Raw genomic sequence first — 86,905 nt, forward strand, 5'->3', positions numbered from 1 at the left:
TTCCCACATTGCACCGAGTGCATTTTCAGCATTGTGCCGAGAGGTTGCCCTCTATAGCATCGAGGCGTCAAGTCGCAGCGGAGGGGATGACTGCCATGGGATCGGTCTTTTGCCGAGAAATCAGCGTGGGGTACGACGAGGAGGGCAGCGGCGAGCCGCTGGTGCTCATCCATGGGCACCCCTTCAACCGGTCGATGTGGCGCCCGCAGACCGAGCACTTCAGCCGGGCCGGATGGCGGGTGATCACCCCGGATCTGCGGGGCTACGGGGACAGCACGGTGGTCCCCGGCACGACCCCGCTGGCGACGTTCGCCCGGGACATCATCGGCCTGCTCGACCATCTCGGGGTCGAGAGCTGTGTCCTCGGGGGCCTGTCCATGGGGGGCCAGATCGTCATGGAATGCTACCGGCTCTTCCCGGAGCGGGTGCGGGGCCTCCTCTTCGCCGACACGTTCGCCGCGGCGGAGACCGAGGACGGCAGGACCGCGCGCTACGACATGGCGGAGCGCCTGCTCCGCGAGGGCATGGACGGCTATGCACACGAGGTACTGGCCAAAATGATCTCCCCGCACACGATCGCCTCCCAGCCGGAGGTCGCCGCACACGTCCTGGGGATGATGACCTCCACGGCACCCGAAGGCGCGGCAGCCGCACTGCGCGGTCGCGCCGAACGCCCCGACTACGCGGAGCTGCTGACACGGGTTTCGGTGCCGGCCCTGGTGGTGGTCGGTACGGAGGACGCCTACACCCCCGTGAGCGACGCCCGCGACATCCACGAGCGCATCCCGGATTCCCGGCTGGCGGTCATCGAGCAGGCGGCCCATATGCCGAATCTGGAACGGCCGACCGAATTCAATGCGGCACTGGACGCCTTCCTCACCTCACTGCCGCAGACCACGGCAACGCCCGCACCGCAAGGCTGAGCGCCGCCGCCACCCCTCGCCGGTCGCTGGTCATGGCCGAGCTGCGGGAACCCGGGGGTCATCGCGGGACGGCAGGCCGGGCCCGGCAACCCGCCCGGACGCCAGCAGCGCCGTGTGCGGCAGCACCAGCCGGCCGTCTTCGTCGGTGAACTCCTCGGCCAGCACGGTGAATTGCTGTCGGATGCGCTCGGCCACGGCCGCCCCCTGGCCGCAGACGATCCGGCCGACGGTCGCCACCCCTGCCGCCGGACCGCTCCACCACTCCTGCGGGGTGGTGCGGTGGTCCCAGGACAGCGGCCGGCAGACCGCATCCGTCAGGCCCGCGCCCCGCAGCAGGCCGACGAGGCCGTCTTCGGTGCGCGGGAAGTCGTCCTCGGGGGCGAGCGCGGGCAGAGACGGCGGACGGCTCACACCGGCCGCCTGTACCGCGCGGCCGAGCAGCGCCTGCCCCGGCGCCGCGGGCGCCGCCCAGAGCGTCAGCGCGATCCGGCCGCCCGGCCGGGTCACCCGGCGCAGTTCGTCGAGGGCCACCCGTGGCCGCCCCACGTGATTGAGCACGAAGTTGCCGACCACGGCGTCGAATTGCCCGTCAGCATAGGGGAGTTGCGGGAGCGCGGCGATATGGACGGACGCGTCGGGTACGGCGCGGGCGGCACGTCGGGCCATATCGGGCTCGGCGTCCACGGCGACCACCCGCGCACCGCGCGCACCGGCCGCCGCGGCGGCCGAGCCGGTACCCGTGCCGACATCCAGCACCCGCACGCCCTCGGTCACCCCCGCGGCATCCAGCAACTGCGGCACGGTGTAGGCACAGAGCCTGCCGAACCCGGCTTCGTATGCGGCCGCACTCCCCGCCCAGGCCCGGCGCTCACTCTCATCGAACGGCGTCTGGAGCACCGCTTCCCCCTCCCCCGGCCGACAACACGACCGGCAACTCGGCAACTCACCACTCAGCACCATCCTCGCCGATACCCCGCCCGCCCCCATCCGCCCCACCCCCTCTCCCACCTCCGACTCCCCCTGGGCCCAACGGCGTTACTCAGCCGTAACCTACCGATGGGTTACCTAAGGTAAGGCGCGGACTTTACTCTCCAGTCAACTCGGGTCACGTACGCCCCTCCTGTCCTCGGACAGCGTGCGGTCGGCCCGCATCGAGATCTGGAGCAGAAGATGAGGCCCTCCCGTACGACACTGCGTGCCGCGACCAGTGCCGTCTCCGCGGCAGTACTCGCCACCACGGTTCTGGCCGGCGCGCCTGCCACCGCCGAGGCGGCGACGCCGGAATCCGCCCCCACGGCAGCAGTATCGGGCGCCTCCCCCTCCGTACGGTTCGTCGACATCAAGGGCGACGGCGGCATCACGCTCAAGGCGAATGTCTTCACCCCGGCCGGCGCCGACGGCACCCGGCGCTACCCGGTCATCGTGCTGCCCACCAGCTGGTCGATGCCGCAGATCGAGTACATGGCGCAGGCCAAGAAGCTGGCCGAAGCGGGTTATGTCGTCGTCGGATACAACTCCCGCGGCTTCTGGCAGTCCGGCGGGGAGATCGAAACGGCCGGTCCGAAGGACGTCGCCGACGCGTCGAAGGTCATCGACTGGGCGCTGGCCCACACACCGGCCGATCCGCAGAAGGTCGGCATGGGCGGGGTCTCCTACGGTGCCGGAATCTGCCTGCTGGCGTCCGCATTCGACAAGCGGATCAAGGCAGTTGCGGCGCTCAGCGGCTGGGCCGACCTCATCGACTCGATCTACAGCGGCCGTACCCAGCATCTCCAGGCAGTGGGGTTCCTCAACGGTACGGGCGAGCTGACGGGGCGCCCCAGCCCCGAACTCCGGACGATCCTCAAGAACTTCCTCACCTCGGATCTCGCCACCGAAAAGGACATGATCGAGTGGGGGAGGAAGCGCTCCCCCAGCACCTATCTCGACAAGATCAACGCCAATGGCGCCGCGATCATGCTGGGCAACGCATGGGGCGATTCCGTGTTCCCGCCCAACCAGTACGCCCACTTCTACGAGAAGCTGAAGGGCCCCAAGCGGCTGGAATTCCGCCCGGGTGACCATGCGACGGCCGAGGGGCTCGGGCTGTTCGGACTGCCCAACGACACCTGGACCAACACCCAGCGGTGGTTCGACCACTACCTCAAGGGCGCGGACAACGGCATCGACCGCGAGTCGCCGGTGCTGCTCAAGTCCCGCTCCACCGGCGCGTACGAGGGCTACAAGAGCTGGCAGGACGTGGCGTCCACGCAGCGGAAGATCGAGCTGGGCGACAGCCGGCAGATCCACACCAACTGGGACTCCGGCGCCAACGGCGGGCTGATCTTCCTCTCCAGCATGCTGGACCAGTTCCTCCGGCTGCCGCCGATGGCCTCGATCCCGCTGCTGCCGCGCTCCCTGGCCGCCGTCTGGCAGTCCGAGCGCTATGAGACCGGGCAGCGGATCAGGGGGACCACTCGGCTGCACACCACCATGACCAGCACGGCGGAGAGCGGCACCGCCATCGCCTACCTCTACGACGTGGGCCCGCTCGGCATCGGCAAGCTGGTCACCCACGCGCCGTACACCTTCCACGGCAAGACGCCGAACCAGCCCTTCGGCGTGGATCTGGACCTGTTCTCCACGGCCTACGACGTCCCGGCCGGCCACCGTCTCGCGGTGGTCGTGGACACCGTCGACCCGCTGTACAGCGAGTACAACCCGAGCGGCGCCCGGCTGACGTTCTCCTCCCCGGCGAGTGATCCGTCGTACGTGTCGGTGCCGGTGCGCGACTGAGGGGAGTCTCCCTTCCAGAAGGCCATCCGCCCACGGGGCGGGAGCGCGTCCCCCGGCGCTCCCGCCCCTCCCCCGTACTCCCGCCCCCTCCCCTCCCCGTCGTCCGCGCTCTCCGGCCCTCACGTCGGCGGACGGCACGCACGACCTCGCGCCGCACCCCTTCTTCACGAGCGTCGCATGCGAGCCGAGTCTTCGGGTGCAGCCGCTGCGGGTGGCGGACTCGCCGGTGGCGCTGGAGTGCGAGGTCCACTCCGCCCTCGGGAGGTCCACTCCCCCCTCGGGACCGGGGACTCCACTGTGGTGTTCGGCCGGGTGGTTCATGCCGTGGTGTCGAGGCAGGCCGGGGAGAGAGCAGAAGACGAGCCGACAGCCTGCTCCTCGGTCCCCTCTTGAGATCGCCTCGCGTAACGGCGACGATGGCTGCCGTCACAGTCCTTGGCAGCGTGCGGCCTCACTGTGCGCATCGCGCTGCGCCAGACTGGTGGGGAGCGATGTACAGCCGACCCAGGCGCCGGAAACAAGGTGACACCATGACCACACGGCAGGTCCGCAAGCGGTGCCAGGCGCTCGTCAGCGCGCTCGACTTGCCCAGTCCCTTCTCCGTCGAAGCCCTCGTCCGCGAGCTGTCGGCCCGGCGGGGCCGGCCCATCCGGATCCACACCCTGGCGATCGGCTCCGCCGTGAACGCCTGCGGCCTGTGGATCGCCACCGAATCCTGCGACCACATCTTCGTCGAGGAGAAGACCACCAGGTTCCACCAGGAGCACATCGTTCTCCACGAGATCGGTCACATCCTGTGGGATCACGGCACCAGCCAGGACGAGAACCGCAGCGCGCTGGCCACGCTGCTGCCCGGCCTCCGCCCCGACGTGGTCAGCCGACTGCTGGGCCGCACCAGCTACACCTCCGAGCAGGAACAGGAGGCCGAACTCGTCGCCAGCCTCATCCACTCGGCCGCGGGTATGCTGCCCCCTTCGTCATCCCCAGGGGTACGCGGCACGCTCGAAGTCGCCCTAGGAATCCGCAGGTAGGTCCGTGGACATACACTCCCTCTACGAACTGGGCACCCGCGTCGAGCTCACCGGCGCACTGGCCCTGTGGCTGGTGATCGTCCTCCGGCTGCCCACCGCCCGGCGCTCCCGGCAGCAGAAGATGCTGCTGATGTCCGCGATCGGTCTCGCCGGGTCGATCACCGTCTATCTCGACCCCGTCACCGCGGCACTGAACCATGCCTTCCGGTTTGCCGAGAGCTGCGGCCTGTTCATGAACGGCTGGGGCGTCCTCAGTTCGGCGCTCATCCTCGACTTCGTTCTCGCCGCCATGTCCCGGCGCCGCCCCTGGCTCGTCTACGGCCCGACGGTCCTCACCATCGCCGCGCTGATCGCGCTCAACTACACGGTCTCGCCGGATGCCGGCTGCGTCACCAGCCAGGCCGTCCCCTGGTACAGCCCGTTCTGGTGGCTGCTCATCGCGGCCCACCTCATCGGCACCATTCCGTGCGCCGTGCTGTGCGTACGCTACGGGCGCCGGGCCGGCGACGACCGGCCCGTACGCACCGGGCTCCTGCTGCTCGCCGCCGGGTTCACCTCGTCCGCCACGTTCTGGTGTGTCGTCCTGGCCTTCCTCCTCGCCCGGCCGGCCTGGCTGGGGGCGTTGTTCCCGCTCAACATCGGGGTCACGGCCTGGCTGATGACCGCCGGGGTCGGTCTGCCCCTGGTCCTCACCATCCACCGGGCCGCCCGCGACATGAGCGCCCTCTGGCGCCTGCACCCTCTGTGGCGCGAGGTCACCGAAGCCGTTCCGTACGTCACTCTGGACAAGCCGGTCCCTCGCGTCCGCGCGGTGCTCGGCGGACCCCGCACGATCCGCCTCCGGCTCTACCGCCAGGTCATCGAGATCCGCGACGCCCTGCTCGTGCTGCACGACTACGTGACGTCCGAGGCGATGGAGGCCGCTCGGCACCACATCGGGGCACAGCACCTGCCCGGGGAACAGATCGAGCCGGCGGTCACCGCCTGCTGGCTGTGCACCGCCCTCGACGCCCAGCAGGCCGCGGCCACCCCCCGGCCGAACCAACTCGCTCCCGGAGGGCCCGCCCACGACGGCCTCCGCAGTGAGGCCGACTTCCTGCTTGCCGTCCTTCGGGCCCGCGCGCTGCCCGCCGTACGCTCGTTCGCCGTGCCGCTCGCACCGGCCGGTCCCGCACAGGCCCGTCCCGCGGTGCCGGACCCGCGTGCCCCCCAGTCGTCACCTTCCCGCACGAGTTAGGAATCCATGACACAGCAGTCCGCCCGCACCCCCTACACCAGCGGCATGTTGAGCAATGACGCCGAACGTGAGCGGGACCGCCTGACGTCCATCCAAGGCAGCGTCGACACGTTCACCACCGGAGTCCTGGACCGCCTCCCCGTCGAAGCCTCCTGGAACTGTCTGGAGCTGGGCGCCGGTGCGGGCTCCATCGCCTACTGGCTCGCGGGACGGTGCCCGGACGGACGCGTGGTCGGCGTCGATCTCGACACGCGCCACCTCGACGCCGGCCGTGCCGCGAACCTGGAGATCCAGGAAGCCGACATCACGGACGAGGACTACGCCCCCGGCAGCTTCGACCTCATCCACGCGCGCTACCTGTTCTGCCATCTCGCCGCACGCGACGACATGGTCGCGCGGGTCAGCCGCTGGCTCTCCCCCGGTGGCTGGCTCGTCATCGAAGAGCCCTACCACCTGCCCGGTGCCACCTGCCCCTTCCCCGTGATGCGGCGCATCCTCGACGCCTACCAGCGCATGTACCACGAGCACGGCGCCGACCTCACCTGGGTCCGGGGCCTGCCCGCCCTCCTGGCCGGCAGCGGTCTGTCCGACGTCGCCTTCGCCGCGAACCCCGGTTACATGGGCGGACTCGACAAGGACCGCTGGCTCCCGCTCATCAACCAGGCCGCACCCACTCTCCTCGCCGACGGTCTGGTCACGGAAGCCGACCTGGCGGAGTTCCACACCCTCCTCAAGGACCCGGCCTTCATCGACATCCCCCAGATGACCCTCTCCGCCTGGGCCCGTCGCCCGGCGTAGGCACCGTCCGCAGGCCGGCCGGGCTGAAGCCGCCTGTGCGGTGCCCGGCTCCCGCCCGGCTCTCACGCCGGCGGCTTGTGGCTCCCCGGCAGCAAGGTGCCCGGTTCCGGGGCGGCCACCTCGACGGCCTCGACCTTGGGGTTGCGCCGCTGGCGCCTGGAGACCCAGTTGGCCAGCCAGGAGAGCAGCATGCACATCCCGATGTAGATCGGCGAGATGATCATGACGACGGGGATGAACGGCAGGTCGTAGTCGAGGTTGGAGGCAATCAGCTTGCCGGCGTGCAGGAACTCCTCGTAGGTGATGAGGAAGCCGAGCGAGGTGTCCTTCAGGGCGACCACCAGCTGGCTGATGATCGCCGGGAGCATCGCCCGGACCGCCTGCGGCACCAGGACATGGGTCATCACCTGGGTCTTGCCCATGCCCAGGGCGTAGGCGGCCTCCCGCTGGCCCCGGTCCACGGAGTTGACGCCGGTACGGAAGACCTCGGCGAGCACCGAGCCGTTGTAGAGGGTCAGCCCCGCGACCAGCGCGACCAGGGGTTCCGCCTTGAGCGCCACATAGATGAAGAAGATCATGACCAGTACGGGCATGGCCCGGAAGAACTCCACGAGCAGTGTGGACACCCAGCGCACGACCCGGTGCTCGGAGAGCCGGCCGGTCGCCAGCACCCCGCCCAGCGCCAGTGACAGCACGGCCGCGAGACCGAAGGCCTTCAGGGTGTTGCCGAGGCCCCGCAGCAGGAGCTCCTGAATTCCCTTGTAGGCGAAGGGAGTCCACTTCGCCGCGGCGAACTGGCCGCTGACGAGGAGGAGGTAGATGATCCAGCCGATCAGAGCGAGGATCACCACCGTCGAGCCCACACCGTAGAGCCGGTGCCGCTGCCTGGTCCGCGGGCCCGGGACGTCGTAGAGGGCGGTGGTCATCGGGCGACTCCGAGGCGCTTCTCCAGCACGTTGAAGATCGCGCTGATGGTCAGGGTCACGAGCAGATAGCCGACGGCGATCCAGACGAAGGTCCAGACGATGCTGTAGCCCATCTCGTTGAGCGGCTTGTAGACCCCGAGCAGTTCGACGACGCTGAAGGCGCCGGCGATCGCGGAGTTCTTGGCGAGCGCGATCAGCGTCGAGCCGATGGGCGGGATGACGGACCGGAAGGCCTGCGGGAGCACGATGTCGCCGAGGGTCTGCGGGAAGGTCATGCCCAGACTGCGGGCCGCCTCGCCCTGCCCGACCGGCACGGTGTTGATGCCGGAGCGCACCGCCTCGCAGATGAAGGCGGAGGTGTAGCAGCCGAGCGCGAGGATGGCGAACAGCTTGAAGGGCAGGACGAGGCCGAAGCGCGGCAGGCCCAGCACCACCGCGAAGAACAGCAGTGTCAGCGGCGTGTTGCGCAGCACCGTCACCCAGACCGTGCCGAAGGCCCGTAGTGAGCCGACCGGCGCCACCCGGAACGCGGCCATCAGGAAACCGAGGACGAGCGCGAGCAGCGAGGCGTAGACGGTGAGTTCGACGGTGCCCAGCAGGCCCTCCCCGTAGAGGGAGAGGTTGTCGAGGAGAACGTTCATCGGTCCGTTCCTTGGCGGCTCAGGTCGCCGGGTAGCGGTCGATCGGGGGCGGCTTGGGGGCGGGCACTCCGGACAGGCCGAGCGTCGCGTCGTACGCCTTCTGCCAGTTGCCGTTCTTCTCGTTCGCGGCAAGGGCGTCGTCGAGCGCGAACCGCAGCGCGTTGTCGCCCCGGGGGACTCCGATGCCGTACGGCTCCTCGGAGAAGGGCTTGCCGACCACCTTCAGCTCGTCGGGCACCTTGGCGGCGTAGCCCAGCAGGATCGCGTCGTCGGTGGTGACCGCGTCGACCTGGTAGGTGAGCAGGTTGTCGACACATACCGAGTAGGTGTCGTAGGCGACCAGCACGGCCTTGGGGTACTCGGTCTGGATGCGCTGGTAGGGGGTCGAACCGGCCGCCGAGCAGACCCGTTTGCCGGCCAGGTCCTGTGGTCCCTTGATGTTGTTCTCGTCGGTGCGCACCAGCAGCGCCTGCCCGGCCATGTAGTAGGGGCCGGCGAAGCCCACCAGCTTCTTGCGCTTGTCGTTGATGGTGTAGGTGCCGACGTAGAGGTCGATCTGACCGTTCTGAAGGGCCGTCTCGCGGTTGGCGGAGGCGATCGTCTTGAACTCGATCGTGTGGGGCGGGAAGCCGAGGGCGGCGGACATCATCTTGGCGGTCTCGATGTCGAAGCCGGTGTACAGGCCGCTGGCCGGGTCCTTCTCGCCGAGGTAGGGCTGGTCCTCCTTGACGCCGATGACGAGATGGCCGCGGCGCTTGGCCTTCACCCAGGTCGGGGATTCGGGCAGCGAGAAGTTCTTGGCGACCGGGTAGTGGGGCAGTTTGCTGCCCTCGGGGCCCTTGACGGGCGGGCTCCCTTCCCGGCCGCAGCCGGCGAGGGCCGGTGCGAGCACGGCGAGCACCAGGGCCACGAGGACCAGCAGGGCGCGGCGCAGGGGCGAGGAGTGGCTGTGCGGCATCACGACGCCCCCGTTCAGTGCTTGAGGATCTTGGAGAGGAAGTCCTTCGCCCGTTCGCTGCGCGGCGCGGTGAAGAATTCCTCGGGGGTGCGGTCCTCGACGATGCGGCCGTCGTCCATGAACACCACACGGTTGGCTGCGGAGCGGGCGAAGCCCATCTCGTGGGTGACCACGACCATCGTCATACCGTCCCGGGCGAGCTGCCGCATGACTTCCAGTACCTCGTTGATCATCTCCGGGTCGAGGGCGGAGGTCGGCTCGTCGAAGAGCAGTGCCTTGGGGTCCATGGCGAGTGCGCGGGCGATGGCGACGCGCTGCTGCTGGCCGCCGGAGAGCTGCGCCGGATATTTGTCCGCCTGGTCGGCGAGCCCTACCCGCTCCAGGAGTTCGCGGGCGCGCCGCGCGGCCTCGTCCTTCTTCTTCTTCCGGACCTTCATCGGTGCCAGCATCAGATTGTCCAGCACGGTCTTGTGGGCGAAGAGATTGAAGGACTGGAAGACCATGCCGACATCGGCCCGCAACTGGGCCAGCGCACGGCCCTCTTCGGGCAGCGGCCTGCCGTCCAGCTCGATGGTGCCCGACTCGACGGTTTCCAGGCGGTTGATGGCCCGGCACAGGGTGGACTTCCCGGACCCGGAGGGCCCGATGACCACCACCACCTCCCCGCGGCCCACGGTGAGCTCGATGTCCTGGAGGACATGCAGCTTTCCGTAGTGCTTGTTGACCCCGCGCAGTTCAATCAGCGCCTCACCGGCCATATGCAGACCTGCCCACTCTCATCCGTACAGCGCAGAGCCCGCAACCTACCGGGGTAAATGGGGCGCCTCTTCGCTGACACGCACGTATGCACAGAGATGGGCGGATAAATCAGAGTTACGGACGAACCTGCTGCGAGGCCGCCGCGGACCGTCGCCCCCGCGCTCCCCGCGGGCGGAGTCAGGTCTCGGAGACCTCGGCATAGACCTGCGACAGCTCGGGCGCTCCGGTATCGGCCCACTCATGGCCCATGGCAACCACATCGATCTCCCGTCCGGACTCCAGCCGGACCACCGGCTGTCCGTCCGGCCAGACGTGCCAGACGGCGCCGCGCACCGTGCGGACCAGCACCGTGCCGAGGTAGAGACCGGCGTCGTTGCCGAGCCAGGGCAGCACCTCCGGGTCGTCCCGCCATACGGGCTGAAGCTGGTCCAGCGCCTCCAACGACCGCTCGGAGTCGTCCAGTTCCACACCCGCAGTGGCCGCCTGGGCCCGCAGCAGCGCGCACTCGGACAGCAGCTCGACGACGCTTTCGGGGTCGGCGCGCACCGACTCCGCGAGCGGCACGGACCGGTGTGCATGCTGACGCTTGCGCCACTTGTCCAGAAAAGACATGTTCATGGTGTGCAGGGTCCCACCCGACCTGTGGTCGCGGCCACAGGCGCGCGGCTCAAGCGTGCCCCGTTCGTCACCTTGACGCCTCCTCATCCTCTCCCTACCTTCATGGCGCTCGGATCGGATCTGCTGGATCCCCAGGAACCTCTCGCCCCTCGCGGGACCGGCCTGGAACGCAGCTCACACCTGCCCGTTGACGCCACCCGGAGGGATACGGACCGATGCGTGTACGACGATGGGGCACCGCCCTGACAGTGCTGCTCTCCACGACCGCACTGCCGGCCACCGGAGCCGGAACCGCGACCGCCGTCGCGGCACGCGCGCCGCACCGCCCGCTGCCCTTGGCGCGGCTCTTCGACAACCGGGCGGTCAGTGACAACTCCCGTCCCGGGGCAGCCGACTTCGACGGTGCGGGCCATTCGCTGTCCGCGCAGGACCTGGCGGCGGCAGGCTGGTCGCCCGGGAGCGTACTGACCCTCGAAGGAACCCGGCTCGGTCTGCCGCGCACGGCACCGGGGACCCCGGACAATGTGGTGGCGGACGGCCAGCCGGTGGCGGTGCGCGGCCGGGGCGAGGCCCTCACCTTCCTGGTCGCCGGGACGGGCGGCCCGGCCTTCGGTACCGGGACGGTGCACTACCGCGACGGCTCGCACAGCGCCTACGAACTCACCGCGCCCGACTGGCGGTCGGGGCCGCTGAGCACCAAAGCCGTGGCGCTGCCCCATATCAACGGTCCGGAAGGACAGTCGTCCGGGGCGGCGCGGCTGTACGCGGTGACCGTGACGCTGCGAGCGGGGCGGGAAGTGAGCTCGGTGGTGCTGCCCAAGGCGTCCGCGGCGTCCGGCGCGCTGCATGTGTTCGCGGTGTCCGTACGGGACACCGGGCGGAGCAGGACCGGGAGTTGGGCGGCGAGCACGGCGGGCTACCGGGCCGTCGGTCCCTGGACCGACCGTACGCTGCGGCTGGTCGTGCACAGCGGCGCGGGCGGCCCCCGGGCACGGATCCGGATCGCCAACACCTTCGCCGCCACACCGGTGGACGTCGGGGCGGCCAGCATCGCGGTGCGCGGCGCGGGGGCGGCGGCGGACCGCTCCCCGGTCCCCCTGACCTTCGGCAAGGGGCGCACCGGGACCCGTATAGCGGCCGGGGCCGAGGCGTTCAGCGATCCCGTCGGCTTCACCGTCCCCGCCGACGCCGATCTGCTGGTGAGCATCCATCTGCCGGGGACGGTGACGGCGGCGCCGGTGCACCAGGAGGCGGCCCAGCTGTCGTATCTGAGCGCCGCGGGCAGCGGGGACCGCACCGCGGACGCCGGGGGCGCGGCCTACCCGGAGACGATGACCAGCTGGCCGTTCCTGACGGGTGTCGATGTCGAGGGCGGTCCCGGCTCGGTCGTGGCCCTGGGCGACTCGATCACCGACGGGGTGAAGTCGACGAGCGGCACCAACCGGCGCTGGCCCGATGTGCTGGCCCGCCGCTTCCAGGCGCAGCACGCGCTGCCGCGCTACGGCGTGCTCAACCAGGGCATCTCGGCCAACCGCATCGTCACCGACCGCTATCAGGGCGACGGGGTCAGCACCGACACCGGCGGGGTGAGCGCCCAGCACCGGCTGGAGCGGGATGTGCTGGCCCAGCCCTCGGCGCGGACGGTGGTGGTGTTCGAGGGCATCAACGATGTGCGCTGGGGGACCTCGGCCGATGAGGTCATCGCCGGGCTGCGGGCCCTCGCACGGCGGGCCCACGAGCGGGGGCTGCGGGTCGTGGTGGCCACCGTCGCGCCCTGCGAGGGCTATCCCGACTGCACCGCGGCCGTGGAGGCCCGCCGGGAGGCCGTCAACGCCTTTGTACGCGACCACGCCCGCACCGTCTTCGATGCGAGCCTGGACTTCGACGCCGTACTCCGCGATCCGCAGCGGCCCCAACGGCTGCTGCCCGCCTACGACAGCGGCGACCACCTCCACCCCGGCGACACGGGCCTGAAGGCGCTCGGCGACGCGGTGGACCTCCGCGCGCTGGTACCGGTGCGGAGCTGAGGCCCGCCCCGGGGCCTGTCCCGTGGGCCGGCCGCCGGCAGACCCACAGGTTCCCCGGCAGGGCACGCCGTAGGGGGAGCCCCCTAGACGTCGAGGTCCACCACGACCGGGGCGTGGTCCGAGGCGCCCTTGCCCTTGCGCTCCTCGCGGTCCACATAGGCGTCCGAGACGGCCTTGGCGAACGGCTCGTTGCCGTAGACCAGGTCGATGCGCATACCGCGGTTCTTGGGGAAGGCGAGCTGGCGGTAGTCCCAGTAGGTGTACGGCCGGTCGTACTTGAGGGGGCGCGGCACGACGTCCGACAGGCCCGCCTCGCGCAGGGCGGTCAGGGCGGCGCGCTCGGCGGGCGTGACGTGGGTGGCACCCTCGAAGACGGACGGGTCCCAGACGTCCTCGTCGGCCGGTGCGACGTTGTAGTCGCCGAGGACCGCGAACGGGCGGGGGCCCGCCGCGTCCTCGGCGACCGCGGTCTTCAACGCCTCGAACCAGCCGAGCTTGTAGGTGTAGTGCGCATGCCCGACCTCGCGGCCGTTGGGGACGTACACCGACCAGACCCGGGCCGGGCCGCAGGTCGCCGACACGGCCCGCGGCTCCTGCACCCCGTCGTAGTCCGGGCCGCCGGGCAGGCCCATGACGACATCGTCGAGCCCCACCTTGGACAGCAGCGCCACGCCGTTCCACCTGCCGTCGGCGTTGACCGCGGCTTCGTAGCCGAGCTCGCGCAGCTCGTCGTACGGGAACTGCTCGGCGGTGCACTTGGTCTCCTGGATGCACAGCACGTCCGTGCCGGTGCTCTCCAGCCAGGCCAGCAGCCTCGGGAGGCGGGCGGTGATCGAATTGACGTTCCAGGTCGCGATGCGCATGTCTGTAAACCTACAGCCCGGCACTGACAGTCAGGCCTCAGCCGAGTGCGGTGCCGTGGCCCGGGGCGAGCCGGCCGTGATCGGTACCGCCCAGCTTGTCGATCATGGAGTCGTAGAGCGGGCGGGCGTGGTCCTGGAGCAGACTGTCGTGGATGTCGATGGCGCGCTGCGGCGCGACCTCGCGCACATAGTCGATGATCTCGGCGACCTTGTTCCACGGCGCGTGGACGGGCAGCAGCAGGGTGTCGACCGTACGGCCCTCCGGGACGGTGAGGGCGTCGCCCGGGTGGAAGACCGTGCCGCCGTCGATGAGATAGCCGACATTGGTGATGCGCGGGATGTCCGGGTGGATGACGGCGTGCAGCTGGCCGTGCACCTCCACATCGAAGCCGGCCGCGGTGAAGGTGTCCCCCTCGCCGACGGTGTGCACCCGGCCGGGGAACGCGCCCGAGAGCTGCTCGGCGACGCTGGCCAGCGTCCAGATCCCGGCCCCCGGGTTGGCTTCCATGCCTGCCCGCAGCCGGTCCACATTGAAGTGGTCCATGTGCTCATGGGTGACCAGAATCGCGTCCGCGCCGACGGCCGCGTCCTCCTCGCTGAAGACTCCGGGGTCGATGACGAGCGTCTGCCCGTCCTTCTCCAGCCGGACGCAGGCGTGGGTCTTCTTGGTGAGTTCCATGGGCCCATCTTGCCGTGGCGCGCCCGCGTCGTCCCGCTGCTGCCGCCTCCCCCGCTCCTCCCTGCCGCCTCCCCGCCTCCTCCCCCGCCCCGTCAGGGGTGGGCACCCGCGTCACTACACCCGCCCACCCCCCGAAGGGGGGTGGGCGGCGGGGAAAAACCAAAGGGGTGCGCGTCAAAGCCCCCAGGAGACGCGTCACAAGCCCACAGCGGCAACAGCGGCAACAGCGGCAACGACACGAGAAACCCGGGCGAACCGCCCACAAATGCCGCCCGCAGTCGCCCCGGCCCTCACGCCTCCGGCGTCGTCTCCTCCCTGATCACCCGTTGGGCGACCGCGAAGGCGGAGTTCGCTGCCGGGACGCCGCAGTAGACGGCGGTGTGCAGCAGTACTTCCTTGATCTCCGTGGGGGTGAGCCCGTTGCGCAGGGCAGCGCGGGTGTGCAGCGCCAGCTCGTCCTGGTGGCCGCGGGCGACCAGCGCGGTGAGCGTGATGATGCTGCGGGTGCGTCTGTCGAGGCCCGGACGGGTCCAGGTCTCGCCCCAGGCGTAGCGCGTGAGGAAGTCGTGGAAATCGCCGGTGAAGTCATCGGCGGCGGCCTCGACACGGTCGACATGGGCGTCGCCGAGGACCTCACGGCGGACCTTGATGCCCGCTTCGTAGGTGGCTCCGCGGTCCGGCTCCGGCTGGGCGAGGCCGGACTCTATGGCGGCCGGGGGTGCCAACGGGGACGGCGAAGGCGCGATCTGCGGCTTGGGGGCGGCCGCACCGATGGCGGTCTGGCCGCCGGGACCGGGCTTGTCGTGCCAGGCCGAGGAGAAGTGCCGGATGAGGAGTTCGGTGACGGCCGAGGGCTGCTCGACGGGTGCGAGGTGAGAGGTTCCGGGCACCAGCGCCAGACTCGCGTCGGGTATTCCGGCGACGAGGGTGCGCGCGTCCGTGGTCGGGGTGACCTGGTCCTCGGAGCCGACGACGACGAGCGTGGGCACACCGACCCGGCCGAGCGAGGACCGTACATCGAAGGCCGCCAGCGCCTCGCAGGCGGCGATGTAGCAGCCGGGGTCGGTGGTCCGCACCATCTGGACGGCCCATTCGACGATCGCGGGCTGGGCGCCGGCGAAGCCCTGGGTGAACCAGTGCTCGGGCGCGGTGCGGGCGATCGGGTCGAGTCCGTTGGTGCGGATGACCACGCCGCGCTGGCGCCAGGAGTCGGCGGTGCCGTAGCGCGGTGACGTGGAGACCAGGGCCAGCGAGGTGACCTGGTGCGGCCGGGTGAGCGCGAGCTGGAGGCCGATGGCCCCGCCGATGTTGCAGCCGGCGTAGCCGAAGCGGTCCACGCCCAGGGCGTCGAGGGTGGCCATCAGCCGGTCGGTCAGCTCGGCGATGGAGGACGCCGCGTGGGCGGGGGACCCACCGTGTCCGGGCAGGTCGAAACGGATGACGCGCCAGTGGCGGGTCAGCTCGGGGATTTGCCGGTCCCACATGTGCCAGGTGGTCCCGAGCGCGGCGCCCAGTACGAGGACGGGGGCGTCGTCGGGGCCGTCGATCCGGTGCTGCAGGGTCTTCTCACTCACCCGGCCACGCTACCGACTCTTTGACGCGATCCTTACACCCGGGTCAGGAAGAGCCGTCGGAGTGTGGCCGCCGACCACGCCCGAAGCAGAGTTTGCGCAGGTCAGAGCCTCACCATGGAGATGACGCAGACGATCGCGTGACCCGGCTCGTCGTAGCTCACCATGATCCGCCGGTACGTACGCGGGTGCCTTGCTCGTGATCAGGACCGGGCGTCATCTGGCCCATCAAGGCGGCCTTGCAGGGTGTGCCGCCCTGCCGGTCGCCGCCACGGTTGAGGCGACGGTATTGCCGACTGCCCGAGGAACGCTCGACAGGGCTGACCCCGCACAGCGCGGCGAAGGACGCCTCACTGTGCAGGCGCTCCGGGTTGGCCTCCATCGTGATCAGCAAAGTGACGGCCGTGTCCGGCCCGATGCCCACCACATTGAGCAGCTGCGGGGCGTGGCGTTCCACGAGCCGGGCCAGGCGGCCTTCCAGGTCCTGGATCTGGTCGGTAAGCTGCCCGATTCGCTGGGTCAGCAGACCCAGGGTCATGCGGGTGGCGTGCAGCACCGTCTCTTCACCGTCCTCGTCGTTCTTCGGCAGTTCGTCGTCTCGTACGGCGTGCCCGGGTTGGGCTGCGTATTGGTCTGTCCGGGTGATATTCGAGTCAATGCGGTGGTGCTCTATTGGCTATTTCGGGTTAATGGTGGGGACCGTTTTCCGGTGGGTTGCCCATCTCTCCGGGGAGAGATGGGCAACCCCTGTGGTGCGCGGGTGCGTGGTACATGTCGGCGTGCCCTCTTTCTGTCCCGGTGTGCAAGCGGTGATCCGGTTCGCGTGTGCCGACGCCGTGCGACGCGGGCCCCGGTGGGAGTTCTTGGGCGGCCCTCTCAGCTGAGAGAGGTTTGTCATGGAACCGATTACGGGTTGGTGGGGAGCTCCGGCGGTAGCCGGCGGGGTTCGGCCGGTTGTACCGGCCGGTGGATCCGAGGTGGCCGCGGTACGGGGGCTTGCAGTCGCGCCCTTCAGTGCGGCGTTCTCCACGGTGACGATCCCGGCGGGCACGAGCCCGCTGGCGGTGACGGTGGCGCCGAACGGCAACGTCTACGTCGGCAACGCCAATTCCAACAACGTGACGGTGATCAGCAGCACCACGAACACCGTCCTGGCCACCGTCCCCACCGGTTCGAACCCGGCCATGATCGCGGTGGCGCCGAACGGCAACGTCTACGTCACCAACCAGAGCTCGAACAACGTGACGGTGATCAGCAGCACCACGAACACCGTCCTGGCCACCGTCCCCACCGGCGGGGGCCCGTTCGCACTGGCGGTGGCGCCGAACGGCAACGTCTACGTCGCCAACAGCACTTCGAACAACGTGACGGTGATCAGCAGCGCCACGAACACCGTCCTGGCCACCGTCCCCGTCGGCGCGGTCCCGGACGCGGTGGCGGTGGCTGCGAACGGCAACGTCTACGTCGCGAACCGGAACGCGAACACCGTGACGGTGATCAGCAGCGCCACGAACACCGTCCTGACCACCCTCCCCACCGGTGGGTTCCCGGGCGCGGCGGCGGTGGCGCCGAACGGCAACGTCTACATCGCCAACCAGACCTCGAACAACGTGACGGTGATCGACAGCACCACGAACACCGTCCTGGCCACCGTCCCCGCCGGCACGGTCCCGGGAGTGATCGCGGTGGCACCGAACGGCAACGTCTACGTCACCAACACCGTTTCCAACAACGTGACGGTGATCGACAGCGCCACGAACACGGTCCTGGCAACCGTCCCCACCGGCGGGGGCCCGTTCGGGGTGGCGGTGGCGCCGACCGGCAACGTCTACGTCGGCAACAGCAGTTCCAACAACGTGACGGTGATCAGCAGCAGCACGAACACGGTCCTGGCAACCGTCCCCGTCGGCGCGTTCCCGTTCTCGGTGGCGGCGGCAGCGAACAGCAATGTCTACGTCACCAATGCCAATTCGGCCAACGTGACGGAGATTTCGCCGTTGACGGTGACGACCTCGCCGGCGTCGCCGGTGTGCGGGCAACCGGTGACGTTCAACATTTCCGGGGGGACTCCGAACGGGACAGCGGTGGTGAACTTCGGGGACGCCAGCCCCACGGTCACCGTCCCCCTGGACGTCACCGGGAGCGGGCAGACCACCCACGCTTACACCGCCGGTACGTTCACCGCGACCGTGAACGGCAACCCCACCCCCGTCACCGTGAGCCCCAACCCCACGACGACGGCGCTGTCGGTGACGCCGAACCCCTCGACCTGCGGGCAGAGCGTGACCGTATGCGCCACCATCACCCCGGCGCCAGCCACCACCTCCGTGCCGACCGGCGCGGTCGCCTTCACCCTCCCCAACGGCCAGACCCAGATGGTCGCCGTCAACGCATCGGGGCAGGCCTGCTTCACCACCACCGCCCTGACCTCCGGCACCCTCACCGCCACCTATAGCGGTGACAGCTGCTTCACCGGCTCCACCGCCGGCACCCCCGTCACCGTGAACCCCACCCCCACCACGCTGACCGCGCAGCCAGGCACGATCCGGCTCCGGCTGACCCCGTTGCCCGAGTTCTACATCCCCACCCTCAGCGCCACCCTGACGACCACCTCGGGGATGCCGGTGGCCGGTCAGCCGGTGACCTTCACCGCCACCACGCTCTTCGGCCCGGTCAACCTCGGCACCGCCGTCACCGACGCCAATGGCACCGCCACCCTCCACAACGCCGTCGTCCCCGTCTTCGCCGTCGCCACCCCCTTCTACACCGCCACCTTCCCCGGCAGCTCCTGCTACAACGCCGCCACCGCCCACAACATCCTGCTGTTCATCCCCCTCCCCGGCTGACCTCGTCGGCTCCGAAAACCCCAGGTCACCTTGTCAGCTGCGACGGGAGGAACACTTCGTGACCCAACTGCACGAGTTGGCCGCCCAGACCCGGTTCATCTCGTACATGCCGTCGAGGGGGCCAGAATCCGGCAACGGCGCATCCACGACGCTGAAGGCGGCGAGGTGCCATACGAGGAAGTCGCTCGCGCTACGAGGCTCCGAATGAGCCGCACCGTCGTGCTGAACGCCAGCGATCTCGCGGATCTGCCCCTTCCCGGCGTGAAGACGATCGAGGTGCTCGGCTTCCTGCCGTCCGACCAGAGCGACCCCATCGCATTGGACAGGTCGTTACTTCCTGGGCGTCGAGGGAGCCGGCGCCCACCCGTACCGCTTGTCGCGGGACGCGATGAAGCAGAGCGGCCAGGTCGGAGTCGCCCGCATGGCGCTGCGCGGTCCGGAGCGTCTCGTGGTCCTCCGGGAGCAGCCACAGGCTCGGAACATCTCCGCGCACGCGGAGATGTTCCGCTTCAGATGCGATACCGGGCCGAACTTGGTGAGTCCGCTCCGCGCACGCGGAGATGGGCGCCCGGTATAGCCCTACGTCCACGCCACCTCGGACAAAACCGGGAGCTTGGAGGATGCTTCCAGCGCGTTGGGGTTCTCGCGTGCGAAGGGGTACGACCCTGGACCGTCGCGAGGAGTTCTCATGCCGTGTGCTGCGTATCTGCCGTAGCACACGTGTCGTCACCGCGTTCCTGCTCCGTGTGATCGAAGGCGGAGAGCCGGAGTACAACAGTGCCAGAGCCTGACACTGCATCGTCTAGTTCGCCGCGCGGAGAAGCCCCGCCGGAGCATTCCGGCGGGGCTTCTCGTCTCACAACTGCCCCTATGACGGGGAACGTGTCTGTACGGGCCTGACCAGGTGGAACACCTCGCGGGCGGCGTAGCGTTTGAGGCATCGGACGATTTCGCGCCGGGTTTTGCCCTCCTTGGTGCGGCGTTCGTAGTAGTTCTGGGTGCGTGGGTCGAAGCGCAGGCGGGTCTGCACGATCCGGTGGAGGGCGGCGTTGGCCTGCCGGTCGCCGCCGCGGTTGAGGCGACGGTACTGCCGAGTGCCCGAGGAGCGTTCTACGGGGCTGACCCCGCACAGCGCGGCGAAGGACGCCTCACTGTGCAGACGTTCCGGGTTGTCCCCCATCGTGATCAGCAAAGTGACGGCCGTGTCCGGACCGATGCCCACCATAGTGAGCAACTGCGGCGCGTGGCGTTCCGCAAACAGAGCCAGGCGGCGTTCCAGATCCTGGATCTGCTCGGTAAGCTGCTCGATTCGGTGAGCCAGCAGACACAGGGTCATACGGGTGGCCTTCAGCACCGCCTCTTCACCGCCCTCGTCGTTCTTGCAGTCGTCGGCGAACCGTGCGCAGGTACGGAAGAGTTCCGGGTTGCCCAGCCCGGCCAGCTCTTCCCGCAGATTCGGGTCGGCGGCAACGAGGACGGCCTTAAGCTGATTGATCGCCTGGGTGCGGGCCTTGACCGCCGAACCTTTGGTGAGTCTGTACATCCGGGCGATCTGCACTGGTCCGTCGCCGGACTTGGCCCGGGCGCGTGCCCGCCCGCTCAGCACCGCCCGGGCCGCGTTCTGGGCAGAGCGGATCCGATTTGCCGCGCTGACGGCGGTCGGTCCGGTCGGGCCGGTTCACATCGAACACTTCCACGCCCTGGGCCAGCAGGTAGCGGGACAGGGCCGCCCCGAAGGAGCCCGTCCCCTCCACCCCGGCCCGCCGCACCGTGCCCATCCCTCTGGCCCACTTGAGTAGTTCGCGGTATCCGGCCGCGGTGGCCGGGAACTCTTCGGTACCGATCACCGCCCCCACCAGGGAGAGCACGGCAGCCACATGAGCGTCCCGGTGCGTGTCCACGCCAAGGACCACCTCCCCCGTCGGCCGGCGTCGGCGAGTACGCGGGTTAAGGACGTATCGGTCATGTTCGTTCACCTTCCGACCCGATGGCGCATCCCGTAGCCGGCGCCGAACCGCCCGGACGGTCAGAACTGTGACAACGCCTATTTGGTCGGCAGGCCCCTATCGGGACACACCCGGCCGGCCCGGTGCCAGCAACACACCAGCCCCGGTCAGCGGTCGACACAGCGTGAGTAAGACACCGCGGTCAGAGTTCTCATGAGTCAGACCCCGGCCCGGGACAGCACCCACCAATCCTCCCGGAATTCACGGCCCCTCACCCAAGCCCGCAGAGCATTCTCAATCCCAGCTCAACACCCTGAATTGACTCTGACCGACCACAACGGATCACAAAGGTCGACATCACGATCGGCCCTCGGGAACACCAGCGGCCCCGGCGAACGACAGCGCCTCGGCCCCGACCACCGGACGCGGACCAGCACGCTCCCACAGTCAGCGACCTACTGGGGGCGGCCGACGGAACCGGCGTACCCGCGCCAAGCGTGGAAGGCCGCTCGCGCCGAACGCTCCGGCACATGGTCATTGACCACCTCCAGGCACACCCCGACGAGTCATTCACCGCCACCCGGATAAACCGCTTCATTGATAGGTCCTCAGGCACCATCGCCAACACCCCAGCAGGCTCGTCAGTCTGAGAGTCGCCGAGCAGGTCAGCGACCGGCCACGCAGGTTCTGGCTCGCCGACTCGGCCATGAATAACACCCCAAAGCCGCCCACCGGCACCGGCGCGGCCACGCCCCTCACACCATGCGGAGCGCACCCGGCCCCCTCGCTCCACCAACGCCGCGACGCCCCCGTCTTCGCTCCCGATGAGAAGCGGGTACCAGCGCGATGCCGTGGACCCACATCCACAAGGCCAGCAGGAGGCAAGCCGCCAGGCAGCCTGCTCCAGCCACGCCAGGTGCCCGTTGTCTCCAGTGGCCGCAGTGCCGCCGGGATCGGCCGCGGGGCTGCAAAGACAGACGAAGAGGGACATGGCCCGGGGTCGCCTTCAAGAGTGGCGGGCGGGGCCACTGCCCGCGCCGGAGACTGTGATCGCGGTGGCGATCTCCTCGATGTCAGCAGGGGTCAGCTCCAGCGAGCCCGCTCCGATCCAGCCGTCCACCTGGGCGGCCTTGCGCGCGCCCACGATCGCTCCGGTGATGCCGGGCCAGGCGAGCACCCAGGCGATGGCCACCTCGGCCACGGTGCGCCCATGGCGTTCAGCGATCGGCCGCAGCGCCTCGGCGAGCTGGAGGTTGGCGGTCAGGCCGGTCGTGAAGTCGTGGTGGGCGGTCCGCCAATCCTCGGCGGGCAGGCCGGCCACGCGCTCGGCGGAGAAGGCCCCGGTGAGCAGGCCGGATTGCAGCGGCGAGTAGACGATCACGCCGGTCTCGTGTGCGCGTGCCCAAGCGATCTCAGCGGCGGACGACCGGTTGATCGCCGAGAACGGCGGCTGGATGACGTCGACGTGGGCGATCTGCTCGGCCGCCTGGAGCAGGTCGGGCGTGTGATTGGACAGCCCGATCGCCCGTACCTTGCCTTCGGCCTTCAGGTCGGCCATGACCTGCCAGTACTCCTCCAGCGGCGTGGCGTTGGGCGACACCGCTCCGAAACCGCCACCGGCGTACTCCAGCGATTCACCGGTGTCGGGATAGTGCACCTGGTACAGGTCGATGTGGTCGACGCCCAGCCGCCGCAGCGAGTCATCGAGCTCGCGGCGGACGCTGGCCGGCTTCATGATCCGCCGAGGCGCGGCCGACGGATTGTCCGGGTCCCAGACCAGGCCGACCTTGGTGAAGATGTACGGGCGATCGGCCTGCGGCAGGTCGGCGATGGCCTTGCCCACCAGTTCCTCCGAATGGCCCAGGCCGTACACCGCGGCGGTGTCGATCCAGTTGACGCCCGCGTCCAGCGCGTGGCGGATCGCGGCGACCGACTCGGCGTCGTCCGTGGCGCCCCAGCTGAAGGTCCAGCCCGAGCCCGACACGGCCCAGGAACCGAAGCCCAACCGGGTAATCTCCATGCCGGTACGGCCAAGCATGACAGTCATAAGTGATGCGCTCCCGTGAATCGGAATGCCGGAACCGTTCCGGCGGATTCAACTCTCGGCGTTCCACGCGAGGTCAGGCAGTGCCCGGCGCTGCCTAGGCACGTCATGACCAGGCACACCTGAAACCAGAAAATAATGGGGCACATGATCTTCGACCGACGCGCCGAGCTGGGTGAATTCCTCCGATCGCGCCGCGCCCGGCTTCGCCCCGAGGAGTTCGGCCTGACCTCCTACGGACGGCAGCGCCGGGTCCCCGGGTTGCGCCGCGAGGAGCTGGCGCAGCTGGCCGGGGTCAGCGTCGACCACTACGTACGCCTGGAGCAGGGCCGGAACCTGCAGTTCTCGGGGGAGGTCCTGGACGCGGTGGCCAAGGCCCTGCGCCTGAACCCGGCCGAACGGGAGCATCTGCACCTGCTGGCGCGCCCCGTCCCGGCTGCCGCCGAGGAACCCACCGGCAGCCCGCCGCTGCGCCCGGGCATACACAGCCTGCTCTCCGCGATCAGCGACGCCCCTGCCTACGTGGTCGACCACAGGACCGACGTGCGGGCCTGGAACCGGCCGGCCGCTGCGCTCATCACCGACTTCGGCGAACTTCCCGCCGCAGAGCGCAACATGGCCAGGCTGGTCTTCCTCGACGACGACGTGCGCGACCTGTACGTCGACTGGTGGGCGCGGGCTCGCGACGTGGTGGCCTTCCTCCGGCTGGACATTGCGCGCCCGCCCGGCCCTCCTGCCGCCCAGGCCCTGATCGAGGAACTGTCGGCCGTAAGCCCCGAGTTCGGCCAGATCTGGGCGGAGCACGACATCAAGGCCCGGGAGCACGGTAGTTACCGGTACCGGCATCCCCTGGTGGGCGAGCTCGAATTGACCTACGAGACCCTCCGGCTGCCCGGCCACCCCGACCTCGCCCTGATCGTCCACACGGCCGAGGAGGGATCGCCCTCCCAGGAAGCACTCCGCATCCTGACCCGCTAATCCCCGTATTTCGGTACTCATGCCGAGGGCCATACGGATGTCTTGGCAAGGGGTAAAACTTACGACTTGGTGCGCGATAACACTGGCTGTATCTGAGAAACGAGGTGGTAGCGCTTGGCGGCCTGGTGTTGGGATGCTCGGCGTGACTTCTGTGGATCTCGATGATCGCCGTGAGCGGGCGCTGTTGGACCAACTTGAGCGGTACTACGACGCGGTGCCGCGCCATGGTGCTCGCGTTGAAGATTTCGGGCCGCTGACCTTGTTCGTCCGGGAAGGGCAAGGTTGGCCGTTCCAGGCACGTCCGGCTCGGGGATGGTCGGGTGCGGTGAGTGTCGCCGACGTGGCTCGAGTGCGTGTCCGGCAGCGTGAGCTCGAAATCCCGGAGAGTTTCGAGTGGGTAGCCGAGACCACGCCTGCGCTGCCTGCCGCGGTCGAGGAGTCAGGGCTCGCGGTTCACGAGCACCCCTTGATGGTGCTCGACCCGGGCTCGTCGGCGCCCGCTGTGGACGAGATGTCCGAGGACCTGTCGGCGAGGACCTTGGACCCGGACAATCCGGCGTTGCCAAGCGCGCTGGCTGTGCCGCACCTCGCCTTCGCGGAGCCCGGAACCCGTATCGGCTCGGCGGGCGCGGCGGAATTGGCAGAAACGGTGCGGGACCGATCCGGCGACGGGTCGGTGGATCGCGTGGTTGCACGCATCCGGGCAGGTCTGACTGTGGTTGCCGCAGCGGTGGAGGACGGGACGGCGCTGTGCGCGGGCCAGCATCAGCCAGTCGGGGCCGTCAGTGAGATCGTCGGTGTCGGGACGCTGCCCACCCCTCGCCGTCGTGGCCTTGGGCTCGCGGTCACTGCGGCGCTTGTGGCCGACGCGCGATCACGAGGCGTGGAAACCGTCTTCTTGTCTGCAGGCGACGAGGACGTCGCCCGGCTCTATGTCCGACTCGGCTTCCGGCGTATCGCGACCGCATTGATCGGTGGGCCTGCCGAGTAGCGAGTCCGCTACCAGAGGCGCTGTCAGCTGTGACGTGACAACGGCCGCGCGGGTTGAGCGGATTGTGACATCCGCCTGGGCCCGTGCGGCCTTGTCCCATCCTGCCTGCGGCGGCCTCTCCCGCGCCCATCTCGTCGATTTGGTAAAGGAGTTGGCCGCTCCGTGGACCGCGCGCTGCGACTCCGCGCGGCACGACCGGCGTGGTGGGCAACGGCGGCGGGCACCCGGTGCCGGTCCGCAGCACCGGCTGGTGTTCACCGACCGTGTGCTGGTCACGTTGGTCGTTCTGCGCTTTCAGCTCCCGCACGTGGCCCTCGCCGAGCTTTATGGAGTGGACCGGACCACTGTCACCCGTGCGGTGCACGAGATCAGGCCGTTGCTGGCCACCCGCGGCTTCGCCGTCCCCGATCGGCCGGGGGTGCGGCTTCGGACGTTGGCGGACGTGTTCGGCTACGCCGCCGCGGAGGGCGTCCGGCTGCGGATCGACGGGACCGAGGTTCAGGTCCGTCGACCAGCCGCGCACCGACCCGGGCGCCGGGTCTTCGTGTCCGGCGAGCGCAGACAAAACACGGTCAAGACGACCACGATCAGCGACGGCCAGGGCCGGACTCTGTGGTCAGGTGCCGACCGTCCCGGCCGGATGCACGACCAGACCGCCCTGCGCACCGAGGGCATCGCCGAACAGCTCCGCCTCCATCCGGACGTCACGGTCGACGTCGACGAGGGCTACCGAGGTCTCGCCAACGAGTTCCCCGATCAGGTCAGCGCGCCGCCACACAAGCCTATGGAGGACGTTCCCGAAGGCGAGAAACTCGCATGGCGCGAGGCTCGACGGCGACAATCCTCGCGGCGGATCTGCGTGGAGCACGCGAACACCGAGCACAAGCAGTGGCGACCGCTCCAGCGGTACATCGGCCGACGCGAGCACTATGCCGAGACCCACCGCGCCGTCGCCGGCTTGGTCTCCGACCGCGCCGCCCGTCGGGCCACAGTCCGACGGGCGAGTACAGAGATCGTGCTCGCCCGGCAGACTGCCTGCTGATCACCCACCAGCCGAACCACCAGGCCCCACGCCCGAATCTCAATCGCGCACCAAGCCGTAAGTCCGCTTCCACAGCGGATCGGTACGGCCGAAGCAGGCCGTGTGAACGGCGTCCGCTGTATCCACCAGCGCCTCGGTCCGGCCGACCCCGTACGGACGCGCTCTCGGCACCGTGGCCGTGGCCGAAGCGCCTGCCGCATCGGCCACGGCCGGTCCGGTGCCATGGCCGATGCCGACGGCTCTCCGTGCCGCTCTGGTACGACGTGGATGACCGTTACCGGCCGGACCGTGGCCACTCCCGCACCACAGGCCGGACAGCACGGTGCCCCCCAACGCACCCCCGTCGAAGTCGGGGGTGCGTTGATGTGCTCTGAAAACACGCGCTGGGCGAAGTACAGGGCGCCTGGAGGGTAGACGCCGACTTTCGCCGCCGGTGCCTTGCCGGACTCAGAGGTCGGGGTTCTTGCCCTCGGCCGTCTGCTTGATCCGATCGATTTGAAGCCTGGCGAAATCGGCGTAGGGCTGGCCTTCCCGAAGGCCCTCGCTCGCCACACGGATCAGGGACCCTCCGAGGCGCATAAAGATCTCGGTGTTCCGTCCGGTGAAGGCATCGGTCTCATCCGCGCCCGCCGAGACCTTTAGCGGCTTCGCCCCGGCGCCGGATTTACGGCGCTCCTTGGCCGCCAGGCTCTTCATCGCGAACTTCACATCGTCCGGGGTGCGGAAGGCGTAGATGGTGAAGATGACCTGGCCCTCGCCCGCTGCCTGATCGATGTGCGACGTGCCGAGGGCTGTGAAGCCGCCGCACTTCGTCCCCGTGTCGTCCTGGCAGGTCTTCACGGACTCGGTATGTTCAGGGATGCTGACGCCGAATCCCTCCCAGGCCTGAGGGGCACTGCCCGTGTCCACCAGGGCCCTGCGAACCTGGTCCTCGGTCAGCACGACCGGCACCTTCGGCTGCCCGCCGCCACCGGTGACAGCACCCGCGCCGTCCGCGCCATCGGTGGCCCCCGGGCTCCCGCCGTCGGCACCTCCGCACGCCGTGAGCGCCGCTACCATCGCAGCCCCGACCACAATCCCCCGTGCCACCCTGAACACCGTCAACCCCTCTGCCCAACAGATCATTTGGCATGCACCCAACCGTATGGATGCGTCGACTGCCAAGTCCCCCGGCCGGGACGGTCACCGCGGCACGCCGTGCAGTACCACTCAAGTTGGTCCAACAGCGCCCGCTCACGGCGATCATCGAGATCCACAGAAGTCACGCCGAGCATCCAAACACCAGGCCGCACTGCCCGTAACCCGGTACCAATGGAAGCCGAAGAGGCAGGGCCCCGCGAGGCCCGGACCGCAGGACACCGGGGCGGAGCTGGCCCGGCTGCGGACCGAGAACACCCAGCTGCTCACAGCCGAGAAGGAGTGGTCGCTCGCGCGCGAGATCCTGCGCCGGGCAGCGGCCTGTTTCGCGAAGGAGATGAAGCGAAGACCTGCCGCTGGGACTATCAAGGAACTGAAAGCGGAACCCAAGACACCCACCGCAGGCCGTCATGACCACCGATGCAAGAAGCCCGCCGGAGGAAGGCGAATTCGGACGGGGCTTCGTCGTGTCACCAGATCTCACACGATTCGCACAGACCCCATAGACGCCTCCCGCCTTCAGGTGCCCGCCGCCGTGCGCCGACGCCGGGCGTGCCCTCGGGGAAAGTGGGACGATCGCGTGAGGGACACGATCACGCCGGGCGCGGATGTGCGGGGCGCGGACCCCGGCACGATGCCGCCAGGACGAGCGGAGATCTCATTGCGCGTGCTGATTGTCGGTGACCGCTTCATCCCTGCCGAGTACTACGTCGACGCCCTGGCAGCGGGCTGTGGTCCGCGCTTCGGGCCTGTCCACAGCGTCGATTGGTCCGGAACCAAGGCGGAACAGCACGCGGCTCAGCAGGCCATGGAACGGAAGGGACCCGAGGCCGTGGCGGTGCCCGACGAGATCGTGGCGGCAGTGGGCGGGGCCGAGGTGCTGGCCGTGCACTTCGCCCCGGTTCCCGCTGCGGTGCTCCGGGCCGCCCGGGAGCTGCGGGCCGTCTGCGTGGCGCGTGCGGGGCTGGAGAACGTCGATGTCGCCGCTGCCTCCGCCCGCGACGTGGCCGTCGTACCGGTCTTCGGCCGCAATGCCTCGGCTGTGGCCGAGCTCGCCATCGGTCTGATGCTCGCGGAAGCGCGGGACATCGTCCGTGCGGATGCCGCGGTGAAGGCCGGTGGGTGGCGGAAGGACTTCAGTGGTCCCGGCCGCGAGATCGGCGAAAGCACCATCGGCATGGTCGGGTTCGGTCATGTGGGGCGGGCGTTCGCTGCATGGTTGGGTGGTGTCGGTTCGCGTCTGCTCGCCTACGACCCCTACGTGCCCGACGAGGTTCTGGCGCGGCACTCGGTCGTGCGCGTCGACAGTCTGGACACGGTCTTCCGCGAGTCCGACGTCGTGCAGCTCTTCGCCCGCCTGACGGCGGAGACCGAGCGGTTCATCGGTGTGCGGCACTTCGCCCTGATGAAGCCGACCGCCTACTTCGTCAACACCGCGCGCAGCCGTCTGGTCGACACCGGCGCTCTGTACGACGCCCTGGTGACCCACCGTATCGCCGGCGCCGGGCTCGACGTGCACGACCAGGAACCCCTCCCGTCGGACAGCCCCTGGCGCGGGCTGGACAACGTCACGCTCACCACCCACTACGCCGGTGACACCACGACCACGACGGTGCGCTCGGCGCGACTCGTCGCCGAGGCCGTCGCCGAACTGGCTGCGACCGGCCGATGCGCGGCCGCGGTCAACGCCCGTGAGCTGGGGTGGGTGTGAGCGTTGCCGCGTGATCTGGTGCTCGGCGTCGATGCGGGACATACCGCGACGAAGGCGGTGCTGTTCGATGCGACCGGCCGGCAGGTGGCGCGGGGCATCGGTACGGTGCCGCTGAGCACCCCGCGCCCCCGCTGGGTCGAGCGGAATATGGACGACGTGTGGCGGACCGCGCACGGGGCCATCAGGAGCTGCCTCGCCGCGGCGGGCCCGGAGGGGCGGGCCGTCACCTCGGTGGGGCTGACCGGACACGGTGACGGCCTCTACGCCGTCGATGAGTGGGGACGACCGGTGCGGGCCGCGATCGTCGCGATGGACACGCGTGCCGAACCGGTGCTGGCCGCATGGCGGGACACACCGGTCTGGACGCGTGCCCTCACGCTGTCGGGCACCGTTCCGTTCGCAGGTTCCCCGGCCGCCCTGCTGGCCTGGCTCGAACACCACGAGCCGGGCGTGCTGGAGCGTGCCCGCTGGCTGCTGTCCTGCAAGGACTGGCTGCGGCTGAATCTGACGGGTGTGGTGGCCACTGACCCCACGGACTCCAGCGCTTCCTTCACCGACCTGCATCAGGGCGGCTACTCACAGGAACTGCTCGACCTCTACGGGCTCGGCGGGCTCGCTCCCAAGCTGCCGCCCGTACTGGCCTGCGACGCGGTGTGCGGAACAGTCACCCCCGCGGCCGCGGCGGCCACCGGGCTCACTGCCGGTACACCCGTGGTCACGGGCGCACACGACGTCGACGCGGCCGCGCTCGGGATCGGCGGTATGGGCCCGGGTGAACTCTGCCTGGTCGCGGGGTCGTTCAGCATCAATCAGGTGATCAGTGACCGCCCTGTCATCGATCCCCGGTGGCAGGTCCGCAGGTTCGTCCGCCAGGGATGGTGGATGATCATGTCCACCTCTCCCGCGTCCGTGGCGAACCTGGAGTGGCTCCTGCGGGTCATGGGCGCACCGGCCGGGCATCGTGACGACGTCTACGACCTGATCGACCAGGAAGCCGCGGCGCATCTGGCGGGCCGGTCGGAAGTGTTGTTCCACCCGTTTGTCTACGGATCCCCGCATCGGCAGCCCGCTTCCGGGACGTTCCTCGGCCTGCGCGGCTGGCATGAACGGGGTGATCTGCTGCGGGCTCTGATGGAAGGCGTCGCCCTCAACCACCGATGGCACGTCGACGCGCTCTGTTCGAGGCTGCGCATCACCGGGCCGGCCCGGCTGACCGGCGGCGCGGCGCGCAGTGAAGTCTGGAGCCAGATGTTCGCCGACGCGCTCCAGCGGCCGGTCGTGGTGACGGATGTCGAGGAGAGTGCCGCCCGGGGAGCGGCCCTGCTCGCGGCCACCGCCGTCGGGCTGCTCGACGGCGTGGAGGATCCGCGCGCCGGCACTTCCGTCCTCCGGCACCATGAACCGGGTGCCGATCGGGTCGCGGTGCTGGAGGAGGCGTACCAGGTGTACCAGGAGGCGCTACACGCTCTCGGGCCGATCTGGGCCCGCCTGGAGGCGCCCGGGACGGCGGAGTGAGCGTCACTGCCAGCCGGCGCCGATACCTCGATGCATGCGATGTACCGTAATCACTTATCGCACTTTCTGAGATTTTCTCCCAGAATCTATTGCAAATGGACGCGTGCGAGCGTAGACAAGCCTCAAGGCAAACCCTGCGGCCTCCCCGCTCTCTGCGGCTCGGTCACCCGCCACGCGACGTGGCACCGGCTCCGCCCGCAAGCCCGAAAGCTACCGCCATGCCCCCCGACATCGCCCCCTCGATACTCCCCGGACCTTCGCCCCTCGCGCCGTGGACCGACGTCACGTTCCCGGGCCCGAGGGCCCCGGCCCCGCGCCGTTCCCCGAAGGCCCAGTTCACGCTTCCGGCACAGGAGGCCCTGGTCGGCTGCCTTCGCCGCATCGCCGCCGATCTGCTCAGCCGCTGGCACCTGCCGGACGAGGAGCGGGACGCGGCCGTCCTGATCGTGGGAGAGCTCGCCGCGAACGCCGCCCTGCACGGGCGGAGCGACATGTCGCTGTGCCTGATCCTGGGTCCGGGCATGCTGCGTATCACGGTGGGCGATCACGGCGACCCCGCCCCGCCCCGCGAGCCCTCCGCACCGGACGATCCGGACGAGCACGGCCGCGGCCTCACCCTCGTCCACGCCCTCTCCAGCAGGGTTGACCTGCACTGCGACGACCACGGCACCTGGGTCCTGGCCTGCCTGGCCGTCACGACCACTCACCCACGAGCCGACTGACGCCGGAGCCGGCACTGCCTCCCCGGGGGCAGCCGGCCGGCCGGTCCGTGTGTTTTGGTCCGGCACCCGTGCGGGATTCCTTGACGAGAGATCCAAAGAGAATTTCTCGCAAGATGTGTTAACAACAGAGCAGAGACCTGATATTAATTCCGCCATAGATGCCGTGCCCACCACCCCAGGGAGGCATCCACACCCCCCTTCCTCGGCCCTGCCCCAGTCGAGGTTCCCGCGCGATTCCACCCCGCTGAGCAGCTGTACCCACGAGCGGCGCCGCCGTGGGCCCTGGGCCCCCAGGCCGTTTCCCCGCCCCACCCGCACGAGAGGCCCCCTGTCATGCAATCGACCAGATCGACCAGATACGTCCTCCTCGCCGGCGCCACCGCCATCGCCCTGCTCGCCACCGCCTGTTCCGGAGCCGGAACAGGCGCGTCCCCGGAGGGCGGGAAGAGCATCAATGTGCTGATGGTCGGCAACCCCCAGATGGAGGACATCGCAAAGCTGACGAAGAGCACCTTCACGAAGGACACCGGCATCAAGGTGAACTTCACGGTCCTCCCCGAGAATGAGCTGCGCGACAAAGCCACCCAGGACATCGCGACCGGCGCCGGCCAGTACGACGTCGCCACGATCGGCGCCTACGAGGTACCCATCTGGCACAAGAACGGGTGGCTGCGCGACCTGAACGGCTACGTCGACAAGGCCAAGGACTTCGACAAGAGCGACCTCCTCACGCCGATGGTGCAGTCGCTGTCCGGCGAGGACGGCAGGCTCTACGCGCTGCCGTTCTACGGCGAGTCGTCCTTCCTCATGTACCGCAAGGACGTCTTCGCCGAGAAGGGCCTGAAGATGCCCAGGCATCCGAGCTGGCAGCAGGTGGCCGACCTCGCCGCGAAGGCCGACGGCGCCAAGCCGGGGATGAAGGGCATCTGCCTGCGCGGCCTGCCCGGCTGGGGCGAGCTCGGGGCCCCGCTGACCAGCGTGGTCAACACCTTCGGCGGCACCTGGTTCACCAAGGACTGGAAGGCGCAGGTCAACGGTGCGGGCTTCAAGAAGGCCACCCGGTTCTACGTCGACCTGGTCCGCAAGCACGGTCAGGCGGGCGCGGCGCAGTCCGGGTTCACCGAGTGCCTGAACGGGATGAGCCAGGGCAAGGTCGCCATGTGGTACGACGCCACCAGCGCGGCCGGCTCGCTGGAGGACCCCCGCACCAGCAAGGTGGCCGGCAAGATCGGTTACGCCTATGCCCCCGTGGAGCGGACCAAGAGCAGCGGCTGGCTGTGGGCCTGGGCGTGGGCGATGCCGAAGACCACCAAGAACGCCGACGCCGCCTCGAAGTTCATGCTCTGGGCGTCCAGCAAGAAGTACGAGAAGCTCGTCGGCGCGAAGCTCGGCTGGGCGCGGGTGCCCGCCGGAAAGCGGGCCAGCACCTACCAGATCCCCCAGTACAAGAAGGCGGCCGCCTCGTTCGGGGACATCACCCTTCGGTCCATCCAGCAGGCCGACCCGGTCAACCCGGGCGTCCAGCCGCGGCCCACGGTGGGCATCCAGTTCGTCGCCATCCCCGAGTTCCAGGACCTCGGGACCAAGGTGACGCAGGAGATCTCCGCCGCCATCGCCGGCAAGACCAGCGTGGACAAGGCGCTCAACGACGGCCAGAAGCAGGCGGAGGACGTTGCCGAGAAGCACAGGTAAGCCGCTTCGCCCCGGCCGGCACCGCGTCCGGCCGGGGCACCAGTCCACCGATCCCCGGCCGCCGACGGCGGAAGAAAGTCAGCCCATGAGCACGCACACCCGTCCATCCAAGAAGACCGGGCGACCGCCTGCCCGCCGCGTCAAGTCCGCTCGCATCCGCACATGGCGGCGGCGCTTCCCGCTGCTGCCGGCGCTGATCTTCACGATCATCGTCACGCAGCTGCCGTTCGTGGCCACGCTCGTCATCTCGACCTTCCAGTGGAACATCCTTCAGCCGGGCGACCGGCACTTCACCGGCCTGTCCAACTACACCGCCGTCTTCACCGACGAGAGGCTGCGCTCCGCGGTCGTCAACACCGTCGTGCTCACCGCGTCCGTGGTCATCATCAGCGTGGTCCTCGGACTGTGCCTGGCCCTGCTGCTCGACCGCCGCTTCCTCGGCCGGGGCCTTGCGCGGACCCTGCTCATCGCCCCGTTCCTGGTCATGCCGGTCGCCGCCGCGCTGCTGTGGAAGCACGCCATATACAACCCCGACTACGGCCTCCTCAACGGCACCCTGAACGCCGTCTACCGGCTCTTCGGCGCAGACAACGGCCCCACCGTCGACTGGGTGTCGTCCTTCCCCATGCCGGCCCTGGTGATCGCGCTGGTGTGGCAGTGGACCCCGTTCATGATGCTCATCCTGCTGGCCGGTCTCCAGGCCCAGCCCGGTGACGTACTGGAGGCCGCCAGGGTCGACGGGGCCTCCGCGCTGCAGACCTTCCGCCTCATCACGCTGCCGCACCTGCGGCAGTACATCGAGCTGGGCACCGTGCTCGGCAGCATCTTCGTCGTGCAGACCTTCGACGCGGTCTACACCATCACCCAGGGCGGGCCCGGCTCCCGGACCACCAACCTGCCCTACGAGATCTACCTGACCATGTTCCGCAAGTTCGAGTACGGCCAGGCCGCGGCCGCAGGCGTCGTCGTGGTGATCGGCTCGATCGGCATCGCGACGTTCGCCCTGCGGGTCGTCGCCTCCCTGTTCCGTGAGGAGGTGTCCCGATGACCGCCACGACCACCCCGGCAGCGTCCGGCACCGTCATCCAGAGACTCCGCCGCCGTCGGCGCCGCGACGACCACGGGCAGACGCCGCGTCTGTCGCCGCTGTGGACCTTCGTCGCCTGGCTCGCCACCCTGGCCTTCTTCATGCCGGTGGCCTGGCTGGTGCTCACTTCCTTCCATCAGGAGTCCGACGCCGCGACCAACCCGCCCAGCCCGTTCGCGCCGCTCACCCTCCACCAGTACGCGCTGCTGCTGGGCCGGGACATCACCCCGTACCTGCTCAACTCGGCCATGGCCAGCGTTTTCTCGACCCTGCTGGTCCTCGTCCTGGCGGTGCCGGCGGCCTACGCGCTGTCCATCAAGCCGGTCGAGAAGTGGACCGATGTGATGTTCTTCTTCCTGTCCACGAAGTTCCTTCCGCTCATCGCGGCCCTGCTGCCGATCTACATGATCGTCAAGGACATCGGGATGCTGGACAACATCTGGACGCTCATCGTCCTCTACACCTCGATGAACCTGCCGATCGCGGTATGGATGATGCGGTCGTTCCTCGCCGAGGTGCCCAAAGAGATCCTTGAGGCAGCCGAGGTCGACGGGGCCGGACTGCCCACCGTGCTCCTGCGGATCGTCGCGCCGGTCGCCATGCCGGGGCTCGCCGCCACCTCGCTGATCTGCTTCATCTTCAGCTGGAACGAGTTCATGTTCGCCGTGAACCTCACTGCGACGAAGGCGTCCACCGCGCCCGTGTTCCTGGTGGGCTTCATCACCAACGAGGGCCTGTTCCTGGCCCGGCTGTGCGCGGCGGCCACGCTGGTGTCGCTGCCGGTCCTCATCGCCGGTTTCGCCGCCCAGGACAAGCTGGTGCGCGGCCTGTCCCTGGGAGCAGTCAAATGAGGGCCGCCGCCCTCGCCGAGCCGGACAGGGGGGAGCGCACCGCCATGGACGACCCGGTGCCCGGCGGCGACTGCCCGCAGTTCGTCCGCACGATCCAGATCCAGCCCGGCCTCGCCACCGGCGTGAACGCCCGAACCGAACGGAACCCGTCACCATGACCGAGCAGATCCGCCGCGTTCTCGTCCGCTCCCTCACCGATATCACCATCGAGCAGGTGCCCGCCCCCGTCCCCGGGGACGACGAACTCCTGGTGCGCACGTCGGTCGTCGGCGTGTGCGGCTCCGACACCCATGCCGCAGCCGGCCACCACCCGTTCATCGACCTGCCCTACCACCCCGGCCACGAGGCGGTGGGCACGGTGGCCGCCACGGGGAGCGGAGCCGACGACTTCGCGCCCGGCGACCGGGTTATCGTCGAACCCAACCTGTACTGCGGCGGGTGCGCCCAGTGCCGCTCCGGCCGCTACAACATCTGCCAGGAACTGAAGGTCTTCGGCTGCCAGACGCCCGGTGCCATGGCCGACCTGTTCACCATCCCCGCCGACCGTGTTCACCGCATACCCGACGGCATGACCGACTTCCAGGCCGCCCTCGTGGAGCCGCTGGCCACCCCCGTGCACGCGGTGGCCAAGGCCGGCGATCTCACCGGCCGCACGGTCGCCGTCCTCGGCGCGGGCCCCATCGGTCTGCTCAGCCTGATCGCGGCCCGGCACGCGGGCGCCGCCCGGATCGCCGTCACGGACCTGCTGCCGGGCAAGCGGGAACGGGCGCTGCGGCTCGGCGCCGACACCGCGCTGCCCGCAGACGCCCCCGATCTGGTCGCTCAGGCCCACGCCGCGCTCGGCGGGTCCGCCGACGTCGTCTTCGACTGCGTGGCGCGCGAGCAGTCCATGGCCCAGGCCACCGGCCTGGTGGCGAAGGGCGGCCACGTCGTCGTCGTGGGCGTGGGGGCCGCCGGTGCCACACCGATCCGCCTGGACCTGGTCCAGGACCGGGAGATCCGCATCGAGGGCACCCTGATGTACACCAGCGACGACTACCGCACCGCCATGTCCCTCATCGCTTCGGGAGCCGTTGGCCCAGCCGATTTCGTCACCGCCACCTACACGTTGGAGGACGCCGCCAAGGCCTTCACCGCATCCCTCGACCCCGAGCAGGTCAAGGTGCTGGTCACGGTGGACGGTCCGTAGCGGCCCATGTGCGAGACTGCGAAACTGGAGCCACCGGACAACCGCCCTTCGGCCTCCAGGAGCGTCGCCGGCGCCGGAACCGCAGTGCCACGTGTGAGCTCCGGTCCGTCCCGCACCATGGGACCGACCAGGACACGAAGGGGAAGGAGAGGTGCTGTGCCCGCCCGTACGCGACCGTCGCATGCCGTCGTCGAGGAGCGGCGGCAGGCCATCCTGCGTTACGTCGCTGACCACGGTGAGACCCGCATCGACACCCTCGCCCGGCACTTCGGTGTGAGCCTCATGACGATGCACCGGGATCTGGACCACCTCGCAGGGCGCCATCTGCTGCGCAAAGAGCGCGGACGGGCCGTCGCCTTCCCCGCCCTCACCATGGAGACCGCCACTCGCTTCCGGGAGAACAGCAGTCTCGCGGCCAAGAACGCGCTGTGTGCGGCCGTCGCCGACCGGATCAAGCCGGGCAGCACGGTCCTCATGGACGACTCGACCACCCTGTTCCCTCTGGTTCCTGCCCTGGCCGAGCTGGACCAGATCCATGTCGTCACCAACTCGGTCGGCCTGGCACAGCGCCTGGGATCCGCGCCCGGAGCGGCCGTCACCCTGCTGGGCGGCCGCTACCGCGGCGACTTCAACTCCTGCACCGGTCCCGCCGTCACCCGCGCCCTGTCCCGGATCCATGCCGATCTGGCCCTGATGTCCGCCACCGCCATCCTGGAGGGCCGGCTGTTCCATCCCCTCAACGACTACGTCGAGGTGAAGCTGGCCATGCTCGCGTCCGCGGAGCAGGCCCTGCTCCTGGTGGACCATGCGAAATTCGGAAAGACCGCCACGTACGCCTACGGCACCGTGGCCGACTACCACGCGGTCATCGCCGACACGGGCACCCCCGCGGCGGAACTCGAAGCCATCCGCGATCTCGGAGTCCCCGTGGAGACAGTCGCCCCCGAAGAGCCCTCCTCGTGATACAGACCCTGTTCGAAACACCGAGCACCTATCGCCTCACCGAGACCGAGATGGCCGCACCCGTGCCACGGGTGCAGGCGGTGCTGTTCGACTTCAGCAACACGATCTTCCAGATGACCTCCCTGCCCATCTGGCTGCGCCGGGTGGGCTCCGCCTCCGGCCGGCTCGCCCTGCTGGACAAGCCCGGCGCCGAGGCCGAGGTGGCTCATCAGCTGCGAACTGCCTTCCGGCAGCCCGCCGTTGTCGCACTCCAGGAGAGCCGGGACCTCTCCCCCGAACGGCACCGCCGGGCCATGTGCGGGTGGTGGAGCCGGGTGGACTTCCTCCGTGGCGCGGAGGACGCGGCCTACCGGGAACTCGCTGCCCCGGACGCCTGGATCCCCTATCCCGACACCGAGCCCGTCCTGCGCGCACTCCGCGCCCGTGGACTGCGCATCGGCATTGTGAGCGACTTCCCGTGGGACCTGCGCACCCACCTTGCCCACCACGGACTGGACGCCCTGATAGACAGCTGTGTCATCTCCTACGAGCAGGGCCGCGAGAAGCCCGATCCCCAGCTGTTTCTCCAGGCGTGTGCCGGTCTCGGCGCCGAGCCGCGCGCGACACTCATGGTCGGCGACAACCCAGTCCGCGACGGCGGCGCAAGCACCTGCGGCCTGCGGACCTACATCTTGCCGGCTGAGAACCGCACCGGAGAGCGCGGCTTGGCGGACGTCCTTCGCCTCGTGGACTGAGGCGCAAAGGCGTTGGGCCTTCCGGAGCGGTCGAGGTTAGCTGGAGGTCTCAGCGTCCGAGGCGATGATTCCGGGCCAGTCCCCGCAGGACCAGTACAGCCGATGCCGTACGGGCGCCAGGGGGAGGACCCCCACCAGATTCGCCCTGTCTGTCGAGTGCATCGTCTCTGGGGTCAGGACAGCCGGTTCCTGCTGCTCCTGGTCTCCTCGGATGTCGAGGAGGTCAAGGGTCAGGGACGGCATCTGCGACAGGTCGCCTTCGTCGTCGCGGTAAAAGGTCCGGCAGAAGGGGTCTGCGGTCTGGGCGGCCCGCACGATCTGGAGGACTTCGCCGGCGGCGATGATGATCTCGTCCTGGATCAGGGGGATTTCGTAGACATTCAGGTCCGGTGCACACGCGTCCTTCGTGCCGACGGCAACGCAGACGGCTTCCTCCCCGCCCTGTGGTGGGAGTACTCCCCGCATGTAGGTGTTCCCGTGCACCGGGAGGGACAGGTGGCGCAGGACCAGGTGGGCCACCTGTGTCTGTATACGGGTGCTGTAGAGAGAGGAGGAAGGCGTCTACGTCGACTCCGATCAGCAGATCAGACGGATTCGGTCACACCCCGCATTTGACGCGGCGGACCTTGGTCACGGCCTTCTCCGGGGTGTCGGCGACGCCGATGATGTCAGCGTCGATGACGCTGCGCCATTCGCGTACCTGGCGGTTCGCCACTTCTTGCGGGCGTCCTGAGAGCCGCTGTGGCGTCGGGCCTTTGGCCTGCTGTCCGTGCGTTCGACGGTCACCTCCTGGTCCTCGTCGGCGACGCCGTCCCGGGCCGCGGGCCGCAGCCCCCGAGCGAATCGGGTGGGCTACCGCGGGCTGATCGTGACCCTGTAGGCGGCTCCGGCGCTGCCGTGGGTTCTCACGGTGACGGTCTGGCCGTGGTCGTCCCAACTGGCCTTGTTGCCTCGGATATCGACGCGGTAGCCGCCTGGGTACGTGTCCCTGGGCACGGTGATCCGGGTGGGTCCCTCTGCGTTGTCGCGGGTGCGGAAGGTGAGCGTGTAGGTGCGTGTAGCCGGCTCGTACGCGAACGTGAGCGGGTCGCCCGCGACGGCCTGCGCGTACGGCTGGACGAGCAGCTGGGCGTTGGGCTTCGCGGCGCCCGTCTGGTCGAGGAAGCAGTAGCCGCCGCCCCGGCACCACTGCCACCACGTCCAGCCACTGGAGAAGCGGTCCAGGGAGGCCGTCATGTCGGTGACGAACTGGCTTGCGTGCGGAACGTAGGGGTTGCCGCCCCACTCCCCCACGATCACCGGCATGCGGTGACGGGTCGGGTAGTCGCTGATCGCGGCCTCGTAGGCGGGGATGAAGGTGCCGTTGGGGTCGTAGTCGGCGCCGGTTTCCATCGCGGTCTCGTAGAAGTGCGGCGCGTAGCCGGTGTGCGGGTCGTCGATGTGGCCCATCTGGGTCGGGACGCCGGCACCGACGATGACGGTTGGTTCGACGAATACCCACGACCTGTGGTCGACCAGGCGGATCGCCTGGGCAAGGCGGTTCCACAGCTCGGTGAGCTCGGTGGCCTCGAAGCGGGCCGCGGCGGCGGGGAGGTCTTCGCCTTCGAGGAACTTCGCGAACGGCTCATTCATCAGGTCGTAGCCGAGCAGCGCCGGGTGCCTGCCCAGGGCGGAGGCGACCGTCATCCACATGCGAGCGTGCGCGGCGCGGAGGTCGGCGTCCTTGTACAGGTGGTCAAAGGCGGTCTGTACGGATGGCTCGAAGTACTCGGAGAACCAGTCGTCGGGTATCGGCCAGAACGGCAACCCCTCGTCACGGGTGGCCCAGTCGGGGATGCCGCGGGAGCCGAAGTGGGGGCCGTATACGTCCTGGTGGGCGTCGAGGATGACCTTGATGTGGTAGCGGTTGGCCCAGTCGAGGATGCGGCGCATCTTGGTGAGGTAGCCGCGGTTGTAGTGCCCGGGGGTGGGTTCGAGGTCGTCCCAGAAGAACGCGAGGCGCGCGAGGTTGAAGCCCCGGGCGGCCATGTCTTTGAGGTCGCTCTCGTGGATGTCGGCGAACGCGTTGGTGCCTCGGCTGCTCTTGTCGGCGAGGTTGAAGCCGCGCCACTGGAGCGCGCGGCCTTGGCCGTCGGCGATGAAGGTGCGGTCACCGACCGTGACCCGGTCGGGGGCACGGTCGGGGGCGCGGTCGGGGTCGGCCTGGGCCTGCGCGGGGAGGGCGCCGAGCAGGAGGGCGGCCACGGCGAGGGCGGCGGGGGCGACGCGGGAGGTCAATCGCATGCAGGAGCCCCTTTCGAGGTGGCTGCTTGGGCGGCGTGCTACTGGCCGGCCGGATGTTACTGGCGGGTGGGTGAAGTTCCCAGGAGTTCGCGGGAGTTGGCGGGAGTTGGCGGGAGTTGGCCGGGCTTCCTTCTTCAAGGGCTTCCCCGGCGTCATCGCCGGGAAATTCCCCAGGGCCTTCGCCTGGGTCTTCCTCGAGGCCTTGGCTGGGGGTTTCCTCGGGCTCTTCGCGGCTCCCGGCCCGCGCCAACCACCGCAAACCCAGCTACCTGCACGGCTCCCTCAGCGGCTCGCCGAACCGGTTCGGCAAACCCCGCCTCGAACGTCTCGCGAGCCCGACCGGACACTCGCCAGAACTGCAACGAGTCCTGACCCATACGCGTTCGTCTCACCGACACCGCAAGGCCGACGCTCAGACGTTACACCGTGTGACACGAGCGTCACCGTGCACAGCCTGTTCCGACGTGCCTGGACCACCCAGCACTGGCAAGAGCACCCCACCCGCGACCCTCTATCCGGGCGAGCCCCTAATATCGCTTGGCGTCCTCCGACGGACGCTGACGCCCGCTGGGTCGTGCCCGCCGCCCAACGCCCGGCACGACGACTCCACTGCATGGCAATGGAGTCCAGCACCGAGGAGAGGAACGTTCATGCGCGCCCGGACCATCGCCACGGCCACCGCAACAGCATTGGCACTGGTGGCCGCTCGTGACCTTGTCCAGAAGAAGCACGCATTGCTCCGGAACTTCCCCGTGCTCGGGCACGCCCGGTACCTGTTGGAGACGATCGGGCCTGAGCTGCGGCAGTACATAGTGACCTCCAACGACGAGGAGCGCCCGTTCAGTCGTGACCAGCGCACCTGGATCTACGCGTCGGCGAAGGGGGAGAACAACTACTTCGGGTTCGGCACCGACAACGACGTGGAACACACGCAGGGGCACGCCTACCTGAAGCAGCGCACGTTCGCCGGCACGCTGCCCGACATGCACGACCCGCAGGCCCCACTGCCGTCAGCCAAGGTGCTGGGCGGGCCGCGCGGGCGCGCCAAGGCGTTCCGACCGGCGAGCGTGGTGAACATCTCGGCGATGAGCTTCGGATCGCTCTCCGGCGCGGCGATCACGGCGCTCAACAAGGGGGCGGCGCTTGCGGGCACCCTGCACAACACGGGCGAGGGCGGTCTCTCGCCGCACCACCGCAACGGCGGCGACCTCGTCCTTCAAATCGGTACGTCCTACTTCGGCTGCCGCAACGAGGACGGCAGCTTCAACATCGACAAGCTCAAGGATGTGGTCGCCGGCGCCCCGGTCAAGGCGATAGAGATCAAGCTCTCCCAGGGTGCCAAGCCGGGGCTGGGCGGAATGCTGCCGGGCGCGAAGGTGACACCGGAAATCGCCGAGATCCGCGGCATCCCGCTCGGCGAGGACTGCGCTTCCCCGTCGCGGCACACCGCGTTCGGCGACGTCGACTCGATGCTCGACTTCGTCGAACTGCTCGCCACCGAGACCGGCCTGCCGGTCGGGATCAAGAGCGCGGTGGGCGAGATGGAGTTCTGGCAGGAACTGGCCACGCTGATGGCGCGTGGTGACCGTGGTGTCGACTTCGTGACCATCGACGGCGGCGAGGGCGGCACCGGGGCGGCACCGCTGACCTTCTCCGACTCGGTGTCGCTGCCCTTCCGGATGGGCTTCTCCCGGGTCTACGGCGCCTTCGCCGAGCGGGGGCTGACCGACGACCTGACTTTCATCGCCTCCGGCAAGCTCGGCCTGCCCGAGAACGCCGCGGTCGCCTTCGCTCTGGGTGCCGACATGATCAACGTGGCCCGTGAGGCGATGCTGTCGATCGGCTGCATCCAGGCGCAGAAGTGCCACACCGACAAGTGCCCCACCGGCATCGCCACCCAGAGCCCGTGGCTGGCCCGCGGCCTCGACCCGACCTCGAAGGCCACCCGGGCCGCTGTCTACCTGCGCACCCTCCGCAAGGAGCTGCTGAAGGTCTCGGCGGCCGTCGGTGTCGCCCACCCGGCGCTCATCACGGCCACGGACATCGAGATCATGAACGGCGACTACGAGGCCCGCACCCTGGCCGGCGTCTACGGCTACAAGGACGGCTGGGGCGAGCTCGGCCCGCACCTCGCCGAGGAGATCACCGCACTGCTCACCACCGAGCAGTCCTCCGGCCAGAAGCCGACCGCCTGACGCGCCGATCACGGCAGGCACCGCGCTCGGCGCTCCCCTGCCCGGAGCGCGCGCGTGGCGCCGGCCGGTGGCACCCTTGTCTTCCCTGCTCCACGAACAGCCCCTGCCTAGGTGATCACAACATGAGCGAAAAAGTGAGATTCCCGAGCGTCGTCGGCCCCGAACTGGCCGGAGCGATCGACCTGCCGGACGGCGAGATCCGCGGCTGGGGGATCTTCGTGCACGGATTCACGCTCGGCAAGGGCTCGCCGGCCGCGTCGCGTGTCAGCAAGCAGCTGGCACGCGAGGGGATCGGAATGCTGCGCTTCGACAACCTCGGGATCGGGGACTCCGACGGCGACTGGGGGGACGGTTCCTTCACCGTCAAGGTCCAGGACACGATCCGTGCCGCAGCCATGATGGCGGAGCGAGGGACTCCGGCAGACCTGCTGGTGGGGCACTCATGGGGAGGCGCCGCCGTCCTCGCCGCGGCGGCCGAGGCAACCGGCGTCCGCGCGGTCGCCACGATCGGGGCGCCGGTCGATCCCAGCCACGTCGAGCGACAGTACGACGCGGTCGTGGATCGCGTGCTCAGCGAAGGGTCGCACGAGTGGTTCGTCGGCGGGAGGACCCTGGTCCTCAAGCGCGCCTTCGTCGAAGACGTCCGCCGTGCTCACCTGCGCGACCGGATCGGTGAGTTGGACCTGCCGCTACTCGTCCTGCATTCGCCGACCGACAACACCGTCGACATCGACAACGCCGGAGAGATCTTCCGCGAGGCACGACACCCGCGAAGCTTCGTCTCACTCGAAGGAGCAGACCATCTCCTGACCGCCCGAGGACAAGCACAGCGAGCCGCCCACATCATCAGCGCCTGGGCCGACCAGTACATCCACGGACCACGGCCCGCAGGAGACACATCTCAGGTGGTGAAGAGCTCGCTCGGATAGTGCCGCAGGGTGCACCCCCTGGCCGGCACCCAGTCAACGGACGCAGACGAGAGAGCCGCCCGGATCGGCGCCCCCAAACGACCAGCGAACGACGGTGCCCCGTGGCACATGACCCTCGTCTGCCTCCCCGTCGATGATCCGAATGAGGTTGGCCGGTGTCGGGAAAAGACCCCCCGGGCCCGTCCCCGAACGCAGGGACCCCCGCCGGCAAGCCGCCGGGGGTCCCTCAGCACAAGCCACTGGAATCTCCAGCCAAACGCAGCAGGCGAGGTCAGAACTTCACGGTCGAGACGGTGTGGACGACGGGGTGCCCCGGCTCGTCGTAGTTGACCATGATCCGCTGGTACGGGTGCGGTGCCCGGCCCGTGGTCGTCGTACCGGCCCACGGCACGTCGAGGCTGAAGTCCCAGCCGACCTTCGACGCCTGGTCGGGCGGGATCGTCTTCTGGTTCTTCTTGAGGGCGGCGGTGCTGGTGCCGACGGCGTTGAGGTAGTGCTCGAGGCCCCACTTGTTGGTCCTGAACTGCACGAACAGCGAGCTGGTCTGCCAGGAGTTGGTCTCGTAGTAGTAGACCGGGGTGGAGCCGATCGGTACCGGGACGTTGTAGATCCGCTGCTGGACCTTGGAGGGGAAGGCGTTGGTCAGGCCGGTGGCGGCGGCCTCGGCCTCCTTGCCCTCGCCGCTGTCCCGGCTCTGCTCGGCGGAGATGACGATATAGCCGGCCGGGATCGCGATCAGCAGGAAGACGATCAGTGCCATCAGCACGGGGCGGCGGCGCTTGACGCGGGGCGGCGTAGCGGGGTGCGGATCGTCGTGCACGGTGTGCAGGTCGGTGTCGGTCATCGTCGGCCCGCCCGTTCGTAGCGTTCGTAGCGCTCCACGCGGCGCCGGTTGGCGCGCCGGAAGCGGCGGGCCACCAGGCGGGCGAGGTCGGCGGCGCCGACCATACCGGCCTCGGGGCCCAGCTGGGCCTTGGTGATGGTGGCTTCGGGGCGGTAGCCGCGGCCGGTGAGATGGCGCCGGAAGGCGTCCCTGGCCGGGCCGATCAACAGGTCGTCGGCGGCGCTGACACCGCCGCCGATGACGAAGCAGGACGGGTCGAGGGCGGCGGCGAGGTTGGCGATGCCGACGCCGAGCCACTGGCCGATGTCCTGGAGGAGCTCGACGCACATCGCGTCGCCCTCCCGGGCCAGCTCGGTGATCAACGGTCCGGTGATGTCGCCGATGCGCCCGCCGACCCGGTCGATGATGTTGTACGCGACCGGGGAGTCGGCCACGGCCAGCTCGCGGGCCTCGCGCACCAGGGCGTTGCCGGAGCTGTACTGCTCCCAGCAGCCGCGGTTGCCGCACGGGCAGCGGTGGCCGCCGGGGACGACCTGCATATGGCCGAATTCACCGGCCACGCCGTACTTGCCGCGCTTGACCGCGCCGTCCTCCAGGATCGCGCCGCCGATGCCGGTGCCAAGGGTGATCATGACGAGGTGGTCCTCGCCGCGGCCGGCGCCGAAGCGCCACTCCGCCCACGCGGCGGTGTTGGCGTCGTTGTCGACCATGACCGGGACCGCGAGACGGCCGGCGAGGCGGTCGCGCAGCGGTTCGTTGCGCCAGTTCAGATGCGGCGCGAACAGCACCTTGCTGCGGTCCGCGTCGACCCAGCCGGCCGCGCCGATGCCGACCGCATGGACGTCGTGCCGGTCGGAGAGGTCGAGCACCAGCTCGGTGATGGTGTCCTCGACGACCCTGGGGCTCTTGGACTTGTCCGGCGTCTCGGTGCGGACCTTCTCCAGGATGGCGCCGTCGGCGTCGACGACACCCGCCATGACCTTGGTGCCGCCGATGTCGATGCCGACGGTGGGCACCCGGGGGGCGGTCAGATGCGAGCGCCGCTCACGGGTGCCGACCGTGCGCAGCACGGTGGCTCTGGCGGATCCTCGGTGCACCCGGTCCCGGTACATGCTCATCGACCCACCTCTTCGCCGTTGCTCCCCCATTGCCTGAGGGGCGCGGGTGGTACCCCCATGCGGCGGCTGCGTGCTCGCAAGAGTCGTCTCGTCCCTGCGGGGTCTCGGGAGGCCGGGGCCTCGATGTGCGGGTTCGGTGCGATTGTGCATCACCGGCGGCGTCCGGCGCACCGCGACGGGGAGTAATGCGCCCCGCGCGGCCCGTGGGCCTGCGCGGGGCGCGGGGATGATCACTCGGGCCGGTGACCGCCGGGGAATTCCGGTGTCGCGGTCCGGGCAAGCTCATGGCTGAGCTGTTCCAGCTCGCTGCCGCCCGCCATTTGGCGGGTCAGCTCCTCCAGGGCGATCTCCGATTTGGCGTGGCTGCCGGCCATCGTGCCGCGTTTGAGAAGGACGAAGCGGTCGCCGACGAGATAGGCGTGGTGCGGGTTGTGGGTGATCAACACCACGCCGAGCCCGGCGTCCCGCGCGGCCGCGACGTACTTGAGGACGACGCCGGACTGCTTGACGCCCAGTGCCGCCGTCGGCTCGTCCAGGACGAGGACCTTGGCCCCGAAGTAGACGGCGCGGGCGATGGCGACGCACTGCCGTTCGCCACCCGAGAGGGTGCCGATGGGCTGGTCGACATCGCGCAGGTCGATGCCCATCCGCAGCAGCTCGCTGCGGGTGGTCTCGCGCATCGTCCTGACGTCGAGCCGCTTGAAGGGGCCCACGCCGGTGGTGGGCTCGGAGCCGAGGAAGAAATTCCGCCACACCGGCATGAGGGGGACGACGGCCAGGTCCTGGTAGACGGTGGCGATGCCGCGGTCCAGGGCCTCGCGCGGGGAGGAGAGGGAGGCCTCCTCGCCGTCGATGGTGAAGGATCCTGCGTCGTGCCGGTGCAGTCCCGCGATGATCTTGATGAGGGTGGATTTGCCGGCGCCGTTGTCGCCGAGCACACAGGAGATCTCCCCGGCGTGCACCTCCAGGGACACGCCTTCCAGTGCCCGGACATTGCCGTAGTACTTGCTGACGTCTCTCAGCTCGACCAGCGCTGTCATGCCTTTTCCTCCGCCCGCTTGCGGACCCATGCGTTCAGGAGTGTGGCGAGCAGCAGCATCGCGCCGAGGAAGAACTTGTACCAGTCCGGATTCCACTGCGCGTAGACGATGCCCTTGCTGGCCATGCCGAAGATGAAGGCGCCGACGGCGGCACCGATCGCCGAGCCGAAGCCGCCGGTCATCAGACAGCCGCCGACCGCCGCGGCGATGATGTAGAGGAATTCATTACCCACGCCGTCGCCGGACTGGATCGCGTCGTACGAGAACAGCAGGTGCTGGCCGGAGACCCAGGCGGCGAAGGCGACGCCCATGTAGAGGCCGATCTTGGTCTTGGCGACCGGGACGCCGACCGCCCGCGCGGCGTCGGCGTTGCCGCCGACCGCGAAGATCCAGTTGCCGACGCGGGTGCGCAACAGGATCCAGGTGGCGACGGCGACCAGCACGATCCACCACAGGATGGTGACCTGGATGTCGACGCTGCCGAGGGTCAGATGCGAGGCGAAGAGCGTACGGGCCGATTCGAAGCCCTCCATGTCGGCGATGGATTTCGTCGAGACGGTGCCGCTGATCAGTTTGGTGAAGCCGAGGTTGAGGCCGGTCAGCATGAAGAAGGTGCCCAGCGTGATGATGAAGCTGGGCAGTTTGGTACGGGTCAGCAGCAGCCCGTTGAAGGCTCCGATGGCCAGGGTGACCAGCAGGGACACCCCGACACCCACCCAGGTGTTGGCCGTCATCTGGTAGCTGAACATCGAGGAGATCAGCGCCGAGCTGACGACCATGACGCCGGCCGAGAGATCGAATTCCCCGCCGATCATCAGCAGCGCCACCGGCACGGCCATGATCCCGATCGTCGAGGACGCATAGAGCACGGTGGAGAGGCTGGAGGCCCGCAGGAACGGTTCGGCGACGATCGAGAAGAACACGAAGACCGCGGCGGCGCCGACGACCGAACCCAGTTCGGGGCGGCCCATCAGCCGGCGCCCCAGGGAGCGGTGCAGCAGCCGCTCGTCGCCGTTGCTCTTGACCGGCGGTCCCGCGGGCGCCGGCGGCGCCGCGTCGGCGTGGCTCATCGGGTCCCCCGCTTCGTGTAGTCCTCCAGCGCGGCGGCGTCCTTCTTGGTGATCACCTGGGGTCCGGTGAGCACCGGCTTTCCGCCGCCGAGGACATCGGAGTTGTACTTGTAGAGCCACAGCAGGTCGACCGCCTCGTAGCCCTGGAGGTAGGGCTGCTGGTCGACGGCGAAGCCGAGGGTGCCGTCCTTGAGGCCGGTCGCGACCTGGGCGTTGAGGTCGAAGGTGTCGATCTCGGCTTTGCTGCCGGCCTGCTCCTTGGCCTTGACGGCGGTGGGGGCGAACGGGGCGCCGAGCGTGACGACGGCGTCGATGGAGCTGTCCGCCTGGAGCTTGGACTCGATGGAGGACTGCACGTCGGGCATGTTGGTGCCCTCGACATACAGCTTTTGCAGATCGCCCTTGAAGGTCTTCTTCGCGCCGTCGCAGCGCTGCTCATGGCCGACGTTGCCCTGCTCGTGCAGGACGCACAGGGCCTTCTTGCGGCCGCGCTTGTTCAGCTCCTCGCCGACCGCCTCGCCGGCCACCGTCTCGTCCTGGCCGATGTGGCTGAGCGCCCCGAAGGCCTTGGACTCCTCGGCGCCTGAGTTCACCGTGATCACCGGGATACCGGCCTTCTCGGCCTTGGCGACCACGTCCTTCATGGCATTGGGCTTGGCGAGCGAGACGATCAGCCCGTCGACCTTCTGGTCGATATAGGACTGCACCAGCTGGCTCTGCCGCTGAGCCTCCTTGTCGTGCCCGTAGACGAACTTGATGTTGTCCTTGACGGCGGCCTGCTGGGCGCCGTTCTGGACGATGTCCCAGAAGGTGTCGCCGTCTCCCGAGTGGGTGACCATCGCGAACGTCCACCTGGGGGTGTTCACCGCGGCCTTGCCGCCGGCGGCCTTGGCGGCGCGCTCCTGTTCGGCGCGCAGGCCTCCGGTGCTGCTGCACCCCGCCAGGGAGGCGCCGAGCGCCGCCGCCAGCACGGCGCTGACGACGCGTCCCCTTCTTCCAACCCGTGCCACGAGGACTCGCCCTTCCCGCTGATGCTGCCGTGTCGGCTGCGTTGGTTGTATTCGCTGTCCGGACCGGCCGGTCCGTGCGCGGGCGGTGTCCTGCACCGCCTCCGGCGCCGGTCGGCCGGGCCCAACCGGCCAAGTATCCGTTACCGGTGATCTGTCCCGGTTCATCGGGTCCCGTCTTCCCTGTGGCTTCACCGGGTGCCTCGCCCGGTGTATTCGGTCAGCTTCGGTACATCCTTCTCGGTGACCAGGGCGGGCCCGGTGAGCACCGGCTTTCCGCCACCGAGCACATCGGCGTTGGCCTTGTGGAGCCAGAGCAGATCCACCGCCTCGTAACCCTGGAGGTAGGGCTGCTGGTCGACGGCGAAGGTGACGTCCTTGGCCTTGAGCAGCTTGACGACGGCGGAGTTCAGGTCGAAGGTCGCGATCCGGGCACCGCTGCCCGCCTCCTCCTTGGCCTTGACGGAGATCGCCGCCATCGGCGCGCCGAGCGTGACGATCGCGTCGAGGGACTTGTCCGACTGGAGCTTGGCCTCGACCGAGGACTGCGAGGCCGGTGCGTTGGTGCCGTCGACATCGAGGTTCTCGACGGTCCCGTGGAAGGCCTTGCGGACGCCGGCGCAGCGGTCCTCCAGCGACACATTGCCCTGCTCGTGGAGGACGCAGAGGACCTTCTTCGCATGCCGGTGATTGAGCTCCTCGCCGACCGCGCGCCCGGCCACCGACTCGTCCTGTCCGATGTGCGTCAGTGCCCCGTACGCCCGGGAGAACTCGCCGCCGGAGTTCACGGTGATGACCGGGATGCCCTGCGCCACGGCCTTGCGGACGGCCGCCTTGACGGCCTGCGGCTTGGCGAGGGTGACGATCAGCCCGTCCACCTTCTGGTCGATGTACGACTGGATCAGCGCGGCCTGCTGGGCGCCCTCCTTGTCATGGGCGTACAGGAACTTCACGTTGTCCTTGGCGGCGGCCTGCTCGGCACCGTTCTGCACGATGTCCCAGAAGGTGTCGCCGTCGCCGGAGTGGCTGACCATGCCGATGGTCATGCGCGGGGTGCCGGCGCCCTTGCCGGATCCACCGCCCGCACCGTCGGCGTCCTCGCCGCCGGTGGCGCTGCACCCGCCGGCCAGCGCGACAGTCGCCAGTAAAGCGGCGGCGCGGCGCACCGCGACGCTGCGGACAGTGAGGGGACCAGCCGTACGCACGCCGATCATCGTGGGACCGCCTTTTCTCCCGGCCGCCGGAATGCGGCTGGAGGAGTTTGTAACGGCGCGCGCAGAGCCACGTCAATAGTTTGTCAGAACATTCTGACGAGGGGGTGTCGCGCGGGTACCCCATAGCCGGGCATTGCGGGTGATATTGCTCCACCTGCTCGGGGCCGGGGTGGCGAATCGACCGGTCCGGGGGCCGCGTCAGGGACGTGCCGGGGCACGCACGGGCACGCACGGACGGGCACGGACGGACACCGGCGGGCACGGACAGGCAGGCACAGGAGGGCCCGGCCCCGGCGTTGCGCACACGGGCGCTACGGGGCCCATGCCGCGCTCAGGGCCAGAGGGCGGGCAGTCCGCCCCCCCGCTCAGGGACTCAGGGCCGTACCAGCAGCTGGAACTCGAAGGCGTAACGGGAAGCGCGATAGACGTGCGAGCCGAACTCGACCGCGCGCCCGGTGTCGTCGAACGTCGTCCGCTGCATCGTGAGCAGCGGAGCGCCCTCGGGCTCGTCGAGGCGCTCACCCTCCTCGGCGGTCGCGGCGCGCGCACCGACGGCCTGACGAGCGCTGTGCAGGGTGATGCCGGCCGACCGCATCAGGCGGTACAGACCGGTCTCCTCCAGCTCGGCGGTCTCCAGCTTCAGCAGCCCCACGGGAAGGTGATTGCGCAGATGCGCGACGGGCTCGCCATGCGTCAGCCGCAGCCGCTCGACCAGCGCGACCTCGTCCCCCTCGGCGATCCCCAGCGCGGCGGCGACCTCGGCGTCGGCCGTGGTGGTGGTGTTGAGCAGCACGCGGGTGGCCGGCTTCTGCCCGGCCGCCTCCAGGTCGTCGTAGAGGCTGCTCAGCTCCAGCGGGCGCTTGACCTGGCTGTGGACGACCTGGGTGCCGATGCCGCGACGGCGCACCAGCAGCCCCTTGTCGACCAGCGACTGGATCGCCTGCCGCACCGTCGGCCGGGACAGGCCGAGCCGGCCGGCGAGCTCGATCTCGTTGCCGAGCAGACTGCCGGGAGCCAGCTTGCCGTGCTCGATCGCGGCCTCCAGCTGCTGGGACAGCTGGAAATACAGCGGGACCGGACTGCTCCGGTCCACGCTGAACTGGACGGGGCTCTCGGCGCCCAGGGCATCTTCTGTTTCGCGTTTCCCCACGCTCGCGAGCGTATCCGTCCGGGCAGATGACGGGAAGTCCGGAGGTCACATTGTCCGGACAAGGGCAGGTGGAGAGGTCGGCTTCCTGGCTCGTAGCGGGGGCGGGGTGGCCCCGGGGCGGGAGCCCAGGTGGCTCCGGGACGGCCACTTCCGGCGCCGCGGCTGGCACACTGCCCTCGTCGGTCACATCCACCGGAGCGGGTGCGACATGAGCATCGAGGTCGACGACGTGGACGCGGCCTACGCAGCCGTGCTGGCCGGCGGCGCACAGATCGTCCGGACGCTCCAGGACGAGGAGTGGGGCGTCCGCCGCTTCTTCGTCAAGGACCCGAACGGCCGGATCGTCAATGTCGTCGGGCATCAGGCGTCACACGGCGAAACCGGCCCCGGGGCCGGCGCGAGCACCGACGCCGACACGGACACGGACATCGATACCGCCACCGGCACGCGTACCGGTGGCGGATCCCGCACGCCCGCCGCCGGCTGAAGCGCCCGGGTCCCGACTACCCCTCACCGTTGCCGCCCGCCGGCCCGTTGAGGGGCAGTACCGTCCCCTGCGCCACCGCGCACACGCTCTCCTCCCCCTCCGCGCCGATCACCGTCAGATCGCAGCGGCACACGGCCTGCCGGCGCCCGGCCTGGACGACCTCGGCGCGGGCGCGCAGCGTACGGCCGACGGCCGGGCGCAGGTACTGGATGGAGAAGCCGCCGGTGACGATGGCCGGGCCCAGGGCCGTGGCCGCGGCGAAGGTAAGGGTGTTGTCGGCGGCGTACGACAACACTCCGCCGTGCACGAAACCGTGCTGTTGCAGGAGTTCCTCGCGGATATCGATCTCCAGCGTCGCCGCACCGTGCCCGAACTCGGTGATCCGCGCCCGCACCAGCCTGCTGAACGGCTGTGCGTCCAGTGCCTCTTGCGCCGACGCAAGATCGAGCACCGCACTCACCGCACTCTCCCGCACCGCACCGGCCATCTCGCCACCCGCCTCTCGCCCGTACCTCCGACGCCCTGACCGATATTAGAGTCAGCTCTCCAAAACGACACGCATACGAACGGTGCGCTACTTCATCCAGGCGTCCTCGTACGTGCGGTACGTCCCGTCATGGGTGGCCAGGTGCACCCACTGGTCCACATACGCCTTGAACTCGTTGTCGCCACGGGGCAGGGCGTAGGCCTTCTCGGAGAAGGAGAAGGGCTTGTCCGGGTGGAGTGAACAGAGTTCGGGGTGGATCTTGGCCTGGTAGCGGGTCTCACTGGCATCGGTCATCATCACGTCCGCACGGCCCGCGATGATCTCGTCGAAGATCGTCGTGTTGTCCGGGTGGACCGTGATGGTGGCCTGCTTGAGGTGAGCGCGCGCGAATTCCTCGTTGGTCCCGCCAGGATTGACGATGACCTTCGTTCCGGGCCGGTCGATCTGCCGCAGGGTCTGGTACGTGTCCTTGTCCGCGCAGCGCACGATGGGCGTCTTGCCGTCGGTGCGGGTGGGCTCGCTGAAGTAGACGGAACGGGCGCGCGGGAGGGTGACCGAGACGCCGCCCATGGCGATGTCGCAGCGCCCGGCCGAGAGGTCGCCGACGAGCTCGGCCCAGGTCGTGGCCACGTAACGGGGCGTGGCATCAAGGCTCTTGGCGAGATCCTCGGCCATCTTGATGTCCACACCGCTGTAGGTGCCGGTCTTGGGGTCGCGGTGGCTGAAGGGGCGGTAGTCGCCGGTGGTGCAGACCCGCAGCACCCCGCGCCGGGGGACCGCGTCGAGGGCCGACGTGTTCCCGCGGGCCGCGGGCGTGGCGCCCCCTCTCGCGGCGGGTGCGTCCGACACCGCCGGGGCGGCGGCGGTGACGGCGAGCAGACAGGCAAGAGCGGAGAGGGTGGCGACGCGCTTCATGACGGCTCCTGTGACTCCGGTACGCGGCAACGTGATCACATGATCGAAGCGCTCAGAGTGGCAGAGCCCGTGGTTCAGGTGAACCCCTTGACCGGCCAGTGGGACGGTGGAGGGCCGGAGGGCTGAGGCAACGGCGCGCCGACGAGCCGGCGAACCGTCAGTCCTCGTACAGGTCCGCGGTGCCCCTGGTCGTCGGGCGGTGAGGAGCGGCTTCGTCGAGTCGGCTGAGGAGGTCGGCGGCGCGCTTGGCGACGGTGTCACGGTCGCCCTCGGAGAGCGCCGCCCCCATGCCCACGGCAACGGCCCCCGCCGCGATCCACTCCGGCGCGCTGTCGACCGTCACCCCGCCCGTCGGCAGCAGCGGCACCTGCGGAAGCGAGGCACGGACCTCCGCCAGCCAGGACGGATCGTGCGCCGAGGCGGGGAACAGCTTGAGCGCGTCCGCACCGAGTTCGAGCGCACGGACCATCTCGGTGGGCGTCGACACCCCGGGGAAGACCGGGATGCCATAGCGGTGGCCGGTACGGATGACCTCGGCGTCAAGGCTCGGCGAGACGAGGTAGCGGGCGCCCGCGTCGACCGCCATGCGCGCCGATGCCGCGTCAAGGACCGTGCCCGCACCGATGATGGCGTCGTCGCCCAGCTCTCGGGTGAGAGTCGTGACCGCCTCCAGGGCGAAGGGGGTGGTGAGGGATATCTCCAGGCTGGTGATGCCGGCTGACAGAAGAGTGTCGGCCGTGGCGCTCGCCTCGTCATAGGTTCTGCTACGGACGATGGCGAAAACCCGCTGCGCCAGCGCGGCCCGGGTGATCTCCCAGCGATACACGGCAGTTCGCCGTCCTTCCTTGTCTCCAACGCTCCATGCCGGCTCGCCGTGCCCCACGGCGGATACGGCACTTTCCGGGGCGTGCCGCAGCAGCTGACCGCACATGGTCTTTTTCCGCTGATGCCCGCCCGATCCTCGTTTCTGTCGAAACGCTACCGGCAGCCACTGACAATCCTCTCGCGGGGGTGCGCCCTGTGCGCCCCTTCTGCCAAGAATCGGGAGAAGAGGGAGGTGGGAGGGGGCGCACGGCAGGGGAGCGCAGCTCCGGCGCACAGCACGGCGGCGGCCGGGGTGCATGTGCACCCCGGCCGCCGCGGGTTGGGACAGCAGGCCCTGACCGGCCCGCCGCCCCCGTTGTTCGGTTGTGGTGCGGCTCTCCGGCCGCTCAGCCGTCGGTCTCAGCAGCTGCGGTCGACGAGATCGAACGTCTTGTAGTGGTCGGCGGTGTAGTAGTCCTCGTCCTTCTTCTCGCCGGCCACGATGCGTCGCGCACCGCGGTCGGGAGAGCCCGGCGTGATGACGGTGAACTCGTGGTAGTAGTCGGAGCTCTGGGACGGGAGGATGCCCTCCCGGTTGTCAAAGACCGTCCCGTCCTTCGGATACGGGTAGGGCCCGCCCTTCGCGATCAGGTCGAGGGTGTCGTGGGCCTGCGAAGGCAACTTGGAGTAGCAGACGTTGCCGACGCCTTTGACGTGCACGGACGTGACGTGCGCCGCCGCGGCGTACGAGGTGGCCGTGTGGGTCGTGGCGACGGCAGGCGTGGCGGCGACCGCGGTCCCGCCGATGAGAAGGGCCGAAGCGAGGGCGCCGGCGGCGCCGATCCTGGTGATCCGTGGGGGGATTCTCATGCTTACCAGAATGACGCGCGTAGACATGATCCTGTCAATCCCAACGGGCCGAAGTTTGCAGGGAGTTCACCACATCGCACCCCTCAACCGCCCCAATCGTCCCTATATTGCACCTGCGTCCCACCGGCATGGCGCCCGCTCCCCCGCCCGGCCCCTGGAGGGCACCAAAACAGGATTGATCGTCTCGACCCGTGAGAATTCGGCTTGCATGGCCGTCGCAGGCCCATGAGACTCCGGGGCATGAACGCGAAGATCACCCGCATGAATCCCGAGCAACTGCACGCCACACCTGGCTACCACCACATCACCGTCGTCGAGGCCGGCCGGACGGCCTACTTGGCGGGACAGTGCCCGCTGGACAGCGACGGTTCCCTCGTGGGCGACGGAGATCTCGGCCGGCAGATCGACCAGGTCGCGGCGAACGCACTGACCGCCCTGGCGGTCGTAGGAGCCAAGCCTGAGGACGTGCTGCGCACGGTGATCTATGTGTGCAGCGAGGAGACCGAGGTCCTGTGGACGGCCTGGCGGCGGCTCACCGACTCCCCCCTCGCTCCGGCCCTCAGCGCCGCCAGCACCCTCCTGGGCATCTCACAGCTGGCCTTCCCCGGACAGCTCGTCGAGGTGGACCTCACCGTGGCACTGCCCGACTGAACCGGCCCGATGAACCGGCACGGCGCACCGGCCCGATGAACCCTCCCGCCTCAAGGCCGGTCACGGCCGGAGGGATTCGGGACGGGGCCGGGGCAGATCCGGAATGGGTCCGGGCGAGGTTCGGGTTGAATTCACCGTGGACCGGACCGGTCCGGTGGAGCGGTGCGGACAGAGCTGCACCAGGCGCGGTCCGAACCGGCGGCCCGGACCCGGTGGCACCGGGCCACCGGGCCGCACCGGACCACCGGGCCGCACCGGACCGGGCCGGCCTCTGGGCCGGATGACATCACTGGAGGGATGCCCATGCGCGTCAAGGACTTCGATCATCTGGTGCTCAACGTGCAGGACGTCGAGCGTGCGCTGGACTTCTACTGCGGGCCGCTCGGGCTGGAGCCGGTCCGGGTGGACGAGTGGCGGGCCGGCACCGCCCCGTTCCCGTCCGCACGGATCAGCCCGACCACGATCATCGACCTGGTCGCCCGCCCCCGCGGCGAATCGAACGTGGATCACATCTGCCTGGTCGTCGAGCCGTTGGACTGGCAGGAGGTCATCGACTCGGGCCGGTTCACCGTGCTGGAGGGGCCGGGCAGCCGCTACGGGGCACGGGGCGAGGCCCAGTCGATCTACGTACAGGACCCGGACGGGAACACCGTGGAGCTGCGGTGGTACCCGGAGGACGCCGCCGGGGAATGAGTCCCGGAGCGGGGGCGGGAGCATCCACTGGGGGCTCAGGGCGGAGCGCCGGGAGGTGCGCCCGCCCCGCACCGCGTTTGCCTCTCAGGCAAATCTTTTGCCTGAGAGGTGAAGTGTCGTTATACCGGGGATATGACCGAGCTCCCCGACGAGCCCTCCGGCACTCCGCCGGAGGATCTGTCCACCGTCGCGCCGCGACTTCGTGACCTGCGCAAGCGCAGTGGTCTCACGCTGGAGACCGCGGCCCGGCTGGTGGGACTCTCGCCCGCGCATCTGTCGCGGCTGGAGACCAATCAGCGACAGCCCTCACTGCCCATGCTGCTGGCGCTGGCCCGTACCTATGGCACCACGGTATCCGACCTGCTCGGCGAGACCGTGCCGGAGCGGGACCCGGTCATCCGAGCGGGCCGTACGGAGCCGTCGGAGGCCGGCGGCTGGACGTACTGGCCGGTGGGCGGCGCCGGGCGGGCCATGCAGGCGCTGCGGGTCCATGTGCCCCAGCGGGCCCAGGGCGATCTGGTGCGGGTGCATCCGGGCGAGGAGTGGCTGTACGTCCTCGACGGACGGCTGCGGCTGACGCTCGGCGCGGCGGTGCATCTGCTGGACCCGGGCGACGCCGCGCACTTTGACTCGCTCACCCCGCACCGCATCGCCGCCGCCTCGCACGGTGGGGTCGAGCTGCTGTTCGTCCATACGTTGCTGCAAAGCGGGACCGCCGAGCTGTGCTTCGGCGACGACGCGAGGCGCCGCGGGCTGTGAACCCTCGGCGCCGTTCTTGAAGGAAGGACCCTACGTCGTGCCCGATCAGACCACTCCTGCCGCTCCCCCGTCTTCGGAGCCGCTTCCCGAGGTGTCACCCGCCGCATCGAGCTACAAGGAGGACACGCCACCGCGCGGGCTGTATGTGCGCGTGTTCATCTATGTCGTGGCGACGCATGTGCTGCTGGCGTTCCTGAGCTTCCTGGTGATCGTCGCCAAGACGCGGTGACGCGTGACGCGGCGCTGGGCTTTCGTCCCACGTTTTCGGCTGTCCCGCCGTGGTGGTTTCTCGCCGTTGCGCCTGCGGCGGGCGGGTGGGTGTCGGGTGCGGTGACCGGCCCGTCCCCTCCCGTGAGTGGGTGGGGAAAGGCTTCGTGGGGGCGGGCGTAACGGCTCGGTGCGGGGTGGGTGGTCGCCCGGCTTCGGCAACGTCCATCTCTTCGGTTCGAAAGTCCATTGCCCCGGTGCGGTGGGCAGGTGAAGGGTGCTGGCGCGAAGGTTCGCACGACTCTCGTCCCTGCACCTCGCTGTACCGAGGAGGACCGAAGGATGCACCGTACGCGCACGGCGGCGGCCACCGCGTTGGCCATGGCTTTGGCTGTGATCCCCCTGACGGGCATGGCGGCACCGTCGGGCGCCGGGGGGAATGCGGGGCACGACGGCCCCGGGGACAGCCCCGGAATGGCTGCTTCCCGTTCCATCTCCCCCACGCCCCGTTCCGTTCAGAGCCGGTCCGACCTGGTCACCATCACCCCGTCCGTGACCGTCGTCGCCGGGCCGGACGCCGATGCCCCGGCACTGGCCGTCGTCGAGAAGTCGCTCAAGGACGCGGGTGCCGACCGGGTCGTACGGGCCGAGCGGGCCCCGGCGCACGGGCAGTTGACGGTGTATGTGGACGGTGCGGGCGCGGCGCGGGCGCTGAAGGGGCTGGGGGCGCGGGGCAGCGAGGGGCTGCCCGCCGAGGGCTATGCGCTGGCCGTCGGCGAGGGGCGGATCGCCTTGTCCGGCAAGGACGCCACCGGTACGTACTACGCCGCGCAGTCGCTGCGGCAGTTGCTGCCCCACCGGGAGCGGCCGGGTGCCCAGGTGCGGGGCACCGCCGTACGGGACTGGCCGGCCACGCCGCTGCGCGGTGTCATCGAGGGCTTCTACGGAACTCCTTGGTCGCATGACGCCCGGCTCGACCAACTCGACTTCTACGGCGAGCACAAGATGAACATCTATGTGTACTCGCCGAAGGACGATGCCTATTTGCGGGAGAAGTGGCGTGACCCGTACCCCGCGGAGCAGCTGGCACAGATCAAGGAGCTGGTGGACCGGGCGCACGAGCGGCATGTGGAGTTCACCTATGCGCTCTCCCCGGGGCTGTCCGTCTGCTACAGCTCCGACGCGGATCTCAAGGCGCTGACCGCCAAGTTCCAGACGCTGTGGGACATCGGTGTGCGGACCTTCGCGGTGCCGTTGGACGACATCAGTTACACGGACTGGAACTGCGCGGCGGACAAGGACGCCTTCGGGACCGGCGGCGGGGCGGCAGGGGCGGCACAGGCGCATCTGCTCAATCGCGTCCATCAGGAGTTCATCGCCACGCATCCGGGCGCCGAGCCGCTCCAGATGGTGCCGACCGAGTACTACGACGTGAAGCCGTCGCCGTACAAGAAGGCGCTGGCCGCCAAGCTGGACGGGAATGTGCTGGTCGAGTGGACGGGCGTGGGGGTGATTGCGCCGACGATGACCGTCGCCCAGGCGCGGCAGGCCCGGGAGGTGTTCGGGCACCGGATCCTGACGTGGGACAACTATCCGGTCAATGACTATGTGACCAACCGGCTGTTGCTCGGGCCGTTCAACGGCCGGGAGAAGGGGCTGCCGGAGCAGCTGGCGGGGATCACCGCGAACCCGATGATCCAGCCCGCCGCGTCCAAGCTCGCGCTGTTCACGGTGGCCGACTATGCGTGGAACGACGCGGCGTACGACGCCCGTGCCTCCTGGGGCGCGGCGATCGAGGAATCGGCCGGTGGCGACGCCCGTACGGCACGGGCGCTGCGGGCCTTCGCCGATGCCCATTACGCCTCGTCGCTCAACCCGGAGCAGGCGCCCGAACTGGCCGCCGCCATCGCGGAGTTCGGCAAGGACGGGGACGCGCGACGGCTGGACGGGGTGCTGCGGACCCTTCAGGACGCGCCGGGGGTGCTGCGGGACCGGCTCGCCGATCGGCGGTTCGTCCAGGACAGCGAGCCGTGGCTGGATGCGACCCATGCCTGGGGCGTCGCGGCGCGTACCGCCCTGCGGCTGATCGAGGCGAGCAGGGCGGGTGACGGCGCGAAGGCCTGGCAACTGCGGCAGCAGATTCCGGAGTTGGTGCAGCACGCCAAGTCCTTCGTGTATGTCGACATGTCGGGGAAGAAGGTCCCGGTGCTGGTGGCGGACGGGGTCCTGGACACCTTTGTCGAGGACGCGGTGGCCGCGCACGACGAGGCGCTGGGCGTCGTGGGCCGGCCGAAGGGGACGACGGATCTGTCGGTCTACCAGGACAACGCGGTCTCCCGGATGACCGACGGCGATGACGCCACATACTTCTGGAGCGGCGCGGGGCCCAGGGCCGGTTCCTTCATCGGGCTGGATCTGCATGCCGAGCGTCCGCTGGGCACGGTCCGGCTGGCGATGGGCAAGAGCGGCAGCACGGACGACTATCTGCGGCACGGCGTCCTGGAGTACTCCTCGGACCACAAGAACTGGCAGCAGCTGGCCGCGTTCGACGGGAAGGCCGAGGTCAGTGTCGCGCCGCCGGCCGGTGCCAAGGCCCGGTACGTCCGCGCACGGGCCACGCAGGCGCAGGACAACTGGCTGGTGGTGCGGGAGTTCGCGGTGGCCGGGGCCGATGCGGTGACGGTGGCCGGCGGCCCGCCCGCGAAAGCCGGCAGCGCCCTGCGGTCGGCGGCGGACGGTGACCCGGCGACCGTCTATCGCGCGGCACGGGCGGCGCAGTCCGGTGAGGCACTGGAGTGCACACCCGACGCGCCCCGCGCGGCACGGTCCGTGGTCGTTCTGCGGCCGCAGGGCGCACCGGCCGGGGTGGCGAAGGTCGAGGTCCGTACGGGCGGAGCCTGGCGGACGCTCGGCACGCTGTCCGGGGCCTATACGCGGCTCGCGGCGGGCGACGGGGCGATCGAGGCCGTGCGCCTGGTCTGGCGGGACGGGGCGGCGTCCCCCGAGGTCAATGAGGTGATTCTGCACTGAGGGGAACCGAGGGGCTGAAGGGAGATGCCTTTTCTCCCGGCGGACGCGTCATCGCGCCCCCGGTCTCCGCCGTGCGCCCTACTCTGAGGCCCTGGCCGCCGCCCCTCGCCCCGGAGGAGACCGACCCATGGCCCGATCTGCGCCCGATGCCCCTCGTCCGACCGCGGCCGCCGTGCTGGACGACGCAGTCCGTACACTCGTCCCGGACCCCGGCGCCAACCGGCTGGTCGCGCGGATCGAGGCCGGTGAGGCGCCGCGCTCCGTGTTCGCCACCTTCGCCCTCGAACAGCACCAGGTGATCGCCGCCGACCGGCTCAGCTTCCAGCACCTGGCGCGGCGGGCGGACGGCGACCCGGCCGTGGCCGACTTCTTCGATCTGCTCGCCCAGGGCGAGACGCTGGCCATGAAGCGGCTGGCCGGGCTGGCGGACGCCTGTGGGCTGACCGAACGGGACATCGCGGAGTATCAGCCGCGCCCCGGCTGCCAGGCGTACCCCTCCTATGCGGCGCGGCTCGCCCTGGGCGGCGAGCCGGCCGATGTGGCGATCGCCCTGACCGCCAACTTCGCGGCCTGGAGCGGCTATTGCGCCGTCGTCGAGACGGCGATGCGAGGCCACTACGCCTTCCCCGAGGAGGCCCGTGGGTTCTTCGGCCTCTTCGCCGAGCCGTCACCGGCCGTCGCGGAAAAGGCGCGCGAGGCGGTGCAGCACGGCCTCGACACCCGCCAGGCGGAGCCGGCCACGGCGCACCGCTACGGCCGCCTTCTCCAGGCGTATGAACTCATGTTCTGGAACTCCGTCGCCGACTGATCCGGTCCGGCCGTACCGGCAAGGCCGGAGCCACCGGCCCGTCGGGGGCACCGGCCCGTCGAAGCCGCCGGCCGGCAGGAGCCGCCGCGCCCCGGTCAGCCGCTCAGCTCGTCGTGGCGGGCGCCGAGCCGTCGGGCGCCCGCCTCGGTGAGTGAGCCGTGCAGACGCAGCCGGGCTATGCCGCCGTCCGGGAAGATGTCGATCCGGACGTGGGTGGCGGGCGGTGCGTCGGCGAGCAGGAAGCGGTGGACGGTGTCGGGCTGAAGGCGGGTGCGGGGCAGCAGTTCGGTCCATTCGCCGTGCTCGCCGTCGCGTCCCGACAGCGCTGCCCAGCCTGCCGCATTGCCCTTGAGGCAGCCGGTGTCGATCTCCACCGCGCGGATCACGGACTGTTCGGTGAGGCGGTAGCGGACCCAGTCGTTGCCGGTGCCGCGGCGGCGCCGGGTCTCCCAGCCGTCGTCCATCTTGCGGGAGCGGCCCGGCTGGATGGTGTGCGTGGGCGAGGAGTAGAAGCGGTCCGAGGCGTCCTCGACCTGACCGCCGTTCTCCAGCGCGGCGACGTCGAACGTGCCCAGCGCGGCCAGCCAGCCGGGCGCGGGGACGACCTCGCCGTGGACCCGGAGGCGGGCGATGCCGCCGTCGGGATGCTGGTTGAGGCGCAGATGGGTGAAGCGGCGGGCGGTGTCGACGGCGAAGCCGTTGGCGGCGTGTCCGCCGACGGCGGTGCGCGGGACGAGGGTCGTCCAGGGCACGTCGTCGGCGAGGAGTTCGGCCGGCGACGGGGAGCCCTCGCGGCAGGTGCCTTCGACGCTGACGGACTGGGGGTAATTGCCGCGGAAGTGGGCGGTGTCGACGACGATGCCGTGGATCACTCCGGGCGCGCCGAGCCGGATCAGCGCCCAGTCGTGGTCCTCGTCCGCCGGGAACGGGTGCGCACTGTCGTTGCCGCGGCGTCTGCGGGTCTCCCAGCCGTCCATGATCTTGCCCTTGTGACCGAAGGCCTCGGGGTCGAAGTGGGCGGGCTCGGGCAGCAGGAGGTTCTCCCGCTCGGCGAAGAACTCGTCATGGGCGGCGAGCACACCCGCGCCCAGCCGCCGGTCGGCGAGGTCGGGGAAGTGGGTGAAGGGGAAGCCGTCGGGGCCGGGGGTGCGGTAGTCGGCGTAGGGGTCGCCGCCTGCGTACGGGCCGGCGTCGCCGGTGTAGTGGGGGAGGCCGGCGGTGGTCATGCGCGGTGCGGCCGTTCGAGCAGCTCGCCGGTGGGTTCGGTGAGGGTGGCGCCGTCGGTGATCTGCCGCCCGCGCAGCCAGGTGGACCGTACGACGCCGTGCAGGGTCTTGCCGGCGTACGCGGTGATCTTGTTGCGGTGCTGGAGAGCCTGCGGGTCGACGGTGAAGGTCTCCTCGGGCGCGAGGACCGCGAAGTCCGCGTCCCGGCCGGGCTCGATGGCGCCCTTCCGGCCGAGGCCGACCAGTGCCGCCGGTGCGGTGGCCATCCAGCGCACGACGTCGTCGAGGGTGTGGCCGCGCTTGCGGGCCTCGGTCCAGATGGCGGGCAGGCCGAGCTGGAGGGAGGAGATGCCGCCCCAGGCCGCGCCGAAGTCGGCGGTCTTGAGGTCGGCGGTGGAGGGCGAGTGGTCGGAGACGATGCAGTCGATGGTGCCGTCGGCCAGTCCCTCCCACAGCGCGTCCTGGTTGGCGGCCTCGCGGATCGGCGGGCAGCACTTGAACTCCGTTGCGCCGTCCGGGATCTCCTCGGCGGTCAGGGTCAGGAAGTGCGGGCAGGACTCGACGGTGATCCTGACGCCCTCCCGCTTGGCGGCGGCGATCAGCGGCAGCGCGTCGCTGGAGGACAGATGCAGGACGTGCACCCGTGCGTCGAGCCGCTTGGCGAGGGCGATCAGTCCGGCGATGGCGTCGTTCTCGCTGGCGCGGGGGCGGGAGGCGAGGAAGTCGGCGTACTTGGCGCCGTGCGGCTCGGGGGCCGCGTCCAGTTGGCCGGGGTCCTCGGCGTGCACGATCAGCAGGCCGTCAAAACCGGCGATCTCGCCGAGGGCGGCGGCCAGTTGCTCCTGGTCGACCTCGGGGAACTCGTCCACGCCGGAGGGCGACAGAAAGCATTTGAAGCCGAAGACGCCGGCGTCGTGCAGCGGGCGCAGATCCTTGACGTTGCCGGGGATGGCGCCGCCCCAGAAGCCGACATCGATATGGGCCTTGCTGCGGGCGACCTCGCGCTTGGTGTCGAGGTGGGCGGCGGTGGTGGTGGGCGGAAGGCTGTTGAGCGGCATGTCCACGAGGGTGGTGATACCGCCGGCCGCGGCCGCGCGAGTGGCCGTCCAGAAGCCCTCCCACTCGGTGCGGCCGGGGTCGTTGACGTGGACGTGGGTGTCGACGAGGCCGGGCAGCAGGACGTCGTCACCGAAGTCCCGGGTCCGCGCCCCGGCCGGAGCCTCGGCGTCGTGCGGCAGCACCGCGGCGATCCTGCCGTCCTTGACGACGACGGACGCCGCGCGCGTCCCCTGCGGGGTGACGACGCGTGTGGAGCGCAGCACCAGCTCTGTTTCGGACACCCGGTCCCCTCCTCGTATCTGTCTTCATCGTGGCGTGATGGCGTGCGCGCTGCACGGCCGCCGAGGAGGCCGTGGTGCCCGGGGCACGGAAGGCACGCAGGAAACGACTGCGAAATTCAACAGTCTGTTGAATGAGTCTTCACTCCGGACCGCGGCACGTCAAGACCCCTTCACCGACACCGGCGCACCGACCGGACCGGCTCCCCCTGACCCCACCGATTCCTCCTCCATAGCCGCCCTGACCTGGGACGAGATGATCTCGTCCGGGACCGGTGCGGCGCCCGTCGCGGACCGGTCGCGGCCGGAGACCAGGACGTAGAGCCCGCCGGAAAGCCCCATTCCGAAGATCCAGGAGAACGGCGCCACCGCGTGGAACGCCGGGACCAGGGCGAGCGCGGCGGAAACCGCGGCGGCCGGCAGGAAGGCAGCGACGGCCTTCGGGTTGAAGCCCCTGCGGTAGAAGTACGCGCCCCGGGCATCGGCCGAGAACAGCGCATCGACATCGATCCGGCCGCGGCGCACCAGGTAGTAGTCGACGAGCAGAATCGCCACCAGAGGGCCGAGGAAGGCCCCCAGCGCCCCCAGGAAGTACTGGATCACCAGCGCCGAGGAGTACAGCTTCCAGGGCATGACGACGATGGCCAGCACCGCGGTGATCATGCCACCGCGCTTGAAGTTCAGATACTTCGGCGCGAGGTTGGCGAAGTCGTAGGCGGGCGAGACGAAGTTGGCGACGACATTGATGCCGATGGTGGCGACGATGAAGGCCAGCGCGCCGATGACGGTGACCACCGGATTGTCGATCTTCTGGATCACCTTCACCGGGTCGTAGACCGCCTCGCCGAAGACCGAGATCGTGCCCGCGGTGACGAGGACGGCGACGACCGCGAAGGCGGTGAAGTTCACCGGCAGCCCGATCAGATTGCCGCGCCGGTAGGAGCGGTGGTCGGGCGTGAAGCGGGCGAAGTCGGCGTAGTTGAGGACCAGCGTCAGGAACGTGGCGACGGTCAGGCTGACCGCGATCAGGCTCTGCTCGACCTGCGCGGAACCGCTGAGATCGGTGAGGCTGCGGGTCAGCGAGATGTCACCGCCGGCCTTGACGACCAGATAGACCGCGAGCGCGAGGACGACGAGCCAGACCACCGGACCGGTCGCGAAGTCCTGGACCTTGCGGATGAACTCCATCCCGCGGGTCAGCAGCACGGCCTGAAGCCCCCACATCACCAGGAACGCGGTCCATCCCAGGGTGGACAGGCCCAGCACCGAGTTGTGGTGATAGGCCTCCAGACCGGGCGCGAGCTGAAGCGTCAGCAGGACCACGGCGGTCGAGGCCAGCCAGGTCTGGATGCCGTACCAGGCCACGGCCATGATCGCGCGCAGCAGGGCGGGAATGTTGGCGCCGTAGACGCCCCAGCTGGCGCGGGCGAGCACCGGGTAGGGAACGCCGGTCCGGTGCCCCGCATGCCCCATGCGGTTCATCAGCCAGTAGACGATCGAGATACCGGCCAGCAGCGCCACGAACACCTCCCATGCGGGCAGGCCCAGCACGAACAGGCTGGCGGCGAAGGCGTAGTTGCTGATGGCGTGGGTGTCGGACATCCACAGCGCGAAGATGCTGTACGTGCCCCATTTGCGCTCTGGGGCCGGCGCGAGGTCCTCGTTGAAGAGGCGCGGGTCCGGCTGCGGGGGCTTCGGGGGTGTTGTCACGTGTCCTCCCAGGCAGGTTGGGTGGAGTTTAGGGACCAGTTGTCAGATGCCTGATGTCTGTGCGGAAAATTCGGTGTTACGTGGGGAGCTCCGAGCGCGCTCCGCGGACGGGTGCAGATGCGTGCTCAGCGGCCAGGAGCCGATGACCTTCGGGCGGGGCGGCGCGAAGCTGCGTCCCGTACTGGTGGTCAGCCCGAGACCGACGACCGCCTCGGCGAACTTCACCGCCGCGGCGACGCCGTCCACGACGGGCACCCCGAGCGCCGCGGCGACCTTCTCCTGGAGCCCGGCCATCCCGCCGCAGCCCAGGCAGATCACCTCGGCACCGGCCCGGACGGCCTCGCGGGCGGTCTCGATGATCACCTCGACGGTCCGCTCCACGTCCTGCTCCAGCTCCAGCACGCCGAGCCCGGTGCCGCGGACCGCGGCACAGCGCTGGAGCAGCCCGGCGGTCAGCAGCCGGTCCTGGATCTGCGGGACGGCCCGGTCGAGGGTGGTGACGATGCCGTAGGCGTGGCCGAGCATCATCGCCATCTGGGCGGCGCTCTCGGTGATGTCCAGGACGGGTACGTCCAGCAGCTCCTGGGCGCCCTCCCGGCCCGGCTCGCCGAAGCCGGCCATGACCAGCGCATCGAAGCTCATCTCGAGGGTGGCGAGCCGGTCCAGGACCGCCGCGGCGCTGAGATAACCCTCGAAGTGGCCCTCGATCGACTCCGGTCCCCACAGGGGTTCGGTGGCGATGATCTCGGTACTTGGAGCGGCGGCCGCGGTGGCGGTGGCGCGGATCGCGGCGGTCATGGAAGCCGTGGTGTTCGGGTTCATGACGAGAATGCGCATGACTCTCCAGCAATTTGGAGGATTCCACAGAATGGACAGTAGGTTTCGCGCAGCAGAACGTAGCTATGGCCACTGGCACCGTCAAGGGTTCGCGGCTAGGAGCTTGCCGGACGGCTCATACCGTGGGACAAAGAGGGCCTGACCGGCGGGAACGAGTGTGCGAGAGACCGTGTGTCAACGTAAGGGGACCGGTAGGCTTCTCCGGTCGGGCCCGGCGCCCGCTAGCCCAGCCGAGACCGATCCCCGCCCCGAAAGGAACGCGACGTGCCGCCGTCCAGCGCCAGCACCTCCGCCGCCGAAGCCAAGCCCGCAGGCGCCAGCGGCGGCGTCCAGTCCCTCGAGCGCGCCTTCGACCTGCTGGAGCGGATGGCCGACGCCGGTGGCGAGGTCGGCCTGAGCGAGCTCTCCGGCAGCAGCGGACTGCCGCTGCCCACCATCCACCGCCTGATGCGCACGCTCGTCGCCTGCGGCTACGTCCGGCAGCAGCCCAACCGCCGCTACGCACTCGGCCCCCGCCTGATCCGGCTCGGCGAGAGCTCCTCGCGGCTGCTCGGTACGTGGGCACGGCCGTTCCTGGCCCGCCTGGTCGAGGAGACCGGCGAGACCGCCAACATGGCACTGCTCGACGGCGACGAGATCGTCTACGTCGCCCAGGTGCCGTCGCGGCACGCGGTGCGGATGTTCACCGAGGTCGGCCGGCGGGTGCTGCCGCACTCCACCGGCGTGGGCAAGGCCCTGCTCGCCCATCACGCCCCGGAGGAGGTCCGCGCGCTGCTCGGCCGTACGGGCATGCCCGCCGCGACCGAGAAGACGATCACCGATCCGGACCGCTTCCTCGAAGCGCTCGCCGACGTCCGCCGCCTGGGCTATGCGGTCGACGACAACGAGCAGGAGATCGGCGTCCGCTGCCTCGCGGTGCCGGTGCCCAACTCCCCCACCTCGGCGGCGATCTCCATCTCCGGCCCGACCGGCCGGGTGACCGAGGCCTCGACGGACAAGATCGTGCCGGTGCTCCAGGACGTCGCGGCGCAGCTGTCGGTGGCGCTGGCGAATCAGACGCCGGCGTAAGGCGCGACGGGCCCTCAGCGGGCCTCGCGGGCCGGGAGGCGGCATACCGGTGCCGCTTCCCCGCGCGGGCCTCGCAGCGGGCTTGCCGTCGATCCGGGGGCGGATTCAGCGCATCGGCAGAGCGGGTCCTGGTCCCTTCACCGGCGCACGCGGTCGGCTTCCGGCACCGGCGTACCGGGAACGCTCCGGCTCCGCGCTCGCGGTCACCCTGCGCGCGGGAACTCACCGAAGCGGTCGATGCCCGCACGGACCTCCGCCAGCGCAGGGGACAGCGCACTCACCGATCCGACCGCCCCGGCGATCAGCAGGAGCGAACGGCGCAGCCGGGGCACTTCCGGCAGCCCATGACTCACCATCGCGTCCAGTGCGGCCAGCTCGTCATCGGCGGCCGCCCGGTCCGGTAATTCCCCTGGAAGTACGGCCAGCTGACGGCGCAAACGGGCCACTGCCCCGCGCAGGTCCTGGACACGTGGGTCACCCTCGACCCCGGTCACTCGTCTGTCTCTCTGTAGCTGCTCCACAACGACGGCGTCCTCCAAGGCCGTTGCCCGTTTCCGCAATGCGGGACAGTTAACGCCACTCTGCGCTGATCGCGCCACACAGAGAGCGAAAAAACCGGATCATCGAGTGGATCCGGTTGCCATGGCCAAAGCTTGACGGCTCATGAGTGTTGCCTGTGGCCGGCTGCCTTCTGACGCCTCTCCCCCGTTCTCCCCTTTTCTTTTCCCCGCCGCCCACCCCCCTTCGGGGGGTGGGCGGGTGTAGTGACGCGGGTGCCCACCCCTGATGGGGCGGGGGAGGCGGTGGGGAGGTGGATGGGAGGAGGCCAGTGAGGACGCCGTCATCGTGGAGGCCAGTGAGGACGCCGTCGTTACGGAGACCGGTGAGGCGGCCGGTGGCGCGGAGACCGGTGAGGCGGCCGGTGGCGCGGATCAGGAATCCTGCTTCGGCTCCACTGCGTTGCGCCACACCCGCACATCGACGGTCATGTAGCTGCTGGGGTCCGACTTCGGTGCGTAGCCCTTGAAGGTGATCAGGGCGACATGGCCGTAGTCGGTGGTCAGGCACATCTGGGCGCCCTTGGTGAGCCGCTTGGTCATGATGGAGTCGGTGAACCGGGTCTCGCTGCGGCAGGTGGCGAGCGAGCCGTCCTGACCGGGGTTGAGCAGCACCAGCTTGCCGGTCTCGGTCTCGACCTCGTCGTCCGAGTAGGTGCTGTCCTGGTACGAGAAGTCGATGTCCGTGTCGTTGTCGGAGTTGGTCGGGTTGACCGGCTCGTCGGACAGCGACAGGTGGTACTCGTCGGGCAGGTTGATGCCCTTGTAGTCGACCGGGGTCGGGTCCTGCACCGGGGCGGCGGGGGACTTCGTACCGTCGCCGCCAGGGGTCGCCGTCGGGTCCCCCGCGGGCGTCGGCGAAGCGCCGCTGTTCTTCGCCTTGTTGTCGTCGGTGGCCTGGTCCTGCTTCGTCCGGCCGTCGTCCTTCATGACGGCATAGACGAGGCCGCCGCCGGCACCCGCGAAGGCCAGCAGACCGACCAGCACGAGGGCCGCGATCAGCCCCTTGCGCTTCTTCTTCGGCGGCTGCGGGACCGTACCCATGGCGGTCGGCCCGATGGCGGTCGGCCCCGTGACCGTAGGCCCGGTGGCGCCCGCACCGACGCCCATCGGCGCGGACGGCGCGGCGGCCGGACCGGCGGCGGACGGACCGGCGGTCGGCGCATGGGCCGCCGGTCCGAACCCCGGCGGCGGTGTCCGCGGGTGATCCAGGGTGGTCGGCACCGGCGCGGCCGGCGCCCCGGGCCCGGCGGGCGGCTGCGCCGGCTGAACCGGCGGCTGGGCGGGCCGGGTCGGCGGCTGCGCCGGAGCACCCGCGGTGGGCGCCTCCAGCGGGGGCGGCGGAGTCTGCGCGGGGGCGGGCGCGGCCGCACGCGTGGTGATGTCGGCCGCGACTGCGGTGGGCAGCCACTCCTCCGGGCGGCGCAGCTGCGTCTGGCCGGAGGCCGCGCCACACAGCTCGATCACTTCGGCGACGGACGGCCGCTCCCCCGCGTCCTTCGCCAGACACCGGGTCACCAACTCCCGCAGCTCCTCGGGGAGCCCGCTCAGATCCGGCTCCTCGTGGACGATGCGGTAGAGAACCCCGTGCGAGGTGCCCTCGCCGAACGCCGGGGTGCCGATGGCCGCGTACGCCGCGACCTGGCCGAGCGCGAAGACATCGGTGGCGGAGCTGATGGTGCTGCCCGCGGCCTGCTCGGGCGCCATGAAGGTGGGGGTGCCCACGGTGACGCCGCTGCTGGTCAGCGAGGTGGCGTCGGCGGCGCGTGCGATACCGAAGTCGATGACGCGCGGGCCGTCAGCGGCCAGCAGCACATTGGACGGCTTCAGGTCGCGGTGCACGATGCCCGCGCCGTGGATGACCTGGAGCGCCTCGGCGATTCCGGCCACCAGCAGCAGCACGGCGGAGACCGGGAGCCGCCCGTGCTCGGCGACCGCCGCGGCGAGCGAGGGGCCGGGCACATACGCGGTGGCGAGCCAGGGGCTGGCGCCTTCGGCGTCACTGTCGATGACCGGCGCGGTGTACAGGCCCTGGACGCGCTGCGCGGACTGCACCTCCTGCTTGAAGCGGCGGCGGAACTCCGGGTCCTCGCTGAACTCGGGGCGGATCACCTTGATGGCGACGGGGCGCCCGCCGGGTGTGTAGGAGAGGTAGACCTTGCCCATGCCGCCGGAGCCGAGCTTCGCCGTGAGGCGGTAGCCCGCGATCACCCGCGGATCGTCACCCTCCAGCGGCCGGAAGATCCCGGACCCGCCCACACTGTTCACCACTACGTCCCCCGACTCAGAAAAGAAGCCCGCTGTTTCCGCCCGGCAGGCGCATGGCCCGCAACGGGGAAGAACCATATCCGGCCATGCGCCGCACCGTGACATCGCAGGTGGGCGAACGTCACGCATGTCCGAAGAGCCGGTTTCGCGACGGGTTTTGGCCACCACGGCACCCCGGAAATGACCGTGCCGCGCCTTACCCGAATTCGACCTGAAGGTGCGTCAGCACATCCGTTCGCCGTGCCACCCGTTGGTGTGGGCGCACACGATCCGAAGCGTATGGCGCGACACGATGGAGCATTCTCCCTTTCAAGGAAATATCCGGCATATCACTGGATCGGAGAACGCCATGGAGTCCAACTCCGGCCCCGAGACCGGCTCGAACCACCGTCGCGTCAGCGTCGTGCAACTCATCTGTCGCGCGTACGGCCTTTCCGATGCGTCGGAGATCACGATGGAGCACATAGACCGCTATGTCTCCGAGCGCCGACGCGCGGAGGAACGCATGCCTCATCTGCGTGACCGGTTCCGGCCGGGCATTCCCCGTCCGCGCGCCTCGGGGGACGCCGCCTGACCGGCGGGCCACGCCCCAGCCGGCCGCGGAGCGAGGCGCCATGAGGTAAGCAGTCCCCATGGCACCGACGACACCCCGACAGCCGGGAGAACCGGAAGAACAACCACCCGACAGCCCCAGAGGGGCGCGGAACACCGGGCGGCCCGAGGGGAGGGTGGCCGGTCTGCTGCTCGCCGCGGGCGGTGGCCGGCGCCTGGGGGGACGGCCCAAGGCGCTGCTCGACCACCGGGGACGACCACTGGTCGAGCACGCCGCAGGGGCACTGCGGGACGGCGGCTGCCACCCCGTACACATCGTGCTGGGGGCGGCCGCCGATTCCGTACGGGAGCGGGCCGACCTCTCGGCGTACGGCATCTCGGAAAACCCGGACTGGGCCCAGGGTATGGGCTCCTCGCTCCGGGTGGGCCTCGCCGCGCTGGCGGATTCGGGGGCGGATGCGGTCGTGGTGTCCCTGGTGGACCAGCCGGGCATCGGCGCCGCGGCGGTGGCGCGGGTGGTGGCGGCGTACGCGGGCGGCTCCTCGCTCGCCTCCGCGGCGTACGACGGCCGCCGTGGCCACCCGGTCCTCTTCGGCGCCGGCCGATGGGCGGACATCGCCGCCACCGCGGAGGGCGACCGCGGTGCGCGCGCCTACCTCCGCCGGCATGCGGACGACCTCACCCTTGTCGAGTGCTCCGACATCGCCGAGCCGTACGACATCGACACGCCGGAAGACCTCCGCCGCCTGGAGTGACCCCGGACCGAGGGCGACGTGCGCACCCCTCACAACTGCCGGGCGCGGTACGGCAGTACGTACGCGGCCAGGAGTAATGGAGAGTGACCGGCATGGCACCGAGAGCCATTCGGTCACGGCTTCTGTCGACCCTGAGAATCTCGACATCAACAAACCATTGAAGTTCCGCGATAAGGAAACTAGTCTCCACTGGTCAGAAGCGCCCTGAACCCAGACGGCGCCCGCGACCGTATCCCGGAGCCCGCGGCACCCCGTGCCGCCCGGTGTTCTGGAGGCCGCCAGGCACCGCCGCTGAATGGAGTGACACTCATGTCCGCACCAGCGCCGTCCCCGCTGGCCATCGCCGAAGTCGACCCCGCTCACACCCCCGAACGGCAGGACGAGGTCCTCACCGACGCCGCCCTCACCTTCGTCGCCGAGCTCCACCGCCGGTTCACCCCGCGCCGCGACGAGCTGCTGGCCCGCCGCGCCGAGCGCCGCGCCGAGATCGCCCGGACCAGCACGCTGGACTTCCTCCCCCAGACCGCGCAGATCCGTGCCGACGACAGCTGGAAGGTGGCCGAGGCGCCCGCCGCGCTCAACGACCGCCGGGTGGAGATCACCGGTCCCACCGACCGCAAGATGACCATCAACGCGCTCAACTCCGGCGCCAGGGTCTGGCTCGCCGACTTCGAGGACGCCTCCGCCCCGACCTGGGAGAACGTCGTCTCCGGTCAGCTCAACCTGATCGACGCCTATGAGCGCCGCATCGACTTCACGGACGCCGCGTCCGGCAAGTCGTACGCCCTCAAGGACGCCGAGGAGCTCGCCACCGTCGTGATGCGCCCGCGCGGCTGGCACTTGGACGAGCGCCACCTCCAGTTCGAGGGCCGGCCGGTCCCCGGCGCGCTGGTCGACTTCGGGCTCTACTTCTTCCACAACGCCCAGCGCCTGCTGGACCTCGGCAAGGGCCCGTACTTCTACCTGCCGAAGACCGAGTCGCACCTGGAGGCCCGCCTCTGGAACGAGATCTTCGTCTTCGCCCAGGACTACGTCGGCATTCCCCAGGGCACCGTGCGCGCCACCGTCCTCATCGAGACGATCACGGCCGCGTACGAGATGGAGGAGATCCTCTACGAGCTGCGCGACCACGCCTCGGGCCTGAACGCCGGCCGCTGGGACTACCTCTTCTCCATCGTCAAGAACTTCCGTGACGGCGGCGCCAAGTTCGTCCTCCCGGACCGCAACGCGGTCACGATGACGGCCCCGTTCATGCGCGCCTACACCGAACTCCTCGTCCGCACCTGCCACAAGCGCGGTGCGCACGCGATCGGCGGTATGGCGGCCTTCATCCCCAACCGCCGCGATCCCGAGGCCAACGAAAGGGCCCTGGCCAAGGTCAAGAACGACAAGGACCGCGAGGCCGGCGACGGCTTCGACGGCTCCTGGGTCGCCCACCCCGACCTGGTCCCGGTCGCCCGCGCCTCCTTCGACGCGGTCCTCGGCGACAAGCCGCACCAGAAGGACCGCCTCCGCGAGGACGTCTCGGTGTCGGCCGCCGACCTCATCGCCATCGACACCCTCGACGCCAAGCCCACCTACCAGGGCCTGATCGACGCGGTCCAGGTCGGCACCCGCTACATCGAGGCCTGGCTGCGCGGCCTGGGCGCCGTCGCCATCTTCGGCCTCATGGAGGACGCCGCCACCGCCGAGATCTCCCGCTCCCAGATCTGGCAGTGGGTCGACGCCGGGGTCGTCTTCGAAAACGGCGAGAAGGCCACCGCGGAGCTGGTGCGCACGGTCGCCGCGGAGCAACTGGCCGCCATCCGCGCCGAGGTCGGCGAGGACGCCTTCACCTCCGGCAAGTGGCAGCAGGCCCACGATCTGCTGCTCCGGGTCGCACTGGACGAGAACTACGCGGAGTTCCTGACCCTTCCCGCGTACGAGCTGCTGGGCTGACGCCTACTCCAGCCCCATGGGCCCGAAGGGCCGGTACGTACCGCCGCACTGCGGTGCGTACCGGCCCTTCGCCGTTCCGCTCCGTGCGCCTGTCAGCTGTCGTGCCCGGCGGGCCGGCGCTGCTTGGCGCGGTGGGCGAGCGCCTCGACGATGCGTTGCCATGCCGGTGAGGCCTCGGAGATCCGGGAAGAGACCAGCTTCAGGTACCCGGCACGGTCGTTGTCCCGTTCATGTTGGATCTCCCATGCGTCCAGGTCGTCGATGAGCCGGTCCAGGCGTGGATCGTGCGGATCCCAGTCGACTGACTGATCACAGGCGAGATACAGGCGTGTCGTCTCGGGGTCGTCGAGGCCGGCGTTCTTCTCCCGTATCCGCTGCGGCATGACGTGCGGATCCAGTGCCTGCATCAGGATCCACGCGTCGCGCTCGAGTCGTACCCTGCGTTCGCTGACCCCGAGACGGCGCATCCGGTTCAGGATGGCGACCACCTCGGAGGGCAGGACAAGCCGCTCGCCGCCGGCCAGTTCGGCGATCCTGCGGCGGTTTTCGTTGAGCTGGTCGATCTTGCGCTGCAATGCGGCGTCGATGCCGGTGAGGGCCTCGGCGAATTCGGCCGGCTGTGCATGCAGCAGCGCGTCGACACGGGCCAGTGGCACCCCGGCATCGGCGAGGGTCCTGATCCGGATGAGGTCCACCGCCGCTTGCGCGCTGTAGCGGCGGTAGCCGGAGGCATCGCGCTCGGGCTCGGGCAACAGGCCGACGTGGTGGTAGTGGCGGACGGTGCGCACGGTCACGCCGGCGGTTGCCGCGAGCTGCCCGATCGTGAGCACCGTCCCCCTCAGGTCTTCGTACAACGTGGTCGTGCCGAGTCTAGGCGCGGGATGCCCGGTCGACGACGTCGCGGATCGCGCGGACCACGGCATCGGGGCGGTCGAAGCAGAGCCGGTGGTGGACGGTGTCGGAGAGGATGCGTTGCTCCCCGTGCGAGACCCCGCTCACCAGGGCCGCGTCCAGCCTCGTCCTGCCGTCGTGCATCTCTTGCAAGGTCCGCTCCGACGTCAGTGCCCGCTGGCCGGGGTCGGTGCCCACCACGGAGAGCGCTACCACCGGGACGTCGGGAATGCCGGGCCCGGCCCGCAGTTCGGTGGCCAGTTCGGCCAGCTTGCTGCGCTCGGCGATACCGGCATCGGTCCATTCGTCACTCACCTTGGCCTCGATCAGCGCCTGCCGCACATGCTCCGGGTAGCCCGCGAGCAACTCGGCGCTCATCTCACGCAGGGCCGGGCGCATCTTTTCCAGCTGCTCCCGGTCAGGTGCCATCTGCTCGACCGCGGCCAGAGCAGCCGCGGGCGGCATGAAGTCGTCCCAGTCGCGGTGGAAGGCGTCCAGCCAGACCAGCCCGGCCACGTCCTGCGGGTAGAGCTGCGCGAACCGGTGCGCGTAGAAGCCGCCGAGGGAGTGCGGCACCAGAACGTAGGGGGCGGCGATGTTCCGGGCGTGCAGCAGCTCGCGCAGTTCCGTGGCGACCGCGGCGGCGGTGCGCGGCAGCGGGAGGGGATCGCTGTAGCCCGTGCCGCCGCGGTCGTACACGACGGCGGTGGTGAACGGGGAAACCTCCTGCTGGACACCGAAATAGTCCAGGCCCACCGCGCTTGCGCCCGGCAGGAACACCACGGCCGGTCCGCCGCTGCCCGACCGGTGCACGAAAATGCGGCGGCCGTCGATCTCCTGGAACCCTCCGACCGGCGGCGCGAGCCGGGACGGGGAAGTGCTGTTGGTCGTCATGCGACAAGGCTCCAACCTTGACGCAGGGTCAGGGTCAATCCCTGCCGCCGCAGTACCCGAGACGTGCGCCGCTGTTCAGCCTCGCGGCGGATGGCGTCGGGTTCTTCGCCGGCGGAGCCGGGCCGGCGGGCTGTGGAGTCGTTACGGGGTGTCGCCGGGGCGGTAGGCGGCGGCGTACTCGGCGAGGAAGGCTGTTTCGGCGAGCAGGGCGCCGCGGAGTTCGGACCGCAGCACCCGTTCGTTGGGGCCGTGCAGACCGCAGAGGTTGTCCTCGGCGCCGAAGAGCAGGATCTCCGCGTCCGGTACGGCCTTCGCCAGGCCGTTGACCAGGGGGATGGAGCCGCCGGTCGCGCAGTGGACGGGGTCGGTGCCCCAGGCGCGGCGCAGTGCGGTGCGGGCGGCGCGGTAGGCCGGCCCGTCGGTGGCGGCTTCGTAGCCGGGGCCCGCGTCGCCGGGGGTGACGGTGAGCGGGATACCGAAGGGCCGCAACCGTTGCAGATGGCGGACGAGGGCGGCCTGCGCCTCCCGGGGGTCCTGCCGGGGGTGGACGCGGAGGTTGAGCTTGGCGCGGGCGAAGGGGACGACGGCGGAGGCGGCGCGGTCGACGGGCGGGGCGTCCAGGCCGATGACGGTGAGGGCGGGGCCGCTCCACAGCCGTTCGCCGAGGCCGCCGGTGCCGAGCAGCGGGGTGCCGTGCGGGATGCCGGCCAGCTCGCGGAACTCGTCGTCGGTGAGGGCGGTGCCGCGCCACGGTTCGCGGCGCAGTCCCTCGACGGCGACATCGCCGTGCAGGTCGTGCAGGGTCGACAGGGCCTTGAGGAGGACGAGCAGTGCGTCGGGGGCGGCGCCGCCGTACTCCCCGCTGTGCACGGCGGCGTCGAGGGTGCGCACCTCGGCGAAGACCTCGGCGGCGCCGCGCAGGGCGGTGGTGAGGGTGGGGGTGCCGGGGCGGATGTTGCCGGTGTCGGCGATGATCATCGCGTCGCAGGCGAACAGGTCGGGGTCGGTGGGCGGGTAGTCGTCGAAGGGGCTGCCGTACTCCTCCTGGCCTTCGAAGACGATTTTGATGCCGACCGGCGGGCGGCCTCCGTAGGCCCGAAGGGCGCCGATGTGGACCATGAGGTTGGCCTTGTCGTCGGCGATACCGCGGGCACGGATGCCGCCCTCGATGTCGGTGGGTTCGAAGGGCGGGGAGTCCCAGAGCCGCTCGTCGCCGGGCGGCTGGACGTCGTAGTGGCCGTAGAGGAGGACGGTGGGCGCGTCGGGGGTGGGCGGCGGGAGGCTGCCGGTGATGACGGGGGCGGTGTCGGGGAGGTTGAGCTCGCCGATGTCGGCCACGCCGGCGTCCCTGAGCAGGGCGACGAGCAGATCGCGGGCCTGGAGGACCGGCTCGGGCGAGAAGCCGGGGAAGGCGATGGAGGGGACGGCGGCGAGCCGCTTGAGATCGGCGCACACCCCGTCCATCAGCGCGTCGACGGTGGTCTCCAGAGCGGCGGCGGCCGTCCGGGCGCGGTGGGCGTGCGGGTTGTCGGCTTCCTGGTTCACCGCGAAACCCCTCTCCGTGGCGCCGTCGGTGCGCACACATTGACTCACTTTCAGGGCCAATGCAGCATATCGGGCGTTACGCGCCTGAAGGTGGCATGCGCTACGGCGCTCAGCCCAGCGGGCCGCCCAGCGCCAGTGCGGTCCGCATCGCGGCGTTCCGCAGCCCGGTCAGCCGCCGGGCATGCGCCATACGGTTCATCAGCCGCCCGGCACGCACCAGCCGCTGGGTCGCCGGACGCCGCACCCGGTCGTACGCACGCAGCGCGGTCGGCACATCCGGCGCGGCCGCCAGCGCCCGCGTCAACTCCACGGCGTCGATGAGCGCTTCGCAGGCTCCGCGGCCGAGATCGGGGGTCATGGCGTGGGCCGCGTCGCCGATGAGGACCGTACGGCCCTTGGCATAGGCGGGCAGTGGCGGATCGAGGTAGTAGAGGTCCAGGCGATGGACCTCGGACTCCGTCAGCCGGTCGAGGACCTCGCGCACTCCGGAGTGCCAGTGGCCGAACAACCCGCGCAGCGCGGCGGCTTCCCGGCCCGGATTGCGCTGCCCCTCGGGGGTGACGGCGCAGGCGAACCAGTTGGTGCGGCCGTCCGGGAGGGGCGTGATGCCGAAGCGGAGGCCCTCGCCCCAGGTCTCGGTGATGCCCCCGGTCTCCCCGTCGACGGTGCCGCGCCAGGAGGACGCGCCGACGTACCGGGCCCGGTGGCGCGGGCCGAACAGTGCCGTACGGGCCGCGCTGTTGAGCCCGTCGGCCGCGACCACCACGTCGTACGAGCCGTCCAGCGTGCGGATGTCCGCGATGCGCGCGTCGAAGGTGACCGCCCCCTCCCCTGCCGCGCCGTACAGGAGGGCGAGCAGGTCGGGACGGGAGACGAGCCGGGTCGCCTCGCCCGTACGCCGCTCCAGCCCCGCGACGTCGAGGGTGGCGATCCGGCCGCCGTCGGGCCGCAGGAAGGCGCCCGAGGTCTGCGGGCGGCTCAGGGAGCGCACCTGTGCGCCGACACCGAGGGCGTCCAGGGCGCCCAGTGCGGCCGGCCACAGGCCGAGTGCGGTACCGGCCGCGGGGAGCCGGCGGGCGCGTTCGAAGACATCGACCGACCAGCCCTTGTTGCGCAGGGAGAGAGCGGTGGCGAGCCCTCCGATGCCGCCGCCCACGACGGCCGCCGTGCGTGGTTTCCGGGTCATGGCCGCACGCTACTATGTTTATAGTGGATTGACACTACAAACATAGTAAGAACTGGGTCGGCACGAAGGGCGCACAGGGTGACACGACGGCGGGAGCAGGTGCTGGACGCGGGGATCCAGGTGCTGGGCAGCGAGGGAGCGCGGCGGCTGACCTACCAGGCCGTGGACACCGCGGCAGGAGTGCCGCCGGGCACCACCTCCAACTACTACCGCAACCGGGCGGCCCTGATCGACGGCATCGTCGACCACCTCCAGACGCTGGAGCGCCGCGACTGGGAGGCCTTCGCCGCGGCGGCCACCCCGGCCGACGCCGGCGAACTCGCCGATGCCGTGACCCAGTTCCTCCGGCACGCGACCGGCCCCGAGCGGGCCAGGACCGCCGCCCGCTTCGCGCTCTACCTGGAGTCCCCGGCCCGTCCCGAGCTGCGCCCGGCGCTCACCCGCGGCCGGGAGACCGTCGTCGGCTGGGGCGCGGAGTGGCTTCAGCGCTTCGGCTCGCCGACGCCGCGGCGGCACTGCGAGATCCTCTTCGACTACATGGACGGCGTCGCCTTCCACCAACTCGCTTTCCCGGCGGAGGACTTCGACCCGGGGCCGGGCATCCACGAGCTGCTGAGCGGGTTGCTGGGCTGAACCTTGCAGGTCGGCGGGGTGCAGGGGCCCGCCCCGGCGCCCGCACCCCCTCCGACGGCCCCACAGGAAGGCCCCGACCGGGGCGGCCTGACGGGTATACGGCCCCTCGCCAGTCTGGTAGGAAAGCTTCCTAACGATTGGGGAACCCCCCACGGCCCTCTCCGACTGGAGGACTCCATGCGCACCCGATCGATAGGCAAAGCCCTGCCCCGGACCACCACCCGCGTCGCCCTGGGCCTCGCCCTGCTCGCCGTGCCGGCCACCGCCGTCGCCACCACCGCGGGCCCGGCCGCCCCGTCCCGTCCAGCCACGGCCCAGCACGCTGCGCACACGGCACGCGCCGCGACCGGTCTCGACGACCCGGCGAAGAAGGAGATCGCCATGCAGCTGGTCTCCAGCGCGGAGAACTCCTCGCTGGACTGGAAGGCCCAGTACAAGTACATCGAGGACATCGGTGACGGCCGCGGCTACACCGGCGGCATCATCGGCTTCTGCTCCGGCACGCACGACATGCTCGAACTCGTCGAGCTGTACACCCATCGCAAGCCCGGCAATGTCCTGGCCACGTACCTCCCCGCGCTGCGCGAGGTGGACGGCAGCGACTCGCACGACGGCCTGGACCCGGACTACACCGAGGACTGGCAGAAGGCCGCCCAGGACCCGGAGTTCCAGAAGGCCCAGAACGACGAGCGGGACCGGGTCTACTTCGGCCCCGCGGTCGAGCGGGGGAAGGCCGACGGGATCGGGGTGCTGGGCCAGTTCGCCTACTACGACGCGATCGTGATGCACGGGGACGGCGACGACAGCACCAGCTTCTCCGGCATCCGCAAGCGCGCCCTGGCCAAGGCCGAGCCGCCGGCCCAGGGCGGCGACGAGAAGACCTATCTGAACGCCTTCCTCGACGCCCGGGTCTGGGCGATGAAGCAGGAGGAGGCCCACAGCGACACCAGCCGGGTCGACACCGCGCAGCGGGTGTTCCTGAAGAACGGCAACCTCGATCTGCACACCCCGCTGGACTGGAAGGTGTACGGGGACAGCTACCACATCGGCTGACCCCGCCCCGCCCCGCCGCACAGGTCCGCGCCCGCCCGCAGCCGTCCGCGCACAGCCCAACGGCCCGCAGAAGAGCCGCAGTTGCCGCTCCCCACGGGCCGTTGCCCTGCCCCGACGTCAGTGGGCGGGCGCCACCGCGGGCTCGCCGGCGTCGTCCGTGCTGCCGGGGGCGGGCCGTTGCGGTATCCCCGGATCGACAGGGCCCGCGGCGACCGTGTCCCCCGCCGCGTCCCCGTCCGCCGTCTTCCGGCCGAAGTGGTTGAAGGCGAGGTTGAGGATGATGGCGACCAGACAGCCGGTGCTGATACCGGAGTCCAGGACGACCAGCAGGTCCTTGGGGAGGTGGTGGTAGAAGTCCGGCGCGGCGATCGGGATCAGCCCGATGCCGACGGCCGCCGCGACGATCAGGGCGTTGTCGCCCTTCTCCATCGCGGCGGAGGCCAGCGTCTGGATGCCGCTGGCGGCCACCGAGCCGAAGAGCACGATGCCGGCGCCGCCGAGGACCGGCAGTGGGACCAGCGAGATGACCGAGGCCGCCACCGGACACAGACCCAGCACGATCAGGATCAGACCGCTGGTCGCCACGACGTAGCGGCTGCGCACCTTGGTCATCGCGACCAGGCCGATGTTCTGCGCGAAGGCGCTGTTGGCGAAGCCGTTGAACAGCGGGCTGAGGGCCGTGCCGAGGGTGTCGGCGCGCAGTCCGCCCTCGATGGTGCGCTCGTCCGCCGGACGGTCGACGATCCGGCCCAGGGCGAGCATGTCGGCCGTCGACTCGGTCATACAGACCAGCATCACGATGCACATGGAGACGATCGCGGCGATGTCGAACTGCGGGGCGCCGAAGTGGAAGGGCGTCGGGAAGCCGACCAGGGAGGCCTCGGTGATCGCGGAGAAGTGGGTGATGCCGACGGGTATCGCGATCAGGGTGCCGGCGATCAGACCGAGCAGGATCGCGATCTGCTGGAGGAAGCCGCGCAGCACCCGCCGCAGCACCAGCACGATCACGAAGGTCAGCGCCGCCATCCCGATGTTCGTCAGCGAACCGTAGTCCGGGGCCCGGTCGTTGCCGCCCTGGGACCAGTTGAAGGCCACCGGCAGCAGCGAGACGCCGATCAGGGTGATGACGGTGCCGGTGACCACCGGCGGGAAGAACCGTACGAGCTTGGAGAAGTAAGGGGCGAGCAGGAACCCCAGCACACCGGCGACGATCACTGCACCGAAGATGATCGGCAGCGCGTTGTCGGGGCTCTGGGCCTTGCCGATGGCGACCATCGGGGTGACACCGGCGAACGAGACGCCGTTGACGAACGGCAGCTTCGCGCCGACCTTCCAGAACCCGAGGGTCTGGAGGAGCGTGGCGATGCCCGCCGTGAAGAGGCTGGCGCCCATCAGGAAGGCGGTCTCGGTGGCGCTCAGCCCGCAGGCCGGCCCCACGATCATCGGAGGGGCCACCACGCCCGCGTACATCGCGGCCACATGCTGGAGGCCGCTGGTGAACATTTTGAAGGGCGGGAGGGTCCGGTCGACCGGATGCTTCCGGTCCCCCTCCGACTTCTGCCCGGTCATTGCGGCCACTGCGGGCCTCCTTCGTTTTCTGCGTCGCCGGGGCCCGGCGAGGCGAGGCTGTCACGGAGGGCTTGCCATGTGGTGCGTTGGTGCAAGAAGTTGCCTGGTGAGCGGTGCTGCGACACTCCGCGCTCGTGGCGCGTGGACGGCGGTGGGGCCGGCCGGCCCAGGGGTGGGAGCCGACCGGCCCGGGGGTACGAGAAGATCCCGCACCCCCGGGTCCGGCGCTTGCGGATCCCGCTCGGATCCACAAGCCCGGCCGGGAGCCGTCCCTCCCGGCCGAGTTCAGGGGTATGCGTCGGCCGTGTGACCGCGCCGTGGGGTCAGCCCCCGGCGGCGATACGGGCCAGACGCTGTGCCTCGGCCCGCGCGGTGCGGGCGATGGCGTCCTCGTCGACGTTGCTGAGGTGGTTGTCCTCGACGACCGGCCTGCCGCCGACGAGGGAGAGGGTGACCGGCGCCGCCGCGCCGAAGACGAGGGCGGTGACCGGGTCGGCGATGGAGGAGTGGCCGAGGCCGTCCAGCTTCCACAGCACCAGGTCGGCGAGCTTGCCGGCCTCCAGCGAGCCGATCTCGGACGTCCGGCCGAGGACCTGCGCGCCACCGTAGGTGCCCAGCCGCAGCGCCTTACGGGCGTTGAGCGCGGCCTCCCGGTGGGCGCCGAGGCGGTTGATCAGCAGCGCGTTGCGCAGTTCGGTGTGGAGTTCGCCGGACTCGTTGGAGGCGGTGCCGTCGACGCCGAGGCCGACCGGGACGCCGGCCGCGAGCATGTCGGGGACCCGGGCGATACCGGCCGCGAGACGGGCGTTGGAGGACGGGCAGTGCGCGACGCCGGTGCCGGTGCGGGCGAAGGCGGCGATGTCGGAGTCGTTCATGTGGACGCAGTGCGCCATCCACACATCGTCACCGAGCCAGCCGGTCGACTCGAAGTAGTCGGTCGGGCCCATGCCGAACAGCTCGTGGCAGAACTTCTCCTCCTCCACGGTCTCCGAGCCGTGGGTGTGCATCCGTACGCCCTTACGGCGGGCCAGCTCGGCTCCCTGCCGCATGAGTTCGGTGGAGACGGAGAACGGCGAGCAGGGCGCGGCGGCGATATGCACCATCGAGCCGAAGGAGGCGTCGTGGTGGGCGTCGATGGCCTCCTCGGTCGCCAGCAGGGCGCCCTCGGTGGTCTCGACGGCGAAGTCCGGGGGCAGCCCGCCGTCCTTCTCGCTGCGGTCCATGGAACCGCGGGCCAGGGTGATCCGGGCCCCGATCTCGGCGGCCGCCGCAAGCTCCGCGCCGACGAGGTCGCCGGAGCCCCGGGGGAAGACGTAGTGGTGGTCGGAGGCGGTGGTGACGCCGCCCTTGACCATCGTGCCGAGCGAGCCCTGGGTGGCCGCGGCGAGCATCGGGGCGTCGATACGGGCCCAGGTCGGGTAGAGCGCGACCAGCCAGTTGAACAGGTTGTGGTCGGTGGCCAGGCCGCGGGTGATCCACTGATAGAAGTGGTGGTGGGTGTTGACCAGTCCGGGGGTGACGAGGTGTCCGGTGCCGTCCACCCGGCGGACGACGTTCTCCAGGCCCTCGGGGGCCCGGCCGGCGCCCACCGACTCGATGAGGTGGCCGGCGACCACCACATGACCGGTGGCGTACTCGGTGTCGTGGGCGTCGACCGTCGCGATGGCGCAGTTCTCGATGACGATGCGCTGCTTCACCGCGCTGTCAGGGGATGCCGATGCAGCCATGAGGCTTCCTACTTTCGGTACGGGGCTTTGGGCACGGCATGGCCCCAGGGGATTTGAGTGCCGGAGCCGGGCGAGGCGGCTGACAGTACCGCTGCCCGCGGGGTGCTCCGGGTGCCGAGATGGTGGAAGAACAGGTTGAGCAGGACCGCGACCAGCGCGCCCGCACTGATCCCCGAGCCGAGCACGGTCTGTGCCCAGGCGGGGAAGTCGGCGTAGAAGGTCGGCGCGGCCAGCGGGATGATGCCGGCGCCCAGCGACACGGCCACCAGGATGATGTGGGAGCTGTCGTCGAGACCGGCCTCGGAGAGCGTACGGATACCGCTGACCGCGATCGACCCGAACAACACGATCCCGGCGCCGCCGAGGACGGGCATCGGCACCAGCGAGACGACCGCGCCCAGCACGGGGAACGCGCCCAGGACGAGGAGCGTGCCGCCGGCCAGCGCCACGACATACCGGCTGCGGACCCGGGTCAGCGAGACCACCCCGACGTTCTGCGCGAAGGCGCTGGTCGGGAAGCCGCCGAAGACGGGGCCGAGCAGGGTGGCGAGGCCGTCGGTGCGCAGTCCCCGGGTGAGGGTGGCGCCGGTGGTCGGGCGGTCGCAGATCTCGCCGAGCGCCAGCATCCCGGCCGACGACTCCGTCATCAGCACCAGCATCACGAGGCACAGCGAGAGGATCGCGGCGGGCTGGAACTCGGGGGCGCCGAAGGCAAACGGGGTGGGCAGGGCGGCGACCGGGGCCGTGCGCAGCCCGTCGAAGCTCGCCATCCCGAAGGGGATCGCGGCGAGGGTGCCGACGACCAGGCCGATCAGCAGCGCGATCTGCTTGAGGAAGCCCCGGGTGAAGCGCTGGACGAGCAGGATCACCACGAGGGTGAAGGCGGCCAGCGCCAGGTATTTCATGGCGCCGAAGTCGGCGGCGTGTTCGTCGCCGCCCTGCGCCCAGCCGACCGGCACGGGCATCAGGGTGACCCCGATGAGGGTGATGACGACACCGGTGACCAGTGGCGGGAAGAAGCGGAGCAGTCTGCCGAAGAACGGGCCGACCGCGAGGCAGAAGACCCCGGCGACCATCACCGCCCCGTAGATCGCGGGGAGTTGATGCCCTTTGGCCGTGGTCTCGGCGATGGCGAGCAGGGGGGTGATGCCGGCGGAGCTGGCCGCGTTGACGAACGGGAGGCGGTTGCCGGCGAGTTCGCGGATGCCGAGCGTCTGGAGGAGCGTGGCGAGCCCGGCGATGAGCAGACCGGCGGCGATCAGCCGGGTCCGGCCCGCGGGGTCCAGACCGACCGCCTGGCCGATGATGAGCGGAGGGGTGACGACACCGGCGTACATGGCGGCGATGTGCTGGAGTGCGGCCGGTACGAGCCGCTTGGCAGCCGGCTTCTCGTCCACGGGATGGACCGGTGGCGCGGGGTGGTGCGGGGCGTGCGATTGCTGTGCCATGGGTCGTTCCCCTCGGGTTTCACGTTCCCCTCCCCGCCGCGGGGCGGGGAGGGGAACGCGAGGCACGGCGTGACGTCGGAGCCACTCAGAGGTTCGTCAGATCCACCGGGATCCTGGGCTCGACACCGTCGCGCAGAACAGTGGCTTCGATCAGGCCGTACGGGCGGTCGGCCGCGTAGTAGACAGCTCCATCGGCGGTATCGTTCTTGAGCCCGAACGGCTCCAGGTCCACGAGGAAGTGGTGCTTGTTCGGGAGGGAGAAGCGGATCTCGTCGATCTCGGAGCGGTTGTTGATCACGCGCGACCCCATTTGGTACAGGGTCTGCTGGAGCGAGAGGCTGTAGGTCTCCGCGAACGCCTGGAGCATGTGCTTCTTGACCTGCTCGTACGAACGCTCCCAGTTCGGCATCCGCTGCTCGTCGTCGGTCCAGTTGAACCGCCAGCGGCTGGACACCTCGGTGGCCAGGATACGGTCGTAGGCCTCTTTCAAGGTCGTGTACTTGTCCTTGATGTAGCCCCAGAACTCCGAGTTGGTGGAGTTCATCACCACGAGGTCCTTCAGACCGGAGATGACCTGCCACTGCTCACCGTCGTAGGTGATCTCGGTCAGCCGGGTCTCCTGGCCCTTGCGGACGAAGGAGTGCTGGACCTCGTCGGCGCCGATGAAGCGGGAGCTGGCGTCGGAGGTGGCGATCCGCTCCCAGGAGTACTCCTCGATCCGGATACGGGCCCGGTGGATCGGCTCCTGGCTGGTGACGAAGTGCCGGGCCAGATGGATGCCGAACTGCTCGGCCGACTCGATCCCGTGCTCCTTGGCGAAGGCGTACACGGTGTTCTTCGTGGTGTCCGTCGGCAGGCAGTGGGCGTTGGAGCCGGAGAGGTGGACCTCTTCCAGGTCGCCGGAGAGCGCGACCGAGACGTTCAGGTCCTTGATGTGGTGCGTGTCGCCGTCGCGGGTGATCTTGACGACGCGGTTCTCCGCTTTGCCGTACTGGTTCTGGCCGAGAATCACCGGGCGGGCCGGGCGGGAATGGGCAGTCATGTCGGTGCTAGCTCCCTCGGTATACGGAGTAGCCGAACGGGTTGAGCAGCAGCGGTACGTGATAGTGCTCGCCCGGCATGACGGCAAAGGTGATTGCCACCTCCGGGAAGAAAGCTCCGCTGTCCCTTACGCGGGGGGCGTCCTGCTGTTCCTCGGCTTGCTGAGTTGCCTTGTGGTCTGCGCGGTGCTGATGCGATACGAAGTACTCCTCGACGGCGAAGTCGAGGCGCACATGGGTGGTGCCTTCGGGCAGGGCCGGAAGGTCCTTGCAGCGTCCGTCCGCGTCGGTCGTGGAGGCGCCGTGGGCGGCCCAGGCGCCGTCGCTGCCGGAGCGCACCGAGAGCGTGAGGGCGACGCCCTCCGCGGGGCGGCCCACGCTGGTGTCCAGGATGTGCGTGGACACCGACGTCCGTGCAGCCGTCTCGCTGCTCATGCTGCGTCTCCTTCTGCGTGCGCGATACGGGTCAGGCGGATGCGGTTGATCTTGCCCAGTTCCCCACGGACGATCTCTCGTTCCTGTTCCGGCGTGTTGTCGATCCGGTTACGGACCGCGTCACGCATCTGCTCTCCGGTACGGCCGGAGGCGCAGATCAGGAAGACGTGCCCGAACTTCTCCTGGTAGGCCAGGTTGAGTTCGAGCATCTCCGCCTTGAGCGCTTCGGAGGCGCCGGACATACCGCTCTGCTCGCGGTGCGAGGTGGGGTCACCGGGCTTCGGCCTGCCGATCGGCGGGTGCCCGGCCATCGCCTCGGCCAGGTCCTCCGCGGTCAGCTCCGCCATGGCGGCGTCGCTCGCGGCGAACAGGGCGTCGGTGGTGGCGTAGGGGCGCTGCGCGAGAACCTTGCTCCCCCAGGCCCGGCTGGCACACACCTCGTGCAGCGCGGCCCGCGCGGTGGTGTCGTCGGCGGTGTTGAACCGGGTGAGCCCCGGCGTGGGCTCGGGGGTGTCCCCCGTCGAGCGTGGTGAACTCGAAGACACGGGAAGCCTCCGTGGCCTGGTGCTGGACAGCTCTGCTTGGCTGGAAACAGCTAAGACCCCCGGCAACAACACGTCAACACTTTGTTGAAAACTCGGCGACACAAAAGCCGCCGCCCGGCGCTGCGGGGCGGCGGCCCGGGGAGGGGGGCCACGCCCCGGCGAGGACCCGCCTCAGTCGGCGTCCTTCGCGGCGTTTTCCCTGTTCAGGTAGTTGTACACGGTGAAGCGGCTGACGCCGAGGGCACTCGCGACCGTCTCCACGCCGTGCCGTACCGAGAAGGCGCCACGGGACTCCAGGATCCGCACCACCGATTGCTTGGTCTTGCGGTCCAGCTCCGCCAGCGGCATGCCGTGCCGGCGCTGGAGCTCGGCCAGGATGTGGTCGAGCGAGTCCGACAGATGCGGGAGCCGTACGGCAACCCGGTCCTGCCCCTCCCAGGTCAGCACGACATCGTCGCCCTGAGCCTGGTCCGGCGCGACCAGCTGTCCGCCCATCGCGTCGATCAGCGGCTTGACCGCCTGGACGAACGGGTGGTCGGCGGGCTCCGTCACGTCGCCTCCCCCTCGCCCTGCCCGGCATCCCGGATCACGTTCACCTGGAGGGAGACCCGGGTGGCACCCGCCTGGAGGGACTCGCGCAGCAGGGCGGCCACCGCGCCGAGCACCTGGTCGGCGTCGCCCTCGGCCGTATTGCCGAACGGACCGACGTCGACGGCGTCCAGCCGCGCGCCCGTGACGACGTCCCGCGCCACCACCGCATGCGCCGGCGCCTCGTCCAGGTCGAACGGCTCCGTCGTGAACTCCACTCTCAATCGCACGCCGCTCAACCTACGCGCGGTTCGGCCCGGCCACCAGAAATTGCCCCGGGGCCCTCTTGACAGCCTTTGAGGCCGCCAGGCAGTGTTCCAGTAAGCAGAAAAACAGTTCCACTATCCGGAAGGAGCGCCCGCCCCGATGGGTTTCACGGACACGCGCTTCAACGTCAATCTGTCGATCCTGTTCACCGAGCTTCCGTTGCTGGAGCGGCCGGCGGCCGCACGGGCGGCGGGCTTCACGGCGGTGGAGCTGTGGTGGCCGTGGGTGGATTCCCCGGTGCCGGAGCAGGCGGAGCTGGAGGCGCTGCGCGCCGCGCTGAACGATGCCGGGACGCGGCTGGTGGGCCTGAACTTCTACGCCGGGCAGCTGCCCGGCCCCGACCGCGGCGCCCTGTCGGTGCCGGGCGAGGAGTCGGAGAAGTTCCGGGCGAACGTGCCGGTGGCCGTGGAGTTCGCCCGCTCGCTGGGCTGCACGGCCTTCAACGCCCTCTACGGCAACCGCATCGAGGGCGTTCCGGAGGCGGAGCAGGACGAGCTCGCGCTGGAGAACCTGGCCTTCGCCGCCCGCGCGGTCGCCGAAGTCGGCGGGTCGCTGCTGATCGAGGCGCTCAACGCGCCGGAGTCGCCCCACTGCCCGATCGTGAGCGCGCCGAAGGCCATCGAGGTCGTGGACGCGGTGAACGCGGCGACGGGGCTGGACAACGCCCGGTTCCTGATGGATCTGTACCACCTGTCGATGAACGGCGAGGACCTGGACGAGGTCATCGACCGCTACACCGCCAAGACCGCCCACGTACAGATCGCCGACAACCCCGGCCGCGGCGCCCCCGGCACCGGTGACCTGGACTTCACGGCGTTGCTGGGCCGGCTGAAGAAGGCCGGATACGACGGCTGGACCGGCCTGGAGTACAAGCCCGGCGACGGGCCGGGCGCGAGCGCCTTCGAGTGGCTCCCGGCCCCTCTGCGCGCCGCCCACTCCTGACGTCCCACAGCTTTTCGAAAGAGGCACCCTCATGAGCAATCTGCCCAAGATCGCGTGGATCGGTCTCGGCATCATGGGC

General features: G+C 69.9%; 81 protein-coding genes and 2 pseudogenes. 38 read left to right on the top strand and 45 right to left on the bottom strand.

The window, feature by feature from the left end; genetic code table 11:
• The first annotated feature begins 95 nt into the window (after positions 1-95).
• On the top strand, positions 96-923 hold the full coding sequence (locus IF67_RS0109710; RefSeq protein WP_030984111.1) for an alpha/beta fold hydrolase: 828 nt from the start codon (positions 96-98) through the stop codon (positions 921-923).
• Between the two features lie 30 nt (positions 924-953).
• Here the strand turns inward: IF67_RS0109710 and IF67_RS0109715 are convergent, their stop codons facing one another.
• Positions 954-1,820 (bottom strand): class I SAM-dependent methyltransferase, encoded by an 867-nt coding sequence (locus tag IF67_RS0109715; protein ID WP_051817826.1) that lies wholly within the window; start codon positions 1,818-1,820, stop codon positions 954-956.
• A 273-nt stretch (positions 1,821-2,093) separates the two neighbouring features.
• On the opposite strand from IF67_RS0109715, the gene IF67_RS0109720 reads away from it, so the two are divergent.
• From IF67_RS0109720 to IF67_RS0109735, 4 genes are all read left to right on the top strand, one after another.
• Entirely contained in the window at positions 2,094-3,698 is a 1,605-nt protein-coding gene (locus IF67_RS0109720; protein WP_030984114.1) for an alpha/beta fold hydrolase, read from the top strand.
• Positions 3,699-4,228: 530 nt separating this feature from the next.
• A complete protein-coding gene (locus IF67_RS0109725) occupies positions 4,229-4,729 on the top strand; it encodes a hypothetical protein (RefSeq protein ID WP_030984116.1) in 501 nt (166 codons plus the stop codon).
• Between the two features lie 4 nt (positions 4,730-4,733).
• Positions 4,734-5,966, top strand: a complete 1,233-nt coding sequence (locus tag IF67_RS0109730; protein WP_199812703.1) for an MAB_1171c family putative transporter — start codon at positions 4,734-4,736, stop codon at positions 5,964-5,966.
• A gap of 6 nt (positions 5,967-5,972) precedes the next feature.
• Positions 5,973-6,764, top strand: a complete 792-nt coding sequence (locus IF67_RS0109735) for a class I SAM-dependent methyltransferase (protein WP_030984120.1) — start codon at positions 5,973-5,975, stop codon at positions 6,762-6,764.
• 62 nt (positions 6,765-6,826) lie between these two features.
• Here IF67_RS0109735 and IF67_RS0109740 read toward each other — a convergent pair whose 3' ends face one another.
• The 5 genes from IF67_RS0109740 to IF67_RS0109760 all read right to left on the bottom strand — a co-directional run bounded on the left by IF67_RS0109740 (position 6,827) and on the right by IF67_RS0109760 (position 10,666).
• A complete protein-coding gene (locus IF67_RS0109740; RefSeq protein ID WP_030984123.1) occupies positions 6,827-7,690 on the bottom strand; it encodes an amino acid ABC transporter permease in 864 nt (287 codons plus the stop codon).
• Positions 7,687-8,331 (bottom strand): amino acid ABC transporter permease, encoded by a 645-nt coding sequence (locus IF67_RS0109745; protein WP_030984125.1) that lies wholly within the window; start codon positions 8,329-8,331, stop codon positions 7,687-7,689. Before IF67_RS0109745 ends, IF67_RS0109740 begins: the two co-directional genes overlap by 4 nt.
• Before the next feature lie 19 nt (positions 8,332-8,350).
• Positions 8,351-9,289 (bottom strand): glutamate ABC transporter substrate-binding protein, encoded by a 939-nt coding sequence (locus IF67_RS0109750; protein ID WP_030984127.1) that lies wholly within the window; start codon positions 9,287-9,289, stop codon positions 8,351-8,353.
• Between the two features lie 14 nt (positions 9,290-9,303).
• A complete protein-coding gene (locus IF67_RS0109755; RefSeq protein WP_199812709.1) occupies positions 9,304-10,032 on the bottom strand; it encodes an amino acid ABC transporter ATP-binding protein in 729 nt (242 codons plus the stop codon).
• Positions 10,033-10,225: 193 nt separating this feature from the next.
• Complete coding sequence (locus IF67_RS0109760) at positions 10,226-10,666, bottom strand: DUF6278 family protein (RefSeq protein WP_030984131.1); 441 nt, start codon at positions 10,664-10,666, stop codon at positions 10,226-10,228.
• A 215-nt stretch (positions 10,667-10,881) separates the two neighbouring features.
• Here IF67_RS0109760 and IF67_RS0109765 point away from each other — a divergent pair, with 215 nt between their 5' ends.
• Positions 10,882-12,693 carry an SGNH/GDSL hydrolase family protein gene (locus IF67_RS0109765; RefSeq protein ID WP_030984133.1) on the top strand — a complete coding sequence of 604 codons (1,812 nt, stop codon included), beginning with the start codon at positions 10,882-10,884 and terminating at the stop codon, positions 12,691-12,693.
• Positions 12,694-12,776: 83 nt separating this feature from the next.
• Here the strand turns inward: IF67_RS0109765 and IF67_RS0109770 are convergent, their stop codons facing one another.
• The 4 genes from IF67_RS0109770 to IF67_RS0109785 all read right to left on the bottom strand — a co-directional run bounded on the left by IF67_RS0109770 (position 12,777) and on the right by IF67_RS0109785 (position 16,362).
• Positions 12,777-13,556 carry an exodeoxyribonuclease III gene (locus IF67_RS0109770; RefSeq protein WP_030984135.1) on the bottom strand — a complete coding sequence of 260 codons (780 nt, stop codon included), beginning with the start codon at positions 13,554-13,556 and terminating at the stop codon, positions 12,777-12,779.
• Positions 13,557-13,593: 37 nt separating this feature from the next.
• A complete protein-coding gene (locus tag IF67_RS0109775; protein WP_030984137.1) occupies positions 13,594-14,235 on the bottom strand; it encodes an MBL fold metallo-hydrolase in 642 nt (213 codons plus the stop codon).
• A gap of 290 nt (positions 14,236-14,525) precedes the next feature.
• On the bottom strand, positions 14,526-15,809 hold the full coding sequence (pcaC, locus tag IF67_RS0109780) for a 4-carboxymuconolactone decarboxylase (protein ID WP_030984139.1): 1,284 nt from the start codon (positions 15,807-15,809) through the stop codon (positions 14,526-14,528).
• A gap of 157 nt (positions 15,810-15,966) precedes the next feature.
• On the bottom strand, positions 15,967-16,362 hold the full coding sequence (locus tag IF67_RS0109785) for a transposase (protein ID WP_234341038.1): 396 nt from the start codon (positions 16,360-16,362) through the stop codon (positions 15,967-15,969).
• Positions 16,363-16,783: 421 nt separating this feature from the next.
• Between IF67_RS0109785 and IF67_RS0109790 the strand changes: the two genes are divergently transcribed.
• The 3 genes and pseudogenes from IF67_RS0109790 to IF67_RS46205 all read left to right on the top strand — a co-directional run bounded on the left by IF67_RS0109790 (position 16,784) and on the right by IF67_RS46205 (position 19,229).
• Entirely contained in the window at positions 16,784-18,652 is a 1,869-nt protein-coding gene (locus IF67_RS0109790) for an Ig-like domain repeat protein (protein ID WP_030984143.1), read from the top strand.
• Positions 18,653-18,682: 30 nt separating this feature from the next.
• Positions 18,683-18,964, top strand: a pseudogene (locus tag IF67_RS46200) (Ku protein); the annotation flags it as partial.
• Positions 18,965-18,989: 25 nt separating this feature from the next.
• Positions 18,990-19,229, top strand: coding sequence for a hypothetical protein (locus IF67_RS46205; protein ID WP_420708630.1), 240 nt, complete (start codon positions 18,990-18,992; stop codon positions 19,227-19,229).
• A 291-nt stretch (positions 19,230-19,520) separates the two neighbouring features.
• Here the strand turns inward: IF67_RS46205 and IF67_RS0109800 are convergent, their stop codons facing one another.
• The 3 genes from IF67_RS0109800 to IF67_RS0109805 all read right to left on the bottom strand — a co-directional run bounded on the left by IF67_RS0109800 (position 19,521) and on the right by IF67_RS0109805 (position 22,645).
• Entirely contained in the window at positions 19,521-20,210 is a 690-nt protein-coding gene (locus IF67_RS0109800; protein ID WP_234341039.1) for a transposase, read from the bottom strand.
• Entirely contained in the window at positions 20,134-20,628 is a 495-nt protein-coding gene (locus tag IF67_RS44775) for an IS110 family transposase (RefSeq protein WP_078889360.1), read from the bottom strand. Before IF67_RS44775 ends, IF67_RS0109800 begins: the two co-directional genes overlap by 77 nt.
• A 976-nt stretch (positions 20,629-21,604) precedes the next feature.
• Entirely contained in the window at positions 21,605-22,645 is a 1,041-nt protein-coding gene (locus IF67_RS0109805; RefSeq protein WP_030984147.1) for an aldo/keto reductase, read from the bottom strand.
• A 144-nt stretch (positions 22,646-22,789) separates the two neighbouring features.
• Here IF67_RS0109805 and IF67_RS0109810 point away from each other — a divergent pair, with 144 nt between their 5' ends.
• From IF67_RS0109810 to IF67_RS0109820, 3 genes are all read left to right on the top strand, one after another.
• Entirely contained in the window at positions 22,790-23,620 is an 831-nt protein-coding gene (locus tag IF67_RS0109810; RefSeq protein WP_030984149.1) for a helix-turn-helix transcriptional regulator, read from the top strand.
• Positions 23,621-23,753: 133 nt separating this feature from the next.
• Positions 23,754-24,611: a GNAT family N-acetyltransferase gene (locus tag IF67_RS0109815; protein ID WP_051817828.1), complete on the top strand. Its 858-nt coding sequence runs from the start codon at positions 23,754-23,756 to the stop codon at positions 24,609-24,611.
• A 34-nt stretch (positions 24,612-24,645) separates the two neighbouring features.
• The gene (locus IF67_RS0109820; protein WP_420708625.1) at positions 24,646-25,653 is read left to right on the top strand and encodes a transposase family protein; all 1,008 of its coding nucleotides are present in this window, start codon (positions 24,646-24,648) and stop codon (positions 25,651-25,653) included.
• Positions 25,654-26,100: 447 nt separating this feature from the next.
• Here IF67_RS0109820 and IF67_RS0109825 read toward each other — a convergent pair whose 3' ends face one another.
• Complete coding sequence (locus IF67_RS0109825) at positions 26,101-26,595, bottom strand: hypothetical protein (protein WP_158713066.1); 495 nt, start codon at positions 26,593-26,595, stop codon at positions 26,101-26,103.
• A 775-nt stretch (positions 26,596-27,370) separates the two neighbouring features.
• On the opposite strand from IF67_RS0109825, the gene IF67_RS0109830 reads away from it, so the two are divergent.
• The 10 genes from IF67_RS0109830 to IF67_RS0109875 all read left to right on the top strand — a co-directional run bounded on the left by IF67_RS0109830 (position 27,371) and on the right by IF67_RS0109875 (position 37,254).
• Entirely contained in the window at positions 27,371-28,501 is a 1,131-nt protein-coding gene (locus tag IF67_RS0109830) for a 2-hydroxyacid dehydrogenase (protein ID WP_234341040.1), read from the top strand.
• Between the two features lie 3 nt (positions 28,502-28,504).
• Positions 28,505-30,016 (top strand): FGGY-family carbohydrate kinase, encoded by a 1,512-nt coding sequence (locus IF67_RS0109835; RefSeq protein ID WP_030984156.1) that lies wholly within the window; start codon positions 28,505-28,507, stop codon positions 30,014-30,016.
• A gap of 218 nt (positions 30,017-30,234) precedes the next feature.
• Positions 30,235-30,738, top strand: coding sequence for an ATP-binding protein (locus IF67_RS40760; protein WP_063754318.1), 504 nt, complete (start codon positions 30,235-30,237; stop codon positions 30,736-30,738).
• A gap of 333 nt (positions 30,739-31,071) precedes the next feature.
• On the top strand, positions 31,072-32,430 hold the full coding sequence (locus IF67_RS0109845) for an ABC transporter substrate-binding protein (RefSeq protein WP_030984160.1): 1,359 nt from the start codon (positions 31,072-31,074) through the stop codon (positions 32,428-32,430).
• Positions 32,431-32,515: 85 nt separating this feature from the next.
• Positions 32,516-33,478 carry a carbohydrate ABC transporter permease gene (locus IF67_RS0109850; RefSeq protein ID WP_030984162.1) on the top strand — a complete coding sequence of 321 codons (963 nt, stop codon included), beginning with the start codon at positions 32,516-32,518 and terminating at the stop codon, positions 33,476-33,478.
• Positions 33,475-34,368: a carbohydrate ABC transporter permease gene (locus tag IF67_RS0109855; protein ID WP_030984164.1), complete on the top strand. Its 894-nt coding sequence runs from the start codon at positions 33,475-33,477 to the stop codon at positions 34,366-34,368. The genes IF67_RS0109850 and IF67_RS0109855 overlap by 4 nt, the downstream gene beginning before the upstream one ends.
• Positions 34,365-34,526: a hypothetical protein gene (locus tag IF67_RS43640; RefSeq protein WP_158713067.1), complete on the top strand. Its 162-nt coding sequence runs from the start codon at positions 34,365-34,367 to the stop codon at positions 34,524-34,526. The genes IF67_RS0109855 and IF67_RS43640 overlap by 4 nt, the downstream gene beginning before the upstream one ends.
• Positions 34,523-35,557, top strand: coding sequence for a zinc-dependent alcohol dehydrogenase (locus tag IF67_RS0109865; RefSeq protein ID WP_030984166.1), 1,035 nt, complete (start codon positions 34,523-34,525; stop codon positions 35,555-35,557). The genes IF67_RS43640 and IF67_RS0109865 overlap by 4 nt, the downstream gene beginning before the upstream one ends.
• 156 nt (positions 35,558-35,713) lie before the next feature.
• On the top strand, positions 35,714-36,520 hold the full coding sequence (locus tag IF67_RS0109870) for a DeoR/GlpR family DNA-binding transcription regulator (protein ID WP_030984168.1): 807 nt from the start codon (positions 35,714-35,716) through the stop codon (positions 36,518-36,520).
• Complete coding sequence (locus IF67_RS0109875; protein ID WP_030984170.1) at positions 36,517-37,254, top strand: HAD family hydrolase; 738 nt, start codon at positions 36,517-36,519, stop codon at positions 37,252-37,254. The genes IF67_RS0109870 and IF67_RS0109875 overlap by 4 nt, the downstream gene beginning before the upstream one ends.
• Positions 37,255-37,290: 36 nt before the next feature.
• Here the strand turns inward: IF67_RS0109875 and IF67_RS0109880 are convergent, their stop codons facing one another.
• Positions 37,291-37,773: a hypothetical protein gene (locus IF67_RS0109880; RefSeq protein ID WP_030984172.1), complete on the bottom strand. Its 483-nt coding sequence runs from the start codon at positions 37,771-37,773 to the stop codon at positions 37,291-37,293.
• Between the two features lie 333 nt (positions 37,774-38,106).
• Positions 38,107-39,537, bottom strand: a complete 1,431-nt coding sequence (locus IF67_RS0109890) for a cellulase family glycosylhydrolase (RefSeq protein WP_030984179.1) — start codon at positions 39,535-39,537, stop codon at positions 38,107-38,109.
• A 650-nt stretch (positions 39,538-40,187) separates the two neighbouring features.
• On the opposite strand from IF67_RS0109890, the gene IF67_RS0109895 reads away from it, so the two are divergent.
• Together IF67_RS0109895 and IF67_RS0109900 are read left to right on the top strand one after the other, a co-directional pair.
• A complete protein-coding gene (locus IF67_RS0109895) occupies positions 40,188-41,732 on the top strand; it encodes an FMN-binding glutamate synthase family protein (protein ID WP_030984180.1) in 1,545 nt (514 codons plus the stop codon).
• Between the two features lie 122 nt (positions 41,733-41,854).
• Positions 41,855-42,661 carry an alpha/beta hydrolase family protein gene (locus IF67_RS0109900; protein ID WP_030984182.1) on the top strand — a complete coding sequence of 269 codons (807 nt, stop codon included), beginning with the start codon at positions 41,855-41,857 and terminating at the stop codon, positions 42,659-42,661.
• A gap of 271 nt (positions 42,662-42,932) precedes the next feature.
• Here IF67_RS0109900 and IF67_RS0109905 read toward each other — a convergent pair whose 3' ends face one another.
• The 7 genes from IF67_RS0109905 to IF67_RS0109935 form a co-directional block, all read right to left on the bottom strand.
• Entirely contained in the window at positions 42,933-43,505 is a 573-nt protein-coding gene (locus tag IF67_RS0109905) for a hypothetical protein (protein WP_030984184.1), read from the bottom strand.
• Positions 43,502-44,623, bottom strand: coding sequence for an ROK family glucokinase (locus IF67_RS0109910; RefSeq protein ID WP_030984186.1), 1,122 nt, complete (start codon positions 44,621-44,623; stop codon positions 43,502-43,504). Before IF67_RS0109910 ends, IF67_RS0109905 begins: the two co-directional genes overlap by 4 nt.
• A gap of 230 nt (positions 44,624-44,853) precedes the next feature.
• Positions 44,854-45,663, bottom strand: coding sequence for an ATP-binding cassette domain-containing protein (locus IF67_RS0109915; RefSeq protein WP_030984187.1), 810 nt, complete (start codon positions 45,661-45,663; stop codon positions 44,854-44,856).
• On the bottom strand, positions 45,660-46,733 hold the full coding sequence (locus tag IF67_RS0109920) for an ABC transporter permease (RefSeq protein WP_030984189.1): 1,074 nt from the start codon (positions 46,731-46,733) through the stop codon (positions 45,660-45,662). Before IF67_RS0109920 ends, IF67_RS0109915 begins: the two co-directional genes overlap by 4 nt.
• The gene (locus IF67_RS0109925; RefSeq protein ID WP_420708626.1) at positions 46,730-47,743 is read right to left on the bottom strand and encodes a sugar ABC transporter substrate-binding protein; all 1,014 of its coding nucleotides are present in this window, start codon (positions 47,741-47,743) and stop codon (positions 46,730-46,732) included. The genes IF67_RS0109920 and IF67_RS0109925 overlap by 4 nt, the downstream gene beginning before the upstream one ends.
• A gap of 188 nt (positions 47,744-47,931) precedes the next feature.
• Positions 47,932-48,954, bottom strand: coding sequence for a sugar ABC transporter substrate-binding protein (locus IF67_RS0109930; protein WP_030984193.1), 1,023 nt, complete (start codon positions 48,952-48,954; stop codon positions 47,932-47,934).
• Between the two features lie 373 nt (positions 48,955-49,327).
• Positions 49,328-50,047 (bottom strand): GntR family transcriptional regulator, encoded by a 720-nt coding sequence (locus tag IF67_RS0109935; RefSeq protein WP_030984194.1) that lies wholly within the window; start codon positions 50,045-50,047, stop codon positions 49,328-49,330.
• Between the two features lie 262 nt (positions 50,048-50,309).
• Between IF67_RS0109935 and IF67_RS41305 the strand changes: the two are divergent.
• Positions 50,310-50,591 (top strand): annotated as a pseudogene (locus tag IF67_RS41305) (VOC family protein); the annotation flags it as partial.
• Between the two features lie 16 nt (positions 50,592-50,607).
• Here IF67_RS41305 and IF67_RS0109945 read toward each other — a convergent pair.
• The 4 genes from IF67_RS0109945 to IF67_RS0109960 form a co-directional block, all read right to left on the bottom strand.
• Positions 50,608-51,078 (bottom strand): PaaI family thioesterase, encoded by a 471-nt coding sequence (locus tag IF67_RS0109945; protein ID WP_051817832.1) that lies wholly within the window; start codon positions 51,076-51,078, stop codon positions 50,608-50,610.
• 87 nt (positions 51,079-51,165) lie between these two features.
• Positions 51,166-51,993, bottom strand: coding sequence for a transporter substrate-binding domain-containing protein (locus IF67_RS0109950; RefSeq protein WP_030984200.1), 828 nt, complete (start codon positions 51,991-51,993; stop codon positions 51,166-51,168).
• Between the two features lie 157 nt (positions 51,994-52,150).
• Positions 52,151-52,819 (bottom strand): bifunctional 4-hydroxy-2-oxoglutarate aldolase/2-dehydro-3-deoxy-phosphogluconate aldolase, encoded by a 669-nt coding sequence (locus IF67_RS0109955; protein WP_030984201.1) that lies wholly within the window; start codon positions 52,817-52,819, stop codon positions 52,151-52,153.
• Positions 52,820-53,217: 398 nt separating this feature from the next.
• Positions 53,218-53,667 carry a ribonuclease domain-containing protein gene (locus IF67_RS0109960; RefSeq protein WP_030984203.1) on the bottom strand — a complete coding sequence of 150 codons (450 nt, stop codon included), beginning with the start codon at positions 53,665-53,667 and terminating at the stop codon, positions 53,218-53,220.
• Between the two features lie 240 nt (positions 53,668-53,907).
• Between IF67_RS0109960 and IF67_RS0109965 the strand changes: the two genes are divergently transcribed.
• The 6 genes from IF67_RS0109965 to IF67_RS0109990 all read left to right on the top strand — a co-directional run bounded on the left by IF67_RS0109965 (position 53,908) and on the right by IF67_RS0109990 (position 59,815).
• Entirely contained in the window at positions 53,908-54,318 is a 411-nt protein-coding gene (locus IF67_RS0109965; RefSeq protein ID WP_030984204.1) for a RidA family protein, read from the top strand.
• Between the two features lie 303 nt (positions 54,319-54,621).
• Positions 54,622-55,011 carry a VOC family protein gene (locus IF67_RS0109970; protein WP_030984205.1) on the top strand — a complete coding sequence of 130 codons (390 nt, stop codon included), beginning with the start codon at positions 54,622-54,624 and terminating at the stop codon, positions 55,009-55,011.
• A 132-nt stretch (positions 55,012-55,143) separates the two neighbouring features.
• Positions 55,144-55,770 (top strand): helix-turn-helix domain-containing protein, encoded by a 627-nt coding sequence (locus IF67_RS0109975; protein ID WP_030984206.1) that lies wholly within the window; start codon positions 55,144-55,146, stop codon positions 55,768-55,770.
• Positions 55,771-55,807: 37 nt separating this feature from the next.
• The gene (locus tag IF67_RS0109980; protein WP_030984207.1) at positions 55,808-55,999 is read left to right on the top strand and encodes a DUF6126 family protein; all 192 of its coding nucleotides are present in this window, start codon (positions 55,808-55,810) and stop codon (positions 55,997-55,999) included.
• A 320-nt stretch (positions 56,000-56,319) separates the two neighbouring features.
• On the top strand, positions 56,320-59,007 hold the full coding sequence (locus IF67_RS0109985; RefSeq protein ID WP_030984208.1) for a beta-N-acetylglucosaminidase domain-containing protein: 2,688 nt from the start codon (positions 56,320-56,322) through the stop codon (positions 59,005-59,007).
• Positions 59,008-59,134: 127 nt separating this feature from the next.
• On the top strand, positions 59,135-59,815 hold the full coding sequence (locus IF67_RS0109990) for a transcriptional regulator (protein ID WP_030984214.1): 681 nt from the start codon (positions 59,135-59,137) through the stop codon (positions 59,813-59,815).
• Positions 59,816-59,910: 95 nt separating this feature from the next.
• On the opposite strand, the gene alc is transcribed toward IF67_RS0109990, so the two are convergent.
• From alc to IF67_RS0110010, 4 genes are all read right to left on the bottom strand, one after another.
• A complete protein-coding gene (gene alc, locus IF67_RS0109995) occupies positions 59,911-61,041 on the bottom strand; it encodes an allantoicase (protein WP_030984216.1) in 1,131 nt (376 codons plus the stop codon).
• Positions 61,038-62,381, bottom strand: a complete 1,344-nt coding sequence (gene allB, locus IF67_RS0110000) for an allantoinase AllB (protein WP_030984217.1) — start codon at positions 62,379-62,381, stop codon at positions 61,038-61,040. Before allB ends, alc begins: the two co-directional genes overlap by 4 nt.
• A 159-nt stretch (positions 62,382-62,540) precedes the next feature.
• A complete protein-coding gene (locus IF67_RS0110005) occupies positions 62,541-64,088 on the bottom strand; it encodes an NCS1 family nucleobase:cation symporter-1 (RefSeq protein ID WP_030984218.1) in 1,548 nt (515 codons plus the stop codon).
• Between the two features lie 42 nt (positions 64,089-64,130).
• Complete coding sequence (locus IF67_RS0110010; RefSeq protein ID WP_030984219.1) at positions 64,131-64,925, bottom strand: aspartate/glutamate racemase family protein; 795 nt, start codon at positions 64,923-64,925, stop codon at positions 64,131-64,133.
• A 264-nt stretch (positions 64,926-65,189) separates the two neighbouring features.
• Here IF67_RS0110010 and IF67_RS0110015 point away from each other — a divergent pair, with 264 nt between their 5' ends.
• On the top strand, positions 65,190-65,993 hold the full coding sequence (locus tag IF67_RS0110015) for an IclR family transcriptional regulator (protein ID WP_030984220.1): 804 nt from the start codon (positions 65,190-65,192) through the stop codon (positions 65,991-65,993).
• A 203-nt stretch (positions 65,994-66,196) separates the two neighbouring features.
• On the opposite strand, the gene IF67_RS0110020 is transcribed toward IF67_RS0110015, so the two are convergent.
• Both IF67_RS0110020 and IF67_RS0110025 read right to left on the bottom strand, forming a co-directional pair.
• Positions 66,197-66,487, bottom strand: a complete 291-nt coding sequence (locus IF67_RS0110020) for a DUF5955 family protein (protein WP_030984221.1) — start codon at positions 66,485-66,487, stop codon at positions 66,197-66,199.
• Positions 66,488-66,925: 438 nt separating this feature from the next.
• Positions 66,926-68,821, bottom strand: coding sequence for a serine/threonine protein kinase (locus IF67_RS0110025; protein WP_030984226.1), 1,896 nt, complete (start codon positions 68,819-68,821; stop codon positions 66,926-66,928).
• Positions 68,822-69,167: 346 nt separating this feature from the next.
• Here IF67_RS0110025 and IF67_RS0110030 point away from each other — a divergent pair, with 346 nt between their 5' ends.
• The 3 genes from IF67_RS0110030 (at position 69,168) to aceB (ending at position 72,063) form a co-directional block, all read left to right on the top strand.
• Positions 69,168-69,392 (top strand): hypothetical protein, encoded by a 225-nt coding sequence (locus IF67_RS0110030; RefSeq protein ID WP_030984227.1) that lies wholly within the window; start codon positions 69,168-69,170, stop codon positions 69,390-69,392.
• Between the two features lie 154 nt (positions 69,393-69,546).
• The gene (locus IF67_RS0110035) at positions 69,547-70,125 is read left to right on the top strand and encodes a nucleotidyltransferase family protein (RefSeq protein WP_030984230.1); all 579 of its coding nucleotides are present in this window, start codon (positions 69,547-69,549) and stop codon (positions 70,123-70,125) included.
• A 309-nt stretch (positions 70,126-70,434) separates the two neighbouring features.
• Positions 70,435-72,063 (top strand): malate synthase A, encoded by a 1,629-nt coding sequence (gene aceB, locus IF67_RS0110040; protein ID WP_030984234.1) that lies wholly within the window; start codon positions 70,435-70,437, stop codon positions 72,061-72,063.
• Between the two features lie 92 nt (positions 72,064-72,155).
• Here aceB and IF67_RS0110045 read toward each other — a convergent pair whose 3' ends face one another.
• From IF67_RS0110045 to IF67_RS0110060, 4 genes are all read right to left on the bottom strand, one after another.
• Positions 72,156-72,893 carry a MerR family transcriptional regulator gene (locus IF67_RS0110045; RefSeq protein ID WP_030984237.1) on the bottom strand — a complete coding sequence of 246 codons (738 nt, stop codon included), beginning with the start codon at positions 72,891-72,893 and terminating at the stop codon, positions 72,156-72,158.
• 40 nt (positions 72,894-72,933) lie between these two features.
• Positions 72,934-73,848 (bottom strand): alpha/beta fold hydrolase, encoded by a 915-nt coding sequence (locus IF67_RS0110050; protein ID WP_030984238.1) that lies wholly within the window; start codon positions 73,846-73,848, stop codon positions 72,934-72,936.
• A 141-nt stretch (positions 73,849-73,989) separates the two neighbouring features.
• Complete coding sequence (locus IF67_RS0110055) at positions 73,990-75,393, bottom strand: M20/M25/M40 family metallo-hydrolase (RefSeq protein ID WP_078889367.1); 1,404 nt, start codon at positions 75,391-75,393, stop codon at positions 73,990-73,992.
• A 109-nt stretch (positions 75,394-75,502) separates the two neighbouring features.
• The gene (locus tag IF67_RS0110060) at positions 75,503-76,579 is read right to left on the bottom strand and encodes an FAD-dependent monooxygenase (RefSeq protein WP_030984242.1); all 1,077 of its coding nucleotides are present in this window, start codon (positions 76,577-76,579) and stop codon (positions 75,503-75,505) included.
• Between the two features lie 78 nt (positions 76,580-76,657).
• Between IF67_RS0110060 and IF67_RS0110065 the strand changes: the two genes are divergently transcribed.
• Both IF67_RS0110065 and IF67_RS0110070 read left to right on the top strand, forming a co-directional pair.
• Positions 76,658-77,212: a TetR/AcrR family transcriptional regulator gene (locus tag IF67_RS0110065; protein WP_030984243.1), complete on the top strand. Its 555-nt coding sequence runs from the start codon at positions 76,658-76,660 to the stop codon at positions 77,210-77,212.
• Positions 77,213-77,389: 177 nt separating this feature from the next.
• Positions 77,390-78,265 carry a chitosanase gene (locus tag IF67_RS0110070; protein ID WP_030984245.1) on the top strand — a complete coding sequence of 292 codons (876 nt, stop codon included), beginning with the start codon at positions 77,390-77,392 and terminating at the stop codon, positions 78,263-78,265.
• Positions 78,266-78,382: 117 nt separating this feature from the next.
• Here IF67_RS0110070 and IF67_RS0110075 read toward each other — a convergent pair whose 3' ends face one another.
• The 8 genes from IF67_RS0110075 to IF67_RS0110110 all read right to left on the bottom strand — a co-directional run bounded on the left by IF67_RS0110075 (position 78,383) and on the right by IF67_RS0110110 (position 85,847).
• A complete protein-coding gene (locus IF67_RS0110075; protein WP_037839066.1) occupies positions 78,383-79,834 on the bottom strand; it encodes a nucleobase:cation symporter-2 family protein in 1,452 nt (483 codons plus the stop codon).
• Between the two features lie 323 nt (positions 79,835-80,157).
• A complete protein-coding gene (locus IF67_RS0110080) occupies positions 80,158-81,561 on the bottom strand; it encodes an 8-oxoguanine deaminase (RefSeq protein ID WP_030984248.1) in 1,404 nt (467 codons plus the stop codon).
• Between the two features lie 8 nt (positions 81,562-81,569).
• Complete coding sequence (locus tag IF67_RS0110085) at positions 81,570-83,009, bottom strand: nucleobase:cation symporter-2 family protein (protein WP_051817834.1); 1,440 nt, start codon at positions 83,007-83,009, stop codon at positions 81,570-81,572.
• 85 nt (positions 83,010-83,094) lie between these two features.
• Positions 83,095-84,051, bottom strand: coding sequence for a factor-independent urate hydroxylase (pucL, locus tag IF67_RS0110090; protein ID WP_030984251.1), 957 nt, complete (start codon positions 84,049-84,051; stop codon positions 83,095-83,097).
• A 7-nt stretch (positions 84,052-84,058) separates the two neighbouring features.
• Positions 84,059-84,484, bottom strand: a complete 426-nt coding sequence (gene uraH, locus IF67_RS0110095) for a hydroxyisourate hydrolase (protein ID WP_030984253.1) — start codon at positions 84,482-84,484, stop codon at positions 84,059-84,061.
• Positions 84,481-85,029: a 2-oxo-4-hydroxy-4-carboxy-5-ureidoimidazoline decarboxylase gene (gene uraD / locus IF67_RS0110100; RefSeq protein WP_037839067.1), complete on the bottom strand. Its 549-nt coding sequence runs from the start codon at positions 85,027-85,029 to the stop codon at positions 84,481-84,483. Before uraD ends, uraH begins: the two co-directional genes overlap by 4 nt.
• A 171-nt stretch (positions 85,030-85,200) precedes the next feature.
• Positions 85,201-85,581, bottom strand: coding sequence for a helix-turn-helix domain-containing protein (locus IF67_RS0110105; protein ID WP_030984260.1), 381 nt, complete (start codon positions 85,579-85,581; stop codon positions 85,201-85,203).
• The gene (locus IF67_RS0110110) at positions 85,578-85,847 is read right to left on the bottom strand and encodes a hypothetical protein (RefSeq protein WP_199812704.1); all 270 of its coding nucleotides are present in this window, start codon (positions 85,845-85,847) and stop codon (positions 85,578-85,580) included. Before IF67_RS0110110 ends, IF67_RS0110105 begins: the two co-directional genes overlap by 4 nt.
• 136 nt (positions 85,848-85,983) lie before the next feature.
• Here IF67_RS0110110 and IF67_RS0110115 point away from each other — a divergent pair, with 136 nt between their 5' ends.
• Positions 85,984-86,826 (top strand): TIM barrel protein, encoded by an 843-nt coding sequence (locus IF67_RS0110115; RefSeq protein ID WP_030984264.1) that lies wholly within the window; start codon positions 85,984-85,986, stop codon positions 86,824-86,826.
• Positions 86,827-86,905 lie beyond the last annotated feature (79 nt).

It is taken from the genome of Streptomyces sp. NRRL S-1813, assembly GCF_000719605.1.
Lineage (GTDB): Bacteria > Actinomycetota > Actinomycetes > Streptomycetales > Streptomycetaceae > Streptomyces > Streptomyces decoyicus.

Excerpts from the sequence above, each read along its gene's own strand:
- IF67_RS0110080 (WP_030984248.1), bottom strand. The coding sequence starts at position 81,561 with ATGGCTGCATCGGCATCCCCTGACAGCGCGGTGAAGCAGCGCATCGTC.
- IF67_RS0110070 (WP_030984245.1), top strand. The coding sequence starts at position 77,390 with ATGCGCACCCGATCGATAGGCAAAGCCCTGCCCCGGACCACCACCCGC.
- IF67_RS0109750 (WP_030984127.1), bottom strand. The coding sequence starts at position 9,289 with ATGCCGCACAGCCACTCCTCGCCCCTGCGCCGCGCCCTGCTGGTCCTC.
- IF67_RS0109710 (WP_030984111.1), top strand. The coding sequence starts at position 96 with ATGGGATCGGTCTTTTGCCGAGAAATCAGCGTGGGGTACGACGAGGAG.
- IF67_RS0109890 (WP_030984179.1), bottom strand. The coding sequence starts at position 39,537 with ATGCGATTGACCTCCCGCGTCGCCCCCGCCGCCCTCGCCGTGGCCGCC.
- IF67_RS40760 (WP_063754318.1), top strand. The coding sequence starts at position 30,235 with ATGCCCCCCGACATCGCCCCCTCGATACTCCCCGGACCTTCGCCCCTC.
- IF67_RS0109765 (WP_030984133.1), top strand. The coding sequence starts at position 10,882 with ATGCGTGTACGACGATGGGGCACCGCCCTGACAGTGCTGCTCTCCACG.
- pucL (WP_030984251.1), bottom strand. The coding sequence starts at position 84,051 with ATGACTGCCCATTCCCGCCCGGCCCGCCCGGTGATTCTCGGCCAGAAC.
- IF67_RS0109915 (WP_030984187.1), bottom strand. The coding sequence starts at position 45,663 with ATGACAGCGCTGGTCGAGCTGAGAGACGTCAGCAAGTACTACGGCAAT.
- IF67_RS0110085 (WP_051817834.1), bottom strand. The coding sequence starts at position 83,009 with ATGGCACAGCAATCGCACGCCCCGCACCACCCCGCGCCACCGGTCCAT.
- IF67_RS0109740 (WP_030984123.1), bottom strand. The coding sequence starts at position 7,690 with ATGACCACCGCCCTCTACGACGTCCCGGGCCCGCGGACCAGGCAGCGG.
- IF67_RS0109735 (WP_030984120.1), top strand. The coding sequence starts at position 5,973 with ATGACACAGCAGTCCGCCCGCACCCCCTACACCAGCGGCATGTTGAGC.
- IF67_RS0109975 (WP_030984206.1), top strand. The coding sequence starts at position 55,144 with ATGACCGAGCTCCCCGACGAGCCCTCCGGCACTCCGCCGGAGGATCTG.
- IF67_RS0109910 (WP_030984186.1), bottom strand. The coding sequence starts at position 44,623 with ATGAGCATGTACCGGGACCGGGTGCACCGAGGATCCGCCAGAGCCACC.
- IF67_RS0110060 (WP_030984242.1), bottom strand. The coding sequence starts at position 76,579 with ATGACCCGGAAACCACGCACGGCGGCCGTCGTGGGCGGCGGCATCGGA.
- IF67_RS0109900 (WP_030984182.1), top strand. The coding sequence starts at position 41,855 with ATGAGCGAAAAAGTGAGATTCCCGAGCGTCGTCGGCCCCGAACTGGCC.
- IF67_RS43640 (WP_158713067.1), top strand. The coding sequence starts at position 34,365 with ATGAGGGCCGCCGCCCTCGCCGAGCCGGACAGGGGGGAGCGCACCGCC.
- IF67_RS0109810 (WP_030984149.1), top strand. The coding sequence starts at position 22,790 with ATGATCTTCGACCGACGCGCCGAGCTGGGTGAATTCCTCCGATCGCGC.
- IF67_RS0110050 (WP_030984238.1), bottom strand. The coding sequence starts at position 73,848 with ATGACGACCAACAGCACTTCCCCGTCCCGGCTCGCGCCGCCGGTCGGA.
- IF67_RS0109895 (WP_030984180.1), top strand. The coding sequence starts at position 40,188 with ATGCGCGCCCGGACCATCGCCACGGCCACCGCAACAGCATTGGCACTG.
- IF67_RS0109950 (WP_030984200.1), bottom strand. The coding sequence starts at position 51,993 with ATGAAGCGCGTCGCCACCCTCTCCGCTCTTGCCTGTCTGCTCGCCGTC.
- IF67_RS0109720 (WP_030984114.1), top strand. The coding sequence starts at position 2,094 with ATGAGGCCCTCCCGTACGACACTGCGTGCCGCGACCAGTGCCGTCTCC.
- IF67_RS0109920 (WP_030984189.1), bottom strand. The coding sequence starts at position 46,733 with ATGAGCCACGCCGACGCGGCGCCGCCGGCGCCCGCGGGACCGCCGGTC.
- IF67_RS0109805 (WP_030984147.1), bottom strand. The coding sequence starts at position 22,645 with ATGACTGTCATGCTTGGCCGTACCGGCATGGAGATTACCCGGTTGGGC.
- IF67_RS0109945 (WP_051817832.1), bottom strand. The coding sequence starts at position 51,078 with ATGGCCGGTGCGGTGCGGGAGAGTGCGGTGAGTGCGGTGCTCGATCTT.
- aceB (WP_030984234.1), top strand. The coding sequence starts at position 70,435 with ATGTCCGCACCAGCGCCGTCCCCGCTGGCCATCGCCGAAGTCGACCCC.
- IF67_RS0109970 (WP_030984205.1), top strand. The coding sequence starts at position 54,622 with ATGCGCGTCAAGGACTTCGATCATCTGGTGCTCAACGTGCAGGACGTC.
- IF67_RS0109930 (WP_030984193.1), bottom strand. The coding sequence starts at position 48,954 with ATGATCGGCGTGCGTACGGCTGGTCCCCTCACTGTCCGCAGCGTCGCG.
- IF67_RS0110115 (WP_030984264.1), top strand. The coding sequence starts at position 85,984 with ATGGGTTTCACGGACACGCGCTTCAACGTCAATCTGTCGATCCTGTTC.
- IF67_RS0109865 (WP_030984166.1), top strand. The coding sequence starts at position 34,523 with ATGACCGAGCAGATCCGCCGCGTTCTCGTCCGCTCCCTCACCGATATC.
- IF67_RS0109850 (WP_030984162.1), top strand. The coding sequence starts at position 32,516 with ATGAGCACGCACACCCGTCCATCCAAGAAGACCGGGCGACCGCCTGCC.
- IF67_RS0109725 (WP_030984116.1), top strand. The coding sequence starts at position 4,229 with ATGACCACACGGCAGGTCCGCAAGCGGTGCCAGGCGCTCGTCAGCGCG.
- IF67_RS0110010 (WP_030984219.1), bottom strand. The coding sequence starts at position 64,925 with ATGCGCATTCTCGTCATGAACCCGAACACCACGGCTTCCATGACCGCC.
- uraH (WP_030984253.1), bottom strand. The coding sequence starts at position 84,484 with ATGAGCAGCGAGACGGCTGCACGGACGTCGGTGTCCACGCACATCCTG.
- IF67_RS0109845 (WP_030984160.1), top strand. The coding sequence starts at position 31,072 with ATGCAATCGACCAGATCGACCAGATACGTCCTCCTCGCCGGCGCCACC.
- IF67_RS0109965 (WP_030984204.1), top strand. The coding sequence starts at position 53,908 with ATGAACGCGAAGATCACCCGCATGAATCCCGAGCAACTGCACGCCACA.
- IF67_RS0110030 (WP_030984227.1), top strand. The coding sequence starts at position 69,168 with ATGGAGTCCAACTCCGGCCCCGAGACCGGCTCGAACCACCGTCGCGTC.
- IF67_RS0110075 (WP_037839066.1), bottom strand. The coding sequence starts at position 79,834 with ATGACCGGGCAGAAGTCGGAGGGGGACCGGAAGCATCCGGTCGACCGG.
- IF67_RS0109775 (WP_030984137.1), bottom strand. The coding sequence starts at position 14,235 with ATGGAACTCACCAAGAAGACCCACGCCTGCGTCCGGCTGGAGAAGGAC.
- alc (WP_030984216.1), bottom strand. The coding sequence starts at position 61,041 with ATGACCACCGCCGGCCTCCCCCACTACACCGGCGACGCCGGCCCGTAC.
- IF67_RS0109855 (WP_030984164.1), top strand. The coding sequence starts at position 33,475 with ATGACCGCCACGACCACCCCGGCAGCGTCCGGCACCGTCATCCAGAGA.
- IF67_RS0109760 (WP_030984131.1), bottom strand. The coding sequence starts at position 10,666 with ATGAACATGTCTTTTCTGGACAAGTGGCGCAAGCGTCAGCATGCACAC.
- IF67_RS0109770 (WP_030984135.1), bottom strand. The coding sequence starts at position 13,556 with ATGCGCATCGCGACCTGGAACGTCAATTCGATCACCGCCCGCCTCCCG.
- IF67_RS0109815 (WP_051817828.1), top strand. The coding sequence starts at position 23,754 with ATGCTCGGCGTGACTTCTGTGGATCTCGATGATCGCCGTGAGCGGGCG.
- IF67_RS0109990 (WP_030984214.1), top strand. The coding sequence starts at position 59,135 with ATGGCCCGATCTGCGCCCGATGCCCCTCGTCCGACCGCGGCCGCCGTG.
- IF67_RS0109960 (WP_030984203.1), bottom strand. The coding sequence starts at position 53,667 with ATGAGAATCCCCCCACGGATCACCAGGATCGGCGCCGCCGGCGCCCTC.
- IF67_RS0109985 (WP_030984208.1), top strand. The coding sequence starts at position 56,320 with ATGCACCGTACGCGCACGGCGGCGGCCACCGCGTTGGCCATGGCTTTG.
- IF67_RS0109905 (WP_030984184.1), bottom strand. The coding sequence starts at position 43,505 with ATGACCGACACCGACCTGCACACCGTGCACGACGATCCGCACCCCGCT.
- IF67_RS0109745 (WP_030984125.1), bottom strand. The coding sequence starts at position 8,331 with ATGAACGTTCTCCTCGACAACCTCTCCCTCTACGGGGAGGGCCTGCTG.